The sequence below is a fragment of the Polaromonas glacialis genome, from assembly GCF_000709345.1.
GTDB classification, from domain to species: Bacteria; Pseudomonadota; Gammaproteobacteria; order Burkholderiales; family Burkholderiaceae_C; genus Polaromonas; species Polaromonas glacialis.
Genome location: NZ_KL448323.1, coordinates 3,544,672 through 3,657,493, shown reverse-complemented (window position 1 = coordinate 3,657,493; position 112,822 = coordinate 3,544,672). Strand labels below are relative to the sequence as shown.

106 protein-coding genes (2 of these 106 running past the window's edge) are annotated in these 112,822 nt (G+C 65.3%); 43 read left to right on the top strand and 63 right to left on the bottom strand.

The window, feature by feature from the left end; genetic code table 11:
* The 3 genes in view from EC86_RS0117960 to EC86_RS0117950 are tightly spaced (at most 7 nt apart) and all read right to left on the bottom strand, a layout consistent with a single transcriptional unit that may run on beyond the window.
* Positions 1-512: the 5' portion of a MotA/TolQ/ExbB proton channel family protein gene (locus EC86_RS0117960; protein ID WP_029527222.1), read on the bottom strand. It extends 148 nt beyond the left edge of the window; 512 of the gene's 660 nt are visible here — the first part of the coding sequence; the start codon lies at positions 510-512; its stop codon lies off the left edge, out of view.
* A gap of 7 nt (positions 513-519) precedes the next feature.
* Complete coding sequence (gene dapB, locus EC86_RS0117955) at positions 520-1,350, bottom strand: 4-hydroxy-tetrahydrodipicolinate reductase (protein ID WP_029527221.1); 831 nt, start codon at positions 1,348-1,350, stop codon at positions 520-522.
* Positions 1,347-1,931 (bottom strand): outer membrane protein assembly factor BamE, encoded by a 585-nt coding sequence (locus EC86_RS0117950; RefSeq protein WP_029527220.1) that lies wholly within the window; start codon positions 1,929-1,931, stop codon positions 1,347-1,349. The genes dapB and EC86_RS0117950 overlap by 4 nt, the downstream gene beginning before the upstream one ends.
* Positions 1,932-2,044: 113 nt before the next feature.
* Between EC86_RS0117950 and fur the strand changes: the two genes are divergently transcribed.
* Positions 2,045-2,500 carry a ferric iron uptake transcriptional regulator gene (gene fur / locus EC86_RS0117945; RefSeq protein WP_029527219.1) on the top strand — a complete coding sequence of 152 codons (456 nt, stop codon included), beginning with the start codon at positions 2,045-2,047 and terminating at the stop codon, positions 2,498-2,500.
* A gap of 165 nt (positions 2,501-2,665) precedes the next feature.
* Here the strand turns inward: fur and hprK are convergent, their stop codons facing one another.
* The 3 genes from hprK to hpf form a co-directional block, all read right to left on the bottom strand.
* Positions 2,666-3,616, bottom strand: coding sequence for an HPr(Ser) kinase/phosphatase (gene hprK / locus EC86_RS0117940; protein ID WP_029527218.1), 951 nt, complete (start codon positions 3,614-3,616; stop codon positions 2,666-2,668).
* A 28-nt stretch (positions 3,617-3,644) separates the two neighbouring features.
* On the bottom strand, positions 3,645-4,118 hold the full coding sequence (gene ptsN / locus EC86_RS0117935) for a PTS IIA-like nitrogen regulatory protein PtsN (RefSeq protein WP_029527217.1): 474 nt from the start codon (positions 4,116-4,118) through the stop codon (positions 3,645-3,647).
* Between the two features lie 215 nt (positions 4,119-4,333).
* The gene (gene hpf, locus EC86_RS0117930; protein WP_029527215.1) at positions 4,334-4,666 is read right to left on the bottom strand and encodes a ribosome hibernation-promoting factor, HPF/YfiA family; all 333 of its coding nucleotides are present in this window, start codon (positions 4,664-4,666) and stop codon (positions 4,334-4,336) included.
* Positions 4,667-5,334: 668 nt separating this feature from the next.
* On the opposite strand from hpf, the gene corA reads away from it, so the two are divergent.
* A complete protein-coding gene (gene corA, locus EC86_RS0117925; protein ID WP_029527214.1) occupies positions 5,335-6,321 on the top strand; it encodes a magnesium/cobalt transporter CorA in 987 nt (328 codons plus the stop codon).
* A 109-nt stretch (positions 6,322-6,430) separates the two neighbouring features.
* Here corA and EC86_RS0117920 read toward each other — a convergent pair whose 3' ends face one another.
* The 6 genes from EC86_RS0117920 to EC86_RS0117895 all read right to left on the bottom strand — a co-directional run bounded on the left by EC86_RS0117920 (position 6,431) and on the right by EC86_RS0117895 (position 13,874).
* Positions 6,431-7,207 (bottom strand): 5'-methylthioadenosine/adenosylhomocysteine nucleosidase, encoded by a 777-nt coding sequence (locus tag EC86_RS0117920; RefSeq protein WP_029527212.1) that lies wholly within the window; start codon positions 7,205-7,207, stop codon positions 6,431-6,433.
* Between the two features lie 79 nt (positions 7,208-7,286).
* Positions 7,287-8,975, bottom strand: coding sequence for a long-chain-fatty-acid--CoA ligase (locus EC86_RS0117915; protein WP_029527211.1), 1,689 nt, complete (start codon positions 8,973-8,975; stop codon positions 7,287-7,289).
* 182 nt (positions 8,976-9,157) lie between these two features.
* A complete protein-coding gene (locus tag EC86_RS0117910; protein ID WP_029527210.1) occupies positions 9,158-10,582 on the bottom strand; it encodes an NAD(P)(+) transhydrogenase (Re/Si-specific) subunit beta in 1,425 nt (474 codons plus the stop codon).
* Positions 10,579-10,911, bottom strand: coding sequence for an NAD(P) transhydrogenase subunit alpha part 2 (locus EC86_RS0117905; protein WP_029527209.1), 333 nt, complete (start codon positions 10,909-10,911; stop codon positions 10,579-10,581). The genes EC86_RS0117910 and EC86_RS0117905 overlap by 4 nt, the downstream gene beginning before the upstream one ends.
* Before the next feature lie 76 nt (positions 10,912-10,987).
* Positions 10,988-12,103 (bottom strand): Re/Si-specific NAD(P)(+) transhydrogenase subunit alpha, encoded by a 1,116-nt coding sequence (locus EC86_RS0117900; RefSeq protein ID WP_029527208.1) that lies wholly within the window; start codon positions 12,101-12,103, stop codon positions 10,988-10,990.
* 235 nt (positions 12,104-12,338) lie between these two features.
* Positions 12,339-13,874: a CoA-acylating methylmalonate-semialdehyde dehydrogenase gene (locus tag EC86_RS0117895; protein WP_029527207.1), complete on the bottom strand. Its 1,536-nt coding sequence runs from the start codon at positions 13,872-13,874 to the stop codon at positions 12,339-12,341.
* A gap of 115 nt (positions 13,875-13,989) precedes the next feature.
* On the opposite strand from EC86_RS0117895, the gene EC86_RS0117890 reads away from it, so the two are divergent.
* Genes EC86_RS0117890 through mnmA form a run of 3 tightly spaced genes read left to right on the top strand, consistent with a single transcriptional unit; the run spans position 13,990 to position 16,798 of the window.
* Positions 13,990-14,979, top strand: coding sequence for a LysR family transcriptional regulator (locus EC86_RS0117890; RefSeq protein WP_029527206.1), 990 nt, complete (start codon positions 13,990-13,992; stop codon positions 14,977-14,979).
* A gap of 35 nt (positions 14,980-15,014) precedes the next feature.
* Positions 15,015-15,524: an NUDIX hydrolase gene (locus EC86_RS0117885; protein ID WP_029527205.1), complete on the top strand. Its 510-nt coding sequence runs from the start codon at positions 15,015-15,017 to the stop codon at positions 15,522-15,524.
* A 59-nt stretch (positions 15,525-15,583) separates the two neighbouring features.
* Entirely contained in the window at positions 15,584-16,798 is a 1,215-nt protein-coding gene (gene mnmA / locus EC86_RS0117880; protein ID WP_051676043.1) for a tRNA 2-thiouridine(34) synthase MnmA, read from the top strand.
* A 32-nt stretch (positions 16,799-16,830) separates the two neighbouring features.
* On the opposite strand, the gene EC86_RS0117875 is transcribed toward mnmA, so the two are convergent.
* On the bottom strand, positions 16,831-18,249 hold the full coding sequence (locus tag EC86_RS0117875; RefSeq protein ID WP_029527203.1) for a MipA/OmpV family protein: 1,419 nt from the start codon (positions 18,247-18,249) through the stop codon (positions 16,831-16,833).
* A gap of 183 nt (positions 18,250-18,432) precedes the next feature.
* Positions 18,433-18,942, bottom strand: a complete 510-nt coding sequence (gene ssb / locus EC86_RS0117870) for a single-stranded DNA-binding protein (RefSeq protein WP_029527202.1) — start codon at positions 18,940-18,942, stop codon at positions 18,433-18,435.
* Between the two features lie 129 nt (positions 18,943-19,071).
* Between ssb and EC86_RS0117865 the strand changes: the two genes are divergently transcribed.
* Entirely contained in the window at positions 19,072-20,433 is a 1,362-nt protein-coding gene (locus EC86_RS0117865) for a chloride channel protein (protein ID WP_029527201.1), read from the top strand.
* Between the two features lie 4 nt (positions 20,434-20,437).
* Here the strand turns inward: EC86_RS0117865 and EC86_RS0117860 are convergent, their stop codons facing one another.
* Positions 20,438-21,640: an MFS transporter gene (locus EC86_RS0117860; RefSeq protein WP_029527200.1), complete on the bottom strand. Its 1,203-nt coding sequence runs from the start codon at positions 21,638-21,640 to the stop codon at positions 20,438-20,440.
* A gap of 324 nt (positions 21,641-21,964) precedes the next feature.
* Between EC86_RS0117860 and uvrA the strand changes: the two genes are divergently transcribed.
* From uvrA to EC86_RS0117825, 7 genes are all read left to right on the top strand, one after another.
* Positions 21,965-25,003 (top strand): excinuclease ABC subunit UvrA, encoded by a 3,039-nt coding sequence (gene uvrA / locus EC86_RS0117855; RefSeq protein WP_029527199.1) that lies wholly within the window; start codon positions 21,965-21,967, stop codon positions 25,001-25,003.
* Between the two features lie 181 nt (positions 25,004-25,184).
* On the top strand, positions 25,185-26,120 hold the full coding sequence (locus EC86_RS0117850) for a DMT family transporter (protein ID WP_029527198.1): 936 nt from the start codon (positions 25,185-25,187) through the stop codon (positions 26,118-26,120).
* Positions 26,121-26,553: 433 nt separating this feature from the next.
* Positions 26,554-28,176, top strand: a complete 1,623-nt coding sequence (locus tag EC86_RS0117845) for an ABC transporter substrate-binding protein (protein WP_036773471.1) — start codon at positions 26,554-26,556, stop codon at positions 28,174-28,176.
* A 17-nt stretch (positions 28,177-28,193) separates the two neighbouring features.
* Positions 28,194-29,279, top strand: coding sequence for an ABC transporter permease (locus tag EC86_RS0117840; RefSeq protein ID WP_198026816.1), 1,086 nt, complete (start codon positions 28,194-28,196; stop codon positions 29,277-29,279).
* Entirely contained in the window at positions 29,276-30,202 is a 927-nt protein-coding gene (locus tag EC86_RS0117835; RefSeq protein WP_029527193.1) for an ABC transporter permease, read from the top strand. Before EC86_RS0117840 ends, EC86_RS0117835 begins: the two co-directional genes overlap by 4 nt.
* Positions 30,199-31,041 carry an ABC transporter ATP-binding protein gene (locus EC86_RS0117830; protein WP_029527191.1) on the top strand — a complete coding sequence of 281 codons (843 nt, stop codon included), beginning with the start codon at positions 30,199-30,201 and terminating at the stop codon, positions 31,039-31,041. Before EC86_RS0117835 ends, EC86_RS0117830 begins: the two co-directional genes overlap by 4 nt.
* A gap of 71 nt (positions 31,042-31,112) precedes the next feature.
* Positions 31,113-31,847 carry an ABC transporter ATP-binding protein gene (locus tag EC86_RS0117825; RefSeq protein WP_029527190.1) on the top strand — a complete coding sequence of 245 codons (735 nt, stop codon included), beginning with the start codon at positions 31,113-31,115 and terminating at the stop codon, positions 31,845-31,847.
* A 273-nt stretch (positions 31,848-32,120) separates the two neighbouring features.
* Here EC86_RS0117825 and EC86_RS0117820 read toward each other — a convergent pair whose 3' ends face one another.
* Positions 32,121-32,444, bottom strand: a complete 324-nt coding sequence (locus EC86_RS0117820) for an ElaB/YgaM/YqjD family protein (RefSeq protein ID WP_029527189.1) — start codon at positions 32,442-32,444, stop codon at positions 32,121-32,123.
* A gap of 321 nt (positions 32,445-32,765) precedes the next feature.
* Here EC86_RS0117820 and EC86_RS0117815 point away from each other — a divergent pair, with 321 nt between their 5' ends.
* Complete coding sequence (locus tag EC86_RS0117815; RefSeq protein WP_029527188.1) at positions 32,766-33,683, top strand: EamA family transporter; 918 nt, start codon at positions 32,766-32,768, stop codon at positions 33,681-33,683.
* 6 nt (positions 33,684-33,689) lie between these two features.
* Here the strand turns inward: EC86_RS0117815 and EC86_RS0117810 are convergent, their stop codons facing one another.
* Complete coding sequence (locus EC86_RS0117810; RefSeq protein WP_029527187.1) at positions 33,690-34,553, bottom strand: patatin-like phospholipase family protein; 864 nt, start codon at positions 34,551-34,553, stop codon at positions 33,690-33,692.
* Positions 34,554-34,683: 130 nt separating this feature from the next.
* Positions 34,684-34,983 carry a hypothetical protein gene (locus EC86_RS29540; protein WP_198026815.1) on the bottom strand — a complete coding sequence of 100 codons (300 nt, stop codon included), beginning with the start codon at positions 34,981-34,983 and terminating at the stop codon, positions 34,684-34,686.
* Between EC86_RS29540 and EC86_RS27885 the strand changes: the two genes are divergently transcribed.
* Both EC86_RS27885 and EC86_RS0117795 read left to right on the top strand, forming a co-directional pair.
* Complete coding sequence (locus tag EC86_RS27885; RefSeq protein ID WP_198026814.1) at positions 34,982-35,476, top strand: NAD(P)-dependent oxidoreductase; 495 nt, start codon at positions 34,982-34,984, stop codon at positions 35,474-35,476. The two genes, EC86_RS29540 and EC86_RS27885, sit on opposite strands and share 2 nt — an antisense overlap.
* A 53-nt stretch (positions 35,477-35,529) precedes the next feature.
* Complete coding sequence (locus EC86_RS0117795; RefSeq protein WP_029527186.1) at positions 35,530-35,787, top strand: hypothetical protein; 258 nt, start codon at positions 35,530-35,532, stop codon at positions 35,785-35,787.
* On the opposite strand, the gene pyrF is transcribed toward EC86_RS0117795, so the two are convergent.
* The 4 genes from pyrF to tsaB are packed head-to-tail and all read right to left on the bottom strand — an operon-like array spanning position 35,784 to position 38,749.
* On the bottom strand, positions 35,784-36,623 hold the full coding sequence (gene pyrF / locus EC86_RS0117790) for an orotidine-5'-phosphate decarboxylase (RefSeq protein ID WP_029527185.1): 840 nt from the start codon (positions 36,621-36,623) through the stop codon (positions 35,784-35,786). The genes EC86_RS0117795 and pyrF overlap by 4 nt on opposite strands.
* A gap of 24 nt (positions 36,624-36,647) precedes the next feature.
* Complete coding sequence (locus EC86_RS0117785; RefSeq protein WP_029527184.1) at positions 36,648-37,448, bottom strand: uracil-DNA glycosylase family protein; 801 nt, start codon at positions 37,446-37,448, stop codon at positions 36,648-36,650.
* A gap of 23 nt (positions 37,449-37,471) precedes the next feature.
* Positions 37,472-37,966 (bottom strand): ribosomal protein S18-alanine N-acetyltransferase, encoded by a 495-nt coding sequence (rimI, locus tag EC86_RS0117780; protein WP_029527183.1) that lies wholly within the window; start codon positions 37,964-37,966, stop codon positions 37,472-37,474.
* 12 nt (positions 37,967-37,978) lie between these two features.
* Positions 37,979-38,749, bottom strand: coding sequence for a tRNA (adenosine(37)-N6)-threonylcarbamoyltransferase complex dimerization subunit type 1 TsaB (gene tsaB / locus EC86_RS0117775; RefSeq protein WP_029527182.1), 771 nt, complete (start codon positions 38,747-38,749; stop codon positions 37,979-37,981).
* A 157-nt stretch (positions 38,750-38,906) separates the two neighbouring features.
* Between tsaB and dacB the strand changes: the two genes are divergently transcribed.
* From dacB to EC86_RS0117755, 4 genes are all read left to right on the top strand, one after another.
* Positions 38,907-40,379, top strand: coding sequence for a D-alanyl-D-alanine carboxypeptidase/D-alanyl-D-alanine endopeptidase (dacB, locus tag EC86_RS0117770; RefSeq protein WP_036772353.1), 1,473 nt, complete (start codon positions 38,907-38,909; stop codon positions 40,377-40,379).
* Positions 40,379-40,675, top strand: coding sequence for a SemiSWEET family sugar transporter (locus EC86_RS0117765; RefSeq protein WP_036772350.1), 297 nt, complete (start codon positions 40,379-40,381; stop codon positions 40,673-40,675). Before dacB ends, EC86_RS0117765 begins: the two co-directional genes overlap by 1 nt.
* Before the next feature lie 78 nt (positions 40,676-40,753).
* A complete protein-coding gene (locus EC86_RS0117760) occupies positions 40,754-41,287 on the top strand; it encodes a helix-turn-helix domain-containing protein (RefSeq protein ID WP_029527178.1) in 534 nt (177 codons plus the stop codon).
* A complete protein-coding gene (locus tag EC86_RS0117755; protein WP_198026813.1) occupies positions 41,214-41,825 on the top strand; it encodes an IS630 family transposase in 612 nt (203 codons plus the stop codon). The genes EC86_RS0117760 and EC86_RS0117755 overlap by 74 nt, the downstream gene beginning before the upstream one ends.
* Positions 41,826-41,892: 67 nt before the next feature.
* Here EC86_RS0117755 and EC86_RS0117750 read toward each other — a convergent pair whose 3' ends face one another.
* The 5 genes from EC86_RS0117750 to EC86_RS28950 are packed head-to-tail and all read right to left on the bottom strand — an operon-like array spanning position 41,893 to position 45,888.
* The gene (locus EC86_RS0117750) at positions 41,893-42,840 is read right to left on the bottom strand and encodes a M23 family metallopeptidase (protein ID WP_029527176.1); all 948 of its coding nucleotides are present in this window, start codon (positions 42,838-42,840) and stop codon (positions 41,893-41,895) included.
* Complete coding sequence (locus EC86_RS0117745) at positions 42,837-43,703, bottom strand: CPBP family intramembrane glutamic endopeptidase (RefSeq protein WP_198026812.1); 867 nt, start codon at positions 43,701-43,703, stop codon at positions 42,837-42,839. The genes EC86_RS0117750 and EC86_RS0117745 overlap by 4 nt, the downstream gene beginning before the upstream one ends.
* Positions 43,700-44,575, bottom strand: coding sequence for a DUF6920 family protein (locus EC86_RS0117740; RefSeq protein ID WP_029527171.1), 876 nt, complete (start codon positions 44,573-44,575; stop codon positions 43,700-43,702). Before EC86_RS0117740 ends, EC86_RS0117745 begins: the two co-directional genes overlap by 4 nt.
* Positions 44,576-44,605: 30 nt before the next feature.
* Entirely contained in the window at positions 44,606-45,721 is a 1,116-nt protein-coding gene (locus tag EC86_RS0117735; protein ID WP_029527169.1) for an Acg family FMN-binding oxidoreductase, read from the bottom strand.
* Positions 45,718-45,888: a hypothetical protein gene (locus tag EC86_RS28950; RefSeq protein ID WP_156955353.1), complete on the bottom strand. Its 171-nt coding sequence runs from the start codon at positions 45,886-45,888 to the stop codon at positions 45,718-45,720. Before EC86_RS28950 ends, EC86_RS0117735 begins: the two co-directional genes overlap by 4 nt.
* Before the next feature lie 477 nt (positions 45,889-46,365).
* Between EC86_RS28950 and EC86_RS0117730 the strand changes: the two genes are divergently transcribed.
* The 4 genes from EC86_RS0117730 (at position 46,366) to EC86_RS0117715 (ending at position 48,678) form a co-directional block, all read left to right on the top strand.
* Positions 46,366-47,208, top strand: a complete 843-nt coding sequence (locus EC86_RS0117730; protein ID WP_029527167.1) for a transglutaminase-like domain-containing protein — start codon at positions 46,366-46,368, stop codon at positions 47,206-47,208.
* Complete coding sequence (locus EC86_RS0117725; RefSeq protein ID WP_036772346.1) at positions 47,205-47,936, top strand: N-formylglutamate amidohydrolase; 732 nt, start codon at positions 47,205-47,207, stop codon at positions 47,934-47,936. Before EC86_RS0117730 ends, EC86_RS0117725 begins: the two co-directional genes overlap by 4 nt.
* Positions 47,937-48,012: 76 nt before the next feature.
* Positions 48,013-48,354: a zinc ribbon domain-containing protein YjdM gene (locus EC86_RS0117720; RefSeq protein WP_029527165.1), complete on the top strand. Its 342-nt coding sequence runs from the start codon at positions 48,013-48,015 to the stop codon at positions 48,352-48,354.
* Positions 48,355-48,429: 75 nt separating this feature from the next.
* Positions 48,430-48,678, top strand: a complete 249-nt coding sequence (locus EC86_RS0117715; RefSeq protein WP_029527163.1) for a DUF3297 family protein — start codon at positions 48,430-48,432, stop codon at positions 48,676-48,678.
* Between the two features lie 27 nt (positions 48,679-48,705).
* On the opposite strand, the gene EC86_RS0117710 is transcribed toward EC86_RS0117715, so the two are convergent.
* Both EC86_RS0117710 and EC86_RS0117705 read right to left on the bottom strand, forming a co-directional pair.
* Positions 48,706-49,803: an NAD(P)-dependent alcohol dehydrogenase gene (locus EC86_RS0117710; protein WP_029527161.1), complete on the bottom strand. Its 1,098-nt coding sequence runs from the start codon at positions 49,801-49,803 to the stop codon at positions 48,706-48,708.
* 118 nt (positions 49,804-49,921) lie between these two features.
* Positions 49,922-50,947 carry a sodium-dependent bicarbonate transport family permease gene (locus tag EC86_RS0117705; RefSeq protein ID WP_029527159.1) on the bottom strand — a complete coding sequence of 342 codons (1,026 nt, stop codon included), beginning with the start codon at positions 50,945-50,947 and terminating at the stop codon, positions 49,922-49,924.
* 88 nt (positions 50,948-51,035) lie between these two features.
* On the opposite strand from EC86_RS0117705, the gene EC86_RS0117700 reads away from it, so the two are divergent.
* Complete coding sequence (locus tag EC86_RS0117700; RefSeq protein WP_029527157.1) at positions 51,036-51,935, top strand: LysR family transcriptional regulator; 900 nt, start codon at positions 51,036-51,038, stop codon at positions 51,933-51,935.
* 11 nt (positions 51,936-51,946) lie between these two features.
* Here the strand turns inward: EC86_RS0117700 and EC86_RS0117695 are convergent, their stop codons facing one another.
* The 4 genes from EC86_RS0117695 to EC86_RS0117680 form a co-directional block, all read right to left on the bottom strand.
* Positions 51,947-52,696: a ParB N-terminal domain-containing protein gene (locus EC86_RS0117695; RefSeq protein WP_029527156.1), complete on the bottom strand. Its 750-nt coding sequence runs from the start codon at positions 52,694-52,696 to the stop codon at positions 51,947-51,949.
* Between the two features lie 94 nt (positions 52,697-52,790).
* Positions 52,791-54,014: an extracellular catalytic domain type 1 short-chain-length polyhydroxyalkanoate depolymerase gene (locus tag EC86_RS0117690; protein ID WP_084181426.1), complete on the bottom strand. Its 1,224-nt coding sequence runs from the start codon at positions 54,012-54,014 to the stop codon at positions 52,791-52,793.
* Between the two features lie 44 nt (positions 54,015-54,058).
* The gene (locus tag EC86_RS0117685) at positions 54,059-54,481 is read right to left on the bottom strand and encodes a CopG family transcriptional regulator (protein WP_029527154.1); all 423 of its coding nucleotides are present in this window, start codon (positions 54,479-54,481) and stop codon (positions 54,059-54,061) included.
* Between the two features lie 170 nt (positions 54,482-54,651).
* Positions 54,652-54,879, bottom strand: a complete 228-nt coding sequence (locus EC86_RS0117680; RefSeq protein ID WP_029527153.1) for a SlyX family protein — start codon at positions 54,877-54,879, stop codon at positions 54,652-54,654.
* Positions 54,880-54,991: 112 nt separating this feature from the next.
* Between EC86_RS0117680 and EC86_RS0117675 the strand changes: the two genes are divergently transcribed.
* The gene (locus EC86_RS0117675) at positions 54,992-56,146 is read left to right on the top strand and encodes a branched-chain amino acid ABC transporter substrate-binding protein (RefSeq protein WP_029527152.1); all 1,155 of its coding nucleotides are present in this window, start codon (positions 54,992-54,994) and stop codon (positions 56,144-56,146) included.
* Between the two features lie 14 nt (positions 56,147-56,160).
* Here the strand turns inward: EC86_RS0117675 and EC86_RS0117670 are convergent, their stop codons facing one another.
* The 3 genes from EC86_RS0117670 to purE are packed head-to-tail and all read right to left on the bottom strand — an operon-like array spanning position 56,161 to position 58,879.
* Positions 56,161-57,144: an L-threonylcarbamoyladenylate synthase gene (locus EC86_RS0117670; protein WP_029527150.1), complete on the bottom strand. Its 984-nt coding sequence runs from the start codon at positions 57,142-57,144 to the stop codon at positions 56,161-56,163.
* Positions 57,141-58,373 carry a 5-(carboxyamino)imidazole ribonucleotide synthase gene (locus EC86_RS0117665; protein WP_029527149.1) on the bottom strand — a complete coding sequence of 411 codons (1,233 nt, stop codon included), beginning with the start codon at positions 58,371-58,373 and terminating at the stop codon, positions 57,141-57,143. The genes EC86_RS0117670 and EC86_RS0117665 overlap by 4 nt, the downstream gene beginning before the upstream one ends.
* On the bottom strand, positions 58,370-58,879 hold the full coding sequence (gene purE / locus EC86_RS0117660; protein ID WP_029527148.1) for a 5-(carboxyamino)imidazole ribonucleotide mutase: 510 nt from the start codon (positions 58,877-58,879) through the stop codon (positions 58,370-58,372). The genes EC86_RS0117665 and purE overlap by 4 nt, the downstream gene beginning before the upstream one ends.
* 182 nt (positions 58,880-59,061) lie before the next feature.
* On the opposite strand from purE, the gene trxA reads away from it, so the two are divergent.
* A complete protein-coding gene (gene trxA / locus EC86_RS0117655) occupies positions 59,062-59,955 on the top strand; it encodes a thioredoxin (RefSeq protein ID WP_029527147.1) in 894 nt (297 codons plus the stop codon).
* 24 nt (positions 59,956-59,979) lie between these two features.
* Here the strand turns inward: trxA and EC86_RS0117650 are convergent, their stop codons facing one another.
* The 6 genes from EC86_RS0117650 to EC86_RS0117625 form a co-directional block, all read right to left on the bottom strand.
* A complete protein-coding gene (locus tag EC86_RS0117650) occupies positions 59,980-60,273 on the bottom strand; it encodes a type II toxin-antitoxin system RelE/ParE family toxin (protein ID WP_029527145.1) in 294 nt (97 codons plus the stop codon).
* Complete coding sequence (locus EC86_RS0117645) at positions 60,270-60,551, bottom strand: CopG family ribbon-helix-helix protein (protein ID WP_029527143.1); 282 nt, start codon at positions 60,549-60,551, stop codon at positions 60,270-60,272. Before EC86_RS0117645 ends, EC86_RS0117650 begins: the two co-directional genes overlap by 4 nt.
* 56 nt (positions 60,552-60,607) lie before the next feature.
* Positions 60,608-61,525, bottom strand: coding sequence for a phosphoribosylaminoimidazolesuccinocarboxamide synthase (locus EC86_RS0117640; RefSeq protein ID WP_029527141.1), 918 nt, complete (start codon positions 61,523-61,525; stop codon positions 60,608-60,610).
* Between the two features lie 103 nt (positions 61,526-61,628).
* Positions 61,629-62,693, bottom strand: coding sequence for a class II fructose-bisphosphate aldolase (fba, locus tag EC86_RS0117635; protein ID WP_029527140.1), 1,065 nt, complete (start codon positions 62,691-62,693; stop codon positions 61,629-61,631).
* 157 nt (positions 62,694-62,850) lie between these two features.
* The gene (locus EC86_RS0117630; RefSeq protein ID WP_029527139.1) at positions 62,851-64,221 is read right to left on the bottom strand and encodes a sensor histidine kinase; all 1,371 of its coding nucleotides are present in this window, start codon (positions 64,219-64,221) and stop codon (positions 62,851-62,853) included.
* Positions 64,218-64,910, bottom strand: coding sequence for a response regulator (locus EC86_RS0117625; protein WP_029527138.1), 693 nt, complete (start codon positions 64,908-64,910; stop codon positions 64,218-64,220). Before EC86_RS0117625 ends, EC86_RS0117630 begins: the two co-directional genes overlap by 4 nt.
* A 66-nt stretch (positions 64,911-64,976) precedes the next feature.
* Between EC86_RS0117625 and EC86_RS0117620 the strand changes: the two genes are divergently transcribed.
* Complete coding sequence (locus EC86_RS0117620) at positions 64,977-65,741, top strand: phosphatase PAP2 family protein (protein WP_084181424.1); 765 nt, start codon at positions 64,977-64,979, stop codon at positions 65,739-65,741.
* Here EC86_RS0117620 and EC86_RS0117615 read toward each other — a convergent pair.
* From EC86_RS0117615 to def, 7 genes are all read right to left on the bottom strand, one after another.
* The gene (locus tag EC86_RS0117615) at positions 65,683-66,552 is read right to left on the bottom strand and encodes an alpha/beta hydrolase (protein ID WP_051676038.1); all 870 of its coding nucleotides are present in this window, start codon (positions 66,550-66,552) and stop codon (positions 65,683-65,685) included. The genes EC86_RS0117620 and EC86_RS0117615 overlap by 59 nt on opposite strands.
* A gap of 166 nt (positions 66,553-66,718) precedes the next feature.
* Positions 66,719-68,152 carry a pyruvate kinase gene (gene pyk, locus EC86_RS0117610; protein WP_029527134.1) on the bottom strand — a complete coding sequence of 478 codons (1,434 nt, stop codon included), beginning with the start codon at positions 68,150-68,152 and terminating at the stop codon, positions 66,719-66,721.
* Between the two features lie 220 nt (positions 68,153-68,372).
* Positions 68,373-69,566, bottom strand: a complete 1,194-nt coding sequence (locus EC86_RS0117605; RefSeq protein WP_029527133.1) for a phosphoglycerate kinase — start codon at positions 69,564-69,566, stop codon at positions 68,373-68,375.
* A gap of 209 nt (positions 69,567-69,775) precedes the next feature.
* Positions 69,776-70,111, bottom strand: coding sequence for an AzlD domain-containing protein (locus tag EC86_RS0117600; RefSeq protein ID WP_029527132.1), 336 nt, complete (start codon positions 70,109-70,111; stop codon positions 69,776-69,778).
* Positions 70,108-70,866, bottom strand: coding sequence for an AzlC family ABC transporter permease (locus EC86_RS0117595; RefSeq protein WP_029527129.1), 759 nt, complete (start codon positions 70,864-70,866; stop codon positions 70,108-70,110). The genes EC86_RS0117600 and EC86_RS0117595 overlap by 4 nt, the downstream gene beginning before the upstream one ends.
* A gap of 6 nt (positions 70,867-70,872) precedes the next feature.
* Positions 70,873-71,835: a methionyl-tRNA formyltransferase gene (fmt, locus tag EC86_RS0117590; RefSeq protein WP_029527128.1), complete on the bottom strand. Its 963-nt coding sequence runs from the start codon at positions 71,833-71,835 to the stop codon at positions 70,873-70,875.
* A 200-nt stretch (positions 71,836-72,035) separates the two neighbouring features.
* Entirely contained in the window at positions 72,036-72,533 is a 498-nt protein-coding gene (def, locus tag EC86_RS0117585) for a peptide deformylase (protein WP_029527126.1), read from the bottom strand.
* A gap of 197 nt (positions 72,534-72,730) precedes the next feature.
* On the opposite strand from def, the gene EC86_RS0117580 reads away from it, so the two are divergent.
* The 3 genes from EC86_RS0117580 (at position 72,731) to EC86_RS0117570 (ending at position 75,704) form a co-directional block, all read left to right on the top strand.
* Positions 72,731-73,954, top strand: coding sequence for a LysM peptidoglycan-binding domain-containing protein (locus EC86_RS0117580; RefSeq protein ID WP_029527125.1), 1,224 nt, complete (start codon positions 72,731-72,733; stop codon positions 73,952-73,954).
* 70 nt (positions 73,955-74,024) lie between these two features.
* Positions 74,025-75,155 carry a DNA-processing protein DprA gene (gene dprA, locus EC86_RS0117575; protein WP_029527124.1) on the top strand — a complete coding sequence of 377 codons (1,131 nt, stop codon included), beginning with the start codon at positions 74,025-74,027 and terminating at the stop codon, positions 75,153-75,155.
* 24 nt (positions 75,156-75,179) lie between these two features.
* Positions 75,180-75,704 (top strand): Smg family protein, encoded by a 525-nt coding sequence (locus tag EC86_RS0117570; RefSeq protein ID WP_029527123.1) that lies wholly within the window; start codon positions 75,180-75,182, stop codon positions 75,702-75,704.
* 202 nt (positions 75,705-75,906) lie between these two features.
* Here the strand turns inward: EC86_RS0117570 and EC86_RS0117565 are convergent, their stop codons facing one another.
* The 5 genes from EC86_RS0117565 to EC86_RS0117545 all read right to left on the bottom strand — a co-directional run bounded on the left by EC86_RS0117565 (position 75,907) and on the right by EC86_RS0117545 (position 85,339).
* A complete protein-coding gene (locus EC86_RS0117565; protein ID WP_029527122.1) occupies positions 75,907-78,237 on the bottom strand; it encodes a DUF1631 family protein in 2,331 nt (776 codons plus the stop codon).
* A 29-nt stretch (positions 78,238-78,266) separates the two neighbouring features.
* Positions 78,267-79,220, bottom strand: coding sequence for a protein translocase subunit SecF (gene secF / locus EC86_RS0117560; RefSeq protein ID WP_029527121.1), 954 nt, complete (start codon positions 79,218-79,220; stop codon positions 78,267-78,269).
* Between the two features lie 38 nt (positions 79,221-79,258).
* Entirely contained in the window at positions 79,259-81,136 is a 1,878-nt protein-coding gene (secD, locus tag EC86_RS0117555; RefSeq protein WP_029527120.1) for a protein translocase subunit SecD, read from the bottom strand.
* Positions 81,137-81,228: 92 nt separating this feature from the next.
* The gene (gene yajC, locus EC86_RS0117550) at positions 81,229-81,573 is read right to left on the bottom strand and encodes a preprotein translocase subunit YajC (RefSeq protein WP_029527119.1); all 345 of its coding nucleotides are present in this window, start codon (positions 81,571-81,573) and stop codon (positions 81,229-81,231) included.
* Between the two features lie 145 nt (positions 81,574-81,718).
* Positions 81,719-85,339: an indolepyruvate ferredoxin oxidoreductase family protein gene (locus EC86_RS0117545; protein WP_029527118.1), complete on the bottom strand. Its 3,621-nt coding sequence runs from the start codon at positions 85,337-85,339 to the stop codon at positions 81,719-81,721.
* 185 nt (positions 85,340-85,524) lie between these two features.
* On the opposite strand from EC86_RS0117545, the gene EC86_RS0117540 reads away from it, so the two are divergent.
* The gene (locus EC86_RS0117540) at positions 85,525-86,025 is read left to right on the top strand and encodes an Lrp/AsnC family transcriptional regulator (protein WP_029527117.1); all 501 of its coding nucleotides are present in this window, start codon (positions 85,525-85,527) and stop codon (positions 86,023-86,025) included.
* Between the two features lie 136 nt (positions 86,026-86,161).
* Here EC86_RS0117540 and EC86_RS0117535 read toward each other — a convergent pair whose 3' ends face one another.
* From EC86_RS0117535 to EC86_RS0117500, 7 genes are all read right to left on the bottom strand, one after another.
* A complete protein-coding gene (locus EC86_RS0117535; protein ID WP_029527116.1) occupies positions 86,162-88,378 on the bottom strand; it encodes a PhoX family protein in 2,217 nt (738 codons plus the stop codon).
* Between the two features lie 135 nt (positions 88,379-88,513).
* Complete coding sequence (locus EC86_RS0117530; RefSeq protein WP_029527115.1) at positions 88,514-88,867, bottom strand: hypothetical protein; 354 nt, start codon at positions 88,865-88,867, stop codon at positions 88,514-88,516.
* An 11-nt stretch (positions 88,868-88,878) separates the two neighbouring features.
* Positions 88,879-90,141 (bottom strand): murein transglycosylase A, encoded by a 1,263-nt coding sequence (gene mltA / locus EC86_RS0117525; RefSeq protein ID WP_029527114.1) that lies wholly within the window; start codon positions 90,139-90,141, stop codon positions 88,879-88,881.
* A gap of 101 nt (positions 90,142-90,242) precedes the next feature.
* Positions 90,243-90,869, bottom strand: coding sequence for a response regulator transcription factor (locus tag EC86_RS0117515; protein ID WP_029527113.1), 627 nt, complete (start codon positions 90,867-90,869; stop codon positions 90,243-90,245).
* Position 90,870: 1 nt separating this feature from the next.
* Positions 90,871-92,964: a two-component system sensor histidine kinase NtrB gene (locus EC86_RS0117510; RefSeq protein WP_408633908.1), complete on the bottom strand. Its 2,094-nt coding sequence runs from the start codon at positions 92,962-92,964 to the stop codon at positions 90,871-90,873.
* Positions 92,965-92,974: 10 nt separating this feature from the next.
* Positions 92,975-93,781 (bottom strand): carbon-nitrogen hydrolase family protein, encoded by an 807-nt coding sequence (locus EC86_RS0117505; protein ID WP_029527110.1) that lies wholly within the window; start codon positions 93,779-93,781, stop codon positions 92,975-92,977.
* Positions 93,782-93,783: 2 nt separating this feature from the next.
* Positions 93,784-97,983: a YhdP family protein gene (locus tag EC86_RS0117500; RefSeq protein ID WP_036772340.1), complete on the bottom strand. Its 4,200-nt coding sequence runs from the start codon at positions 97,981-97,983 to the stop codon at positions 93,784-93,786.
* 74 nt (positions 97,984-98,057) lie between these two features.
* On the opposite strand from EC86_RS0117500, the gene glnE reads away from it, so the two are divergent.
* The 7 genes from glnE to brnA all read left to right on the top strand — a co-directional run bounded on the left by glnE (position 98,058) and on the right by brnA (position 108,460).
* Positions 98,058-101,012 carry a bifunctional [glutamate--ammonia ligase]-adenylyl-L-tyrosine phosphorylase/[glutamate--ammonia-ligase] adenylyltransferase gene (gene glnE, locus EC86_RS0117495; RefSeq protein ID WP_029527107.1) on the top strand — a complete coding sequence of 985 codons (2,955 nt, stop codon included), beginning with the start codon at positions 98,058-98,060 and terminating at the stop codon, positions 101,010-101,012.
* A gap of 164 nt (positions 101,013-101,176) precedes the next feature.
* Positions 101,177-102,583: an efflux transporter outer membrane subunit gene (locus EC86_RS0117485; RefSeq protein ID WP_198026850.1), complete on the top strand. Its 1,407-nt coding sequence runs from the start codon at positions 101,177-101,179 to the stop codon at positions 102,581-102,583.
* A gap of 142 nt (positions 102,584-102,725) precedes the next feature.
* A complete protein-coding gene (locus tag EC86_RS0117480) occupies positions 102,726-103,913 on the top strand; it encodes an efflux RND transporter periplasmic adaptor subunit (protein ID WP_029527105.1) in 1,188 nt (395 codons plus the stop codon).
* Complete coding sequence (locus EC86_RS0117475; protein WP_029527104.1) at positions 103,910-107,044, top strand: efflux RND transporter permease subunit; 3,135 nt, start codon at positions 103,910-103,912, stop codon at positions 107,042-107,044. The genes EC86_RS0117480 and EC86_RS0117475 overlap by 4 nt, the downstream gene beginning before the upstream one ends.
* Positions 107,045-107,129: 85 nt before the next feature.
* On the top strand, positions 107,130-107,786 hold the full coding sequence (locus tag EC86_RS0117470; RefSeq protein WP_051676032.1) for a DUF6680 family protein: 657 nt from the start codon (positions 107,130-107,132) through the stop codon (positions 107,784-107,786).
* A 22-nt stretch (positions 107,787-107,808) separates the two neighbouring features.
* Positions 107,809-108,120, top strand: a complete 312-nt coding sequence (locus EC86_RS0117465; RefSeq protein WP_029527101.1) for an addiction module antidote protein — start codon at positions 107,809-107,811, stop codon at positions 108,118-108,120.
* 70 nt (positions 108,121-108,190) lie between these two features.
* Entirely contained in the window at positions 108,191-108,460 is a 270-nt protein-coding gene (gene brnA / locus EC86_RS0117460) for a type II toxin-antitoxin system BrnA family antitoxin (protein ID WP_029527100.1), read from the top strand.
* Between the two features lie 71 nt (positions 108,461-108,531).
* Here brnA and rfaE2 read toward each other — a convergent pair whose 3' ends face one another.
* Complete coding sequence (rfaE2, locus tag EC86_RS0117455) at positions 108,532-109,026, bottom strand: D-glycero-beta-D-manno-heptose 1-phosphate adenylyltransferase (RefSeq protein ID WP_029527099.1); 495 nt, start codon at positions 109,024-109,026, stop codon at positions 108,532-108,534.
* Complete coding sequence (locus tag EC86_RS28945; RefSeq protein ID WP_156955352.1) at positions 109,023-109,196, bottom strand: hypothetical protein; 174 nt, start codon at positions 109,194-109,196, stop codon at positions 109,023-109,025. The genes rfaE2 and EC86_RS28945 overlap by 4 nt, the downstream gene beginning before the upstream one ends.
* A 45-nt stretch (positions 109,197-109,241) precedes the next feature.
* Between EC86_RS28945 and EC86_RS0117450 the strand changes: the two genes are divergently transcribed.
* From EC86_RS0117450 to EC86_RS0117435, 4 genes are all read left to right on the top strand, one after another.
* Positions 109,242-109,832: a glutathione peroxidase gene (locus tag EC86_RS0117450; RefSeq protein WP_029527098.1), complete on the top strand. Its 591-nt coding sequence runs from the start codon at positions 109,242-109,244 to the stop codon at positions 109,830-109,832.
* Between the two features lie 289 nt (positions 109,833-110,121).
* Positions 110,122-111,468, top strand: coding sequence for an NAD(P)/FAD-dependent oxidoreductase (locus EC86_RS0117445; RefSeq protein WP_029527097.1), 1,347 nt, complete (start codon positions 110,122-110,124; stop codon positions 111,466-111,468).
* Positions 111,465-112,250 (top strand): DUF1365 domain-containing protein, encoded by a 786-nt coding sequence (locus EC86_RS0117440; RefSeq protein WP_029527095.1) that lies wholly within the window; start codon positions 111,465-111,467, stop codon positions 112,248-112,250. The genes EC86_RS0117445 and EC86_RS0117440 overlap by 4 nt, the downstream gene beginning before the upstream one ends.
* On the top strand, positions 112,247-112,822 hold the beginning of the coding sequence (locus tag EC86_RS0117435; protein ID WP_029527093.1) for an SAM-dependent methyltransferase. It continues 759 nt past the right edge of the window; 576 of the gene's 1,335 nt are visible here — the first part of the coding sequence; the start codon lies at positions 112,247-112,249; the stop codon falls past the right edge of the window. Before EC86_RS0117440 ends, EC86_RS0117435 begins: the two co-directional genes overlap by 4 nt.

Below are 112,822 nucleotides of genomic sequence, written 5' to 3'. Positions count from 1 at the left end.
GCGGTCATGATGAGCGCCTCGCCCACCGGACCCGAAACCTTGTCGATGGTGACCTGGCCCGCCAATGCCATTCCGGTCAGCGCATGGTAAATGCCCCAGACCGTTCCCAGCAGCCCGACAAAAGGCGCAGTGGAGCCGACCGTGGCCAGCAAAACCTGGCCAAACTGCAGCTTTTGCAACACCGCATGCAAGGCATCGCGCAGCACCCGGGTAAGTTGCGCCGACTTGTCGCCGGCCGTCGCCAGCGTGCCCTGCGCCCTGGCCTGCGTCGCGGCAATGAGCGGCAACACCAGCGCTTCGCGGTCGAACACGGCGATTTTTTCGCAGGCCGCTTCCAACGACATCGACTGCCAGAAAGCCGCTGTGCTGCGCGCCACGTCGCCCGTGGCACGGCGCAGCAGCCAGCCTTTCCACAAGATGACGACCCAGCTGCCGACCGACATGGCCAGCAGCAGCGCCGCGACCGCCTGGCTGATCAGTCCGCCTTGCGAGATGAGGGCCAGCAGACTCATGCCTGCATCACTTCAGATTGAGCACATCGAACATGTCAAACAGGCCGCTCGCCTGGCTGTGCAGGAAGCGGGCGGCGCGCAGGCTGCCCTGGGCATAGGTGGCGCGGCTGGAGGACTTGTGGCTGATTTCAATGCGCTCGCCAATGCCGGCAAACAGCACGGTATGGTCGCCAACGATGTCGCCGCCGCGTATGGTGGCAAAACCGATGCTCGACGGGTCGCGCTCGCCGGTCACGCCTTCGCGGGCATAGACGGCGCAGTCCTTGAGGTCGCGGCCCAGCGCACCTGCAATCACCTCGCCCATCTTGAGCGCGGTCCCCGAGGGCGCATCGACCTTGTGGCGGTGATGCGCTTCGATGATTTCGATGTCGTAACCGGTGGACAACGCCTTCGCCGCCATCTCCAGCAGCTTGAGCGTGACATTGACACCCACGCTCATGTTGGGCGCCATGACAATGGCGATGTCCTTGGCTGCATCCTGAATTTCAGCCTTCTGGGCGTCTGAAAAACCGGTCGTGCCAATGACCAGCTTGATGCCGAGTTCACGGCAAGCGGCCAGGTGGGCGAGCGTGCCTTCGGGCCGTGTGAAATCAATCAGCACCCGCGAATCTTTCAGGCCTTCGCGCAGGTCCGAATGAATCAGGATGCCGCTGGAACGGCCGGCAAAGGCGCACGCGTCCTGGCCGATGGCGGGACTTGACGCCACATCCAGCGCGCCTGTGAGCAGGCAGTCAGTGCTGGCATTCACCGCCTCGATCAGCATGTGGCCCATACGGCCACTGGCGCCGGCAATGGCGATTTTGTACGGACGGTCCTGCTCCAGTGAACCCGCGCTCATTGCTTCGGGCTTTCCAGCGGCGGGTAAACCGTGGTGGACGGACCCGTTGGCACACTGGTCGTTTCGGGCTGAGCGTTTGCATTGGCTCTGGAAACCGATGACTTTTCCGCCGCCTTGAGTTGCTCTTCGCTGGCTTGCAGCACGGGCACCTTGCCCAGCACCCGCTTGTTGCTCAGCGTGGAGATGAACTCTGCCTCGCTGGGCATGCTGTCGCCGGAAAAGCGTTCCAGCTGGTCGCCCTTGAAGAAGACGGTGTACTTGAACGCCTGGGGCTCGACGCCTTGGCGCTTCAGCGTAAACACGTAATCCCACCGGTCCGCGTGGAACAGGCTGGTCAACAAGGGCGTTCCCAGCACAGCCTTGACCTGATCGCGTGTCATGCCGGCCTGGAGTTGTTCCACCTGCTCGCGGGAGACAAAATTTCCCTGGATGACGTCGACCTTGTAGGGCGTGATCCAGTTGACGGGGTTGATCGAACTGCTGCTCATCGTGCCGCTGCTGCACGACGCCAGCACTCCACAGGCCACGGCAATAAGGATTTTTCGAATGCTGTAATGAGGATTTGCAGGCAGGGCAGACATAGTGGAAGGTGTAGCGATATGATCAAACATTGTAGCGGCTGGGTGCTTTCAGACCTGTTTTCAGGCCGTCCGGGACGGCACCCCTTTCCCGAACAGTTTCCAGAGAGATTCCCATGAGCAACATTGACGAGCTGAAAAACACCGGCCTGAAGGCTACCCTGCCGCGACTGAAAATACTGGAAATCTTCCAGGCCGGCAAGCAGCGCCACATGACGGCCGAGGATGTTTTCCGGGTACTGCTTGAAGAGCGCTCGGACATCGGGCTGGCCACGGTGTACAGGGTGCTGATGCAGTTCGAGCAGGCCGGCCTGCTCAACCGCAACAATTTTGAATCGGGCAAGGCGGTGTACGAGATCAATGAAGGCCAGCACCACGACCACCTGGTCTGCCTCGACTGCGGCAGGGTCGAGGAGTTCTACGACGCCGAGATCGAGAAGCGGCAGCACGCCGTGGCTGAACTCAAGGGCTTTGCCATTGCCGACCATTCGCTGTCGATTTATGCCAACTGCACCAAGCCCGACTGCCCCAACCGGTCAGCTTTGCCTGCTCGCCACCATCACCATTCCTGATTTTCATCCCGCCATCCCGTATCAACTCAAGAGCTAGGGACAACGGCCAGGTGCATGGTTTTCGTGCCCTTGCAAGTACCGGCCGCAGAACCGGCTCAGCCGGGCTGCAGGCGGGACAGCCCCCTCGGGGGGCAGCGAACCACACGAAGTGGGGAGCGTGGGGGCTTAATCGTCCTGTTCCATCGCCCGGCGGTGGCGCTCGACGAATTCCTGGTAGGTATTGATGCCCCGCAGTTGCAAAATGGCATTGCGCACTGCGGCCTCGACCAGCACGGCAATATTGCGGCCGGCTTCGACCTGGATGATGACCTTGCGCACCGGAACGCCCAGCACATCCTGCGTCAGCGGCTCGTATGGAATGCGCTCGTAGTCGCGCTCCAGCGTTTCGCGGCGCACCAGGTGAACAATCATTTTCAGGCGCATCTTGCGGCGCACCGCTGTTTCGCCAAAAATCGCCTTGATGTCGAGCAAGCCAATGCCGCGCACTTCCAGCAGGTTTTGCAGCAGGTCAGGGCAACGCCCTTCAATGGCGGTCTGGTTGATCCGGAACAGGTCGATGGCGTCATCGGCCACCAGGCCATGACCGCGCGATATCAGCTCCAGCCCAAGTTCGCTTTTGCCCAGCCCCGACTCGCCGGTGATCATCACGCCCATGCCCAGGATGTCCATGAACACGCCGTGCATCGAGGTGCGCTCGGCAAAATGCCGGGACAGGTAAGCCCGCAGCACATCGATCACGAAAGCGGCCGACTCGGGCGTGGCAAACATCGGCAACTGGGCGCGTTCACACATCGACAGCAGCGTGTCGGGCGCGGTCTGGCCATCGGCCACCACCAGCACCGGCGGCTCCAGTGTGATGATGCGTGAAATCCGGCGGGCGCCATCCTCGGGGCTCACATGCGCAAGGTAAGCGACCTCGCGCTCGCCCAGGATCTGCACGCGATAGGGATGGATGTAATTGAGATAACCGACCAGATCGGCGCCGGAGCGCGCCTGGCTGACCGCCACTTCGTCGAACCGCCGTTCAGAAGCTCCAAGGCCGGCGACCCATTCCCATTTCAGGCTGGCTCGATGGTCTTCGAACAGCACATCCGCGCTGACGACGGTGGGCTTCATGCCAACCTGGGCCGCAAAAACCGAAAGCTCATGGACTGACTTCGTGGGCAGACTGCCAGGAAGCAATCAACTGGTGCAGGGCTGCGGCGCTGGCGCTGGTCTTGAGTTGCTCGCGCAGGTTGCTGTCGCTCAGCAGTTCGGCAATTTCAGACAGTATTTCGAGGTGTTTTTGCGTTGCGGCTTCGGGAACCAGCAAAAAAACCAGCAAATTGACCGCCATCTCATCCGGCGCATCAAACCCGATGGGCGTCTGAAGCTGGAAAATAGCGGCCATCGGGGTTTTCAGCCCCTTGATGCGGCCATGCGGAATCGCCACTCCGTGGCCCAGCCCGGTGGAACCCAGCCGCTCACGGGCAAAAAGGCTGTCAGTGATGAGCGCACGGTTCAGGCCATGAAGGTTCTCGAACAGCAGCCCGGCTTCTTCAAACGCGCGTTTCTTGCTGGTCGCCTCGACGCGGACCAACACTTGGGGAGGGGGCAAAATTTGCGAAAGACGGTTCATGGCGCTCTTTTAATCGGCGGATTATGCACTTTACAGTGAATTGATTGAGAAAGAGACAGAAAAAAGCCGTTTGTCATGACAAACGGCCCTGATGCAACACTTCAGCAACTCAACGCTGACTACAGCCATGCCATTCGCATGACAGGCCCACCATCGAAGTACGTTCAGAACGTCAGGGGGCCAACCCACAGGCAGAATGGCGGGAAAAGTCTGCTTCAGGCTTCAGCACGCTTTGCGCAGACATGCCCATGGTCTTGTGCCTTGGCCTTGTAACGCCCGACCAGACGGTCAAGTTTGTCCGCCAGTTCGTCAACAGCGGCGTACAAATCGGAGTGTGAACTTTCGGCAAAAAGATCGCGGCCCTTGACATGCACATTGCATTCTGCCCTCTGGCGTTTTTCCTTCTCTGTCATGTTGTCCACTGCCAGTATCACCCTGACATCAACCACCTGGTCGAAATGCCGGGTAATGCGATCAAGCTTGCTCATCACATAGCCGCGAAGCGCTGGGGTGACCTCAAGGTGGTGACCACTAATCGTCAAGTTCATACAGAGACTCCTATTCCAAAAGTTGGAACTGGTTGAAAAACGCCGCCAAACGCGTCAGGAAAGGCGACAGACGGAACACTCTCTTGACTTCACTATGCCGCCTACAACCGGCAAATGCAAGCCAAGGACCGGATGGATAAAGGTAGCCTTTTTAACCATGTTGGAACTCCAAAAGTTCCCAAAATTGGCAAACAGTCTGTAGTTTGTTGCCAAACTTTCATTAACAAAAATTAGCGCCCGTTAGTGCCTCAATAATTTTTGCGTTACAAAAATAATTAATTTGTCAATAAAAGTGTTTTTAGAACCTTGAATTCACGTTTGAACCCTTGTTGGCCGCCAAAAATTTGACAATCCGTTCTGACTGCTATTTTTTGCTTTTACCCTGACTGCAGAGCTTGCAGCCAGAAAACTTTTACCGCCATCACAGGTCATCCAACTGCCATTTATGCGGTGGATAAATGGCAGTTGCAGTGCCATAATCGCGGCTTATTGACTACGGAGACATCCTTGGAAAGCAGTCCCAGTCGGCCGCTTTCAACACCGCAGACTGACGCCAGATAAGGCTGGAAGCGGGTTGAAAGCGATGCCTTCATCCACACAACCCGCTCCTGTGCCAAGGCTGCATCCTGCCTTGGGCAGGCCCATGCCTATCGAAAAAGCCGTCTGTCATGCTCAACATCTTTACGCTCGCCAATGGCCGGCTTTTCCAGGAAGAAATCGAATCCCTGGAAGAACTCTCCCGCTTCCAGCCAATCTGGGTGGACCTGGAATCCCCTACCCTCGAAGAAAAACGCTGGATCAAGCAGTATTACGGCCTGTCCATTCCCGAAGATGCGATGGACGAGGACATTGAGGAATCCGCGCGTTTTTACGAGGAAGACAACGGCGAGTTGCACATCCGTTCGGACTTTTTGATTGCCGACGAGGACGAGCCGCGCACGGTGCGGGTCGCCTTCATTCTCAACCTGGTCAACGATGACCTGAAGAGCAAGGGTGTGCTGTTTTCGATTCACGACGAAGATGTGCCGGTGTTCAGGCTGCTGCGCATGCGTGCCAGGCGAGCACCCGGCCTGATCGAGGACGCCAAGGAAGTGCTGCTCAAGCTGTTCGACGCCGATGCCGAGTATTCGGCAGACACGCTCGAAGGCATTTACGTCGATCTTGAAAAGGTCAGCACCAAGGTGCTGTCGGGCGATGTGACCGACGTGATGGCCGGCGAGGTGCTGGGCGCCATCGCCCGCCATGAAGACCTGAGCGGCCGCATCCGGCGCAATGTGATGGACACACGGCGCGCCGTCAGCTTCATGATGCGCAGCAAGATGCTCAACGCCGAGCAGTTCGAGGAAGCGCGGCAGATTTTGCGCGACATCGACTCGCTCGACTCGCACACCGCCTTCCTGTTCGACAAGATCAACTTCCTGATGGATGCGACCGTCGGCTTCATCAACATCAACCAGAATAAGATCATCAAGATCTTTTCGGTGGCCAGCGTCGCGCTGCTGCCGCCCACGCTGATTGCCAGTGTGTATGGCATGAACTTCAAGATGATGCCGGAACTGGACTGGGCGCTGGGTTATCCGTATGCGCTGGGGCTGATGATTGCCAGCGCCGTGGTGCCGATGTGGTATTTCAGGAAGCGCGGCTGGCTGCAGTGAGGCTTTGCGGCTTTGCGGCTTTGCGGCTTTGCGGCTTTGCGGCTTTGCGGCTTTGCGGCTTATTCAGCATCAAACAGGCATTTTGCGCAGTATCCACGGGTGAAGTCAGCTATTTTTTTAATAGCAAGCGCAGAAAACGCTCAATGATGGCGTGGGCATAGCGGCTGGCAACGGCATCAACGAAGGCCGGAAAATCGACATGGGCGCTGTCGTCCGCCCGGTCTGAAACGGTGCGCATCACGGCAAACGGAACGCCGTAGTCCATGCAGACTTGTGCCACGGCGGCCCCTTCCATCTCGACGGCCAAGACCTCATGACCTGCGCTGGCCATCAGTTCGCGCAGAAGCTTCGACTCGTCAGCACCAGAGACAAAACGGTCACCGCTGGCAATCAGGCCCTGGTGAACGCAAGCGCCTTCAAACTCGTGCGCCACCCGACTTTCGTGCGCCAGCGCGCCACAACTCGCCTCGAACAGCAGCGCGCTCAAGGCTGCGTCACAGTGAAACCTGGTTTTGCCGTAAAGCGGCACTTCGTAGCGGGGAAACAGCGGGGAGACATCGAGATCGTGCTGAACAAAATCCGTTGCCACCACCACGTCGCCCACCTTCACGCCGTGGCCCAGTCCTCCAGCAACGCCGGTAAACACGATGCGGCGCACGCCAAAACGCTCGATCAGCGCTGTCGTCGTGGTGGCGGCGGCTACCTTTCCAATCTTTGACAAAGCCAGCACCACGGGCTGGCCGTGCAGATCACCTAACCAGAAATCGCGACTGGCGTGGATGACCTTGCGCGGCCGCTGCAGCAACTCCATGAGGCCGCGCTGCTCCTGCGGCAAGGCGCTGAGGATGGCGATCGGGACGAAGGCAAGGTCGGAAGTCAGTGGCATGCAGCCGATTTTCCCGGCAAATCACCGCCAGGAAAGGTCGATCTTGAACCTGATGACAAATTTCCAGGGATTTGGGAATTTACCGCTTGTCGCGCAGTTCACGGCGCAGTATCTTGCCGACCGGCGTCTTTGGCAATTCAGTGCGGAACTCCACGACCTTCGGCTGCTTGTAGCCGGTGAGGTTCTTCTTGCAGAAAGCGCGCACATCGGCTTCGCTCAGGTCGGGGTTCTTCTTCACGATCACCAGCTTGACGGCTTCACCCGATTTTTCGTCGGAAACGCCGACGCAAGCGCATTCCATCACGCCGTCCATGGTGGAAACGATTTCTTCAATCTCGTTGGGGTAGACATTGAAACCGCTGACCAGCACCATGTCTTTCTTGCGGTCGATGATCTTGAAAAATCCGTTTTCGTCAATGATGCCGACATCGCCCGACTTGAAATAGCCGTCGGGCGTCATGACCTTGTCGGTTTCGTCAGGCCGCTGCCAGTAGCCAGCCATGACCTGCGGCCCCTTGATGGCAATCTCGCCAGGCTGGCCCGGCGCAACTTCATGGCCGTCATCGTCCAGCAGCTTGAACCAGGTGCCCGGAATCGGCACGCCGATGGTGCCGGTGAAGCTTTTGCTGTTGGTCGGATTGCAGCTGGCCGACGGCGACGTTTCCGACAGGCCATAGCCTTCGCAGATCGGACAGCCGGTCTTTTGCAGCCATAGCTTGGCCACCGCGCTTTGCACCGCCATGCCGCCGCCGAGCGAGATTTTCAGGTGTGACCAGTCCACGGTATTGAAATCCGGATGGTTGGCCAGCCCGTTGAACAAGGTGTTGACCGCCGGAAAACTGTTGACCTTGTGCTTGGCAAGCTCCTTGAGCACCGCCGGCAGATCGCGAGGATTGGGGATCAGGATGTTTTTTCCGCCGGTCCGCATGCCCAGCATCATGTTGACCGTGAAGGCGAAGATGTGGTAGAGCGGCAGCGCGCAGACATAGGTGGGCTGCTCTCCGGCGGCCAAGCTGGCCATGGCCGGACCGTTCCATGCTTCGGATTGCAGCACATTGGCAATCACGTTGCGGTGCAGCAGCACGGCCCCTTTGGAAACCCCGGTGGTACCGCCGGTGTACTGGAGCACGGCAATATCGTCGGGTTTGATGTCCGGCCACTTGAGCACGCCGCGCGTACCTTGCGCCAGGGCATCGTTAAAGCGAACGGCGCCCGGCAGGTTGAAAGGCGGCACCATTTTCTTGACGCTGCGCACCACATAATTGACAAGCGTTCCCTTGAGAAGGCCCAGCTGATCGCCCATGGAACACAACACGACATGCTTGACCGGCGTGTTGGCCAGGCACTGCTCCAGCGTGCTGGCAAAGTTTTCGACGATGACGATGGCCTTGGCGCCTGAATCATTGAGCTGGTGCTCCAGTTCACGCGGCGTGTAAAGCGGATTCACATTGACCACGACATAGCCGGCGCGCAGGATGGCAGCCACCGCCACCGGATACTGCGGCACGTTGGGCATCATGATGGCCACACGGTCGCCCCGGACCAGGCCCAGGCCCTGCAGATAGGCACCAAACGCAAGCGACAGGTTGTTGGTCTGGCCGAATGTGATTTCCTTGCCCATGAAGCTGTAGGCAACCCGATCCTTGTACGTCTTGAAGCTTTCCTCCATCAAGGCCACCAGCGACGTATATTGCGAAACATCGACATCGGCAGGAACGCCAGCAGGGTAAGCCTTGAGCCACGGGCGGTCAACTTCGTTGGGTTTCATCACTGCATTCATCTTTATTACCTCCGGTACCGTAATTTTTTACTTGCTTACGCTAATTACATGAATTTTCATGGATAACTGGCGCTGTAGCCATTAGGTTTTCCCTAGCAACTAAGAGCGTTTCGGAGAGTTAACTCCCTAATCGAGCCGTTTGGCAACGCTCGGGGACGGACACGCGAGGCTTACTCGATGGCCTTGCCCATGTCCTCGATGATTTTCTTGGCATCGCCAAACACCATCATGGTCTTGTCCATGTAGAACAGTTCGTTGTCCAGCCCGGCATAGCCCGCCGCCATGCTTCGCTTGTTCACGATGACCGTCTTGGCTTTGTACGCCTCCAGGATCGGCATGCCGTAAATGGCGCTGCCCTTGACGTGCGCGGCCGGGTTCACCACGTCGTTGGCACCCAGGATGATGGCCACGTCGGCCTGGCCGAACTCGGCATTGATGTCCTCCATCTCGAACACCTGGTCGTAGGGCACCTCGGCCTCGGCCAGCAGTACGTTCATGTGCCCGGGCATGCGGCCGGCCACGGGGTGGATCGCATACTTGACGGTGATGCCCTTGTCAGTGAGCTTTTGGGCAAGTTCCTTGACCGAGTGCTGGGCGCGCGCGACGGCCAGGCCGTAGCCCGGCACGATGATGACGGTCTCGGCATTGCCCAGGATGAAGGCTGCGTCGTCGGCCGAGCCGGACTTGACCGGGCGCTGCTCCTTGGCGCCGCTGGCCGCCGTGGCCGTCTCGCCGCCGAAGCCGCCCCCGATCACGTTGAAGAACGAGCGGTTCATCGCCTTGCACATGATGTAGCTCAGGATCGCGCCGCTGGACCCCACCAGCGAGCCGGCAATGATCAGCATCGAATTGTTCAGTGAAAAGCCGATGCCGGCGGCCGCCCAGCCCGAGTAGCTGTTGAGCATCGACACCACCACCGGCATGTCCGCGCCGCCAATCGGAATGATGATCAGGACGCCCATCACGAAGGACAGTGCCAGCATGGCAAAAAAGGCCGTCCAGCTGCCGGTCAGCATGAAGGTGATGCCCAGCGCGACAGTGGCCAGGCCAAGGACCAGGTTGAGCTTGTGCTGGCCGGGAAACGACACCGGCGCGCCCTGGAACAAGCGGAACTTGTACTTACCCGAGAGCTTGCCAAAAGCAATGACCGAGCCGCTGAAGGTGATGGCGCCAATCGCCGCACCCAGGAACAGCTCCAGCCGGTTGCCCGCCGGAATTGGCTGGCCTTTGGCAACGATGTTGAAGGCGTAGGGCTCGGCCACAGCGGCCACGGCGATGAACACCGCCGCCAGGCCGATCATGCTGTGCATGAAGGCGACGAGTTCGGGCATCTTGGTCATCTCGACGCGCCTGGCCATCAAGGTGCCGGCGGCGCCGCCCACGACCAGCGCGCCCAGCACGTACACCATGCCCTGGGCCTTGCCGCCCGAGATCTCGACAATCAAGGCGCCGGTGGTGACGATGGCAATGGCCATGCCGACCATGCCGAACAGGTTGCCGCGCAGCGACGTGGTCGGGTGCGACAGGCCCTTGAGCGCCTGGATAAAGAAAACGGAAGCCACCAGGTACAGCAGCGTGACGAGGTTCATGCTCATTTGGCTGCTCCTGCATCAACAGCGACCACAGCTGCCTTTTTTTCCTTCTTGCGGAACATCTCCAGCATCCGGCGCGTGACCAGGAAGCCGCCAAAGACGTTAACTGCGGCCAGCGCCACGGCCAGCACGCCCATGGTGCGGCCCAGCGTGGTTTCGGTCAGCGCGGCAGCCAGCATGGCGCCGACAATGACGATGGCCGAAATCGCGTTGGTCACGGCCATGAGCGGCGTGTGCAGCGCGGGCGTAACGGTCCAGACGACGTGATAGCCCACGTAGATGGCCAGCACAAAAATGATCAGGTTGATGATGGTGGGTGACACGGCATCCATGGTCTTTTCCTTGCGAATGAGGTTTTTTCGAGGTTCGAGAAGGGCTTGGCGAACGGGAAGCGGATCCCGGTCCAGCCTACTTGCGCTTGACTTCGCCGCCCTGCGTCATCAGGCAGGCGGCCACGATGTCGTCTTCCAGATCGACTTGCAGCGCACCTTCCTTGGTGATGATGAGCTTGAGGAAATCAAACAGGTTGCGCGCATACAGCGCACTGGCATCGGCCGCCACCAGCGCCGGTATGTTGGTATGTCCAATCAGCGTCACGCCATGCTTGACAACGGTCTTGTCGGCCTCGGTCAGCGGGCAGTTGCCGCCTTGTGCGGCAGCCAGGTCGACAATCACGCTGCCCGGCTTCATGGCCATGACCATCTCTTCGGTCACCAGCACCGGAGCGGCGCGGCCCGGAATCAGGGCGGTGGTGATCACCACGTCGGCCTGCGCCACGCGCTTGGCGACCTCGATCTTTTGCCGAGCCATCCAGCTCGGCGGCATCGGCTTGGCGTAACCGCCCACGCCGACGGCCGCTTCGCGCTCCTCGTCGGTCTCGTAGGGCACGTCGATGAACTTGCCGCCCAGCGACTCGACCTGCTCCTTGACGCTGGGGCGCACGTCGCTCGCCTCGATCACCGCGCCCAGGCGCTTGGCCGTGGCAATCGCCTGCAGACCGGCCACGCCGACGCCCAGGATCACCACGCGGGCGGCCTTGACGGTGCCGGCGGCGGTCATCAGCATCGGGAAGAATCGCTGGTAGGCGTTGGCCGCCATCATCACGGCCTTGTAGCCGGCGATGTTGGCCTGGCTCGACAGCACGTCCATGCTCTGCGCGCGGCTGGTTCGCGGCGCGGCTTCGAGCGAAAAGGACGTCAGCTGCGCGGCAGCCAGGCGCTGCAGGCCAACGGGATCGAAGGGGTTGAGCATGCCGACCATCACGCTGCCGGACCTGGCATGCGCCATTTCACTGTCCAGCGGGCAGCGCACCTTGAGCACGATGTCGGCGGCGTAGGCGCTCGCCGCGTCGGTGATCTCGGCGCCGACAGCCTGGTAGGCGGCGTCGGGAACACTGGCAGCGACGCCGGCGCCCGACTGGATGCGGATGGCGTGGCCCTGGGCCTTGAGCTTTTTCGCCGTCTCGGGCGTGATGGCGACGCGTGTCTCTCCGGCCGTGATTTCGGCAGGTATCCCAATGATCATGGGTTCTCCTCGATGCTTTATTTTTTCTCGGAGGCCCTGAAAAGGGCCTGGGCGGACTGCAACTGTCGTAAAGCTTACATGAGTTTTTTGTAAATTTTCGTCAACGCAGACTAATGCGGGTCCGCATGGTTAACCTTAGGGAGATACCCCAAGAAAAACAAAAACCCGTCGGCTTATGGCAAACCGACGGGTTCCTTGAAAAATCCGTTCAAGCCGCAAGCGGCTTTGGGCGGGCCTATTTGGCCGTGGGCATCACAAACTCGGCCCCCTTGCCAATGCTTTCGGGCCAGCGCTGCATGATGGACTTCTGCTTGGTGTAGAAGCGAACGCCTTCCTCGCCATAGGCGTGCATGTCGCCGAAAAGACTCTTCTTCCAGCCGCCAAAGCCGTGCCAGGCCATGGGCACCGGAATCGGCACATTGATGCCGACCATGCCGACCTGGATGCGGCGGCTGAATTCACGCGCCACATGGCCGTCGCGGGTGAAGCAGCTCACGCCGTTGCCAAACTCGTGGGCGTTGATCAACTCGACCGCTTCGGCCAGGTCCTTCACACGCACGCAGCCGAGCACCGGGCCGAAAATTTCTTCCTTGTAGATGCGCATGTCGGGCGTGACATGGTCGAACAGCGTGCCGCCCATCCAGAAGCCTTGCGTGCAGCCTTCGCCCGCCTGCGCGCCGGTGAAGGTCCGGCCATCGACCAGCAGTTCGGCGCCCTCTTCCACGCCCAGGTCGATATAGCCGGTGATGCGCTGGTGCGCCGTGCCGGTGACGATAGGTCCCATTTCCGCGTCCAGGTTCACGCCGTTCTTGATCACCAGCGTTTCGGCCCGTGCCTTGAGCATCGGAATCAGCCGCTCGGCCACGTCGCCGACCAGCACCGCGACCGAAATCGCCATGCAGCGCTCGCCGGCCGAGCCGTAGCCCGCGCCAATCAGCGCATCGACTGCCTGCTCCAGGTCGGCGTCGGGCATGACGACCATGTGGTTTTTGGCGCCGCCCAGCGCCTGCACGCGCTTGCCGTGGTGGGCACCGGTTTCGTAGATGTAATTGGCAATCGGCGTCGAGCCAACGAAAGACACGGCCTTGACATCGGGATGCACCAGCAATGCATCGACCGCTTCCTTGTCGCCCTGCACGACGTTGAACACGCCGTCGGGCAAGCCGGCCTGCTTGAGCAGTTCGGCCATGAACATGCTGGCGCTCGGGTCGATCGGGCTGGGCTTGAGCACGAAGCAGTTGCCCGCCGCAATCGCCACCGGGAACATCCACATCGGCACCATGACCGGAAAGTTGAACGGCGTGATGCCGGCCACCACGCCCAGCGGCTGGCGCAGCGTCCAGTTGTCGATGCCGGTGCTGACCTGGTCGGTGAAGTCGCCCTTGAGCAGTTGCGGAATGCCGCAGGCGAATTCGACGATGTCGATGCCACGCGACACCTCGCCCTGCGCGTCGGTGAACACCTTGCCGTGCTCGGCGGTGATCAGGTGCGCCAGCTTGTCCTTGTTCTGGTTCAGCAGTTCGAGGAACTTGAACATGACCCGGGCGCGGCGAATCGGCGGGATGTCCGCCCAGGCCGGAAAAGCGGCCTGCGCGGCGGCGACGGCCGCATCGACGTCAAGCGCACTGCCCAGCGCCACATGGCCAGAGACCGCGCCAGTGGCCGGGTTGAACACCGCCTGGCTGCGTCCGGCCGACGGCGTGACGGCGCTGCCGTTCACATAGTGGCCAATGGTGATTTGCGGAGCGATTTCGGCGGGCGATGAAAACATGGCGATCCTTGGGAATGAACAAACGAATGGGCACAGTCTAGGGTTCGCCGCCCGGTTTGATAAGCCCCTGGAAAATGATTACATTGTTCAGACTTTTGAACAATGGTGGCATTCAATGTCCTCTGACCAACTGGCGCCACTCGTCGCCGACCTGCATCTGCTGACGGTGCTCGCCGCGACCCGCAGCTTCACCGAAACCGCGCGCCGGCTGGGCGTTTCCAAGGCGTCGGCCAGCATGCGCATCAGCGAGCTGGAGCGCAACGCGGGCGTGCTGCTGGTGCGCCGCACGACGCGCTCGGTCGGCCTGACCGAAGCCGGCCAGCAACTGGTCAACGACATGCAGCCGGCCTTCAAACGCATCAGCGAAAGCTACAGCGCCGCGCGCGACCTGGCCGGCACGCCGCGCGGGCTGATCCGGCTGACGGCGCCGGTGGCGCTCGGCCGGCAGCACTTGGCGCCCTGCATCGCCGCGTTCCTGCAGCAATTCCCGGACATCCACATCGAGCTGGAACTGACCGACCGCTTCATCAACCTGGCCAACGAAGGCTTCGACCTGGCGATCCGGCACACCAACGCGCCGCCCGAAACGCATGTGGCCTGGGTGCTGTGCGAAACCCGTTCGCTGCTGGTGGCCAGCCCGCAATACCTGGCGCGGCGCGGCACGCCCGCGCATCCGTCCGGGCTGACCGCGCACGACTGCCTGCTCTACCTGCGCGACAGCCATGCCGGCAGCTGGACCTTTGCGCGCCCGGGAACCGGCAAAGGCAAAAAGGTCGGCTTGGAGGTCGAACGCGTGGGCGTGACGGTGGCCGGATCGCTCAAGGCCAACAACAGCGAGGTGCTGCGCGACGCCCTGCTGGCCGGCCTGGGCATCGGCCTGCTGCCGGATTTCAGCCTGCCGCCCGCAGCCGGTGGCCACGGAGCAGCGCCGCTGGTCCAGGTCTTGCCCGACTGGCAGGTGCAGGGCTTTTTCGGCGAGCGCATCTATGCCTTGCGGCCGTGGTCGGCGCAGGTGCCCAAGGCAGTGCAGTGCCTGGTCGTGCATTTGCGGCAGAGTTTTGCCGGTGGTTTTCCAGCCATGCTTAAAAACCTGTCACCGCCATAGGCGTGCTGTCAAAAATGCCCCGGATAATCTCGCGCATGAACAAACGATGGAAACCCAATGTCACGGTGGCGGCCGTCATTGAACGGGATTTTGATGGCGTCCGGAAGTTTTTGCTGGTCGAGGAAGAAACCCGCGATGGCCTGAAGCTGAACAACCCGGCCGGCCACCTGGACCCCGGCGAAAGCCCGATCCAGGCCTGCGCGCGCGAGACGCTGGAAGAAACCGCGTTTCATTTCACGCCGACCGCGCTGGTCGGCATTTATTTCTCGCGTTTTGACAGTTCCCAGCCCGGGCAGGCCATGCCGCAGGACATCACCTACCTGCGCTTCACCTTTTGCGGTGAACTGGGCGAGCATGTCGCCGGCCAGGCGCTGGACCAAGGCATCGTGCGCGCCCTGTGGCTGACGGTCGATGAAATCCGTGCCTGCACCGCCATGCACCGCAGCCCCCTGCTGCTGACCAACCTGGAAGACTACCTGGCCGGCCGGCGCTATCCGCTGCACATCATCCATGCCGATGAAAGCGTTTACGCCCGAAAGGCGTGAAAAACGGGGCGGCCTTCCCGCGTTGCCGGCGCAGCCGACCCAATCGGTAAAATCCGGGGATGCAAAAGCAACGAATAGTGGTGGGTTTGAGCGGCGGCGTCGATTCGGCGGTGACCGCGCACCTGCTCAAGCAGCAGGGCCACGAGGTCATCGGCATCTTCATGAAGAACTGGGAAGACGACGACGACAGCGAATTCTGCTCGTCGAACATCGACTTCGTGGATGCGGCCGCCGTCGCCGACGTGATCGGCATCGAGATCGAGCATGTCAACTTTGCCGCCGACTACAAGGACCGCGTGTTCGCCGAATTCCTGCGCGAATACCAGGCCGGCCGCACGCCCAACCCCGACATCCTGTGCAACGCCGAGATCAAGTTCAAGGCGTTTTTAGACCACGCGATGCGCCTGGGTGCCGGGAAAATCGCCACCGGCCACTACGCCCGCGTGCGGCAAAACGAATCGACCGGCCTGTTTGAGCTGCTCAAGGGACTGGACCCGGCCAAGGACCAGAGCTACTTTTTGCACCGGCTGAACCAGGCGCAGCTGTCCAGGACGCTGTTCCCGGTGGGCGAACTGCACAAGACCGAGGTGCGGCGCATCGCCGACGAGATCGGCCTGCCAAACGCGAAGAAAAAGGACTCGACCGGCATCTGCTTCATCGGCGAGCGGCCGTTTCGCGATTTCCTGAACCGCTACATCGCCAAGGCGCCGGGACCGATCAAGAACGACCAGGGCCGCATCCTGGGCGAGCATGTCGGCCTGAGCTTCTACACGCTCGGCCAGCGCCAGGGCCTGGGCATTGGCGGCGTGAAGGCGCGGGGCGCCGACCTGAAGGCGGCGCAGGCGCGCGGCCAGCGCGGCGTGGGCGAGCACGAGCCGTGGTTTGTGGCCCGCAAGGACATGGACAGCAACACGCTGTGGGTGGTTCAGGGCCACGACCACCCGTGGCTGCAGTCCACCCGGCTCAGCGCGCAGGACTGCAGCTGGGTGGCGGGCAGCGCGCCGGCCCTGGGCGCAATGGCGGCCAAGACCCGCTACCGCCAGCTTGATGCCGCCTGCGAACTGGTCAGCGCCACGGCCGGCGAGTGCGAACTGGCGTTCCTGGATGCCCAGTGGGCGGTGACGCCGGGCCAGTCGGCGGTGCTCTACCAGGGTGAGGTCTGCCTGGGCGGCGGCGTGATTGCGTCCAGCAATGTGCAGAATCTGCCCGGCGGCAAGCCCACCGCCGCAATTTTTAAGAAAAACAAGCCTTTTGCGCAGGCAGGGATTGCGTAAGCAGCTATCAATACGCTAGCAAAACTGCCGGTTCACAGCGCCGACTCGACATAGGTGTAGAGGTAGTTGGAGCCGCCGCTGACATTGCCCAGCAGGCGCGACGAGCCAAAGATGCCCGAGCGGTGCGACACGCCAAAACCGATGAAGGTGTCCTTCAAGGCACGCGAACCGACCAGGTCGCCCAGGCTGACATCGAGCGTCGGGTCCAGGTAATTGAGCATGCGCGAGGCCGGCTTGCCGTCCAGCGCCTGGCTGCTCGCTTCAATGTAGGGCGCGCGCTGGGCCAGCGACACGCCCACGCCCATGCCCAGGCGCGTCTTGACCCGGTCGCTCCATGGAAAGCCGGTGTAAAAGGCCTTCATGAACAAATCGAGCTGCACGCCGTTGGCCTGCAGGCCGCGGTCGTTGTGGCTGGTCAAGCCGGCATAGCCGACAAAATCAAGCGGCCAGCCGTTCACGTTTTGCAGGAAAGGCTTGCCGACCTGAATCCCGGTGATACTGGTCGGGTTCACGCTGGCAACCGACAGGCATTGCGCGGTCACGATCTTGAGCAGGTGGCAGCCGTCGTCGGTGGCCTTGCCGTAGAGCAGCTTGAACCAGGTGGGCGAGCCGTCCTGCGCCCATTCACGCTGGTGCCCGCCAAAGTCATAGGCCGCGCCCACGTACACGCCGGGCAGCACGCGCTTTTGCACGATGGGGCTGTCCTTGACCTGGCGGTCGAGCAGCGTGGCCGACACGCCGGCCAGCAGGCGCCAGCGCTGCGAATAATCATAGGAGCCATACAGGCCAAGCGTGGTGTTCACGCCCGCGCCCGGCGCATAGGCGGCGCGGCCGGGGGTGGCTTCGCCGGGCCGCACGCCGTAGTAATAGTTGTTCAGCCGCGCATCGCGCAGCGCCAGGCTCAGGCTGGGGCGCAGGCTCCACGGGCCGGAGCGCCAGTCGTAGGTGTAGCCCAGGCGGAACTCGCTGCCCTTTGAAAAACCGCCGATGTCATGCAGCAGTTCGGCCTGCACCGTGCCCCAGGGCTGGCGGTAGCGCCACGACAGGCCCAGGTCTATGCCCGAGTCGCGCGTCGCCATGCCGGCCAGGCTGGCGGGCAGGCGGTCGGCCGGAAAACCTTCGAGCCGCTGCTCTACGAACAGGTCAAACCTTTGCGCATCGTCCTGTTGCAGTTTCACGCCGCCCCGGTTGGCATGCAGGAAAAAGCGCTCGCCTTCATACAGGTAGAGCGGCAGCACGTCATAGCGGTTGCCGGCGTCCCGGTAGGGCGAGCGCTCGAAATGGGTGACCACGCCCAGCCCGGCGCTGCCCGGCACCGACAGGATGTTGGTCAGCGGCTCCAGGTTGGCGTCCGCGCGGGCAGGCGCCATGGCGCACAAGCCCGTGGCGGCCAGGGCGGCACCGGCCAGCCAGCGGGGAAAACGGGAAAGAGTGGGGAACAGGTTTTTCATCGTGAAGGCTTGGAAACTGGTTGGGCGACCTGTGCCGGGCCGTGTTCTGCGCTGAAATCTCAACTTATGAGCCAAACAAGCCTTTTTCGCACGGTAAATCGGCCCTTATAGCTATGTTATTTATAGCAAAATCATTAAAAAACCCGCACGAGGCGGGGTTTTTATACTTTTCGTAGCTAGGACCTAAAACGGAATGTCGTCGTCCATGTCGTCAAAGCCGCTGGAGGCCTTGGACGGTGCGGGCGCGGGCGCCTGGCGCGGGGCAGGCGGCGCCGGGGGGCGGCTGGCGGGTGCGGACTGGCGCGGTGCCTCGTAGCCGCCGCCGTCGTCATGGCTGGCGCCGGGACCGCCCATGCCCTGGCGGCTGCCGAGCATCTGCATCTGGTCGGCGCGGATTTCGGTGGTGTACTTTTCAACGCCGCTCTGGTCGGTCCACTTGCGGGTGCGCAGGCTGCCCTCGACATACACCTGCGAGCCCTTGCGCAGGTACTGGCCGACGATCTCGGCGAGACGGCCGTTGAACACCACGCGGTGCCATTCGGTGGCTTCCTTCATTTCGCCGGACTGCTTGTCCTTCCACTTGTCGGTGGTGGCGATGGTGACGTTGGCGACCTGGTCGCCACTGGGAAAGCTGCGCATTTCGGGGTCTTTGCCCAAATTGCCGACGATGATGACTTTGTTGACTGATGCCATGGTGTGCCGCCTCTGCTCTGAAATGGGTGCAAAAAATATCGTGACGGGCGCGTTTTGCCCAAAGCGCGATTGTGCCGCATCCGGCAAGTCCGGGCCGCCGCAATGGGCCTGCGGCGCAATAATCGCCCCATGCACCATCCGCCCCACGAGCCCGACTTTCTTCACAACCTCCGGAGCGAGTTATCGAACGGCCGCCTCTGGTTCGACCGCGCCGTGGTGCTGGTCTATGCCATGGCCGCCGGCCTGAGCGTGGTGGCCTTCACGCTGCTCGGCGAATGGGGCTTCGGGGTGTTCGAGCACCTTTACGGCGCCAACCGCTGGACCATTTTGCTCTGGACGCCGGCCCTGACGGCGGCCATCGTCTGGGTCACGCGGCGCCATTTTTCCGGCGCGGCGGGCTCGGGCATTCCGCAGGTCATGGCCGCGCTTGATCCGGCCCTTCCACCGGGCGCGCAAAGCCGTTTCGTGTCGCTGCGCCTGACGCTGGCCAAGATCGGGCTGTCCACCGCCGGGCTGATGGCGGGCCTGTCCATCGGGCGCGAGGGGCCGTCGGTTCAGGTCGCGGCGGGCGTGATGCAGCATGCGCGCCGCTGGCTGCGTCCCGACTCCGGCATGAGCAACCACGCGCTGCTGGTGGCGGGCGGCGCGGCCGGCATCGCGGCGGCCTTCAACGCGCCGCTGGCCGGCGTGGTGTTTGCCATCGAGGAGCTGTCGCGCAAGCTGGAGTCGCGCAACAGCGGCCTGATCATCACGGCCATCGTGCTGGCCGGCCTGATGGGTGTGTCCACCTTCGGCAACGTGACCTATTTCGGCGTCATCAAGGTGCCGGTGCTGGGCTGGAATGCGCTGTTTCCCGGCCTGCTGGTGGCGCTGGCCTGCGGCGGGCTGGGCGGCGTCTTTGCGCGGCTGATGGCGATTTCGCTGACCGGCTCGTCACCCGACCGCTTCAGCCGGTGGCGCAGCTTGCACCCGGTGCGCTTTGCCGCTGCCGGCGGCCTGGCGATTGCGGTGATCGGACTGGTCAGCGACGGCTCGACCTTCGGCGCGGGCTCGCATGCCGTCACGCAGATGCTGGCCGGCCAGGCCGAGGTGCCGTCGCTGTATGTGCTGCTGAAATTCATTGCCACCTGGCTGGCGGCCTGGTGCGGCGTGCCCGGCGGCATTTTTGCGCCGGCGCTGTCGATTGGCGCCGGCGTGGGCAGCAACATCGCCCTGCTCACGGCGCCTGACATCAGCGCCGCGCTGATCGCCATCGGCATGGCCGCCTTCCTGGCCGCCGTCACGCAGGCGCCGCTGACGGCGTTCATCATCGTGATGGAAATGGTCGATGGCCGCGCCATGGTGCTCAGCCTGATGATGGCGGCCATGCTGGCCAGCCTGCTGTCGCGCATGATCAGCCGGCCGCTCTACGCCACGCTGGCGGAGCACATGCTTGCCGGCCTGCAGCCACCGCCGGCCACGGTCCAGGCCGAAACGCCGCAGGCGCGCTGAATCCTCAAGCCCGGGCTTTTCGGGCGGCCGGGTGCTGGACCGGCATCATTCGCCAGGCCACCGCCAGCCAGAGCAGCGACAGGGACGCCGTCGACACAAACAGGCCTTGCGCGCCGCCCCACTTGAGCATCGCGCCGCCAAGCGCGCCGCCGGCAAACAGCCCGAGCGACTGCGAGGTGTTGTAAAGCCCCAGCGCCGCGCCACGGTTCGAGGCGTGCGCCAGGCGCGACACCATGCTCGGCTGGCTGGCTTCGAGCACATTGAAACTGCAAAAAAACAGCAGCAGCAGGCCGCCCAGCACCGTCAGGGACGGCGCAGCGCCGCCTGCAGCCATCGCGACCCCCAGGAAACCGAGCTGCACCAGCGCCAGCAGGGCAATCGCGGCCAGCAGCACGGCGCGCAGATGGCCGCGCCGCTCCAGCGGAAACAGCGTGCCCCCCATCACGACGAACGAGGCCAGCACCGCCGGCAGGTAGACCTGCCAGTGCAGCGCCTTGAGCAGCCCGGCCTGCACCAGCAGCGCCGGCACCGCCACCCACATCGACAGTTGCACCGCATGCAGCACGAACACGCCAAAGTTCAGGCCCAGCATGTCGCCGCGCCTGAGCACGTCGGCCACGCCGCCACGCGCCATGTCCTTGTGCAGCAGCGGCTCGGGCGGCACCATCCACAGCACCATGGCGATGCCGGCCAATGCCAGCACACCGGTCAGCACGAACAGGCCGCTCAGCCCGATGCGGGCATTGAGCGCCGGCGCCAGCACCAGCGACACGGCGAACATCAGTCCGATGCTGCCGCCCACCAGGGCCATGGCCTTGGTGCGCACCTCGTCGCGCGTCTGGTCGGCCAGCAAGGCGGTAACCGCCGCAGAGATAGCGCCTGCGCCCTGCAGCGCCCGGCCCGCCAGCAGCCAGTTCAGGTCAGGTGCGGCGGCCGCGAGAAAGCTGCCCAGCGCAAACACCAGCAGCCCGGCCACGATCACCCGCTTGCGGCCCAGCCGGTCCGAGGCCAGCCCGAAAGGAATCTGCAGCAGCGCCTGCGTCAGCCCATAAATGCCCATCGCCAGGCCGACAAGGGCCGGGTCGTCGCCGCCCGGATAGCGCGCTGCCTCCAGCGCAAACACCGGCAGCACCAGGAACAGCCCCAGCATGCGCAGCGCAAAAATCGACGCCAGCGAGAAGCTGGCGCGCCGCTCGGTGGCGGTCATGGGAAATGAAGGGGAAGCAGAAGCCACGGTAGATGCGTTTCGAAAATGAAAATACAGTGAAAGCCGCTGTGCGCAGTTGTCTGCGCAGGCGCCCCGGGAAACCCTGAAGCGCTGGCGCACCGTCGGGTGCAAGGCCTTGTATTGTGCTTGATACCCGGCGGCCCGCCGGCTCGCCGGGCCGCTCAGGTCTATGATGGAAGGTTTTTCGGCGCCTGCATTCCCGTGAACTTTTCCAACGACAGCCAACCCCTTGCCCCCGTGCCGACCGTCCCGCAGGCCAAGGCGCATGCCGCAGCCGACAAGGCCGACGACCTCGACAAGGCCTTGCGCCTTGAAAGAAGTTTTGGCGCCTCCTCGATCAGCATTCGCGGCGCGCGCACCCACAACCTCAAGAACATCGACCTGGACATTCCGCGCAACCAGCTCGTCGTTATCACCGGCCTGAGCGGCTCGGGCAAGTCGTCCCTGGCCTTCGACACGCTGTATGCCGAAGGCCAGCGCCGCTATGTCGAAAGCCTGTCCACCTATGCGCGGCAGTTTTTGCAGCTGATGGACAAGCCCGACGTGGACATGATCGAAGGCCTGTCGCCGGCCATTTCCATCGAGCAGAAGGCCACCAGCCACAACCCGCGCTCCACCGTGGGCACGGTGACCGAAATCCACGACTACCTGCGCCTGCTGTTCGCCCGCGCCGGCACGCCGTATTGCCCCGAACACGACTTGCCGCTGCAGGCGCAAAGCGTCGCCGAGATGGTCGACGCGGTGCTGGCGCTGCCCGAGGACACGCGGCTGATGATCCTGGCGCCGGTGGCGCGCGAGCGCAAAGGCGAGTTCGTGGACCTGTTCGAGGAAATGCAGGCGCAGGGCTATGTGCGCTTCCGGGTCGATGGCGCGACCTATGAATTCGATGCGCTGCCCAAGCTCAAGAAGACCGAGAAGCACACGATCGACGTGGTGATCGACCGCGTCAAGGTGCGGCTGGACAAGGACACGCCGCCGGATACCGAAGCGGGCACGGTCCCGCCGCCCGCGCTGCGCCAGCGACTGGCCGAAAGCTTCGAGGCCGCGCTGCGGCTGGCCGACGGCCGGGCGCTGGCGCTGGAAATGGACAGCGGCCAAGAGCATCTATTCAGCGCCAAGTTTTCCTGCCCGGTGTGCAGCTATTCGCTCAGCGAGATGGAGCCGCGCCTGTTTTCGTTCAACTCGCCGGTCGGCGCCTGCCCCTGCTGCGACGGCTTGGGGCATCGGGACTTTTTCGACCCGGCGCGGGTCGTGGCCTTTCCGTCCCTGAGCCTGGCCAGCGGCGCGGTCAAGGGCTGGGACCGGCGCAATGCCTACTACTTTTCGATGCTGGAAAGCCTGGCGCGCCATTACCAGTTCGACATCGACACGGCGTTTGAAGACCTGCCCGAAAACGTTCGGCAGGTGGTGCTGCACGGGTCGGGCGACGAAGACATCAAGTTCAGCTACCTGATGGATTCGGGCGAAAAGGCCGGCAAGAAGGTCAGCAAGAAGCATCCGTTCGAAGGCGTCATCACCAACTTCGAGCGCCGCTACCGCGAGACCGACTCGGCCGTGGTGCGCGAGGACCTGGCCCGTTACCGCAGCGTGCAGCCCTGCCCCGACTGCGGCGGCACCCGGCTGCGGCGCGAAGCGCGTCATGTGTACCTGGTCGGCACCGCCGAAGGCGGCGAACAGCCCAGCCGCAAGGCGATCTACGAAGTCAGCCAGATCACCCTGCGGGAAAGCTTCAACTACTTCAGCACCTTGACCATGCAGGGCGCCAAGGCCGAGATTGCCGCCAAGGTGGTGCGCGAGATCGGGCTTCGGCTGAAATTCCTCAACGACGTGGGGCTGAACTACCTGAGCCTGGACCGCAGCGCCGAGACGCTGTCGGGCGGCGAATCGCAGCGCATCCGGCTGGCCAGCCAGATCGGCTCCGGCCTGACCGGCGTGATGTATGTGCTGGACGAACCCAGCATCGGCCTGCACCAGCGCGACAACGACCGGCTGATCGGCACGCTCAAGCATTTGCGCGACATCGGCAACAGCGTGCTGGTGGTCGAGCATGACGAGGACATGATCCGCGCCGCCGACCACGTCATCGACATGGGGCCGGGCGCCGGCATCCACGGCGGGCGCGTGATGGCGCAGGGCACGTTCGAGCAGGTCCAGGCCAATGTGAATTCACTGACCGGCAAGTACCTGGCGGGAACGCTGAAGATTGCCGTGCCGGCGCACCGCACGCCGTGGCTGCCGACCGTTAAAAATGCGAACGCCTTTGACCGAAGCAAATCGCGCTTTGCGCCCAGCCCGGCGGCCGAACGCCGCGCCGCGCGCGAAGCTATCCACCAGGCCACGCTGGGCGACATGCAGGCGCTGCGCGTGATCAACGCCACCGGCCACAACCTCAAGGGCGTCAGCGTCGAGTTTCCGGTGGGCCTGCTGACCTGCGTGACCGGCGTGTCCGGCTCGGGCAAATCGACGCTGGTCAACGACACGCTGTATGCCGCCGTCGCGCGCACGCTGTATCGCGCGCACGAGGAGCCTGCGGCGCATGAAAGCATCGAAGGCATCGAGCATTTCGACAAGGTCATCAACGTGGACCAGTCGCCCATCGGCCGCACGCCGCGCAGCAACCCGGCCACTTACACCGGCCTGTTCACGCCGATCCGCGAGCTGATGGCCGAGATGAACACCGCGCGCGAGCGCGGCTACGGCGCCGGGCGCTTTTCCTTCAACGTGGCCGGCGGGCGCTGCGAAGCCTGTCAGGGCGACGGCATGGTGAAGGTCGAAATGCACTTCTTGCCCGACGTGTACGTGCCCTGCGACGTGTGCAAGGGCATGCGCTACAACCGCGAAACGCTTGAAGTCCAGTACAAGGGCAAGAACATCGCGCAGATCCTCGACCTCACGGTGGAAAACGCCGCCGAGTTTTTCAAGGCCGTGCCGACGATTGCGCGCAAGCTGCATACGCTGCTCGACGTGGGGCTGAGCTACATCAAGCTCGGCCAGGCGGCGACCACGCTGTCGGGCGGCGAGGCGCAGCGGGTCAAGCTGGCGTTAGAGCTCAGCAAACGAGATACCGGCCGCACGCTGTACATCCTGGACGAGCCGACCACCGGCCTGCATTTCGCCGACATCGACCTGCTGCTCAAGGTGCTGCACCAGCTGCGCGACGCGGGCAACACCATCGTCGTGATCGAGCACAACCTGGACGTGATCAAGACCGCCGACTGGCTGATCGACATGGGTCCGGAAGGGGGGGCCGGCGGGGGCCAGGTGGTGGGCGTTGGCACGCCCGAAGACATTGCCGCCAACCCCGACAGCCACACCGGTCACTACCTGGCGCGCCTGCTGTAATTCCATTTCCAGACCAATCCGATATGTCGTTGCTTCGCCTTGCCGTGCTACAGCACTGTCTGCGGCTTCGCGCCTAATCTCGGATCGATCTGGAACCGGAATAAAACGCTGCCGCCGCTGACCCGCTGGCATTTGATTTGCCTCCGTGGCGTAGCCACGCCCGATTCCGAAAGTTACCGTTGTGAATAGCGCTTCATTTTTCACCCGCCGCAAGGTGGTTTTCCTCGTCGCCTCGCTGTGCTGCCTGCTCTGGGGCAGCGCCTACCCGGCCATCAAGAACGGCTATGCGCTGTTCAACATCGCCCCCGACGACATTGCCTCCAAGCTGGTGTTCGCCGGCTGGCGCTTCATTTTTGCCGGCCTGGTGCTGCTGGCGATTGCCGCCATCGGCCGCAAGACGCTGCGGCTGGACCGGCGCACGCTGGGCCAGGTGACGCTGCTGGGTTTGACCCAGACCAGCGTGCAGTACGTGTTTTTCTACATCGGCCTGGCCTATGCCACCGGCGTGAAAAGCTCGATCATGAACGCCACCGGCACGTTTTTCAGCGTGCTGCTGGCCCACTGGATCTACAAGAACGACCGGCTCAGCGTCAACAAGGCGCTGGGCTGCATCGTCGGCTTTGCCGGGGTAATGGTGGTCAACTTCAGCGCCGGCCTGCTGAGCTTTGACTTCACGCTGCTGGGCGAAGGCTTCATCGTGATCGCCGCCTTCGTGCTGTCGGCCGCCAGCATCTACGGCAAGAAGGTGTCGCAGCAGGTCGATTCAGTCGTGCTGACCGGCTACCAGCTGGCCATCGGCGGGCTGGCGCTGCTGCTGATCGGCTTTGCTGCCGGCGGCACGCTGACTGGCTTCACACTGAAATCGACCGCGCTGCTGGCCTATCTGGTGGTGCTGTCGTCCGCTGCGTTTGCGCTCTGGACGATTTTGCTCAAGTACAACCGGGTCAGCATGGTGACGGTGTTCAATTTCATGATTCCGGTGTTCGGCACCGTGCTGTCGGCGCTGTTCCTGGACGAGAAAATCCTGGAGTGGAAGAACGTCGCCGCGCTGGGGCTGGTGTGTCTGGGCATCTGGCTGGTCACCCGGGAAGAAAAGCCGGCGCTGGCCGTGGCCTGACGCCGTTCGGCGGGAAATTTGTAACCCGTCCTTCGCTGTGAGCGTCATCCCCGCGAAGGCGGGGAACCAGCAACGAGGGCTGAACGCTCACGTGCGCCTGGATTCCCGCCTGCGCGGCAATGACGGCCTTTCAAGCGGGCCGTGGACCGAGATTTATAAGTTTTCAAGGCGTTTGCGCATGTCCAGCATGCAAAGTCAGCTATTTTTTTAATAGCGACAACGCAGCGTTCATAATCCCGCATCACCCGATAGCCGCCACGCGATGCAAACCCGGGCCAGCACGTCTTGAGGCAACGCTGGCACAAGGCAAATTCATTGCGTGCAGCCCCCGCAAAAGCGGCAGAATGAACAGCGTGCATGGGCATGCTTCATGCATGCAAGACCATCAGGCCCATTCGCACAGACCCTTTCAAAGGAATTCATCTTGGCAACACTGACTTTCCCTTCTGCGTCCTCACCATCGCTTTCCCGCCGCGTGCTGTGCGCCACAGCCACGGCGGCTTTCCTGCTGTGCCACAGCGCGGGGGCGCTGGCGGCAACGCCCAAGGACACGCTGGTGATCGCCTTCGGTTTCGACGACATCATCACCATGGACCCGGCCGAGGCCTTCGAGCTGTCGGCCGGCGAAGTCATGGGCAACACCTACGACCGGCTGGTGCGGCTCGACGTGAACGACCCGTCCAGGCTGATCGGCGACGTGGCGAAATCGTGGACGGTGTCGCCCGACGGCAAGACCTATACCTTCGAGTTGAAACCGGGGCTGAAGTTTGCCTCGGGCAACGCGCTGACCGCCGAGGAAGTGATTTACTCGCTGCACCGGGCGGTGAGCCTGGACAAGTCGCCGGCCTTCATCCTGACGCAGTTCGGCTTCACCAAGGACAACGTCAAGGACAAGATCAAGGCCACCGGCCCGCTCACGCTGACAATGGAAACCGACAAGGCGTATGCGCCGACCTTCGTACTCAACTGCCTGACCGCCAACATCGGCGCCATCGTGGACAAGAAGCTGGTGATGTCCAAGGAGCAGAACGGCGACTGGGGCTACGCCTGGCTCAAGACCAATTACGCCGGCTCCGGCCCGATGAAGCTGCGCGAGTGGCGGGCGAACGAAATCGTCGCGCTGGAGCGCAATGACAACTACTACGGCCCCAAGCCGGCGCTGGCCCGCGTGATCTACCGCCATGTGAAGGAAGCCGCCACGCAGCGCCTGATGCTGGAAAAAGGCGACATCGACATTGCCCGCAACCTGAGCCCGCAGGACATCGCGGCCCTCTCGACCAACAAGGACATCAAGCTCACTTCGGCGCCCAAGGGCACGGTGTACTACATCAGCCTGAACCAGAAGAACCCGAACCTGGCCAAGCCCGAGGTGCGCGAGGCGCTCAAATGGCTGGTTGATTATTCGGCCATCGGCGACACGCTGATCAAGAACATCGGCGTCGTTCACCAGAACTTCCTGCCCATCGGCCTGCTCGGCGCGAGCAAGGAAACGCCGTACAAGCTCGACGTGGCCAAGGCCAAGGCGCTGCTGGCCAAGGCCGGCCTGCCGGGCGGCTTCAAGGTGACGATCGACATGCGCACCATCCAGCCGGTGCAGGGCATCACCGAGGCCTTCCAGCAGACCGCCAAGCAGGCCGGCATCGACATCGAGATCATTCCCGGCGACGGCAAGCAGGTGCTGACCAAGTACCGGGGCCGCACCCACGACATGTACATCGGCCAGTGGGGTTCCGACTACTGGGATCCGCACTCGAACGCCGACACCTTCACGCGCAACCCCGACAACGCCGACGACGCCAAGGCCAAGCCGCTGTCGTGGCGCAACGCCTGGGCGATTCCCGAACTGACGAAAAAATCGGACGCCGCCGTACTGGAGCGCGACGCGGGCAAGCGCAAGGCGATGTACGAGGAACTGCAGGCCGAATTCCGCAAGACCAGCCCCTTCGTCATGCTCTACCAGCAGACCGAGGTGGCCGCCTACCGCAGCAATGTCGATGGCCTGAAACTCGGCCCGACGTTTGACACCAACTACATGTTCAAGGTAGCCAAGCGCTAACGAACAGGTCACCCGTCTTGGCAGTTCCCGATCCCCTCGCCCTTAGTCCGGCGCCGCTGCTGGCGGCTGCCCGGCCCTCCCGCCATGCGCGCCGGCTGAACGCCCTCGGGCGTTTCCTGGTGGTGATTTTGCTGACCTACCTGGGCCTGCTCGCAGTCACCTTCTTCATCGGGCGGGTGATTCCGGTCGATCCGGTGCTGGCCATGGTCGGCGACAACGCGCCGCCGCATGTGGTGGCGCGGGTGCGCGAGGAAATGGGGCTGAACAAGCCGCTGTACACGCAGTTCTACATCTACCTGCGCAAGGTGCTGAGCGGCGACTTCGGCACGTCGGTGCTGACCGCCAACCCGGTGATGCAGGACATCCGCCGCGCCTTTCCGGCGACGATGGAGCTGGCCAGCCTGGGGATTCTCTTCGGCGCGGGTTTCGGCGTGCCGCTGGGTGTGTGGGCGGCGGTGCGGCGCGGCAAATGGGTCGATCAGGTGGTGCGCATCATCGGGCTGGTCGGCTATTCGGTGCCGATCTTCTGGCTCGGGCTGATGGCGCTGCTGGTGTTTTACGCCAGGCTCGGCTGGGTCGGCGGGCCGGGGCGCATCGACGTGGCCTATGAATTCACGCTGACGCCGGTCACCGGCCTGCTGTTGCTCGATACCGCGATGGCCGGCGAATGGGAGGCCTTTGGCAATGCGCTGTCGCACCTGATCCTGCCGGCGTCGCTGCTGGGCTACTTTTCCATGGCCTACATCAGCCGCATGACGCGCTCGTTCATGCTCAATGAACTGGCGCAGGAATACGTGATTGCCGCGCGCGCCAAGGGCCTGTCGGAGGCGCGCATCATCTGGCGCCATGCGCTGCGCAATGCCATGGTGCCGCTGGTCACGGTGATTGCGCTGTCGTACGCCGGGCTGCTCGAAGGCTCGGTGCTGACCGAAACCGTGTTTGCCTGGCCGGGGCTGGGCCTGTACATCACCAACTCGCTGCAAAACGCCGACATGAACGCGGTGCTGGGCGGCACCATCGTCGTCGGCTCGGTCTTCATCGGCCTCAATTTGCTGTCCGACCTGCTCTATACCCTGCTGGACCCGAGGACGCGCACGCGATGATGGATTCGACGCTTTTAAAACGCGAAAGCCTGCACGATTGGCTGATGTCGGACCGGCCGCTGTCGCGACGGCAGGCCGCGCTGGGCCGCGCTTACGGCGGCTGCCGCACGTTTGCGCGCAACCGGCTGGCCATGCTGGGGCTGTTCATCGTGCTGGCGCTGATTCTGGTGGCGATTTTTGCCGACCTGCTGGCGCCCTACTCGGCCTATATCGGCGACCTGCGCACCACGCGGCTCCTGGCACCGTCTTGGGCGCACTGGTTCGGCACCGACGACCAGGGACGCGACATCCTGTCGCGGCTGATCCACGGCTCGCGCATCACGCTGTTCGTCGTGGTCCTGGTCGCCGTGCTGGCCGCGCCCATCGGGCTGGTGGTCGGCACCGTGGCGGGTTACGCGGGCGGGCTGGTCGATGCGGCGCTGATGCGCATCACCGACATTTTTCTGGCGTTTCCGCGTCTGATTTTGGCGCTGGCGTTTGTCGCCGCGCTCGGCCCCGGCATCGAGAACGCGGTGATCGCCATTGCCATCACCTCCTGGCCGCCGTATGCGCGCATGGCGCGGGCCGAGACCTTGAGCATCCGCCAGACCGACTACATCGCCGCCGTGCAATTGCTGGGCGCCTCGCCGTGGCGCATCGTGCTGCGCCACGTCATGCCGCTGTGCCTGTCGTCGGTGATTGTCCGTGTGACGTTGGACATGGCGGGCATCATTTTGACGGCCGCCGGGCTGGGCTTTCTCGGCCTGGGCGCGCAGCCGCCCATGCCCGAATGGGGCGCGATGATTGCCAACGGGCGGCTGTATGTACTGGACCAGTGGTGGGTGGCGGCTGCGCCCGGTGCGGCAATTTTTGTTGTCAGCCTGGCGTTCAATCTGCTCGGTGATGGGCTGCGCGATGCGCTGGACCCGAAGGGGGTCAAATGAATCCATCGCCTTTGCTGGTCGTCGAAGACCTGCGCGTCGCCTTTCCCAACCGCGACGGCGGCATGGTCGAAGCCGTGCGCGGCGTGTCGTTCACGCTAGGCCGTGAGCGGCTGGGCATCGTCGGCGAATCGGGTTCGGGCAAGTCGCAGACCGGCCGCGCCATCCTCGGCCTGACCGCGCCCGAAGGCGTTGTCACCGCCAGGCGGCTCGAATTCGGCGGCGTCGATTTGCTGCACTGCCCACCAAAACAGCGGCGCGCCCTGCGCGGCGGGCGCATCGCCATGGTGCTGCAGGACCCAAAGTTCTCGCTCAACCCGGTGATGACGATTGGCGCGCAGATCGTCGAGACGCTGCAGGCGCACACCCGCATCTCCGGCAGCGAGGCGAAAAAACGCGCGCTGGCGGCGCTCGAATCGGTGCGCATCGACGACCCGGCGCGGGTTTACAAGCTCTACCCACACGAAGTCTCGGGCGGCATGGGCCAGCGGGCGATGATTGCGATGATGCTGATTGCCGAGCCGGATATCCTGATCGCCGACGAGCCGACTTCGGCGCTGGACGTGACAGTGCAATTGCAGGTGCTGTCCATCCTCGACGCGCTGGTGGCCGAGCACGGGATGGGCCTGATACTGGTGTCGCACGATTTGCGGCTGGTGTCCTCGTTTTGCGACCGGATTCTGGTGATGTACGCCGGCCGGGTGGTCGAGGAACTGGCGGCGGGTGGGCTGGCGCAGGCAAAACATCCGTACACGCGCGGCCTGATGGCTTGTTTGCCGCAACTGGGCGCGTCCACGCACCCGCTGGCGACGCTGGACCGCCGGCCGGAGTGGGCGTTATGAACAGTGTGATCAGCGCAGCCGGCCTGAAGGCTTCAGGCGCAAGCCCGGCGCTGGGGCTGGAAGTCAGCGGCATGCGTGTCGTCTATGACGGCTTCGTGGCCGTGGCCAACACCTCGTTTTCCGTCGCACCGGGCGAAAGCTTCGGCATCGTCGGCGAATCGGGTTCGGGCAAATCGACGGTGCTGCGCGCCCTCTGCGGCCTGGCGCCCAAGGAATCGGGCACGGTGCAACTTGTTGGCGGCGCTGAAAGTCCCACGCCCGGCAGCAAGGCCTTCCGGCGCCGCGTGCAGATGGTGTTCCAGGACCCCTACGGCTCGCTACATCCCCGGCAGACGGTGGACCGGCTGCTGGCCGAGCCGCTGGCCATCCACGGCATTGCAGACGCCGAAACGCGCATCGAACGCGCGCTTGATGAAGTCGGACTCGGACAGGGCTTCAGGTTCCGCTACCCGCACCAGCTCTCGGGCGGGCAACGCCAGCGCATCGCGATTGCGCGCGCCCTGATCCTTGAGCCGCAGATCCTGCTGCTCGACGAACCCACGTCCGCGCTCGACGCATCGGTGCAGGCCGAGGTGCTGAACCTGCTCGAAGACCTGCGGCGGCGTCGCAACCTGACCTTCATCATGGTCAGCCACGACCTGGCGGTGGTCACGCATTTGTGCGAGCGGCTGATGGTGATGCAGCGCGGCCAGACGGTGGAAGTTTTGGCGTCCAGCGACCTGGTGGCCCGCCGCGTGGCGCAGCCCTACACCTTGAGTTTGATGCAGGCGTCGGCGGGCTTCCGGCGGGTGTCCGGGACGGCCTGAACCGGCAGTGCGCGCACACAAGAGCAGTGTTTAATGCTCCTGATTCAATAGCGGCTTGCGCATAGCCAGAAAGCGCTACAGGCATTATTTACTGAAATTTCCAGTCCGGGCGCTGGTTCTTTCAGGCACCGAAGACCCGCATTGGCGCAGCACACCTGGCTGGGCTGAAAAACAGAAGGCCTGCCGCCATGCGCAACAGGCCTTCACTATTTTCCCGACGCCAGCCCATAGCGAAGGGCCGGCAGGCGGCCAGGGCGCCGCCGTTTTTTTTGTTTACAGGCGCCGGCCCAGCAGCAGGCCGACCACCACGCCGACGCCTGCCGCCACGCCGATGGAGGTCCATGGCGACTCATGCACATAGTGGTCGGCGGCATGGGCGGCCTCGCGGGTGCGGGCAAGCAGCGCTTCCTCGGCATCGATCAGGCGGAACTTGGCTTCGCGCAGGCGGTTCTCGACGCGGCTGCGCAGCCTGGCCATTTTTTCTCCCGCCTGGTCCGCCGTGGCCGACAAGGTCTCTTCGGCGTCGGATATTTCCGAACGAATGGCGGAAACCAGTCGTTCCTGTGTCTGAACCAGGGTGGGGCTGTCATGGGACATGAATGAACCTTTCAAAAAAATAACTGAACCTTTAAAAGGTTAGCAGATTCGCCGCATTTTTCCGGTGTTCCGGCGCAGATTTCCATGCGGCAGACCTTGGGTTGCGCCCGCGCTGGAAAGGAAATGGAGCAGTGGCCAGGCCAGGCGAGCGCTGCCCTGGGGCCAAAAGCCGCAGGTGAGTAATAATCCAGAGGCCCATTGGCTTGCATGCCGCCCTTCCCACACGCCCTTGCAGACCTCCATTCCCGTTCCCACCATGCCCTTCTGCCCCCTGCCTCCGCGCGTCTTCATGCCTGCTGCAACCCGCTGCGGCGGTCAGCCTTGAGCGCCGCGCGCCTGAGCGGCCGCGAACTGGCGGCCGCACTGGTCGTGGTGCTGGTCTGGGGAGTGAACTTCGTCGCGATGAAGTTCGCCCTGCGCGACTTCACGCCGTTTCAGCTGGGCGCCGCCCGGTTCACCTTTGCTTTTCTGCCGCTGGCGCTGTTCATCCGGCCGCCGCAGGTGCCGTGGAAATGGGTGGTGCTGTACGGGCTGTTCCAGGGGGTCGGGCAGTTCGGCATCCTGTTCATCGCCCTGAAGATCGGCATGACGGCGGCGCTGGCGTCGGTGCTGCTGCAGACGCAAGTGTTTTTTACCGCGCTGTTTGGTTTTATCTTGCTGCAGGAGCGCGCCAGCCGGCCACTGCAGGCGGGCATGGTGCTGGCGGCGCTGGGCCTGGCCTGCTTTGGCACCAACTATGCCAGCCCCGGCGCGGCCAGCGGCACCACGGTGGCCGGCTTTGCGCTGACGCTGTGCGCCGCAGCCATGTGGGCGGCGTCGAACATCGTGGCGCGGCAGTTGCAAAAAGTCTCCAGCCACTACTCGCCGATTGCCTTCGTGGTCTGGAGCGGCGCGGCCGCCATCCTGCCCTTCATGGCGCTGTCATGGCTGTTTGACGACCCGGCCGTGCGCTGGCAGTGGCTGGACGCGGGCTGGACCAGCTGGCTGTCGATTGCCTACCTCGGCTGGGTGGCCACGGTGATCGGCTACAGCCTGTGGACCGGCCTGCTCAAGCGCCACCCGGCCAATCGCGTCTCGCCGTTCGGCCTGGGCGTGCCGGTGGTCGGCCTGGCCGCCGGCATGGGCGTGCTGGGCGAGACGGTCACGCCCTGGCAGTGGGCCGGCATTGCGCTGCTGGTGGCGGCGCTGGCCTGCGTGATGCTCGGCGGGCGGATGAAACGCTCTGCTGCGGTCTTATAAGCAGCTTTAGTGCGCATGCGGCCGCAGCGCGCCGGGAATGCCGTGCTGCTGCAGGCCGCCCTCCTCCAGCCAGTGGCAGGTGTTTTGCCTGGCCCGCTCGATCAGTTCATGCGCGCGCGAAAAGTCGTAGGCCGACGCCGTCAGCGGACACAGCGGCGGCACCGTCAGCACCTCGGCCCGGTCCGCCATCAACTCCAGGTCTTGCACCAGCTGATGCGCGATCACCATGTTCAGCGCATGCAGCGCGCTGGCGATGGCGCTGAGTGGCGGCTCGGTCAAGGCGCAGGCATAGCCGGTCGGCAACACGATCAGCCGGCGGGCGCCGAGCGCGACCGCCGTGGTGACCGGCGTGTTGCTGGCCACGGCGCCGTCGATCAGGTACTCGCCTTCGAGCCGCACCGGCGGAAAAATCGCCGGAATCGCGCAGCTGGCAAGGATCGCATCGACCGCCGGGCCGGACGACAGGCAGACCGATTTGCCGTTCAGCTGGCTGGTAGCGACGACATGCAGCGGCAGCGCCGCCTGCTCCAGCAGGCTGTACGGCAAATGTTGGGCGATCAACTCGCGCAGTCCACCCGAATCGACCAGCGAAGCCGAGCGCGAAAACAGCCCGACGATGCGGCTGAAGGTCATCGGAAAAATCGTGCTGCGCTTGAGCCCGCACCACAGCTGCTCCAGCCGCGCGATGCCGGCGAGCGTCGGGTCGCCAGCGAAATACGCGCCGTTGATCGCGCCGACCGAGGCGCCGATGACCAAATCGGACTGCACGCCGTATTCGACCAGCGCATGCAGCATGCCGACCTGCACCGCGCCGAAGCTGCCGCCGCCGGCAAATACAAAGGCGGTCTTGCCATTGGGATGGGATTCCATCTGCGCCTCCTTGGCTGGCCGGGGCAATTCCTGCGTCCAGCAGTTAACCACTGCTACTGTAGCGTGTCCGTGGCGCAAGCACAGGAAAAGCGCCTGAAACCCGGCACCAGTGCGACCCCGGCCGGGCTCGTCAGGCGCCATCGACGGCGCGCGACGCATCCCTGCCGTCCACATGGCCGAAGTAAAGAGCCAGCACGGGCAGCCGCCGGCCATCGGCCAGCGCGCGGCGGTCGTCTTGCGTCACGCCCAGACTGATGCCCCAGCCTGCCACGCACAGCGCATGCAGCGCGCGCACCTGGGAGACCTGCACCCATCCTTCCAGGCGCAGCACCTCGCCGCGCACCCCGTCAGGCCCTTGCAATCCAGCGTGGCGGGCCATGACGCCGTAGTCAGCGCCTGCAACCCGGGCTGGAGCGAGCCGCACATCCATGACCTGTTCCTGCAGGGCAGCCAGGCCCTCCTGGACGGCGTCAAGCCAGCGGGCGTGTCAACGCCTGCTGGTGGTCGGCGGCGCCGGCAGCCTGTACGTGGCGCCGGGCGTGCAGCTGGTGGACATGCCAGGGCTTCCCGCCGAACACCGGCAAGGCGCGCTGGCGGCCCGCGAATTCCCTAACCGGCGGCGGGCCGAAGGCGCGCTGGACTGGAGCGTTGTCTCACCGCCCATCGCCCTGGCGCCGGACGAGCGCACCGGCCAGTACCGGCTCGGCGCAGACGACCTGCGGCCCGGCCTGGGCTATGCGCCCGCAGGCATTTCGGTGGCAGACCGGGCCATGGCCATCGTTGATGAAATCGAGCAGCCTTGGCATCGGCGGCGGCGCTTTAGCGTGGCGCGCCAGAGGCGATCACCATTGCCAGCGACTGGCGAACCGGCCCTTGGCGCGGTGCGGCGCAGGTGGCAGACAGGCGCTTGCGGCAGCGTCTGACACCGGCTTGGCACAGTGCTGGGTAAGGTCGGGTTTTCAAAGGAAACTTAGTCATGACCGTTCCCCCGATTCGCTCCTTGAAGGAGCTCAAGGACTACGACCAGCGCCGGCCGAGCTTTCCGGGCGAGCACTGGCTGGTCTTTGGCGCTGGCCTGGCCGTGCTGATGGCGTCGCGCCGCAGCCCCTCGCTGCTTAAGCGAACCGCTGGTTCGGCGCTGGGCAGCGCCTTGCTGTACCGCGCGGCCAGTGGGCGCGATGGCCTGGCCAAGGTGTTGCCCTACCTGCCCATGGGCGGGCGGCGCTGGCCTTAAGCCAGCAGCGCGTCGGGACGCGCCGCCTGCAGCAAATCGCGTGTCCTGAGCGCTTCGCGCCGTGCGGCCCCGGCAAAGTCGTCGCCGGATGAGGCGTACAGGATGGCGCGCGATGAATTGACGATGATGGGCGCGTCCGGTCGCCAGCCGGCACGCACCGTGGCCACGGCATCGCCGCCCTGTGCGCCCACGCCGGGGATCAGCAACGGCAGCGAAGGCGCCACGGCGCGGACTTTTTCAATTTCCGCCGGATAGGTCGCGCCGACCACCAGCCCCAACTGGCCGTTGAGGTTCCACGGGCCTTGCGCCAGCCGGGCGATGTGCTCGTACAGCAGCGGCTGGCCTTCGACCGACGCGAGGCGCTGGCTTTGCAGGTCGTCGCCGCCGGGATTGGACGTGCGGCAGAGCAAAAAAGCGCCCTTGCCGTGGTACTGCAGGTAGGGCGCGACCGAGTCAAAGCCCATGAAGGGCGACAGCGTGACCGCGTCGGCGCCGTAGCGCTCGAAAGCCTCGATGGCGTACTGGCCGGCGGTGCTGCCGATGTCGCCGCGCTTGGCGTCGAGGATGACGGGCACCTGTGGCGCGCTGCGGCGCATGTGTTCAATCAGGCGCTCCAGCTGGTCTTCAGCGCGGTGGGCGGCAAAGTAGGCGATCTGCGGCTTGAAGGCCATCGCCAGGTCGGCGGTTGCATCGACGATAGCGGCGCAAAAATCGTAAATCCGGCGGGCGTCGCCCTTGAGTTTTCCGGGAAACCGCGCCGGATCGGGGTCCAGCCCGACGCACAGCATGGAATGATTCTGGCGTTCTGCGGCGCCGAGCATGTCAAGAAAGGTCATGCCCTTATTGTAAGAAGCGCGAAGTCAGCTTGCGCTTGCCGCCAGGCCCATGGCCAGGCACAGGTCGTCCCAGGCCTTGGCCTTGTCCTGCGGGCAGCGCAGCAGGTAGGGCGCGTCATGCGTCACCACGGCGGCGCGGCCGTGCAGCGCATGCGGCTGGCCGCGCAGCTTGCCGAAGGGCTCGCTGGACGCCAGCAGCGCCTGCGCCGCCAGCCGGCCCATGACCAGCACCACGTCGGGCCGCGACTGCTCGACCAAGGCCGACAGCGCGGCGGAAAATTCGTCCATCGCTCCGGAAATCGCCTGGCGCACCAGCGGCGCGAACAGCACGGCGCCGGCGTCCTGGTGCAGACGGGCGGCGCGCAGCATGTTGTCGAGCAGCCGGCCGGCATCGCCGTCGAAAGCCGGGGCGTGCAGCGCGGCGGGCGGTATTTGCGCCAGCACCAGCCAGCGCGCACCGCCGGCCCGCGCGGTGTCGGCATAGAGCAGCTGCGCCTGGCCCAGGCGCCAGCCGGGCGGGGCGGCGCCGTCCGGGGTGTGGCCGGACGGCGCAGGCGCAGGCGGCGCCGGAGGCGCAGCGCGGGCGGGCCGGGGCGGCGGCGCATCCTGCCGGGCGGCTGGCGCCGGGGACGCGGAAGCAGGCGCCAACGCCCTGTCCGCCTGAAAGTTTTGTCCAAAACCGGCTTTTTCGCTTGCTGAGCCTGCATAAGCAGCTATGACTTCGATAGCAACCGGCAGGTCGGCCGCCGGTGCCAGCGGCTGCCAGACCCGCACGCCCATTTCCTGCAGCATGGCGCGCTGGCGCTTGTCGAGGTTCAGGCTCATGGTGGGCGACTTTCCATCAGGATTCACAACTTCAGGCTCATGACGATGGCGTCCTCGCCCCTGGGCGATGCCGCGCTGGCCGGGTAGTAGTTGCGCCGCATGCCGACTTGGCGAAAGCCATGGCTTTCATACACCGTCCGGGCGCGCACATTGCTGACGCGCACTTCGAGCCACAGCCACTGCGCGCCTTGAGCGCGCGACCAGATGCCGAGCGCATCGAGCATCACCCGCGCCCAGCCCTGGCGATGAAAGGCGGGCGCCACCGCGATGTTGAGCAGATGCACCTCGTCCACGCCCTTCATGGCGACAAAATAGCCGAGCAGCTCGGGCTGTTCCGCCGGGCCGGCGGTCAGCAGCTGCGCCTGGTAGCCGGCGTGGAGCGAGTCGAGGAAACTGCGCTCGCTCCAGGGATGCGGATAAGCGCTTTGCTCCACCCGCAACACCGTTGGCAGCCAGGCGGGCGTCATGGTTTCGAAGCGGGCTTCGAGCGGCTGGAGAGGCTGAAGGGTGGCGTTCATGGTCAAGGCCGGTCAGCTTTCCAGCGGAATCGCCGGCGCGGCCAGGGCATCGGCCTTGATGCGGGCGCGCTCGTCGGTGGTCTGGGCAACCTTGTCGCGCACATACAGCGGCAGGGCCAGACTCGCCTCGATGCAATGCCCGGCGGTGGCCAGCGCGGGCGCCAGGCGCAGCAGCGCGGTGGCGGTCGGATAGGCCTCGATGCAGTCCAGCCTGGCCAGGGCCTCGGGCAGCCGGCCGGCGTACACGCCGAACACATTGCCGGCCAGCAGCCGGGCCGACCCGTCAGTCACCAGGTTTTCGGGCCGAATCAGCTCGCAGTCCTTGACGGACATGCATGAGCCGCTCCTGAATTGATGGCTCTGCACATACATCTCGTCCATTCGGGCATCGAGCAGCGCCATGACGGTCAAGGGCGCGTCATTGCCGGTCGCAGCTCCGAACCGCTGGAAGCGCGCTTCATCGGCCACCGCCGCCAGCGTGTCGATGGGCAGCACCGGGATGCCCGCGCCGTGGTTGGCGCCAGAGGCCAGGCCCTGCGCCACCGCGCAGGCGGTGCGCAAGCCGGTGAACGAGCCCGGCCCCCGGCCAAAGGCAATCGCGTCCAGATCGCCCAAGCCCAGGCCGGACTCGGCCAGCAACGCCAGGATCGCAGGGATCAGGGTGGTCGAGGCTTGCGCGCCGCCCGGGCTGCTGTGCTGCCAGACGCGCGCGCCGTCGGTCACGGCAATCGACAGGCGGTCGGTGCTGGTGTCAAAAGCGAGGAATTTAAAAGGTTTAGGCATCAAATAAGGCTTTTGCGCTTATTGCATAAGCGCAAGCAGCTATCAAAATCATAGTTATTCAAGCGCCGTGGACCGCCAGCTTGAGAACGGGCGGCGGTGCGCATCCGACGATTATCCTGCCTGCCAGCGTGCCAGTGCCGCAGCCGATAATTGCGACATGCTTTTGCCCCCCTTACCGACCCGATCCCGCGCGCGCCTGGCCGCCGGCCTGCTGGCGCTGCTCGCCAGCGCGTGCGCAAGCGCCCAAACCCTGCCGCCCGAGGTCGATGCGCTGCTGGCGCGCGCCAAGGTGCCGCGCGAAGCCTTCGCCGCCGTGGTCGTCGATGCCGCGCCGGCGCTCAACGGAAAAACCGCGCCGCTGCTCAGCTACCGCGCCGGCAGCACCATGAACCCGGCGTCGGTGATGAAGCTGGTCACGACCTATGCCGGGCTGGAACTGCTTGGCCCAGCCTACACCTGGGCCACGCCGGTCTACACCGATGGCCCGGTAGCCGATGGCGTGCTGAACGGCAACCTGGTCATCCAGGGCCGGGGCGACCCGAAGCTGGTCATGGAGCGGCTGTGGCTGCTGCTGCGCCGGGTGCAGGGCCTGGGTATCAAAAGCATCAACGGCGACATCGTGCTCGACCGCAGCGCCTTTGCGGCATCTAGCCAGAACCCCGGCGACTTCGACGGCGAGGCGCTGCGCCCCTACAACGTGCAGCCCGATGCGCTGCTGGTGAACTACAAGTCGGTGGTGATGACGTTTGCGCCGAATCCGGGCAGCGGCAGCGCCAGCATCAGCTACGACCCGCCGCTGGCCGGCGTGCGGATGCAGGCCAGCGTGCCGCTGTCGGCGGGCAGCAACGGCCGCGCCGCACTGACCGACTGCGGCGACTACCGCGCGCAGCTCCAGCCCGACCTGGCCGATCCGCTGCGCATGGCGTTTGCCGGCAGCTACCCGGTGGCCTGCGGTGAAAAGACCTGGGCCATCGCCTCGGCCGACCCGGCCAGCTATGCCCAGCGGGCGATTGCCGGGCTCTGGCAGGAAATGGGTGGCCAGTTGAAAGGCCGGGTGCGCGAGGGCACGGCGCCGCCCGGCCTGGCGCCAGCGTTCGAGATGGCGTCGCCGTCCTTGGCCGAGGTGATCCGCGACATCAACAAGTTCAGCAACAACGTGATGGCGCAGCAGCTGTTTTTGACGCTCAGCCTGCAGCGCCCCGGCGGCGCGAGCAACGAGGCGTCGCGCGAGGCGGTGCGCGGCTGGTGGCTGGCGCGCTTTGGCCCGCAGGATGTGCCGGTGCTGGACAACGGCTCGGGCCTGTCGCGGGGCGAGCGCGTCACGCCGCAGGGCCTGGCGCGCATGCTGCAGACCGCGTATGTGTCGGGCGCCATGCCCGAGCTGATGGCGTCGCTGCCGATCACCGGCGTCGATGGCACCTTGAAGCGCAGCCGATCGCAGGTGTCGCAGGGCTGGGCGCACCTGAAGAGCGGCACGCTGCGCGACGCCACCGCGCTGGCCGGCTACGTTCACACGCCCAGCGGCCGGCGCCTGGTGGTGGTCGGCATCGTCAACCATGCCAACGCCCCGGCGGCGCGCCCGGCGTTAGAGGCGCTGGTGGACTGGGCCGTGAAGGAAGGCAGCCGCTGATGGTGATCAGCTTGATCGACGTCGTCGGCTCGGCGGCGGCCTTTTTGACGACCGCGAGCTTCCTGCCGCAGGCCTGGCTGAGCTTTCGCACGCGCGATGTCAGCGGCGTGTCGCTGGGGATGTACAGCGTGTTCACCGCCGGCGTGGCGCTGTGGCTGGCCTACGGCGTGCTGCTGGACTCCTGGCCCATGATGATTGCCAACACCATTACCCTGGCGCTTGCGGTGATGATCCTGGGAATGAAACTGGCTTACGGCCGGTCACCGGCTGCGAAGCAAGGGTCCGGCACGCAGTAATACCAATCCCAAGATATAGAGAACCAAAGCCAGCGATCGGAGTCAGAGCAGTCTTGGCTCTCGCAGGAGATTACGAAAATGTTATCTCAGCACATCATTGATCAGCTGCATCCCTATGATTTCGACCGACTGGCCCACAAGGAAAAGGATGGGCGCCGGCGACTGCGCCTGATTGCTCTGGCGCACCTCAAGGACGGCAAGAGCTATCCCGAAGTGGCCGCTGCCCTGCGCGTGCCCCGCCACGCCGTCATGCGCTGGGTGCAGTGGTTTAGCGCTGGCGGCGTGGCCCGTCTGGCCGGCCTGCCGCACGACCGGAGGACGCAGCGCCTTGCCAAAGAGCACGAAGAGGCGTTTCGCCAGGCGGTCGAGAAACTGCAGGGCGAACGCGGCGGCGGGGGGGTGCGGGGCGAAGACATCCGCCAGTTGCTGGCCGGGCAGTTTGGCGTGGCCTACAGCCTGAACGGTGTGTATGACCTGATGAAGCGCTTGGGCATGGTGTGGATTTCGGCCCGCGCCGTCAGCCCCTACGCCGATCCGGTTGCACAAGCCGAATTCAAAAAAAAACTTCGTCCAGGAAGTCGCCGCAACGCTGCCGCCAGGCGTTGCGCCTGAACAGGTGGACATCTGGTTCCAGGATGAAATGCGCATCGGCCAGCGCGGCACGCAAACGCGCCTGTGGGCACGCAAGGGAACGCGGCCCCGGGTGGTGCGTCAGCAGCAGTCCGAATCGGCCTACGTCTTTGGCGCCGTCTGTCCACAGCAGGACAGTGCCATCGGTCTGGTCATGCCGCAGGCCAATACCGAGGCGATGGCCCATCACCTGCAGGCTTTGAGTGAGGCGGTGCCTGCGGGGCGCCACGCCGTACTGGTGCTGGACCGCGCGGGATGGCACACCACGCCCAAACTGCCGCAGTTCCCGAACGTTTCATTGTTGCCGCTGCCAGCGGGTTCGCCCGAGCTCAACCCGGCCGAGCAGGTGTGGCAGCAACTGCGCGACCGGCACCTGGCCAATCGCTGCTACGAAGGCTACGAACAGATTGTTGACGCCTGCTGCGACGCCTGGAATGCCTTCATGCAGATCCCTGGCGCCATCCGCTCTTTGTGCTCCCGCAGCTGGGCAGTGCTGCCTTCGGCTTCGGTTATTTCATGACACGGGATTGGTATAAGTTCCTGCTTCAGCGCCACTGCTGCCACGAACAGCCCAGGCGGACGCCTGCTCAAGGCGACACGATGCGGTCGCCGCGCACCGGAAAGCGGCCGCCGAAAAGGATGGGCAGCGGATCGCCACCCAGCGCTGCGCCGGCCGGGCCCGGGGTCTGCGCATGGACATGCAGGTGCGGCTCACCGGTATTGCCCGAGTTGCCGGCCGCTCCCAGCCAGTCGCCGACGGCAACCGTGGCCCCTGCGGGAACCTGGACGCTGCCGGGACGCAGGTGGCCGAGCAGCACATCGGCCCCGGCACATCGCAGCATCACATGGTTGCCCGCCAGGTGGTCACGGTCCACCTCGGGCACCTGCATGTCGGGCAGCCCGTCCACGGCGAACACCACCTGGCCGGCGCACGGCGCGAGCACGCGGGCGCCGTGGATGCGATAGGCGCCCGGGTCGGCAGGCAGCACACCGCGGGCTCGAAGCCCGAACGCGCCGAGCTTGACGATGTCGACGCCATACGACTGCCCGCGCCAATCGCGCAATCGGGGAATGCTGGCATCAAGGGTCATGAGGTGCGCGTTGGTGTTGATGTCGCTGCCACCATTGACGACCAGGTAGACGCCAGGCTCCAGCGGGAACGCCAAGGCCACCGCACGCACCGGCGGCGCGGTCCGGCTGCGCAGCGCGATGGCAACGCCGTAGGCCGACGCCGCGCCCAGCGCAACAAAGAGCCCCGCGACCATCCACCCGCCCCAGGTCGCAGGCAGCCTGGATGCGAAAGGCCGGATTCGGCGCAGCCCCGCCCCCGCCGCCGCCGCCAGCGCCAGTCCGAATGCATAAGGCGCCCACCAGGGCGGCAGCAGCCAGACGCCCAGCAAGGCCATCGCCCACAGCGTCATGGCGCTGCCGGTGAGCTGAATGCCAAACCCGAACCGGCTCCGTGGCGGCGCGAACCCGATCCAGGCAATCAGGACCAGAGGCAGTGCGAACTGAGCCCAGAAAAGCAGGGTCACGGGGCCCGTTTCGGTTGCGAAAACGCCGGGCCGCCGAATCGCGGTTGCGCCAGCAGCCCCAGCGCCACCAGAACCAGCAGCGCCACCACCAGCGCGTAGGGCCAGTAACTCTCGCCGGTTGGCAACACCGGGATGATGGACGGCCAGGCGTTGATGGCGGTGTGAAGCACCAGGGCCGGCACCACGCTGCCCGCGGTGTGACGGGCAAGCCATGCGAAAAGGACGGACATCGCCACGACGCTGAGCAGGAACAGCGCCAGCGGAATGTGGGCTTGCGAGGTGCCGTCGATGAAAAACAGCGGCAGGTGCCACACGCCCCATGCGGCCCCCAGCACCAGGCTGGCAATGCGCCAGCCGTGGCGATCCTGCAGTTGGCCCAGCGCATACCCGCGCCAGCCGAATTCCTCGCCCACCGGTCCGCCGACCAGGAAAATCAAAAAGAAATTCACCGCTGCCATCAGCACATGCCCGGCGGCCGGCGAGGGCGCGATGGCGCCGCCCAGCGCGATGTGCATGGCCGCCGCCAGCGACATCAGGGCAAGGGGCAGGAAAAAGGCGAGCGCCATCCACCCGGCACCCACGCGCCATTGCAGGCAACGCCCGAACCAGACGCGCAGGCCGGCTCGCCCGCCGCCATACGCAACGACAAGCACTGCGGCCATGCTGGGGCCGAAACTGCCCAGGAACATCAGCAGCGTGGCAAGCAGCGACGACTGGGCCTTGAGCGCTGGCGACAGCAGCCAGCAGGTCCACGACCAGGCAAACGTCAGGGCGAAAAAACCGGTCAGCGGATGCCGCCGCAGCCAGGGCTCACGCGTCAAGCCGGGCACGCCGGCAACTGCGGCTGCCACGCGCGGCGTCACGGCGCGAACTCGTAGGTCAACGACGTGACGGCGCCGACAAAGTAGGGCTTGCGCCCTTGCGGCCGTAGCCAGGCGGCCTCGCCCGTGAGCGGCACCGTCATGCCGCCCTGCACCTGGTAGTCGGACCAGCGGCCTTCCCAGGGAAGCATGACCATTTCCTTGCCCACCATGGCGCCCCGCGCCTCGGCGCGCGCTGAATCGATCAGGCCGGCGTCGTTAAAGCTGAACAGCAGCGTCAGCCTGAGCGGGCCGTCCACGATGCTGGCATGCGCCGAGCGGTCGTCGAGCGCCTCCCAGCGCACGCCCTGGCTGGGCAGCAGCGCAGTCGGGTACCACGCCATTTCGGCGAAAAAGCGCATGAGCTCGCCGCGGGCATTCTCGCCGCCGCCGTGAACGTCGGCCACCGGGAACAAGCCTAAAGCCGCAGCGTGCAGCAGGCCCTGGCCAGCGATGTAGCCGTCGCGCACGCGCACCGCCAAACCGGGCAGCATGGACACCTGGGCGTCCCACAGGAAGCCCGGCCGGCGGGTGACGACGCGTTGCCGCGAAGTGAACGGCTTCCACTGCGCGCCGGTGGCCGACAGGTTGAAGCGGCCGGCGAGTTCGACCGTGACGGCGGCGATGATCGGCTGGCCGTCCTTCAGCGCCGCGCGGAAGTAGCGTTGCACCGGCGCGGGCAGGCCGTCGAGTTCGCGCGGGTCGAAGCGCGCCGGGGACGGCAGCCCAACCTTTTCGTCAATTCGCCCCGCTTCGAGCCGGCGGGTCAGCGTTCGCGTGGTGTCGGTCCACCGTTTGGCGCCATACGCCGAGAGGCCGACGGCAGCGACCGCCAGCAAGCACAACGCCAGACCGAGCCACGGCAGCCACGTCATCAGGTTTCCTTGGTGCCGGACCAGGTGCTGTCAGACCAGCACGGCCTGAACCGGGCGGCGCAGGGACGGTGGCATGGTCGGTCCGCGGCCAAAGCGCACCACCAGGTCGGGACGCAGGCCGGCCAGCCCGATGGCTGTGGCGAACTGCGGCCGAACCGATGCCACTTCGACCGGCTGGTTCAAAAACGCGTTGCGAATGCCCAGCGCCGTGGCCTGCAGCGCGAAGCGTTCGTAGCAGCGGCCCACGTCCACCCAGTGCGCCTTGTCGGCGGTTGTGCCGACAAACACCGCGATGCCGGCGGAGCTGCGAATCTGCCGCGCGTACTTGTCGTTCTCGCCCGTCGGCGTGAAGAACCGTTCGAAAGCGAGATTGCCCAGCCAGGCAGGAATGTTCGGATTGCCCGAGGACGCGCTGTACAAGCCGTCTCTCAAGCGCACCGCGTCGGCGCCGTTGAAGCGGATCCAGGCCTTGAGCTCCTTGACGAAGGCCGGATCGGCCATCTGGGCCGTGTTGCCCTGGACCACATAGTCGAGCGTCTGTTCCATCGCGGCTCTATCGGTCAACAGCAGCAAACGTGTGTCGTCTGAGCTGCCCGCGCGCTGCAACAGGCCGAGTTCTTCGTTCGACAGCGGCTTCGCATCGTAGTCGCCACGGGTGCATTGCCGCTGGGCCATCGCCTTGAACAAGGCCGAGGCCTGGGCCCGGGCGGGCTCAAGCGCCACGCGCACGACGTCGCGCGCCGTGTCGAAACGGGCATCGCCCATGAGCCCGTGGGCCAGCGCGGCCTGGGTCAGGTTTTCGGCAGCGCAGCCCAGCGACACGAAAAGGTGATGGTCGTCGGGGTCCACCGCCGGGCATCGCCGCGACAGGTCGGGCATGAGGGTGATGGCGTTGCGCTGGTCCTTGTCGTCGAGGGAAAATTTCCAGCACTGCGTGTTGTGGCTGGACGGCGCGAGCGTGGCGTAGCGCACCAGTTCCCGGCCCAGCGCGGCGCCTTCGAAACCATCAACGCCGCCAAGGCGCCAGGTTTGACGCGCGACCGTCTCGTAGCTCTGCGCCGCAGGGTCGGGCGAGCAGCCAGGCATCGCCCCGGCGCCGCCAAAAAGCAAAGGCGCCGAAGCGGCGAAACGTCTGCGGTTGATCATGTTGGAGGCGCTCCATGCGGCAGGCGTGCCGTGGCCAGCAAGCCGATGGCCACTGTCGCGATGACTGCGACGGCCAAGGCTGCGAGAAACACCTGTGCAGGCCACGCCGCATCGTTGTAGTCGCGAAATACACCGTAAAACTCCCCGGATGAGAACGGTATTTGCATGGCCTTCAATGTAAGGGGCGTCGACGGCCGCAGTCTGTGCGCTGCCGCACGGGACATGGCGGCGCCTCCTCCGCGCGGGCCTGGTTAACGCACGCCGCTGGAGTCACACGCCCGATCGCCAGATTTAAGGTTGAACGATCATTCCCGTGAAGTTGGGTCAAAACAGCATTTTGCGCAGGTCAACAGTTCGGTAGTAGCTATTAAAAACATAGCATATGCTGCGCTGGTCGTATTTTGCTCCTGCTCTTGTACCGGCGCGCCGCTGGCTCGACCCGGTCGATGTCGGCGTTCATCGCCACCTGCTCGCCAGCCAATCAGGGATTTCCCGCCCAAAAACTCGCCTGTTTCCGACAACCGCGCAGCGCCAGCGACGATACGCCGGACGACTGGCTGGCACCATACTTGCATGTAGTTGAACCGACTCCATCTGGAGCACGTCCTTGTGCTTCCACCCCTTTTTTTTTCAAGCGCACTGCCATGTACATCAAAATTGGTTTTGACATCCAGCTGGCCATCACGTCGCCCATGGCGCTTGTGTATGTGCTGCATGTGCATCCGTCGCGGCGCGACGACCTGCTGGCGCCCGAAATCGTCCTGATCGAGCCCAATTTGCAGGCCGATGAGTACCTGGACGCCTTTGGCAACCAGTGCGGGCGCGTCAATGCGCCGGCCGGGGTTGGCGAGGTGCGTTTTCACAGCCAGTCCATCATTCGCGACCCGGGCCTGCCCGACGAGGTGGACTGGTCGGCCCGGCAGCACGACCCGACCGAACTGCCGCCGGCCACGCTGCAGTTCCTGCTGCCCAGCCGCTACTGCGAGGTGGACAGCGAGTTGCTGCAGTTCGCCTGGAACCAGTTCGGCCAGGTGCCGGCCGGCTGGGCGCGGGTGCAGGCCATTTGCGACTACGTGCATAACCACATCCATTTCAACTACAACGCCGCGCGCGCCACGCGCACCGCCGTCGAAGGCTGGCGCGAAGGCACCGGCGTGTGCCGCGACTTCACGCACCTGGCGGTGACGCTGTGCCGCTGCATGAATATCCCGGCGCGCTACTGCACCGGCTACCTGGGCGACATCGGCATTCCCCCGGTGCCCTACCCGATGGACTTCAGCGCCTGGTTCGAGGTGTTTCTGGGCGGGCGCTGGTACACCTTCGACGCGCGCCACAACACGCCGCGCATCGGCCGCATCGTGATGGCGCGCGGCCGCGACGCCGGCGACGTGCCGCTAACGATGGCGTTCGGGCCGAACACCCTGAAAAAGTTCGAGGTCACGACCTACGAGGTCGATGTCCACGGCAACCCGATACAGACGGTGTGACGGCAGCGGCAGAGCGCACGGGCGCTGCGGCCCTGGTCATCAGCTGCGAGCACGGCGGCCACGAGGTGCCGCTCGCCTATGACGTCCTGTTCAAGGGCCACGAGGCCTTGCTGCCCACGCACCGGGGCTGGGACCCGGGTGCGCTGGAGCTGGCGCGGCAGATGGCCGTGGCTTTTGGCGCGCCGCTGTTCGCCGCCACCACGACCCGCCTGCTGATCGACCTGAACCGTTCCATCGGCCACCGGCAGCTGCATTCGGAGGCGACACGCGGGCTGGCGCTGGCGACCCGGCGCGACATCGCCGCACTTTATTACCGGCCACACCGCGACGCGGTCGAGTCGGAAGTTGCCCGCCTGATTGCGTCGGGCCGGCAGGTGATTCACATTGCCTCGCACAGCTTCACGCCCGAACTGAACGGCGTGGTGCGCCAGGCCGACGTGGCGTGGCTGTATGACCCGAGGCGCGCCGGCGAGGGTGCGCTGGCATCGCGCTGGCTCGGCGCCTTGCGCCGGCGCCGGCCCGAGCTGAAGCTGCGGCGCAACTATCCGTATGAAGGCAAGGGCGACGGCCTGACCTCGCTGCTGCGCAAGCGCCATACGCCCGGGCAGTATGTCGGCGTGGAGCTGGAGGTGAACCAGCGCTTCTGCCTGGCGGGCGGCGAAGACTGGGCGGCGCTGCGCAGCGACATCACCGGGGCGCTGGCCGATGTGCTGGCGCTGCCGGGTTGACACAGCGCAGGCAGCATGGCCTTGGTCATCGGGGATACTGCGGGCTTCTGAAATTTTTTGCGAATCGAACCGTCCCATGACCACAGCCCCCGCCTGCACTCAGTGCATGATGGAAAACACCTATCCGGACGCTGAAAATTATGTCTGCGCCGACTGCGGCCACGAGTGGCCGATGGCCGCAGCCCCTGACAGCGACGACAGCGGCGAAGCCGTGGTCAAGGACTCCAACGGCAATGTGCTGGCAGACGGCGACGCCGTGGTGCTGATCAAGGACCTGAAGGTCAAGGGCTCATCGACCACGCTCAAGATGGGCACCAAGGTCAAGAGCATCCGCCTGGTCGGCGGCGACCATGAGGTGGACTGCAAGATGGACGCCGGCAGCTTCATGCTGAAGGCCTGCTTTCTGAAAAAGGTTTGAAGCCGGGACAAGGTTCGCATCATTCAAAATCGACACCCCTTCGCGCTAACCCTCAAGTAACCCCCAAAGAACCTCATGAACGACTCCACGTCACTCCCGCCCCTTCCCGACCGCCTGTCGGTTGACCCGCGCAGCCCGCACCATGTCGCGGCCGTGTTCGAGCAGGACATCGGCATTCGCCTGAACGGCAAGGAGCACATCAATGTCGAGGAATACTGCATCAGCGAAGGCTGGGTCAAGGTGCCCGCCGGAAAAACAGTGGACCGCAAAGGCCAGCCGCTGCTGATCAAGCTCAAGGGCAAGGTCGAGGCGTTCTACAAATAACGCTGCGCTGTGGACGGGCCGTGCCTGCTACGGCTTGATCGCGATCTTCAGCACCCCGTCGCGCTGGTGCGAAAACAGCTCGTAGGCTTCGACAATATTCTCCAGCTTGTAGGTGTGCGTCACCATCAGCCCCAGGTCGATGCGGCCAGACGCCACCACATTCATCAGCCGGCGCATGCGCTCCTTGCCGCCGGGGCACAGCGCGGTGACGATGGCGTGGTCGCCCAGGCCGGAGGCAAAGGCCGACAGCGGAATCGTCAGGTCGCTGGAATAAACGCCCAGGCTGGACAGCGTGCCGCCGGGTTTGAGCACCCGCAGCGCCGATTCGAACGTCGCCTGCGTGCCCAGCGCCTCGATGGATGAGTCTGCGCCGCGCCCGCAGGTGAGCTTCATGATTTCCTCCACCACGTCGCAGTTGTTGAAGTTCAGCGTCACGTCGGCGCCGAGCTTTTTCGAGATGCCCAGGCGGTGGTCGTTGCCATCGACGGTGATGATCGTGCTGGCGCCCAGCAGGCGCGCGCCGGCGGTGGCGCACAGGCCGATTGGCCCCTGGGCAAACACCACCACCGTGTCGCCAATCTTGATGCGGGCGTTTTCAGCGCCCTTGAAGCCGGTGGACATGATGTCCGGGCACATCAGCACCTGCTCGTCGGTGAGGCCGTCGGGAATCGGCGCCAGGTTGGCCTGCGCGTCGGGCACCAGCACGTATTCGGCCTGGGTGCCGTCGATCAGGTTGCCAAAGCGCCAGCCGGCCGTGGCCTTGAAGCCGTGGCAGCCGCACAGCCCCAGCGGGATCAGGTAGCTGCCGTCCTGCGACGCCGCGCCGTCTTGCGCGGCATAGGAATTGAAATTCGGGCAGATGGCGCCGGCAATCACGCGCTGGCCTTCGGTATAGCCCTGCACGGCGCTGCCAAGCTTTTCGATCACGCCGACCGGCTCGTGGCCAATCGTCAGCCCCTTGGCGACGGGGTATTCGCCCTTGAGGATGTGGACATCGGTGCCGCAGATGGTGGTGGTGGTGATGCGCACCAGGGCGTCGTTGGGTCCGACATCGGGGATGCGCTTGTCGGCGATTTCGATACGGCCGGGTTCGACGAACACGGCGGCTTTCATCATGGCGGGCATGGGGGCTCCTTGGGTGGTGGACAGGTGCGCCGGGCGCGGCGAATCAAGCCGCAGTCTATGCCCGATGGCCGGCAAGCGGCAAGCCATGGCGCTTGCCTTGACATAGGTCAAGGGGCGATCAAGGCGCGATGACGGCATGCGCCAGGTGGATATACACCGGAATACCCAGCAGGATGTTCAGCGGAAAGGTGATGCCCAGCGACATGCCGAAGTACAGCGACGGGCTGGCTTCGGGCACCGCGTGGCGCAGCACAGCCGGCACGGCGATGTACGAAGCGCTGGCCGCCAGCACCATCAGCAAGCTGGCATTGCCGGCGCTCAGCCCGGCCATGACCGCCAGCCCCAGGGCCAGGGCGGCATGGACCAGCGGGCCGAGCACCGCATAGGCCAGCAGCAGCGGCGATTTGCCCCGGACGGCCGGCATGTTGCGGGCGGCCATCAGGCCCATGTCGAGCAAAAAGAAGGCCAGCAGGCCCTTGAACAGGTCGCCGACGAACGGTTTCATGGCCGTGTGGCCGGCGTCGCCCGAAACCATGCCTACCACCATGGCGCCGAGCAGCAGCAGCTGGGCGCCGTCGGTGAAGGACTCGTGCAGTACTTTCCCGATGGAAATGCCGCCGCGTGTCGAAGCGCCGGGGCCGCCGGCCGACAGCACCGCGCCCGAGCTGCCCAGCGACACCAGGCCGGGCACTGCGGCCTGCTTGCGCACGGTGTTGGCCAGCACCACCGCCAGGATGATGGCCGGCGACTCCATCAGCGCCATCGCGGCGGCCATGTGGCCGCCAAATGCCAGGCCGTGGGTTTCCAGGTACTGCACCGCCGTGATGAAGGTCACGGCGCTGACCGAGCCGTAAGTGGCGGCCACCGCCAGCGCGTCGAAAGGGGAAACAAAGCGCTTGAGCACCTGATAGCCCATGGCCGGCACCGCCACGGCCAGGGCCACGGCGCAGGCCAGGCTGCTGGCCACCTGGGCCGTCATGCCCGATTCAGCCAGCGCAAAGCCGCCCTTCAGGCCCAGCGCCATCAACAGGTAAAGCGCCAGAAAGCGGGAAATCTGGGGCGGGATTTCCAGGTTGGACTTGACCAGGCCTGCCAAAACGCCAAAGACAAAGAACAAGATGGCGGGGTCGAGAAGATTTTGCACGGCAGGTTTCCTTTAGTGCAGCGATGCTAAAGGGGCAAACCAATAAGGCAAAATCAATTTTTTAACTGTTTATCATTGATAAAAACCTATGAATGTCACCTTCCGGCAGCTGCGCATTTTCTTGAGCGTGGCCGAGCTTGGCAGCATTACCGCTGCCGCCCGGGCCAGCCATGTAACCCAGCCCACGGTGTCGATGCAGTTGCGCGAACTGGCCGATTCAGTCGGATTGCCGCTGTACGAGGTGATCGGCAAACGCCTGTTCCTGACGCAGGCGGGCGAAGAGCTGGCCACGACCGCGCGGGCCATGGTGGGCGAATGGAACGATTTCGGCCAGCGAATGGATGCGCTCAAAGGCTTGACGCGCGGCCGGCTGCGCATTGCGGTGGTCAGCACTGCCAAGTACTTCATTCCCCGCATCCTGGGCAGCTTTTGCAGCAGCCATCCGGAGGTGGAAATTGCCCTGGAAGTGCTGAACCGTGACGGCGTGGTGCAGCGCCTGCGCGCCAACCAGGACGACCTTTACATCATGTCGATGCCGCCCTCTGACATTGACATTGAAAAGGAAGTTTTCATGTCCAACCCGCTGGTGGTGGTGGCACCGGCATCGCATCGGCTGGCCGGGCAGACAGGCATAGCGCTGGCCAGCCTGGCGCAAGAGCGTTTCATCCTGCGCGAGCAGGGCTCGGGCACGCGCCTGGCCTGCGACGCGCATTTCGCCGGGCACGGCTTCAAGCCCATCGTCCGGCTGGCGCTAGGCAGCAACGAGGCCATCAAGCAGTCGGTGGCCGGCGGCCTGGGGCTGGCGGTGTTGTCCACCCACTCGCTGGGCGAGCACATGGACGACGATTCGCTGGTGACGCTGGACGTGGCTGGATTTCCGATTTTGTCGCGCTGGTACACGGTGCATCCCAAGGGCAAGCGCCTGTCGCCGACGGCGCAGGCCTTTTTGCGGCATCTGGCAGGCGCGCAGGCGGTCTCAAGCCTGTAGCCGGGGTTTGGTCAGGCTCCCAGTTCGGCCAGCCTGGCCTTCAGCGCCGTATTCTCGGCGCTTAGTTCGGTGATGGTCTGGCGCAGCCGCGCAATCACGCCTTCGGGCGTTTCGGGCTCGGTGCGGGCCACGGCCTTGCTTTCGCGCACCTGGCGGGCGGCCTGCTGCAATTCCTTCTTGCCGCCGGCGACCGCCGCCACCTGCGCCTCCACCGGCAGCGACGCCACGGTGGCCGCCGCGTTGATCGAGATGGTTCCCGACTTCACTGCCGCGACCAGTTCGGGCGCGGCCGACTTCTGGATCTTCTCGATCTGGTGGATGGTGGCATTGCTGATGCGCGCGGACTTGGCGATGGCGCCCATCGTCGGCAAGGGTTCGGGCTTGGTGGCAACGGCGGCGGTTTCGGACCCGGACGATTCGACCGGCGCCGGCTGCACGCGCGCCGTCAGGATGTCCTTCTTGCGCAGCGCCAGCACGCCGCGCTGGAAATCGGACACGCTGCGCCGGCCCAGGTGCTGCTCGATCATCCACAAATGCACATCGTCGATGGAAGTGAAGCGGGTGTTCTGCACGGTCTGAAACGGGATGCCGTGCCGGGTGCAGATGCGGTGGCGGTTGTGGCCATCGACCAGCACCTCGCCCCACAGCACCAGCGCATCGCGGCAGCCCTCGGCCAGCAGGCTGCGCTCCAGGGTTTCGTTTTCTTCCGGCGTCAGCGGGTCGATGTAGGCAAGCAGTTCTTCGTTGACGGTGATGTTCATGGCGGGGCAGGCAGGTTTGGCATTGAGAGGGGCGCCATTCTATAAGACCAGTGGTCTTGGGAATGGCGCCCCGGGCCTCGGGCGTTGCGCCGCCTCAATGCTTCGCGGGCAGCGTGTTGGCCAGGAAGAAGCGCAGCATCTCTTCGCTGGCATCGGGGCCGGCGCCATCGGTATACGAACCTAGAGGGCTGCCGCCCGACCAGGCGTGGCCGGCGCCGTGTACCGCCCAGTGCTCGGCCACCACGCGGCCGCCGGCTTCCTTGTAGACGCGTCGGGTGTAGTTGCGGCCGTTGGCGCTTTTGGCGTGCTGCGTCTCCGGCTTGTGGACGCCTGCGCTGGCCGCCACGACATGCTCGCCGTTGGCCGGGTTGACGGTGGCGTCGCTGTCGCCGTGAAAGACGATGGTCGGCGGGCTGGCCGTGGTGCGCGCACCGCCAGGGGCGGCGCCGGACTGCATCACGCCCAGCGCGGTCTGCACATTGGTCGCCGAGCCGGTGGCCAGGCCCGAATGCACGCCGACGGCGGCAAACAGGTCCGGGTAGGCGTCGCCCAAAATCGCCGCCATCGCGCCGCCGGCCGACAGGCCCGCCACATAGACGCGCTGCGGGTCGATGTTGTAGCGGCTCATCACGTCCTTTGTCATGCCGGCCAGCAGGGCCGGCTCGCCCCGGCCGCGTTTCTGGTGGTTGTGCTTGAACCAGTTCCAGCAGCGCGACGAATTGGCGTGCTGCGTCTGCGCAGGGTAGAGCACGTAGAAGCCGCGCTGGAGCGCCGCGTCGTTCATGCCGGTGCCGGCGGCGAAGTCGTCGGGGTTCTGGGTGCAGCCGTGCAGCATCACGACCAGCGGCAGCGGCTCGTCGAACGACGCCGGCGGAATGTAGAGCTTGTATTCGCGGCTGCCGGCCGTTCCTTCGGTGTGGCTGCCAGTGATGAACTGGCCGGACGGGCCGGGCTTGACGGTCGGCGCTGGCTGCGGCCGCGCCGGCGCCTGGCGCCCGACTTCATGCGCCTCCACGTCGATGACATTGAGGTCGTCGGCGCTGGCGGGCGCCGCAGCGCCGCTAAGTGCGGCCTGGATCGCGGCGGTGGCGGCCTGCAGGTTGCCGCTTTGCATCAGGCGCGTGGCCTCGGCCATCGAATTCTGGAACGCCGGGTTGTTCATGGGACTGGCTGTATTTTTGGCGCCAGCGGCCAGCCGGTGCAGCGGCTGCCCGCTGCCGCCCTCGGCGTGCTGGCTGGCCGAAGCCAGGGCTTTCTGTATGGCGCCTTGCGCCAGGCGCGAGGCTTCGGACATGATGCGTTCAAAGTTCGGGTTCATGGTGTTTCCTTTCAGGAAAGCAGGTTGGAAATCAGGATGAAGATTCAGCGGATGCGGCCGGCCAGCGCCGCCTTCACGGCTGGACTGGCATGCAGCGCGCCCAGCACCACCACCGAGTCAATGGCGGCCAGCGCCAGTTCGGGGGTGACATCGAGCGCGATGGTGGCCAGGCCCAGCACACGGATCTGCAAGGCTTCTCCCGAGGCCTGCACGGCGCGCAGGTCGTCGGCGGAGAAATGCTGGATGCCGAGCACCAGCGTCTTGCGCGCCACCACCTGTTTCACCACGTCGGCATGCGCCACCAGCTGGTTGCGGATGGCGGTGCGGATCAGGTCGGTGCGGTTGGCATAAAAGCCTTCCTGCACCAGCAGGTCGATCTGGCCCAGATCGACATAGCCCAGGTTGATGGTGATTTTTTCGTCGGCCGGTTTGCTGGTGACGACGGTGTTGGCGGTTCTTGGTGGCATGGCGCTATCTTAAAACCATCCAAGTGGATGGTCTATGGATGTTTCTATTCTTTACATCCTGCCGTCAACCGCAGTTGTTAACTATATTATTGATAGCTACTAACGCCCGTGCATATTGCGTAAACAGCCTTTTTTGTCATTAATTTATGGGGGAAAGGCCCGCCAGGCGCTCAATAATGCGGCGGCAGGTCGTCGCCGGCCCGGCTGAACACGCCGCTGCCCGCCTCCGGAATCTGCTGGCGCAGCCGCTCGACTTCGCGCAGCAGCGCGTCGATTTGCCGCTGCTGGCGGATGACGACCTGGTTGAGCTGATCGAGCAGGTCTTCGTTGAAGCTGGCCTTGATTTCCAGCTCGGTCAGGCGGTGGTCGATGGCGTCGTGGGGTTCGGTAGGGTGCATGCGCTGATTGGACACGAATTGGCGGCGGACCGGCCCTGCGCTGGCGCAGTCCAGGGGATAACGGGGCCAAAACGGGCGTCCTATAATTTTTTCTTTGCCAGAAAGATTTAACATGCCCGCCCTTTCACTGCTCACCACCCAGTCCCGTATCGCCCTTGCCGCTGCCGCCCTGTGCCTGGCCGCCCCGATGGTCCACGCCCAGGAAGTGCAGACCGTCCGCATCGCCCACGCCGGCCCCACGTCGGGCGGCATCGCGCACATCGGCAAGGACACCGAAAACGGCGTACACCTGGCGATTGACGAGCTGAACACCCAGAACCTGGTCATCGGCGGCAAGAAGATCAAGTTCGAGCTGGTGGCCGAAGACGATGCCGGCGACCCGCGCCAGGCCACCGCCGTGGCCCAGAAGCTGTGCGACGCCAAGGTGGCCGGCGTGGTCGGCCACCTGCAGTCGGGCACGTCGATTCCCGCCGCGACGGTGTACAGTCGCTGCGGAATTCCCAACATCACGGCGTCGGCGACGAATCCGGACCTGACGAAACCGGGCTACAAGACCACCTTCCGCCTGATCGCCAACGACAACGCGCTGGGTGCAGCGCTGGCGATTTTTGCCCACGACGCGCTGAAGGTCAAAAAGGTCGCGGTGATTGACGACCGCACCGCCTACGGCCAGGGCCTGGCCGATGTGTTCAAGGCCACGGCCAGGCAAAAAGGCATCGAGGTGGTGGCCGAGGAGTTCACCACCGACAAGGCCACCGATTTCATGGCCATCCTGACCGGCATCAAGGCCAAAAAGCCCGACGCGGTGTTCTTCGGCGGGCTCGATGCGCAGGCCGGCCCGATGCTGCGCCAGATGGCACAACTCGGCCTGTCCGAGGTGAAATTCTTCGGCGGCGATGCGCTGTGTACCGAAAAGCTGCCCGACCTGTCGAGCAAGGCCGGCACCATGAAGAACGTGACCTGCGCCACCGGCGGCGCCTCGATCCAGAAAATGCAGGGCGGCGCCGAATGGAAGAAAAAGTACGACGCCCGCTTCCCCGGCCAGTTCCAGATCTACAGCCCGTATGCCTATGACGCAACCTTCGTGCTGGTCGATGCGATGAAACGCGCCAACTCGGTGGACCCGAAAACCTACCTGCCCTTCATTGGAAAGACGCAGTACAAGGGCGTGACCGCCAGCATCGCTTTCACCGCCAACGGCGAACTGACCCAGCCGGCCGTCACCCTGTACACCTACAAAAACAACGTGCGGGCCGCGCTGAACTGAGGGTTTCCATCGCCTCAGCTGGCCGCCGCCCGCCCGAGGCGGTCACGCACGCCGTCCCATTCGGGCGCGGCAGGCGGGTTTTCAATCCAGATCAGCTTCACGCCCTGGGCGTCGAAATCGCGCAGCACGGCAAACAGCTGCTGCGCGGCGGCGGCGGCGTCGTCGGGCATGCGGCGGTAGCGCATTTGGGCCACCTTGATGCTGAGCGCGCAGCGGGCATACACCGCGATGTGCGCCGCGTCCACGCCAAGCAGGTCGAGCGCGGCTTGCAGGGCGCGGGCGTCCATCAGGCGCACCTTGGCGTCGGGCGCGTAATGCGCCTCCAGCGTGCCGGACGCGCGCGGCGCGCTGCCGACCGCCTGCACATCGTCCTTGTCCAGGACCGGCTCGCCGCAAGCCGCCTCTAACTGCGCGCGCGTCAGCACGCCGGGGCGCAGCAGCACCGGCCGGCCCCGGGTGCAATCGACGATGCTGGACTCGATGCCGACCGCGCACGGCCCGCCGTCAAGCACCAAGAGGTCGTCGCCGAACTCCTGCGCCACATGCTGCGCGCGGGTCGGGCTGACGCGGCCGAAGCGGTTGGCGCTCGGGCCTGCCACACCGGTCCCGCAAGCCTTCAAAAACGCCAGCGCCACCGGATGCGCCGGGCAGCGCAGGCCAATCGAGTCCTGCCCGCCGGCCGCAGCGGCGGCGATGCCTTCGCGTCGCGGCAGGATCACCGTCAGCGGACCGGGCCAGAAGGCGTCCATCAATCGCGCGGCGAACGGCGGCACGCTTGCGGCATAGTTGCTGACCTGCGCGACATCGGCCACATGCACGATCAAGGGATGGTTGGCCGGCCGGCCCTTGGCGGCAAAAATGCCGGCCACGGCGTCGTCGCTCGACGCATCGGCGCCCAGGCCGTAGACGGTTTCGGTCGGAAAGCCGACCAGGGCGCCGGCCTGGATGCATCTAGCGGCTTCAAGAATCGCCTGCTTGTCGGTGCCGGGAAGAATCATCCGGCGTCCTTGATACCCGGCAGGCCCAGAATGCTTGCCGCCTGGCGCGCCGTCGCCCTGACCCCGGCCACGTCATGGCCGGTGATCGTCAGATGGCCCATCTTGCGGCCCGGCCGCGCCTCGCTCTTGCCGTACAGGTGCAGGTGCGCGCCGGGCAGCGCCAGCACCGCCTGCCAATCGGGCGTACGCGCATTGCCGGCCGCGTCAAACCACACATCGCCGAGCAAATTGAGCATGATGGCCGGCGAATGCTGGCGCGGCGCGGGTAGCGGCAAGCCGGCCATGGCATGGACCTGCAGGTCGAACTGCGACACGTCGCAGGCGTCCATGGTGTAGTGGCCGCTGTTGTGCGGACGCGGCGCCATTTCGTTGACGACCAGCGCGCCGTCTGCGCTGCCGTCGTCGATGACAAAGAACTCGACGCACAGCACGCCGACGTAGCCGATGTGATGCGCTATCGCTTTGGTAGCTGCTTGCGCCCGTGCAGCAAGCGCCGGAGGCATATTTCCTTCATAAACCTCGGTCACGGCGAGGATGCCGTCCACGTGCAGATTGCGTTGCGGCGGAAACGCCACGATGGCGCCATCCCAGCCGCGTGCCACGATCACCGAGCATTCGGCCTTGAGCGGCAGCATTTTCTCCAGCACGCAGGCCACATGTTCCAGTTCGGCCCAGGCCGCCGCCAGCTCGTTCCTGTCCTTGACGCGCATCTGGCCCTTGCCGTCGTAGCCCATGCGCGCGGTCTTCAAAATACCGGGCAGCAGGTTGGCCGGCACGGCCTTGAGCTGATCAGGCGTTTCAATGACGGCGTAAGGCGCGCAGGTCACGCCCGCCACGCCTGCGCTGGCGGTGAAATGCGATTTTTCCTGGATGCGGTCCTGCGCAATCGCCACGGCGGCGGCGCCGGGCGCGACCGGGCAGCTGCCGGCCAGCGTCTGCAGGGCGCTGGCCGGCACGTTCTCGAATTCGGTGGTGACGGCCGCGCACACGGCGGCGAGCTGCGCCAGCCCTTGCGCGTCGCCGTAGGCAAACGCAATGTGGTGGTGGCTGACGCGGCCAGCCGGGCTTTGCTGGTCGGGGTCGAGCACCGCCGTGAAGTAGCCCAGGCGCTGCGCGGCATGCACGAACATGCGGCCGAGCTGGCCGCCGCCCATCACGCCGAGCGTGGCGGGCCGGCCGGCGGCGTCAAACGTGCCGGGGAAAACCGGCAGGCTGGCCGGGGCGCTCATGCCGGCGGCAGCGTCATGGCGCGTGCGGCGGCGGTCTGCTCGGCGCGAAAGGCCTGCAGTTTATCGGCCAGCGCCGGGTCGTGCAGCGCCAGCATGGCGACGGCGAACAGCGCCGCATTGGCCGCGCCGGCGTTGCCGATGGCAAACGTCGCGACCGGAATTCCCTTGGGCATCTGCACGATGCTGTGCAGCGAATCGACGCCCTGCAGGTGCCGGCTGACGACCGGCACGCCGAGCACCGGAACCATCGTCTTGGCCGCCAGCATGCCCGGCAGGTGCGCCGCGCCGCCCGCGCCGGCGATGATCGCCTGCAGTCCCCGGCCAGAGGCTAGCTCGGCATAGGCGAACAGGTCGTCGGGCATGCGGTGCGCCGACACCACGCGCGCGTCGTGCGCCACGCCGAACTGCTGCAGGATTTGCACCGCATGCTGCATGGTGTCCCAGTCGCTGCTGGAGCCCATCACCACGCCCACCAGGGGCGTTGCCGGATTGTTTGTTGTCGTCATAAGGATTGGAGTGCTGAGGTTTTGGCGGCTGTGGGCCGGTAACCGCTGATTTTAAGGGCTGGGGCTGCTGGCGAGGCCCATGCCCCGGCGCAGCGGCCGGCCGCGGCTTGCATGCTATCGTCCTGACTGCCGCCAGCGCACTGGCTTGAAACCCCTTGTTCCAACCCTATTCTCTTCACACCATGATCGACGTCACCATCGCCAATTTTCAGGAGGAAGTCATTGCGGCTTCCATGACCACGCCCGTGCTGGTGGATTTCTGGGCGCCGTGGTGCGGCCCCTGCAAGTCGCTTGGACCGCTGCTTGAAAAGGTGGAACTGGCCTATGCCGGACGCTTCAAGCTGGTAAAGATCGACTCCGACCAGGAGCAGCAGCTCGGCGAGGCTTTCGGCATCCGCAGCATTCCGACCTGCATCCTGCTGATGAACGGCCAGCCGGTCGATGGCTTCACCGGCGCCCTGCCCGAAGGCAAGATCAGGGAATTCCTCGACAAGCACCTGCCGCCCGCCCCGGAAGAAGCGCCACCCGAGGAAGAACCGGTGATCGACAGCGACCCCCAGGCCGTGCTCGAAAGGCTGCAGCATGCGGTCGCGACGAATCCGGCCGATGACAATGCCCGCTTCGACTATGTCAAGCAGCTGCTGAGCCTGGACCGCGAGGACGACGCCAAGGTGGCGTTTGCGCCGGTGATTGCCCAGACCGCCACAGTGCGGCGCTTCGATTCGCTCAAGCGCTGGATGGATGCTCTTGATTTTGTAGCAACTCATGCAGATGCAGCAAGCGGAGAAGCCACATTTGATTCAAAAATAGCGGCCAACAAGCGTGATTTCGAAGCCAGGTTCGACAAGGCCAGAGTGCTGATGGCCGGCCAGCGCTGGACCGACGCGCTCGACGAGCTGCTGGAAATCCTGATGCGCGACAAGGCGTGGAACGACGGCCTGGCGCGCAAGACCTACATCGCCATCCTCGACATCATGGAAGCGCCCAAACCCAAGGTGGCCGACGGCCAGATCCCGCCGGAAGACGCCACCGTGGCCACGTACCGGCGGCGGCTGAGCAGCGTGGTGCTGAGCTGAGGCGCTGAGCTTGCGCAACCGCGCTTACCGCTTGTAATCCCGCTGACGCTGACTGCGCACTGCCAGCACAAAGGCAGTATCGAGTGCCGGGTCGTAGCGGTACAGCGCCAGATAGCCGCTGCTGCCGCTGGCAATCACCAGTTCGCGCTGCCCGAAGGCCACCGGCCGCCCGATCTGGGGGCTGGTTTCGAGAATATCGATGGCCGCGATGATGGTCTGGATGCGCGCGGCAGCGGAGTCGGGCGCGTGCTCAAAAAGAAAATCAAAAATCCGGTCGAAATCGGTTCTGACCTGCGGGGCCAGAACGACCCGGCTCACCGCGGGTCTACCAAAGGATGGCCGGACGCAGCCTGGGCGCGGAGGCGGTCGCGCAGGTAGGTGCGCATTTCATGCCATTCCACACCCGGCTCACCGGCTTGCAATGCGGCATCGCGCTGCTGCGCTTCACGCTGCATGGACAGCTTCCATTCGGCCTCATCGACCTTTTGCGCCAGCGCTTCGAGCATGAAGTTGTGCGGCGTCTGGTCGAGCGCCTGGGCCAGCCGAACGATGCGTTCGCGCAAGGTGTCTTCAATGCGCAGGGTCGTGGTGGACATCGGAATTCCTTTGGCGCTAATTTGTGCTACAAGTGTGGCACAAAAGAAAGTAATACTCAAGCCGACAGCCGCGCCATCGCCTCCTGGTACTTGGCGGCGGTCCTGGCGGTCACGTCGGGCGGCAGGTGCGGCGACGGCGGGGTCTTGTCCCAGGGCTTGCCGTTGATGCGCACGGCTTCGAGCCAGTCGCGGACGAACTGCTTGTCGTAGCTCGGCGGATTCGCACCCAGAGCAAAGGCGGCTTCGTAGCCCTCGACCGGCCAGTAGCGCGACGAATCGGGCGTCAACACTTCATCCATCAGCGTCAAGGTGCCGTGTTCGTCCAGGCCGAACTCGAACTTGGTGTCGGCAATGATGATGCCCTTGGTCAACGCGAAGGCGGCGGCGGTTTCGTAGATCTCGATGCTGAGCTTTTTGATCTGCGCGGCCAGCTCTAGGCCGACGATGCTTTCGACCTGCTCGTAGCTGATGTTTTCGTCATGCTCACCCACCTGCGCCTTGGCAGCGGGCGTGAAGATCGGCTCGGGCAGCTTGCTGGCATTCTTCAGGCCGGCGGGCAGCGGAACGCCGCAGACCGACTGGCTCTGCTGGTATTCGGCCCAGCCGCTGCCGGCCAGGTAGCCGCGAACCACGGCCTCGACCGGGATGGGTTTGAGGCGCTTGACCAGCATGGAGCGGCCGGCGACCTGCGGGATTTCAGCGGCCGTGACCACGCTTTCGGGCGCTTCGCCGGTCAGGTGGTTGGGGCAGATGTGGCCGAGCTTGTCGAACCAGAACAGCGCCATCTGCGTCAGCAGCGCACCCTTGCCGGGAATCGGCTCGCCCAGGATCACGTCGAAGGCGCTCAGGCGGTCGCTGGCCACCATCAGCAGCCGGTCCTGGCCCACGGCATAGTTGTCACGCACCTTGCCGCGCGCGAGCAAAGGCAGGGAAGTCAGGGCCGAGGTATGAAGTACGGAGGGTGTGGTGGTCATGCGGGTCTGCGGGTTGGAAAAGTGAAAAAGCCCGTGCGACGCGGGTCGGGCACGGGCTTTGAATTATCGCCAATCCGGCGAAGCGGAAGGCACGGGCGCTTGGTTATTGAACGACTTGCGCCAGTTCGCCGTTGGCGTATTGCGCGGCCACCACGGACAGGCTGCGGCCCTTGATGCCGGCGCCCTGCCCTTCGCAGCCGAACTCGATGTAGCGCTGCTTGCAGATCGCCTTGGCGGCTTCACGGGCAGGCTTGAGCCATTCACGGGCATCGAACTTCTCGGGGTTCTCGGCCAGGAACTTGCGCACCGCGCCGGTCATGGCCAGGCGGATGTCGGTGTCGATGTTGATCTTGCGCACGCCGAACTGGATGGCTTTCTGGATTTCCTCGACCGGCACGCCGTAGGTTTCCTTCATGTGGCCGCCGTACTGGTTGATCTGGGCCAGCAGGTCCTGCGGCACGCTCGACGAACCATGCATCACCAGGTGGGTGTTGGGAATGCGGCGGTGGATTTCCTTGACGCGCTCGATGGCCAAAATGTCGCCGGTGGGCTTGCGGGTGAACTTGTAGGCGCCGTGGCTGGTGCCGATGGCAATGGCCAGCGCATCGAGCTGGGTGCGCTTGACGAACTCGGCGGCTTCCTCGGGGTCGGTCAGCAGCTGGTCATGCGTCATGACGGCGTCGGTGCCGTGGCCGTCTTCCTTGTCGCCCTGCATGGTTTCCAGGCTGCCCAGGCAACCGAGTTCGCCTTCGACCGACACGCCGCTGGCGTGGGCCATATCGACCACCTTGCGCGTGACCTCGACGTTGTAGTCGAAGCTGGCAATGGTCTTGCCGTCGGCTTCCAGCGAGCCGTCCATCATCACCGAGCTGAAGCCCAGGTCGATCGCGCCCTGGCAGACCGCCGGGCTCTGGCCGTGGTCCTGGTGCATCACCAGCGGAATGTGCGGGTAGGCCTCGACCGCCGCCAGGATCAGGTGCTTGATGAAGGCCTCGCCGGCGTACTTGCGGGCGCCGGCGCTGGCCTGCAGGATGACCGGCGCGCCGACCTCGTCGGCGGCGGCCATCACGGCCTGGACCTGCTCCAGGTTGTTCACGTTGAAAGCCGGAATGCCGTAGCCATTGGCTGCGGCGTGGTCCAGCAGTTCGCGCATCGAAACGAGTGCCATGATTGAGAGTCCCCTGAAAAGTTAAGAAGCTGAAGAAAACGGTGGTGTACGTGGGCGGGCGGCGCAGCCGGCGCCGCCACATTGGCCGACGGTAACCGCAAGGTAACCTTAACCTTCATTCTACTGTCTGCCAATAGTCCGTTAGGTGTCCGTCAGGTCATGAAACCGCCGGGAAATACAGGCGATAACAGCGCTTGAATGGCGCCGCCGCCGCGTGTTGCACGAAGCTGCCGCCATGAATGTCCATGACCCGGCCGACGATCTTGTGCCCCAGACCCAGCCGGTCGGTGAAGGCCGGGGCGGCGGCCGGCGCGTCGTGGCCGCCCTGGCCGTCGTCGCACACCTGCAGCCAGGCGCCGCCCGCATCGCTTCCCCACTGCACGCACACGGCCGTGCCCCGGGCGGTGTGCTGCAAGGCGTTGTCGATCAGGTTGCGCACGGCCAGCTCCAGCAGCAGCGGATGCGCCAGTATTTCCTGGTGTTCAGCCCCCTGCACGCTCAACTGATGCCCGCTTTTCCAGGCCGCCTGCGCATAGCCGGCCACGACCTCCCGCGCGAGCGCGGCCAGGTCCAGAGGCACCAGCGCCTGCTGCATGCCGGCCTGGCCGGTGCGCGCCAGCGCCAGCAGCTGGCTGATGACATGGCCGGCGCGCAGCGCATCGGCGCTGATCTGCTGCAGGGCTGCGGCTTGCGCCTCTTCGGGCAAGGCGCCGCGAAGCGATGCGGCCTGCAGGGCAATCGACGACAGCGGGGTGCGCAGCTCGTGGGCAATTTCACTGGCGAGCTGGCGCTCGCGCTCCAGCGCGGCCTGCTGCTGGCCCAGCAGCCGGTTGATGGAGCGCACCACCGAATTGAATTCGCGGTAGGGATGGCGGGCCTGCAGGCGCGCGGCCTGGTCCACCTCCAGCGCCTCGACATCGCGCGAGAGCGCCTGGAGCGGCCGCAGGCCGCGCAAAATGGCCGCGCCCAGCGCCAGCGCCACCACCGGCAGCAGCCACAGGACGGGTTCGGCCAGCTGGGCGGCCACATCCTCGGCCAGTGCCTCGCGTTCCTCGAACTTCACCAGCACCATCACCTGCCGGCTGTGCGTGGCATCCCATTGCGAAAAGCTGCGCCAGGAGGCGGCCGGGGTTCCCAGCCGCAGGTCGGCGAAACCGTCCTGCGGGACAAAGGGCGGCACCGGTGCATCGCCCGAGCGCGCCAGCAGGTGGCCAGCCGCGTCGCGCACCAGCACGCTCAGGGAAAACTGGTAGTCGTGGTGTTTCAGGCTGGCCAGCGCCGGCCGGGCCATGTCGAGGTTGGCCTGGCGGTTCAGCTCCAGGGAATTTTCCATGAAGGGCGGCAGTTCCAGCGTCAGCAGCAGCGCCGCCGTTCCCGCCAGATGGCCGTCGGTCAGCTCGTCGGCCTCGTGGATGCCGGTGCGGTGGCCGACGGCGAAAAACCCGGCCCACACCAGCAGCAGCGCCGCCAGCACGCCCAGCAGCAGGCGGCGCGTCAGCGAGGCCTGCCGGTCCGCAGGCGGTTTCATGGCGGGTCGTCCCGGGGGATGAAGTAGCCGACGCCGCGCAGCGTCTGAATCACGCTTTCGCCAATCTTGCGGCGCAGGTGATGGACATGGACTTCGACCGCATTGCTGCCCACGGCATCCTGCCAGTTGTAAAGCCGCGCCTCCAGCTGCTGGCGCGACAGCACCCGGCCGCGCGACTCCAGCAGCAGCAGCAGCAGGGCAAACTCGCGCGGCGTCAGTTCCACCGGCTGGCCGGCGCGCAGCACGGTGCGCGCCGCCGGGTCAATCACCAGTTCGCCATGCACCAGCAGCGGATGGGCGCGCCCCCCGGCCCGGCGCAGCAGCGCGCGCATGCGGGCTTCCAGCTCGTCCAGGTCAAACGGCTTGACCAGGTAGTCGTCGGCGCCCAGGTTCAGCCCGAGGATGCGGTCGGCGACCTGGTCGCGGGCGGTCATGATCAGGACCGGCGTCAGGGTGTCGGGCAGGCCGCCTGCGGCTGCCGGCGCCTGCCGGATGCGCTGCACCAGCTGGCTGCCGTCGCCATCGGGCAGGCCCAGGTCCAACAACACCAGGTCGAATGGTTCGCTGCGCAGGGCCGCCCACGCGCTGCGCAGCGTGCCGCACACATCGACCGCATAGCCGCGCTGCTGCAAACTGGACTTCAGGCCCAGGGCGATGCCCGTGCCATCTTCAACCACCAGGATTCTCATGCACCTATTGTCGCGTCCGCCACTTATTTTTCAGGGTATGGCCAGTCTTTAAGAGTGGCTTAAGGCATGGCCGCTACCTTCGCGGCACCCGATACGACCGAAGCCTACATGTCTTACCCACTGTTTCCTGCCCCCCCGCCCCGCACACACTTTTTACGCTGGACGCTGGGCAGCCTGTTGCTGCTGCTGGTCTGGGACTATTCAGGCCTTGACCTGGCCATGGCGCACTGGTTCGGCTCGGCCGCCGGCTTTGCGCTGGAAAGCCACTGGCTGTGGCGCAAGCTGCTGCATGACGACGTCAGGCTCTGGCCCTGGGTGCTTGAGCTGTACCTGCTGGTCGGCATGTTCCTGCCCCTGGGCAGCCTGAAACGTCTGCCGATGGCGCGGCGGGTGCAACTGGCCTTGACGACGCTGGCCGCGCTGCTGACCGTCTCGACCATCAAGCTGTACAGCCATACCAGCTGCCCCTGGGACCTGCAGGACTTCGGCGGCGTGGCGACGCATGTGTCGCACTGGGCCTGGGGCATTCGCGATGGCGGCACCGGCGGCTGCTTTCCGGCCGGCCATGCGTCGGCCGGCTTTGCCTTCATCGGCGGATTTTTTGCCTTCAGGCACGTGCTTCCCCAAACCGCCCGGCGCTGGCTGGCCGGGGCGATGCTGGCCGGCTTCGTCTTCGGGCTGGCGCAGCAGGTTCGCGGCGCGCACTACATGAGCCACACCCTCTGGACCGCCTGGCTGTGCTGGAGCGTGGCGGCCGGCGTGGACGCGGCGGTCAGCCAGCTGATTGCACAAACCCGGCCACGCGCGCCAGTACCGGCGCCCGGCTTCTGAGGACCTGCGCCATCGACGCCAGCAAGGTGACGTGGCTGACGCCGTCAAACAGTTCGGACTCGACCCGCACGCCGCTGGCCCGAAGCCGCGCAGCCATCGCCACCGTGCTGCGCTGCGGATCGACCACGCGATCTTGTGCCGGCGCCAGCAGCAGCGCCGGCGGCGAGGCCCGGGACGCATGGATGATCGGCTGGCTGTCGGCCGAGGTCTGCGGCCAGTCGAAGGCGACCCGGGTCTGGGCGTCGCCAATCGGCAGGAAGTCATAGGGGCCGGCCAGCCCGATCCATCCCGCCAGCCGCGCGGGCGCCAGGCCGACCGCCGCCAGCCAGCGCGCATCGAGCGCGACCATGGCGGCGTTGTAGGCGCCGGCGCTGTGGCCCATGACAAAAATCCGGCGCTCGTCGGCGCCGAATTCGGCCGCGTGGTCAACCGCCCAGCGAACCGCGCTGGCGCTGTCCTGCACGAAGGCCGGGTAGCGAAAGGCCGGGCTCAGCCGGTAGTCGGCGACCAGCGCCACGATGCCGCGCGACGCCAGCGCCTCGCCGACAAACCGGTAATCTGCGCGCTCGCCCGACGACCAGCTGCCGCCGTAGAAAAACACCACCATCGGGGCATTCCGGATTCCCGCAGCCGGCTGGTACACGTCAAGCAGCAGGCGGGGATCGGCGCCATAAGCCAGTCCCTCGATGCGCCGGTAGCTGTCGGTGGAAACGGTGGCGTTGAGCAGGTCAGCGCCCGAGCAGGCGGTGAGCAGCGCCGGCAGCATGGCGAACAATGAGCGTCTGGGCAATTTAGAGAAGATAGTTTTCATGGCGTAGGGCTATACGCAGCGCCCCTGGCGGTGGATTCAGACCAGCACCGGGCGCGCCGTGCACCCTCGCCGCGCCAGCAGGGGCCGTGGAACCGGCTTTGCCGGGCCACAGGCGCAGCGCCCCCTCGGGGGGCAGCGCAGTACGCGAAGCGACAAGCGTGGGGGCCTACGCCACGCGGCAGATCTTCAGCATGTTGGTGCCGCCCGGCGCGCCCATCGGCTCGCCGCAGGTGATGGCATACACGTCGCCGCTCTGCACGATGTCGAGGCGCAGCAGGTGGCTCTCGGCCTGCTCCAGCGCGGTGTCGCGGTCGGCGCTGCTGTCCATCAGGATCGGCCGCACGTTGCGGTAAATGGCCATCTTGCGCTGGGTTTCCAGGCGCGGCGTCAGCGCGTAGATCGGCACATGGATGTCGTGGCGGCTCATCCACAGCGCGGTCGAGCCGCTGTCGGTCAGCGCGACGATGGCCTTGGCGCCCAGGTGGTGCGCGGTGAACAGCGCGCCCATGGCGATGGACTGGTCGATGCGGCTGAAGGTCTTGCCCGAAAAATCGGCCCCCAGTTCCTTGTATTCGGCCTTTTCGGCCTCCTCGCAGATCTTTGCCATTTCCTCGACGGTTTCCAGCGGGAAACGGCCGGCGGCGGTCTCGGCGCTGAGCATCACCGCATCGGTGCCGTCGAGCACGGCATTGGCCACGTCGCTGACCTCGGCGCGCGTGGGCACCGGGTTCAGGATCATGCTTTCCATCATCTGCGTGGCGGTGATGACGACCTTGTCGGCGGCCCGCGCCATCTTGATCATGCGTTTTTGCAGCGCCGGCACGGCCGCATTGCCCACTTCGACGGCCAGGTCGCCGCGCGCCACCATGATGCCGTCGCTGACCTTGAGGATTTCCTCCAGCTTCGGAATCGCCTCGGCGCGCTCGATCTTGGCGATCAGGCCGGGCTTGTGCCGGTAAGGCGCGGCGGCGACGTTGCACAGCTGGCGCGCCATTTCCATGTCGGTGGCGTTTTTCGGAAAGCTCACGGCCACGTAGTCGGCCTGGAAACTCATGGCCGTCTTGATGTCGTCCATGTCCTTGGCCGTCAGCGCCGGCGCGGTCAGGCCGCCGCCCTGCTTGTTGATGCCCTTGTTGTTCGACAGCTCGCCGCCAAGCTTGACGGTGGTGTGGACTTCCTCGCCGCGCACCGCATCGACGGTCAACACGATCAGGCCGTCGTTGAGCAGCAGCACGTCGCCGGCCTTCACATCGCGCGGCAGTTCCTTGTAGTCCAGCCCGACGCCCTTGATGTCGCCCGGTGCAGCGCGGGACGCGTCGAGGATGAATTTCTCGCCCGGCACAAGCATCACCTTGCCCTCGGCGAACTTGCCGACGCGGATTTTCGGCCCCTGCAGGTCGGCCATGATGGCGACCTCGCGGCCGGCGCGCTGGGCAACCTCGCGCACCACGGCGGCCAGGTTGATGTGGTCCTGCGCCTTGCCGTGGCTGAAATTGAGGCGCACCACGTTGACGCCGGCGCGGATCATTTTTTCCAGCAGCACCGGGTCGCTGGAAGCGGGACCGAGGGTGGCAACGATTTTGGTGGCGCGACGCGTCATGAAGGTGTCTCCTTTTGTAATTTAGTTTCCGGTTTATACACGAAACAGGTTACACGGCGGGTACCGGAAACCAGCGCGGCATGCCGGCCAGGCCGCTCAGGGGCGGCGCAAACCCCTGAGTGCTGCAAGCCAGCGCCCCAACCGGCTCTTTATAAGCGAAACAGGCCGTTTGCGCATGCCCCACCTGCGCAAGCAGCTATCAAAACAGAAGCAGTAAGCGTCAGCCCGCAGCGCGCTTTTGCAGAATCTCGAAGGCCGGCAGCGTCTTGCCTTCGAGCACTTCGAGGAAAGCGCCGCCGCCGGTGGAGATGTAGCCCACGTCTTGTTCAATGCCGTATTTGGCGATGGCCGCCAGCGTGTCGCCGCCGCCGGCAATCGAAAAGGCGCTGGACTCGGCAATCGCACGGGCAATGCTTTCGGTGCCCATGGAAAAGGCCTCGAACTCGAACACGCCGACCGGGCCGTTCCAGACGATGGTGCCGGCGCTTTTGAGCTGCGCGGCCAGCCGGGAGGTGGTCTCGGGGCCGATGTCCAGGATCAGGTCGTCGTCTTCCACTTCGCTTGCCTGCTTGATGGTGGCGACGGCATCGGCAGCAAAGGTCTTGGCGCAGACCACGTCGGTCGGAATCGGCACCTCGGCGCCGCGCGCCTTCATCGCCCCGATCACGGCGCTGGCTTCGGCCAGCAGGTCGGGCTCGGCCAGGCTCTTGCCGATGTTCAGGCCCTGCGCCAGCATGAAGGTGTTGGCGATGCCGCCGCCGACGATCAGTTGGTCGACGTTCTCGGCCAGGCTTTTCAGGATGGTCAGCTTGGTGGAAACCTTGCTGCCGGCGACGATGGCGACCAGCGGCCGCTTGGGATGGGCGAAAGCCGCCGTGATCGCGTCCATCTCGGCGGCCAGCAGCGGGCCGGCGCAGGCGATGGGCGCGTATTGCGCGATGCCGTAGGTCGAGGCTTCGGCGCGGTGCGCGGTGCCAAAGGCGTCATGCACGAAGATGTCGCACAGCGCGGCCATCTTGCGCGCCAGCGCTTCGTCGTTCTTCTTCTCGCCCTTGTTCAGGCGGCAGTTTTGCAGCATCACCAGCTGGCCGGGCTGGACTTCCACGCCATCAACCCAGTCGGACACCACCGGAATCTCGCGTTGCATCAGTTCGCCGAGCCGCTGGGCGACCGGCGCCAGCGAATCGGCGGGCTTGAATTCGCCTTCCACCGGGCGTCCGAGGTGTGACGTGACCATGACCGCCGCGCCGGCGTCCAGCGCCATCTGCAGGCAGGGCCTTGATGCGCGGATGCGCGTGTCCTCGGTGATGGCGCCGCTGGCGTCCTGCGGCACGTTGAGGTCGGCGCGGATGAACACGCGCTTGCCGGCCACCTGGCCGCTGGCGCACAAATCGGAAAAACGGATGAAATTCATGGCGACTCGCAAAGTACAAAAGGTTGAAAAAACCGCTGGCAGGCGGCTGGCCGGAAGAATTGTAGAGCCCGGCTCTTGCACTCAGCGTGCCAAAGAGGGCGCATGCTCCAACCAAGCAGGGGCCGCGGATCTGGCTTTGCCAGTCCGCAGGCGCAGCAGCCCCCTCGGGGGGCAGCGACCCGCGCAGCGGCGGAGCGTGGGGGCCACATTCACCAGCCCAGCCCGAGGTGCAGGGCCAGGTACACCGCCATGCCGCACACAATCGTGCCCAGCACGCCACGGCGCCAGAAAAACCAGGCCACGCCGGCCGCCGTGCCGAACAGCCGGGCATCCTGCCAGGTCGCGATCAGGTGGCCCTGCGTCATGACGATCTCGGGAACGATCACCGCCGCCAGCGCGGCAATCGGCGCATAGTCCAGGCCGCGCCGGGCGAGTTCCGGCAAGGTCCACGGCTTGCTGGAGAGGAAAAAAAAGCAGCGGGTCAGTACCGTCACCCCGGCCATGCCGGCGATGGTCGCAACGGTCCAGAGATCGGTCTCGTTCATGGCTTGTTCTCTGGGGCGGCGCCCGGGGACGGCGCAGCCCCGCCCAGGCCGGCCCGTTCCAGCATCAGGCACACGGCGACCGCCGCCGCGATGGCAACCAGGATGTTGAGCTTGAGCGGCAGCGCGAACGCGGCCACCGCCGCCACGCCCGCCACCAGCGCCGCGATGATGCGCAAACGGGTGGTGACCAGCGAAAAAGAGATGCCGAGCAGCGCCAGGATGCCGGCAAAGCCCAGCCCCCAGGCAGTGGGGATGAAGTTGGCCAGCGCGATGCCGACCAGGCTGCTGCCAACCCAGTTGACCCAGCACAGCCCGCAGTTGCCCGCCAGGTAAGCCTGCTGCGCCAGTTGCTGGCCGGGTTCGTCGCCGGGGGCGGGAAAACGCCGAACAAACAACACATAGCTCAGGTCGGTCGTCAAAAAGCCGGTCAGCAGGCGCTGGCCCAGCGGCAGGTGCATCAGGTAGGCGCGCAGGTGCGCGCTGAACACCACGAAGCGCAGGTTGACGCAAAAGGCCGTGGCCAGGATCACCCAGGCCGGCGCGCCCGCGACCAGCAGCGGAATCGCGGCCAGCTGCGCGCTGCCGGCATAGACCAGCACCGTCATCAGCGTCGCCTCGATCACGCTCATGCCCGACTTGACCATGGCGACGCCGGTCATCATTCCCCAGGCGGCAAAACCCGGCGTCACCGCGAACATGTCGCGCGCCCCCCGGCGGAATTCAGCGTGGCGGTAGTAGGCTGCGCGAAGGAACACCGGGGATCACTTGGCGAACAGCATGCCGGGCGCCAGCGCAAAGCCGCGCAGGAAATCGGCGGCGCACAGGCGCTTGCCGCCGGCGCGCTGCAGTTCGGTGACGTTCAGCACGCCGTCGCCGCAAACCACCTGAACGCCATCGGCATTTGCAGACAAAATCTGGCCTTCACGCACATCCGGCGGGCGCAAGCAGCTATTAATTTCAGAGTGCCATAGCTTGAGCGTGTCCAGCCCCAGCTGCGTGCTGGCACCCGGAAAAGGCGTCATGGCGCGGATGTGCCGGTCAATGCTGGCCACCGGCTGCGTCCAGTCCACTGCCGCTTCGGCTTTTTCGATCTTGTGGGCGTAGCTCACGCCTTCTTCAGCTTGCCTGAGCGGATGCAACTGGCCGCTGACCGCAAGTTTTAGCGCCTGCACGATCATCCGGCCGCCCAGCGCGGCCAGCCGGTCATGCAGCGTGCCGGTGGTGTCGGTGTCCTGAATCGCGAGTTTTTCAGTCAGCAGCATGTCGCCGGTGTCCAGCCCCGCGTCCATCTGCATGATGGTGACGCCGGTTTCCCGGTCGCCGGCCTGGATCGCCCGGTGGATCGGCGCGGCGCCGCGCCAGCGCGGCAGCAATGAAGCGTGAATGTTGAAGCAGCCCAGCCGGGGCCTGTCGAGCACCCACTGCGGCAGGATCAGCCCGTAGGCGGCGACCACCATGGCATCGGCCTGCGCGGCCTCGATGGCGGCGCGGGCGGCAGCGGCGTCCTCGGGGTATTTGCCGTCCAGCCGGAGGCTTCTAGGCTGGGCGACAGGAATCTGATGGCCTTCGGCCCACTGCTTGACGCTGGAGGCCTGCAGCTTCATGCCCCGGCCGGCGGGGCGGTCGGGCTGGCTCAGGACCAGGGGGATGTCAAAACCGGCGCCGTGCAGTTGAGCAAGCGCCACACGGGCAAAGTCAGGAGTACCGGCAAAAATAACGCGCATCAGCGTATTTTCGCCCATGCAAACGGTTGATGCGAGGGGCGATGAATTTTCAATGCGGGGAATGCGGATGGAGCCGCCCTGGAACGGCAGCGCCTGGAACCTGCACCCATCAGCCAGGGCCGCGGGACCGGCTTTGCCGGGCCGCAGGCGCAGTGGCCCCCTCGGGGGGCAGCGACCCGCGCAGCGGCGGAGCGTGGGGGCTATTTAAGTTGTTTGATCAGCTTGGTCTTGATGCGGTTTCGCTTCAGGGGCGACAGGTATTCGACGAACACCTTGCCGATCAGGTGGTCCATTTCATGCTGGATGCAGACCGCCAGCATGCCTTCGGCTTCGTGAATTTGCTTGCGGCCGTCCAGGTCCAGCGCCTCGACCTTGACCGCCAGCGAGCGTTCCACGCCGTCGTAGATGCCGGGAACCGACAGGCAGCCTTCGTCGCCGATGCGCGTTTCAAGGCTGGCCCAGACGATCTCTGGATTGATCAGCACCAGCGGCTGGTCGCGGGCCTCGCTCACGTCGATGACCAGCAGCCGTTCATGCACATCGACCTGCGTGGCGGCCAGGCCAATGCCCTCGGCGTCGTACATGGTCTGGAACATGGCGTCGGCCAGCTGGCGGACTCTGGCGTCGATGGCGGCCACCGGCTTGGCCACGGTATGCAGGCGCGGATCGGGATAACGAAGAATGGTGAGTTGGGTCATGGCAGGAATGGGGAGAAGTCGCTATTTTCGCCACTTTTCCCAATTTTCAAAGGCTGCAATCCTCTCAGAATCCCCTAATCATTGCTTAATCAAGGGCTTGGGTACAGAATCGCTGGAAATTTGCGCGGATACAAACATTGCAAAATGCATTTCCTTGTAGCGTAAAGTAAACGCAGCCCGTCTCAACAAGCTTCAAGATGCACACAATTCTTAGTCGTTTCCGCCCTGTTTCCATGGTCGCTGCTGCCCTGCTTTGCGTATCAGCCGGCGCGCAGGCCCAGAACCTCCCCATCACGCCAGATCAACAGGCCACAGCCGCGCAGGTGGCCCGGACCGGCATCCCGCTGGCCGACCTGATGCCCAACGCGCCCGACAGCTACACCGTCAGGTCTGGCGACACGCTGTGGGCAATCTCGGGCCTGTTCCTGAAAAGCCCCTGGCGCTGGCCCGAACTGTGGGGCATGAACCTGGAGGACATCCGCAACCCGCACCGCATCTACCCCGGCCAGCAGCTGTTCCTCGACAAGCAGGGTGGCCGGGCGACCCTGCGCACCCGCCGGGCGGGCAGCGATGGCGCGCCGCAGGGCACCGTCCGGGTGTCGCCGCGCACCCGCTACGAGTCGCTGGCCGATGCCTCGATTCCCACGCTGGCGCCGCAGGACATCGAGCCCTTCCTGGCCGAGCCCCTGATCGTCGATGAACTGACCTTTTCGCTGGCGCCACGCATCGTCGCCACCCAGGAAGGCCGGGTGCTGCTCAGCCGTGGCGACCGCGCCTACGCGCTGGGCGGCTATGCCGGCGGCGATGGTCCGGGCCGGCCGCTCAGCGACCGCAAGGGCGAGCCGCTGGATTACCGGGTGTTTCGCAACGCCACGCCACTGAAAGACCCAACCACCCGGGAAATCCTGGGTTATGAAGCGCACTATGTCGGCAAGGCCGAACTGGTGCGCGGCGAATCCAGCGTCCAGAACCCCGACAGGGACGGCAAGCTGCAGACCGAACGGGTGCCGGCCACCATCGACATCGTCGCGGCCAAGGAAGAAATGCGGGTCGGCGACCGCCTGATTCCCGAGCCGCCCCGCGAGTTGCGCAGTTACGTGCCGCGCGCGCCTTCGTCGCCCATGGCGGGGCAGATCGTCTCGGTCTACGGCAACGCCGTGGCCTGGGCCTCGGAAAACCAGATCGTGGTGATCAACCGGGGGAGCCGCGACGGCCTGGAGCGCGGCCATGTCATGGCCATCCTGAAGGACGGCGAGCGCCTGCGCGACAGGACCGACAGCGCCCGGCCGGACATCAAGCTGCCCAACGAGCGCAACGGCCTGCTGATGGTGTTTCGCACCTTCGACCGGCTGTCGTATGCGCTGATCCTGCGGGCCACCGACGGCGTCAAGGTCGGCGACCGCTTCACCAACCCGGATTGAACCGCTTGCGGCCGGTTCCAACGCGCCCATGGCCCCGGCCCGACGGGCATCGTGCTACATGGTGACTCCCATGGATTCCGAAGAACTTCGAGCCTGGCTGCGGCTGGCGCTCACGCCCGGCGTGGGCAACACCACGGCGCGCAAGCTGCTGACGGCCTTCGGGTCGGCGCAGGCCATTTTTGAAGAAAGCAGCGCCACCCTGCAGCAACTCGGCTCGGGCAAGCTGGCCAGCGCCCTGCGCAGCGAGCCGCCCGGCCTGGCGGCCCAGCTACAGACCACGCTGGAATGGCTGCAGGCAGGAAACGACCGGCGCATCGCGGTGCTGGGCGATGCGGCCTACCCGCCGGCCCTGCTCGACATCGAAGACCCTCCTTTGATGCTTTACATGCTGGGTACGCTTGCCAGTCCTGCGCAAGCAGCTACAAATTCAATAGCAAACAGCCTGGCCATCGTCGGCAGCCGCAATCCGACGCCGCAAGGCGAAAGCAACGCCCGGCAGTTTGCCAGGGCGTTTGGCGGCGCCGGCATCTGCGTGGTCTCGGGACTGGCGCTGGGTATCGACGGCGCGGCCCACGATGGCGCGATGCTGGGCGGCGGCGAGACGATTGCGGTGGTCGGCACCGGGCTGGACCGGGTCTATCCCAAAAAACACTTGGCCCTGGCGCACCGCATTGCCCGGCAAGGCTTGCTCATCAGCGAATTCCCGCTCGGAACGCCGCCGCTGACGGCCAACTTCCCCAGGCGAAACCGCATCATTTCCGGGCTGAGCCGGGGAACGCTGGTGGTCGAGGCGGCGCTGCAGTCGGGCTCCCTGATCACTGCCCGGCTCGCGGCCGAGCAGGGCAAGGAAGTCTTTGCCATTCCCGGCTCGATTCATTCGCCGCAGTCGCGCGGCTGCCATGCGCTGATCAAGCAGGGCGCCAAGCTGGTGGAAGTGGCGCAGGATGTGCTCGAAGAACTGCGGCTGGCCCCCGCCGGTTCCGGCACGGCGCCGGAAGGTGTCGAAGCGGATGAAGCCGCTGGCGCTAGAAACGATCCGCTGCTGGAGGCGCTGGGATTCGATGCGGCCAGCCTCGACGCCCTGCAGGCGCGCACCGGCCTGGACACCGCCCATCTGCAGGCCAGATTGCTCGAACTCGAACTCGACGGACAGGTCGCGCGCATGCCTGGCGGACTGTTTCAGCGCATGGCGGCGGGTTGAGCTTATCTGCGTTATATTGAATGCATGTTTGAAGTTCTGGTCTACGTCTACGAAAATTACTGGCAGGGCGCCGCCTGTCCGGAAATCGACAGGCTGGGGCGCAAACTGATCGCGGCAGGCTTTGAAGCCGAGGAAATCCAGGAAGCGCTGGTCTGGCTCGACGGGCTGAACATTGCCGCCAGAGGCACGCAGATCAGCCTGCCGGATGCGCCGGACACCCACACGGGCGACGACCTGGACCCCAACGTTGCGCCTGCGCGCATGCAGGCGCAGTCGCGCAACAGCCTGCGCATCTACTCCGTGGCAGAACAGGCGCACCTGGGCGCGCAAAGCCTGGGCTTTGTCTGCTTTCTCGAAACATCGGGCGTGCTGCCTCCGCACATGCGCGAAATCGTGATGGACCGGGCCATGGCTGCGCCCGGCGACCCCGTGTCGCTCGATGACCTGAAAATCATCATCCTCATGGTGTACTGGAGCTTTGGCGAAGAGCCCGACGCGCTGGTACTCGATGAACTGTGCGACGACACCGAAGGCCGCCTCGCGCATTGAGCCGCACCTTTCGTGACAGCGCCGCATCTGGCCGGCTGCCCTGACGCAAACTCCTGACCCGGCCAGGCATCGAAGCGCATTGTTTTAAGCACAAAATATGCCTTTTGCACACGGCTGATATGCGCAAGCAGCTATAAATTCTGTAGCAAAAAGCTGTCAACCCATTTTTCCGCCGTGATGAAAAGCCACAGGCAGCTTGATTTCAGCCCAACAGCCGTTCAGGATTGGCGTCCAGCTTGGCCAGGGCGTCGCGCGTGGCGCGCACCGTCAGCGCTTCCTCTTCCGTTGGCGCCAGGAGCCCGGCCTGAAGATAGGCCGCCAGCCGGCGCATCTGGATCAGGAAGCTGCGGCCGTCGGCGGTGGCGAACAGGTGCAGTTGCTTGCGCTCGCTGCACCAGGCGAACTGCACATGGCTGATTTTTCCGTTGTGGTCCAGGTTGAACCAGTTGCCCGGCTGCAATTCCCTGGCCCAGGCGAGCATGGCGTCTGTCGGCTGGCTGCCGCCGTCGGCAATCACCTCGATATGGGCCGAATCGATTCCGATCATCGTGACCAGGCTGTCGGCATCCAGCGCAAAGTCGCCGACATCCTGCTCAGAAAGATAGTCTTCGAGGTTGGTCAGGCGTTTGGCCATGGCATCGATCTTTTCAAGCGGAATCGCGTCGGTCTTGGACATGAAGGCGTCCGCCATGGTGGCGCTGATGATCTTCAGCTGGGCATCCTGCGCCGCCAGGTCCATCCCGAGCAGGGTCATGCCTTGGCGCAGCAACTGCAGCTGCCTCGGCAGCGCAGCAATCACACGCGATCGGTCGCTGCGGTTGGGCTTGGCGCTTGCGGACCAGACCAGGTCGGCAGCGGCCTGCTTGAACAGCAGGGTCTGCGCATGCTGCGGGCCATTTTTCATCGCGGCAATCGCCAGCACCTCGGCCCAGACCCTGAACAGGAATTCGCGTATATCCTCGCGCACCGGCATGTCATCGAGCATGGTGCGCATCTCGATGGTGTACTGGACGTTCATGGTTTCCTTCTGCTCCAGCTGCTGGGCCAGGCTGACCGCCCGCGCCACGCTGCCCTGCTCGGCAAAGAAGCGGGACAGGAACTTGTCGAATTCCTCATAGACCAGCTGGAACACGCGGCGTCCGGTTTCCGGGTACTGTTCGATGACCTGCACGACGCGCTTGATTTCCGTCTCAAGGACATCGCTCTCGACGGTCACATCGAAACCCAGCGCGCACGACCCCATGCGATCGATCAACTGGCGCGCCGGATGCTCCAGCGAGCTGAAAAACTCCGGCTCGGCGACGGCCACCCGAAGGACCGGCATCTGCAGGCGTGCAAACCAGACCCGTATCTGGGGCGCGATACGGTCTTCCGCCAGGATGCTCTGGAACATCAGGGCGACGATTTCGATGGTGGCTTTTTCTGCGGAACTGGAAGCCGCCTGTTTCAGCACGCTGGTCCGCTGGCGCAGTTCCTGAAGCGCCTGGTCAACCTGCGTGCGGGCAAAGCCCAGGCCCGACTGCCGGGATTGCCCGGAGCCGTCCAGGACAGCTTCTTCAGCCTGCTGCTGAAGGCGGTTCATGGCGTGTTGCAGTTGTGGCGAGGCTTGGCGCGCGCGGGTCTGGTCAAACCCTTCGACGCGACTCATGAGCAGTTGCTTGAGATGCCCAAGCACGCCCTGAGCCCGCATCCGCACGCGGGCCAGCGGCGCGGTCGGCAGGCGCGCTTCTTCCTGGACGGCATTGCCCGACCAGCCGCTTCGCGCTGCTGCAGGCGCCGGGGCATATCGACTGTCCAGCATGCCGGCGCCGGCAGACGTCGTTTTACCCAGGTTCTCACCACTTTCGGCAATGCTTGCGGCGGTCCTGACGGCATTCACGGCGGAAGGCGTCCGCCTGACCAGGGGCCGTAGGTCGATTTCCGCCATGACGCCGCGTTCGATCAGAAACGCGTTGGTCGCGTGGTAGATCTCCAGCATCCAGGCCGCCATGTTCTTGTGGATGGTGTCCTGGCCCAGCAGCCATGCCGACTGCGGCAGGCCCGCCAGGGTCCACTGTTCGACCAGGTGCTGCGCAATCACTTCCGGGCGGAACAGGTCGCGCCGGCTCAATTCGGACACGCCTTCCAGGCTCTGGATGCGCAGGCGCAGGTCATTGAGTTCCCAACTCGCGAAATCGAGCAGGCGCAGCGCCAGGCGCGAGGCAAGAATGCGGTGTTCGACGGTCTCGTTGCCGACCAGTTCCATTTTTTCAAGGTCCAGCGCCCCGGAAGCCGACGCCTTGGCGGAAGGGGGGAGCGGTTTGCGAACGGCGCCCAGGATGCCCTGAACCCAGGCCGGGCTGTTTTCCTGGTAGAGCCGCAGGGCATCGCGCAGGTCCTGCATTTCCCGGGCATTCCCCGGACGCAGGGCCAGTTCGGACAGCGTGTCGCCAATACTTGTGGCCAGCATGGGCACCATCTGGACCACACGCTCGGTGAACAGGGCGCGAGCCTGTCCGGCAAGAAAGCTTTGCGGCGGATTGCGGGACGGCACGGCTGGCGATGGCGCGTTGTCGAATCTGGCTAGACTATCGCGCCCGCATTGGGATCATTCGGGTCTTCGTCTTTTTTCGACGGCCCCTTGATCAGGTCTTCGCGCTTGATGCCCAGCCACATGGCAATCGCGGCGGCCACGAACACCGACGAGTAAATGCCAAACAAAATGCCAATGGTCAGCGCCAGCGCGAAGTAAAACAGCGTTGGGCCGCCGAACAGCAACATCGACAACACCATGATCTGGGTCGAACCGTGGGTGATGATGGTCCGGCTGATCGTGGAGGTGATCGCGTTGTTGATGATCTCCTCTGTGTTCATCTTGCGGTAGCGGCGGAAATTCTCGCGGATCCGGTCAAAAATCACCACCGATTCATTGACCGAATAACCCAGTACCGCCAGCACGGCGGCAAGCACCGCCAGCGAGAACTCCCACTGGAAAAAGGCAAAGAATCCGAGAATGATGATCACGTCATGCAAGTTGGCGATGATGGCCGCCACCGCGTATTTCCACTCGAACCGAAACGCCAGGTAGACCATGATGCCGAACACCACCATGGCCAGCGCCTTCAGGCCATCTTGGGCAAGCTCCTCGCCAACCTGCGGGCCGACGAACTCGGTGCGGCGCAGCGTCACATCGGGGCTGGCGGCTTTCAGCGCCGCCAACACGTTATCGCTCTGCTGCGCCGTGCTGACGCCTTTTTGAGCCGGCAGGCGGATCATCACGTCGCGCGAGGTGCCGAAATTCTGCACTTGGACATCGTTCAGGCCCAGCTTGGCCACCGTGTCGCGGATCTTGCCGACGTCGGCGGCCTGGGTGTAGTTCACCTCCATCAGGGTGCCGCCGGTGAACTCGACCGACAGGTGCAGCCCGCGCGAGAACAGGAAAAACACCGCCAGCGCAAAGGTGGCGAAACTGACAACGTTGAAGATCAGCGCGTGCCGCATGAACGGAATATCGCGCCGGATTTTGAAAAATTCCATCTGGGGTCCTTGGGAAGCAGCTCAGGAAAAATAGGCTGTCATGATTTGGCGAGCGCACCATCTGCCGCAGGCCGCCAGATCGTGCCGATGGACACCGTCTTGAGCTTTTTCTGCCGGCCATACCAGAGATTGACCAGGCCGCGCGAGAAAAACACGGCCGAGAACATGCTGGTCAGGATGCCGATGCAATGCACCACCGCAAAGCCGCGCACAGGCCCGGAACCAAAGGCGAGCAAGGCCACGCCGGCAATCAGGGTCGAGATGTTCGAGTCCAGAATGGTCGCCCAGGCGCGCTCGTAGCCCGAATGAATCGCGGCCTGCGGCGAGGCACCGCCGCGCAGTTCCTCGCGGATGCGCTCATTGATCAGCACGTTCGAGTCAATCGCCATGCCCAATGCCAGCGCCATCGCCGCCATGCCCGGCAGCGTCAAGGTTGCCTGCAGCATCGACAGCACGGCCACCAGCAGCAGCAAATTGACCGCCAGCGCAATGCCGGAGAACAGGCCGAACAGCATGTAGTAGGCGGCCATGAAGGCCACGATCACCGCAAAGCCCCAGGACACGCTGTGAAAGCCCTTGGTGATGTTTTCGGCGCCCAGCGTCGGGCCGATGGTGCGCTCCTCGATGATGTCCATGGGCGCGGCCAGCGAGCCGGCGCGCAGCAGCAGCGCCAGGTCGCTGGCTTCGGCCACGCTCATGGAGCCGGAAATCTGGAAACGGTTGCCCAGTTCGCCCTGAATGACCGGCGCGGTCAGGACTTCGCCCTTGCCCTTTTCAAACAGCAGGATCGCCATGCGCTTCTTGAGGTTCTCGCGGCTGGTGTCGCGCATGATGCGGCCGCCCTTGGCATCGACCGTCAGGTCCACCTTGGGCTGCTGGTTTTGCGAATCGAAGCCGGGCTGGGCATCGGTCAGGTTCTCGCCGGTCAGGATGACCTGCTTCTTGACGATCACCGCCTGGCCGTTGCGTTCAAAAAAGCGCTCGGCGCCAAACGGCACCGGGCCGTTGTTGTTTTCGGCGGCTCTGGCTTCGGCGCTGTCCTCGACCAGGCGCATTTCCAGCGTGGCGGTGCGGCCCAGGATGTCCTTGGCCTTGGCCGTGTCCTGCACGCCGGGCAGCTGCACCACGATGCGGTCGATGCCCTGCTGCTGGATCACCGGCTCGGCCACGCCGAGTTCGTTGATGCGGTTGTGCAGCGTCACCATGTTCTGCTTGAGCGCCTGGTCCTGGATGCGGCGCGCGGCCTCGGGCTTGATGGTCGCGGTCAGCTTGTACTCGGTGCCGTCCGGCGTTTCGGCCATCTGGAGGTCGGGAATCTGGTCCTGGATCAGGTTTTTGGCCAACTCCAGGGTGGCGGAGTCACGAAAGCGGATCTCGATGGCCTGGGCGTTGCGGGCAATGCCGCCGTGCCGGATGTTCTTTTCACGCAGCGACAGGCGAATGTCGCCGGCCAGCGACTCGGCGCGCTTGGTCAGCGCCGCCTGCATGTCCACCTGCAGCATGAAATGCACGCCGCCGCGCAAATCAAGCCCGAGGTACATCGGGTTGGCGTTCAACGCCGTCAGCCAGGCTGGAGAGCGGGACAGCAGATTGAGCGCAACCACATAAGCCGGGTCGGCAGGGTCTGGTGAAAGCGCCGCCTGAATGGCGTCCTTGGCCTTGCCTTGGGTATCGGTATCACCAAACCGGGCCTTGATGGAACCGGCCTCCAGCGTGATGCCGTCTGCCGTGATGCTGGCTTGCTTGAGCGCCTGCTCGACCTTTGCCAGCGTCGTCGTGTCCACCTTCACGGTGGACTTGCTGCTGGAGACCTGCACCGCAGGCGCTTCACCGAAGAAATTGGGCAGCGTGTAAAGCGCTGCAATCAGCACCACCACGGCCATGATGGCGTACTTCCAGGCCGGATAACGATTCATGAGAGATTTGTTCCTGATGAACGGAAAACAAAAGGCGCACTGGGTAGCCCAGTCTTGCCGGCTGTACCGTCTTGTCTAACTACGGTAGGGCCTTATTTTGCGCTGTTGATGGCGCCCTTGGGCAACACCTGGACGATGGCGCTGCGCTGCAGCTGCACTTCGACGCCAGAGGCGATTTCCAGCGTCAGGTAGCCTTCGCCCAGGCGCGTGACACGACCCAGCAGGCCGCCGGCCGTGGCGACCTCGTCCCCCTTGGCCAGTGCCTCGATCATCGCGCGGTGTTCTTTCTGCTTCCTCATCTGCGGACGGATCATCACGAAATACAGCACCACGAACATCAGCACCAGCGGCAGCATGCCGGTCAGGGTGGACATCATGTCGCTGCCGCCGGCTGCGGCAGCAGGGGCAGTCTGGGCAAAAGCTGAAGAAATAAACACGGCTGACTCCACATTTTTAAAGGCACACTGGCAAGCGCCCAGGCCAGAAAGGCCGGAGCATGAACCGGTGGATTGTATGCGTCGTGGCGCAAGCGCCCAATTCAACCCGCGCGCGTGCGGCTATTTCGGCCAGCCCCTGGCGGGCTCAGGCCGCCGCGACTTCCCGAACCCGCTCCGGCTGGCGGAACGCCTGCATCAGCGCCGTCCATTGCGGCCGGGCAGCAGCCAGGTGGCGCGCCTTGACATGGCCGTAGCCCTTGATCAGTTCGGGAATCCGGGCGATTTCCACGGCTTGCGCATGGTTCTCAGGCGTCAAGCCGGCCAGCACTTCCTCGATGCTGGCGCGATACTCTTCAATCAGCGCACGCTCTTCCCGGCGCTCGTCGCTGCGGCCAAACACGTCGAAAGGCGTGCCGCGCAGACCCTTGAGCCTGGCCAGCAGCCTGAATCCCGTCAGCATCCACGGGCCGAACTGCTGCTTTTGCAGCTCGCCCTTGTCGTTTTTCTTGGCGATCAGCGGCGGCGCCAAGTGGTAGTTGAGCTTGAAGTCGCCTTCGAACATGGCATTGACCTTGTTCAGGAAACCGGTATCAAGGTGCAGCCGCGCCACTTCGTACTCGTCCTTGTAGGCCATGAGCTTGAACAGATAGCGGGCGACGGCCTCGGTCAGCACGGCCCGGCCCAGCGGCGCTTCGGCGCTTCGCACTTTCTCGACGAAGTCCTGGTAAGTCCGGGCATACGCCGCATTCTGGTAGTCCGTCAGGAAAGCCACGCGCTTGGCCAGCATCTCGGTCAGCGACGGCTTCTTGACAAACTGGATCACCTGCGCGGCCTTGAACAGCGCCTGGACGGATGCCAAGTCATGCGCGCAGCGACGGCCCCATTCAAACGCCGCCTTGTTGTTGTCCACCTGCACGGCGTTGAGTTCGATCGCCCGCATCAGCGCGGCGTGGGACAGCGGCACCCGGCCCTTTTGCCAGGCAAAGCCCAGGATCAGCGGGTTGGTGTAGATCGAGTCGCCGATCAGCTGCACCGCGACCTGCTCGGCATCGAAACTCGCCATGCTTTCCGCTCCCACGGCCGAACGCACGGCGCTTTCGCAGTTGCCGCCCGGAAACTGCCAGCCGGGATTGGTCACGAACGCTGCCGTCGGCGTACCGTGCGAATTCATCGCGACAAAGGTGCGGCCCGGCTGCATGGTGGCCAGCGTGTACGGGCTGGCGGTCACGATCGGATCGCAGCCGATCACCAGGTCGGCTTTTGCCGTATCGACCTTGCTGGTATAGATGGCTTCAGGCCGGTTGGCAATCTGGATGTGGCTCCAGGTCGCGCCGCCCTTTTGCGCCAGGCCCCCCGCGTCCTGCGTGACCACGCCCTTGCCTTCGAGGTGTGCGGCCATGCCCAGCAGCTGGCCGATGGTGATGACGCCGGTGCCGCCCACGCCGCCGACGACGATGCCCCAGGCACTTTCCGCCACCGGCAGCACCGGATCGGGAACCGGCGCAAGGCTGGACAGATCGCCCTTCTTTTCTTTCTTCGGCTTCTTGAGCTGGCCGCCTTCGACCGTCACGAAGCTCGGGCAGAAGCCCTTGACGCAGGAGTAATCCTTGTTGCAGGTGTTCTGGTTGATCTGCCGCTTGCGGCCGAACTCGGTTTCCAGCGGTTCCACCGACAGGCAGTTGGACTGCACCGAGCAGTCGCCGCAGCCTTCGCAGACCAGTTCGTTGATGACGACGCGCTTGGCCGGATCGACCAGCGTGCCGCGCTTGCGGCGCCGGCGCTTTTCGGTCGCGCAGGTCTGGTCGTAGATGATGGCGGTCGTGCCTTTCAGTTCACGGAACTCGCGCTGGAGCTTGTCCAGTTCGTCGCGGTGGAAGACCTCGACGCCCGGCGGCAGGTTGTTGATCAGCTCGGCGTGGCCGGCGCGTGCGGCGCTGCTGTCCAGCGTGTGCGTGCGGCCATGGTATTTCTCGGGCTCGTCGGTGACCACGACCAGCCGGGCCACGCCCTCGGCCCGCAGGCTGTGCGCAATCTGCGCCACCGAATGGCCCTCGGGCCGCTCGCCGACCTGCTGGCCGCCGGTCATGGCCACCGCGTCGTTGTACAAAATCTTGTAGGTGATGTTGACGCCGCTGGCAATGCTCTGACGAATCGCCAGCAGGCCACTATGGAAGTAGGTGCCGTCGCCCAGGTTGGCGAAGATGTGCGGCTCGGTGGTGAAAGCCGACTGCCCAACCCACGGCACGCCCTCGCCGCCCATCTGGGTAAAGGTCGAGGTCGAGCGGTCCATCCAGGTCGCCATGTAGTGGCAGCCGATGCCGGCCACGGCGCGCGAACCTTCGGGCACGCGAGTGCTGGTGTTGTGCGGGCAGCCGCTGCAAAACCACGGCGCGCGCTCGCCAGTTTCCAGCTTGGTTTCAGCCATCGCGCGTTCCCGGGCGTCGATGACGGCCAGGCGGCCCTGCATGCGCGCCACGATGTCGCTGGGCACCCCGAGCTTGGTCAGGCGCTTGGCAATCGCCTTTGCGATGATGGCCGGCGTCAGGTCGGCCTTGGCGCGCAGCAGCCAGTTCTCGCTCGGGTTCGGGCGGCTCCATTCGCCGCCCGACTCGTCGCCCTCGGGCTCGTCGAACTTGCCGAGCACGTTGGGCCGCACATCGGCGCGCCAGTTGTAGAGCTCTTCCTTGATCTGGTATTCGATGACCTGGCGCTTTTCCTCGACCACCAGGATTTCCTGCAGCCCCTGGGCGAAGTCGCGCGTGATCGTGGCCTCCAGCGGCCAGACCACGTTGACCTTGTGCAGCCGGATGCCGAGCTGGTGGCAGGTGTCTTCGTCCAGCCCCAGGTCGGCAAGTGCCTGGCGCGTGTCGTTGAAGGCCTTGCCGCTGGCAATCAGGCCGAAGCGGTCGTTCGGCCCGGCAATCACGTTGTAGTTGAGCTTGTTGGCCCGCACATAGGCCAGCGCCGCATACCACTTGTAGTCCATCAGCCGCGCTTCCTGCTCCAGCGGCGCGTCGGGCCAGCGGATGTGCAGGCCGCCCGGCGGCATCTGGAAGTCCTCGGGAATGATAATCTTCACGCGGTCCGGATCGACCGACACCGAGCTCGACGACTCGACCACTTCCTGGATGGTCTTCATGCCCGACCAGACGCCCGAAAAGCGGCTCATGGCAAAGGCATGCAGCCCCATGTCGAGGATTTCCTGCACGCTGGACGGAAAGAACACCGGCAGGCCGCAGGCCTTGAAGATGTGGTCGCTCTGGTGCGGCGCGGTCGAGCTTTTGCTGATGTGGTCGTCGCCCGCAATCGCGATGACGCCGCCGTGTTTCGCCGTGCCGGCCATGTTGGCATGCTTGAACACGTCAGAGCAGCGGTCAACGCCCGGCCCCTTGCCGTACCAGATGCCGAACACGCCGTCGAACTTGTTGGTCTGCGGGTACAAATCCAACTGCTGCGTGCCCCAGACGGCGGTGGCACCGAGTTCCTCGTTCACGCCGGGCTGGAACACGATGTTCTGCGCCGCCAGGTGCTTTTTAGCCGCCCACAGCGCCTGGTCATAGCCGCCCAGCGGCGAGCCCCGGTAGCCGCTGATGAAGCCGGCGGTGTTCAGGCCGTCGATGGCGTCGCGCGTGCGCTGCAGCATGGGCAGCCGGACCAGCGCCTGCACGCCGCTCATGAAGGCGCGGCCGTGGCCGATCGAATATTTGTCGTCGAGCGTGACGGTTTCCAGCGCTTTGCGGATGTGCTCGGGCAGCGGTGCGTTCATGGTGTTGTCTCCTGCAGTGTTGTCGTGACCCGCCTTGTGGGCAGGTGGTTTTGCCAGCATCAAGCCCGATCAGGCCCACGCTTTGACTTTAGGCAAAAGTGTATGTCCGGCCTTGTGATATGTCTTTGCTTTTTTTGCCTGATTTAGCCAGGATGGCGAAAGATTCTTGCTGCAAAATGGCAAAAATGGAACTACTTGACAAGTTTGACATCGCCATCCTGAACGAGTTGCAGCGCGAGGCGCGGCTCACCAACACCGAACTGGCCTCGCGCGTCGGCCTGTCGGCCGCGCCCTGCTGGCGGCGCGTACGGGCGCTGGAGGAAGCCGGCTTCATCACCGGCTACCGGGCCGAGATCAACCGGCACAAAATCGGCCTGGGCGTGCTGGCCTTTGTGCGGCTGGACGCCGCGCGCAACACCGGCGACGTGCTGCAGACGCTGGAGGAAGCGATCCGCAAGATTCCCGAGGTGGTGAGCTGCCACTACATCAGCGGCACCGGCACGTTCGAGCTGCAGGTGGTCAGCCGCGACCTGAACACCTTCAGCCAGTTTGCCAGAGACGTGCTGATCAACCTGCCCAATGTGAAGGACCTGCACACCAGTTTTTCGCTGGGAGAGGTCAAGGCCGGCGGCGCGCTGCCGCTGGGGCATTTGATGCCGCTTCCAGTCGGAAATTCAAGAAAATAATGGCTTTTGCGCACGATGGGCGTGCGCAAGCAGCTATCAAATTTATAGTAAAAACGAAAAAGCCCGGCCTCCGCAGGAGACCGGGCAACCGGCTGGGCCGGGATCAACTTGTTGTTATTGCCTGGCAACCAGTGGCTTAGCTGCCAATCCGCCCGCCGTCGTTCTTCGTGATCACGATGGTTGCCGAGCGCGGGCGCTTGCCGGCGCCGTAGCCGGCATTGCTGGGCCACTGGCTGGTGTACTTGGCCGGGTCGGCAATGTCGGCCATCTTCGTGCCTTCGCCCGGGTGCTGGATGTTGATGAACATCGCCTTGCCGTCGGGCGTTTCGCACAGTCCGGTGATTTCGCACTCCTTCGCGCCGACCAGGAAACGCTTGAGCTTGTCGGCGCCCGGCGCCTTGCCCACGTAGGTGTCCACATTGAGCGCGCTGCCGTCGGTCTTGGTATAGGCCAGTGTTTTCTTCGCGCCATCGCCCACGGTGCCCGGCAGGGATGCCAGCATCATGCAATTGGTCACGTCGGTGTAGGCGCCGTCGTCGGTCTGGATCCACATGATGCCGGTGGACGGGCTGAAGACCAGGCCGTCGGGGCTGGAAAAATCCTGGTCAGCGGTCAGGCTGGACAGGTTGACCTTGCCCGCGTCGGCGCCCGATTCGGCGCCAAACACATACACGTCCCAGCTGAAGGTGAGGGCTGCGTTGCCCGCCGCCGCTTCCTTCAGGCGCAGGATGTGGCCGTTCGGGTTGCCGTTCTGGGCGGTGGTGCCGTTCTTGGTGTCGGTATAGACGCGCGGGTTGGCGCTGTCGGGTGCCTGCTGGCTGCTGCTCGCGTTGACATTGCGGTTGCTATTGTTGGTCAGGGTGAAATAGATTTCACCGTTGGCCACGTTGGTTGAGCACCACTCGGGCCGGTCCATCTTGGTGGCACCCACCGCATCGGCGGCCAGGCGGGCATTGACCAGCACATCGGCCTGGTCGGCAAACTTGTAGCCGGCATAGGCGGCAATGGCGCTGTTGCTGATCGACAACTCGACCCAGTCGCCCTTGCCATCGCTGTTGAACTTGGCCACGTAAAGCTTGCCGCTGTCCAGGTATTTGTCGCCAGTGGTCACGCGGTCGGTTGGATTCGCGTCGGCGGCAGCCCAGCTGGCGGCAGATACGAACTTGTAGATGTACTCGCCTCGCGAGTCGTCACCCATGTAGACAGCCAGCGGCTGGCCGGCGACCGGCTTGCCGAAAGCGGCGCTCTCGTGGGCAAAGCGGCCGAGCGCGGTGCGCTTGCGGGCGGTCTTGGTTTTGTCGTAGGCGTCCAATTCGACGATGTAGCCGAAGGTGTTGAGTTCGTTGCGGTAGTCGGCGGACGCGGCGCCCGCGCCCTGGCTGATGTTCCAGCGGGCGTACTTGTCATCGGTGCCGGCTGATTCCCAGCCGTGGCGGCTGGCGGCGGCGGCATTGCGGCCGTAGCGCTTGAGCGCGGCCACGCTTTTGTCATTGCGAACGGTGTCGTCAGTAGCGTTTCGAAAGAAATAGCCGGACCAGTTTTCCTCGCCTGTCAAAAAGGTGCCCCATGGGGTTTTGCCGGTGCCGCAGTTGTTCAGCGTGCCACGAGCCTTGGTGCCGTCAAGCGAATACTTCGTCACCATCAGCGCATTGCCGCGGGCCGGTCCGTTGATCTGGATATTGGTGCTGAGCGCGGTGAGGCGGAAGTTGAAGGCCGAAGCGGGAACGGTGGCCCACTTGCCGCTGGTGTTTTTCACTTCGACGACCGAGACGCCATGAATCGCGGTTTCCTTGTCTACTTCGGCGGCCGGACGCGGCAGCGTGGAAGTGCCGCCATTGGCATGCAGGAAAAAGGAACTGAGCTTTTCGTCGGTGGTGGCTTCGTGGTTCATGGCCAGCAGGCCACTGGCGATGGCGATGGCAGAAGGCTTGCCATCGGCGCCGAGGCCGAACCATTCCATGCCGTCATGGTGGTCGCCGGCACGGGTTTCAAAGTCGGCGTCGGTGCCGTCGTTCTTGTAGGCCGGGGTGGCGGCAGTGAGTGGGTCGCCCAGCGCATACAGCACGCTGGCGGTGTAGCCAGCAGGCACCGTCACGACATCCAGCATGCTTTTGGCCACGGCGGAAAAACCCAGCAGGGTTTCCGTGGGGGCTGGCGCAGGCGTCACGGCCGGGTCATCATCACCGCCGCCGCAACCCGCCAGGGCCAGGCCGCCCAGCAGGCTGGTGCCTACCGTGCCGACGCTGCCGCGCAGCAATCCGCGACGGCTCAGGCGCGCCTGCAGCACGCTGTCGAATGTCGGATTGGGCGAAGTGTTGGAATTTTCGTCGTTGAAATCGATCAGGGTCGTCATCGTGTGTCCTCGGTTGGATCAGGTGGTTAGCCCGCTGAGCGTAGGTCGGCACGATGACAGGACCGTGAAGAAATCATGACAATTTGGTGACGCGGCCCGCCGGCACGCAGGCAGGATGCACCTGCGCAAAAGCCTTTAGTCGCGCACGCAGCGCGCCACCAGCGGCGGCGGCTGCAGATACTGCAGCGCCGCCTCCCGTCCGCCCGCGCCCATTCCGAACTCGGCGCGCAGGCGCGGGTTGCTGTAGACCGTCTGCGCGCCCTGGCCGCCGGCATCGCGCAGCAGCACGTCGTCGCCGCGCGCGCCTTTGAGCACGGCGGTGTCATTGACAAACCTGACAGTGAACTGCAGGCCCTGCTCGCAGCGGTACACCGGGGTTGATGCGGTGGCCGGCGGCCCGCCACCTGTGAGGCCGGCGCAACCGGCCAGTGCCGCGACGCCTGCCAGCAGCATCCATGACGCCATGCGTTTGCCCAAAATCTTGTTCATGTTCGTGTCTTTCAATGTTGTTTAGGCCACAGCGCCCACAGCCGCAGCGGCTGGTTGACGCGCGAGGCCAGCTGGCCGGCATCGATGCCGGTGCCGGCGAAATAATCGGCCCGCACGGCGCCAACGATGGCGCTGCCGGTGTCCTGCGCCAGCACCAGCTTTTGCAGGCTGGCGGCGGCGCCGCGCGAGGCCAGCCAGACCGGCGTGCCATAGGGAATGCTGCCCGGATCGACGGCAATCGAGCGGCCTGGTGTCAGCGGCACGCCCTGCGCGCCCTTGGGGCCGAAGCCGGCGTCGAAGTCGCTCAGCGGCTGCTCCTGGAAAAAGGTGTAGCGCGGGTTGCTCCAGAGCATCTGCTGTACGCGCTGGGGGTTTCTGAACGCCCAGGCCTTGGTCGATTCGACCCAGGGCGCAACCATCTTGCCCTCGCCCTGGTCGAGCAACCACTGGGTCACGCTGCGAAAAGGCTGCTCGTTGGAGCCGGCATACGCCACCCGGACGACGCGCTGGGAACCATCAAGCTCGGTGATATTCAGCCTGCCCGAACCCTGGATGTGCAGCGACATCACCTCGACCGGGTCGTCCACCCAGGCAATCTCGCGACCCCGCAGCGCAGAGCGCGCCTCGGGCAGGGTGTCAATTTCCTGGCGCGAAAACCACGGCTTGCGGCTGCCCAGCGTGGCCGGCGTGCGGTACACCGGCACCTCGTAGCCGCTGCCCGGCCGGCGGCTGGCCCTGAGCACCGGCTCGTAGTAGCTGGTCAGCAAGCCCTCAGCGCTTCCCTGCAGGGATTCGACGCGGTAGGGCTGGAGCCGGGCGACCATCCAGGCGCGCTGCTCCTGGCTCGACGCAATGCTCAGGCGCCGGACTTCGCCGCACAGCGGGGCAAACACCGGGCCGGGGCGCTCGCAGCTCTTGATCCAGGCATTCCAGGCTTCAAACAGCGAATCTTCCTCAAAACCCGGCAATTCGGACCACTGGACCGGCACCCAGCGGCTTTTCTGCAGAAGCCGGGGCGGCGGCAGCGGCCCCGCATCGCCCGGACGCACGCCGGCCGGAACCGGCGCGCCGCCTGGCGTGGACATGGGCGGCAAAGGCACGCTGGTGCAGGCGGCCAGAAAGGCGGCGATGGCGATAATCGACGCCTTGCGCCATGACGGCCTTAACGGACTTAACCCCCTTGGCCGCTTGAGGCTTGCTGCCGCTTTCCAGGAACCAATCATGGCCTTACTGTTACTTGAAGCGCTGGGTGCGCTGCTGCTGCTGGTATTCATTGTGTGGTGGACGATGTTTTCGGGCCGTGAAAAGGGCGAACTGAAGGACAAATCGGCGCGCGCGCCAGACCCGGAGGAAGAAAAGAAATAAACCGCATCGGCTACAGATTGCGCAGCAGATTGGCCAGCTCGACCGCCGACTTGACGCCCATTTTCTCAAAAACCCGGGCGCGGTGCACTTCGACGGTCCGCACGCTGATGTCGAGCTGGTCAGCCACCAGCTTGTTCGGCAGTCCTTCGACCACCAGTTGCATCACCGCGCGCTCGCGCTCGGTCAGGCTGTCCTGCTGGGCGCGCAGGCCGGTGGCCTGGCTGTGCTGGACCAATGCGGCGGCCGACTGGGCCAGCGCCTGCTCGATGCGGTCAACCAGCGCGTTGTCGGAAAACGGTTTTTCAAAAAAATCGAAGGCGCCGCGCTTGACCGAATCGACGGCGGTCGGCACGTCGGCATGGCCGGTCAGGAAAATCACCGGCAGGGTCGGCAGCAGGCCGTAGGCGATCAGCTTTTCAAACATCGCCAGCCCGCTGAGCCCGTTCATTCGCACATCGAGCAGCACGCAGGACGGCGAGCGCACCTCGAAGCCGTGCGACACCCGGTCGTCAAAGGCTTCGCCGCTGGCAAACGACTCGCTGGGCAGCCGCCGGGAGCGCAGCAGCCAGGCCAGCGCGTCGCGCACGCCCTTGTCGTCGTCAACGATGTAGACGGTGGCATTGTGAATCGGTTCCATGTCAGCTTTCTCCGGGCGTGTTCTGCATTGCGGCCCCGGCTGCCGGCGAAGCAGCGGCCACCGGCAGGGTAAAACTGAAAATGGTACCTTGCGGCTGAACGCTTTCATAGCCGAGAAAGCCGCCATGCTGCTCGATCACGGTGCGGCACAGGCTCAGGCCCAGGCCCATGCCTTCCCTCTTGGTCGTGAAAAAAGGCGTGAACAGCTGCCGGGCCACCTCGGCGGAAATACCTTCGCCCTGGTCGCTCACGGCGAATTCGACCCACTGGCTGTGCGCATTGGAGGCGGCCGGCCGGATGCGCAAGGTCAGCACTTTTTCGGGCTGCAGCGATGCTGGCAGTGCGGTTTCGGCATCGTTGCCGCACTGCATGGCCTGCATGCCGTTGCGCGCCAGGTTCAGCAGCACCTGTTCGACCATGGTGCGGTCGCACAGCACCGGGGGGCAGGTTTCATCGACTTCCAGGCTGATGCGCACGCCCAGCTTGCGCGCCTGCAGGATCACCAGCGGCATGATGGCGTCGAGCAGCGCGCGCGGCTCGACCGCCTCGCGCACCCGCTCGCTGCGGCGCACAAAGTCATGCACGCTCTTGATCACCTTGCCGGCGCGCTCGGCCTGCTCGGCAATGCGGCGCATCGCCAGCCGCAGGTCATCTAGCAGGGCCGGCGCATCGGGCGCTTGATCGCCCGCTGACGCATCCGCCAGAAGGTTGAGCGAGCCGGTGGCATAGCTGGAAATGGCCGCCAGCGGCTGGTTCAGCTCGTGGCTGAGCAGCGACGCCATTTCGCCGACCATGGCCAGCCGGGCGCTGGCCTGCAGCCGGTCCTGGCTGGCGCGCGAGATTTCCTCGGTGCGGCGCTGCTCGCTGACATCGAGGATGGCGCTCATCCAGCCGGTGTGCTTGCCTACCGCATTGATCAGCGGCGCCTCCATGATGAGCACCGGAAACCGGGTGCCGTCCTTGCGCATGAAGACCGACTCATGCCCCTCCCGGGGCAGGTGATTGCCGGCCAGGCGCATTTCCTGGCGGCGCTGGTAGACGCCCGCCAGTTCGGGCGGCCAGTAGGGCGAGGGCATGCTCTGGTTGAGCAGTTCGCGGGCCTCGGCCCCGACCATTTTGCAAAAGGCCGGGTTGACATAGGTGATGCGCCCCTGCAGGTCCCGGGCGCGCAGGCCCGTCAGCAGCGAGTTTTCCATGGCCTTGCGAAAGGCCAGCGCCTCGCCCAGGTCGTTCTCGGCCTGCAGGCGCCGCCGCATGTCCCGGCCCAGCAGGAACAGCACGACGAGCAAGGCCAGCGCCATCGCCGTGACCAGCGCCGTCAGGACATTGGGGAACAAAGCCGGGGTGCCGAGCCGGCTTTCCATGCGGACCACCATCGTGCTGCCCGGCAGGTCGAGCAACTGGCGGGCGACGAAGGTCCGGCTTCCGCGCGCCGGTGTCCCATGCATGGCCAGGCGCGTTCCGTCGGCCTCGGTCAGGGACAGTCCGACGCGCTGCGACAGCGGCCGGCTGACCAGTTCGCTCAGCAGGCCTTGCAGCGAATAGGTGACCACGGCATAACCCGTCAGACGGCCCGATTCCATGACGGGCAGGCAGGCATCGCTCACCTCCAGGCCCAGTCCATCGACTTGCGGCAAAAAATAGCTGACCGAATAGGCCGGGCCGCTCATGCGGCGGGCAGCGCTGCATACCATGGCGACATCGGCCTGCACGCTGCCGCGCTGGATTTGCTCGAACACGGATTTGCGAAACGGTGTCTCGACAAAACCCTTCACGCCCAGGGCTTCGTCGCGCCACTCCAGCCGCTGCATTTCCCGGCGCTCGTGCAGCAACTGGCCTGCGGACAGCTGCCACTCCTGCACACTGCGCTCTCGGGCATGCAGAGCCTGGATCGCCTGAAGGTTGCGGTTCAGGCCGGAGCGGATGTCGGTCACGGCCTGCGCCGCATTGTCCTCAAGCCGGGTTTGCACCAGGCTTGACTCGTAGCGTCCGGCCAGCCAGATCAGCAGCCCCATCAGGGCCGTCACCAGCGCAAGCAGCAGAAGCCACAGGGAAACGCGCCGGCTGACCCAACCGTCAATCCAGGACGATTTCAACGCCATCGGCTCATAGCACCCGGTGGTTCAGCGCGGGCAGGCGCTGGCGAACCTCCTGCAGCCGGCCGGCGTGCAGTTCGCTCATGACCACGCCAGGCCCCTCGGCCTGCTCGGCCAGAATCTCGCCCCAGGGACCGACCACCATGCTGTGGCCCCAGGTGCGGCGTCCGTTCTCGTGAACGCCGCCCTGCGCGGCCGCCACCACGTAGGCCAGGTTTTCAATCGCCCGGGCGCGCAGCAGCAGCTCCCAGTGCGCCTGGCCGGTGATGTAGGTGAAGGCGCTGGGCACCAGCAGCACATCGGCCTTCAGGGCGCGGTACAGCTCGGGAAAGCGCAGGTCGTAGCAGACGCTCAGGCCGACCGTGTAGCTGTGGCCGTCGCGCGATGCCAGCTCGAAGCGCACCGGCTGCGTGCCGGGGTCGAGCACGCGGGTTTCGTCATGCTCTTCCTCGCCCTGGGCAAACCTGAACAGGTGGATCTTGTCATAGCGCGCAACGCAGGCGCCCGAGGGTGCATAGGCCAGAGAGCTGTTGCGCGCACGGCCGGCATCGCCGGTGGCCGTGGGCAGCGTGCCGCCCACAATCCACATCCCCAATTCGCGCGCCGAGCGGCTCAAAAAGTCCTGGATCAGGCCGCTGCCGGCCTGCTCCCGGACCTTGAGCTTGTCGGTGTCCTTCAGGCCCATGACGCAGAAATATTCGGGCAGGACGGCCAATTCGGCGCCCTGCCCGGCCGCCTGGGCCAGCAGCAGTCGCGCCGCGTCCAGGTTGGCCTGCACGCCGGTGCCTGAAACCATCTGAATGGCAGCTATTTTCATGGTCAACGTGTCTCCGGGGTTGCTTCGGCCGCCTGGGCTTTTGCCCGCGCCTTGCGGTCAACCTTGGTGATTATGGGGTCGTACCAGCTTCCGTCAATCTGGAATTCCTGCGTGGCCGCCTCCATCAGCGGACGGCGCAGGAACATCTGTGCCAGAAAGCTCCCCAGGCCGACCACCGGATTGATGGCGGTGGCAATCAGCGAAGCCGTTCCGGCATTGATCTCGGGCACCACGACCACCTTGAGGCTCTGCGTTTCATCGGCAATGCCGGCGCGGCCTTCCATCAGCACGGCGGCATTGACGCCGCTCATCTGCAGGTTGTTGGTCTGCGCCACGCCGCGCCGTATCGTCACATCGCCGCGAATGAAGTCAAAGGCGAAACCCTGCGAGAACACATCGCGGAAGTCCAGCGTCAGCCGGCGCGGCAAGGACTGCAGGCTGAGCACGCCCAGCAGCTTGGCGATGCCCGGGTCGGCCTTCATGAACTGGCCGGACGCGACGTCCACATGGAATTCCCCGCTCAGGCTCGGATAGTCCAGGCTCAGCGGCGAACCCATCCAGGCGACCTGCCCTTGCAGCGTTCCCTTGCCGCGCCGGATCACGCCCTTCATGCCGAAACGCCCGAGCAACTCGCCCGAATCGGCAATCTCCAGCCTGAAGTCCATGCTGGCCCGGCGGCGCTCGTTCAAAGGCCGTGCGGCCCGGGAACCGGCGGGCAGGGCCGCCCAGTTGCCGGTGGCGGTCAGCACGGCCTCGGGCAGGATGACATTGAACTTGTTCAGCCGCCACTCGCGCACGCCGCCCTCGGCCTGCGCCCCGACCCGGTTGATCGCCTCGATTTCGACCCGGCCCAGCTTCTTGCCGCGCAGTTCCAGGTCTTCGACCACGATGTCGAGCGCCGGAATGCTGGCGGGCTGCTCGTCGAGGATTGCCTCGACCTCGCTGGCCTCGCTGGCGGCCAGGCTCAGGCGGGCAAGCCGCGCAAAAACGCGTCCGGCGCCCTGCGCGCCGGGCTGGCGAAACTCCAGGTAGCCGCCCAGCTCGTCGGCGTCGATGTTGGCGCGCCAGTTCAGGCCGTCGCGGCTCGCGCCAGCCACCACGTTGTGCAGGCTGCGCCCCTGCGCCTTCAGCTCCTTGGCGCGTATCGCCATCACGTTGGGCAGGTAGCCCATGGCGTCGGCCAGCCCGGCCGGCGCGCTGGCGGCCGGCTGGGCCACGCTGGCGCCGGTGGCCTGGCCCAGGATGACTTCCCAGGCATCCAGGTCCAGCACCGGCAGGTTGACATGGGCGCCCACGCCGTTTTCCGGCGCCGGCGTCGATTCGCCGGCGTCCAGCCCCACGGCTATGCTGCCCCGGACCACGCGCGCGCCGCTGCCGCTGAGGTCGCGCAGGTAACTGATGGCCGCAACCCGACCGATGCTGAGCGACAGCTGGTCCTGCAGCCTCTGGCCGGCGTCCATCGAACTGGCCACCAGCTGACTTTCAAAGCGCAGCGGCAAGGCCGCTTCGGCCGTCTTGGCCAGCGGCGCCGGCAGGTTCAGCGCCATGCCCTGCAGGCTGCTCGACACCATGACCTCGGGCATGCCCTGCCGGAACCCCAGCGTGGCGCTGTAGGCGGTGCTGCCGCTGATGTGCGCGGCCACGCCGGGCGCCAGCCCGAGTTCCGTTGCCTGGCGCAGCCCGTCGGCGGTCACCGTGCCCTGCGCCTTGAAGGCGACGCTGGTTCTGGGACCGGCGGCTGGCGCCAGCGACCGTGTTCCGCCGTCGATCCGGACCTCGCCGCCGAGCAGCCGCGCCTGCGCGCCGGCCACGCTGAAACCCTGGTCGGTCACGTTCACCACGCCCTTGACCTGGCTGAGCAGCGGCGCCTGCGCAAGGAAGCGCAGGTCATTGCCCGGCAGCGTCACCGTGCCCTCGACGGTTGATTTGTCGATGTCGTCGATCGGCAGGCGCAGGCGAAAACGGTAGTCGGCTGCGCCGCTCGCGGTTGCGCCCGCCAGGGCATGCTCCGTCATCGCGCCAAGGGGCGAGGTGTTGACAAAGCCCAGCGCATCCGACAGGGCGCCCTTGACGTCCACCGCCACCTCCACCGCCGGCTGGTGTTCAAGGTCGGCGATGCGCGCCTCGCCCTTGAGCAGTTGCAGGCCCGGCAGGCCGGCGACCTTGCCGCTGGCGACCTTGATGTCCAGCGAAGCCCGGCTGAACAGCAGTTCGCCGTTCAGTTCGGTCAGCGCCGGCCAGGGCGCGGCGCCGGGCGGCTGCAGCGCCTTGGGAACGTAGACAAGATGCCCGTTGCGCACTTTCGCCGAAACCTGGAACTCCCCCAGCGCCGCATCGGCAAACGGAAGGTGCCAGACCGGCCCCTTGACCTTGAACTTCACGTCGCTGACCTGTCCCTTGACCACCGCACCCTGCACATAGTGGCGAACTTCGTCGCCCAGCACCAGCGGCAGGTAGCGGTGTACCCGGCTGCCGTCGCCCCGGCTCAGGCTGCCCTGCAGGTCCAGGATGCCGGGAAAGCGGCGGTCGGCCGATTCGCCGGCTTCGGGCGGGCCGGCGCTAGCGTCATCGGTGCGCCAGCGGACCTGCGCCTGGCCCTGCGCGTCGGCATTTTCAAACTTCAGGTCGCGCAGCTGCAGGTCGATCTTTTCGCCCGCGCTTTTCCATTGCGCCTGCACCGACAGCTGGTCCAGCGGCAGCCGGGATTCTTCAAAAATCCCGGGCAGGTCGAGCGCGCCTTTGACCATCTTCACGCCGGCCTGACCGCCATCCTGCGTGAGATTGAAGTCGACTGTGGCGCCGCTCAGGCCGGGCCGCCCGGGAACCGCCTGCGCGCCGCTGCCCGCCGCTGCGCCGGAGGCAGCGGTGGCGGCCGGCAGCGCGGCAACGCTCAAATCGGCCACGCGGCCCTTGGCGGCAAAGGCCGACGGGCCGTCGAGCGGCCCCTGCCAGCGGGCGTCCAGTGTTTCCACCAGCCCCCGGGGCGCCAAAGAAGCCACCAGCGCGTGCGCCGACGGCTCCAGCGGCAGGCGGCCGGCAATCCGGGCCAGCGCGGCCAGGTCCAGCCGGTCAGCCTTGAGCGTCGTGTGTGCGGGCGTTGCGCGTGACCCGCTGGCATGCGCCAGCGCCAGGTTGCCGCCCGGCCACTGCAGGCCGTCCCGGGTGCTGAACTGCAGGCCCTCGGTGCTGAAGTCGAATCCGCCAGCATGCTGGCTTGCCGCCACGCGCCCGGCCAGGGTGTTGAAGGCCAGCGGCTCCAGTTTGGCGCCCAGCCGGGCATCGACATCGCGCAGCGCGACATCGACCAGCGCGCCGGTGACTTTTCCCTTGCTGACGTCGGACCAGGCGCGCAGCGCGCCCTGCCCCCGGTTCAGCGCGATGCCGAGCTTTTCCAGGCCGGCGTACTGCTGGACGCGGGACACATCGACCCGGGAAAACTCGCCATACACCTGTCCGCTCCAGTTCAGGAAATCGCCGCTGCGCCGCGACAGCAGCGGCTGCCGGAAGATCGCCCGCAGGCTGAAGCGCTCGCCCCATTCGGCCGGCGGCGTCGCGTCCAGCCGCATCAGGTGGCGGTGCCGGCCGTTGCGCATCACCGCGTCCACCTGGCCCAGGGCCAGCGGCGGCGCCGGCCGCATCTCGTCGGTCCAGCGCAAGGTGCCGCCGCGCACGACAAATTCGGTCTGCGAAAACAGCCAGTCGGCCACCGCGCTGTGGCCGGTCTCGGTGTCTTTCGAGACATCCAGGCCACCGACAAAGATCTTGCCGTCGGCAGCGCGGCGAATATCGACTTCGGGCCGCTCGATCACCAGTTGCTCGAAGCCAAGCCCCCACAGAGAGGAAGGGGAAAGCGCGCCCAGCACATGCGGCAGGCGCACCGCCTCGCGCCCGTGGGCATCGAGCAAAACCACGTCATGCAGCTCGAATGAGGGCATCGCGCCCAGCGATTTTCCGGTGATGCGGCCGATGCGCACCGGCACGCCGAGCGCTCGGCTGGCCTGGGCTTCCAGCTGCGGACGGAACTCGGCAATTCGCGGCACAATCCAGCCGTGCAGCACCCCCCAGCTCAGGCCGAACAGCAGCCAGGCCGTGGCCACCAGCCAGAGCAGGCCGCGCAGGGCCACGGCAATCCATCGCAGGCGCCGGGACGGCGGGGATGGCAGGGCGGGGGAAGCGGACGGGCTGATGGGGATGGGCTCCATTGACCCGAGAATTATGACCGCCGACGGTTTGGCCGGCCGGCGCAGAACCACGAAGTTTGTGAAGTAGTGTTGTGATGACTGATTCCTCGACTGGCTGTCCAATAACCCTCGTTCCCGCAGGGCCGACCCCCACCGATTCCTCGCCGGATGCCGCGTCTTATTCTCGCTATGTCCAGCGCATTCGCCGCCGCTATGCCGAGCAGATGCCGCTGCTGGCCGACGGCGCGCCGCTGCGCCCGGCGATGCAGGCCACGCTGGACGCGCTGCTGGCCGGCGGACTGGACACCGGCGCGGCGCTGCGCGTGCTGCGACAGCTGGTCCTGGAACGGCTGGCGGTGCTGGACTGTGAAAAAGCCCCCACGCTCCCCACTTTGTGTGGTTCGCTGCCCCCCGAGGGGGCCGCCCCGCCTGCGGCCTGGCAAAGCCAGTTCCGCGACGGGAACTTGCAGGGCGACGGTGCCGACACGCTTGTCGCTTCTTCTGATGCTCTGCCCCCTCTGCAGGCTGGTTCGCTGCCCGCCGGCGTGCCGGCCGTGGGCGTTGCGCTGCAGGTCATCACCGGCGCCATGACCGAGTTGGCCGAACTGGCGCTCGACGTGGCCATGCGGCACTCCCGGGCGGCGCTCGATGAACAGCACGGCGCGCCCCGGGCCAGCGGCGGTGGACCGGCGCGGATGTGGGTGGTCGGCATGGGCAAGCTGGGCGCGCGCGAACTCAATGTGTCCAGCGACATCGACCTGATCTATGTCTATGACCACGACGGCGAGACCGCCGGCCGCCTTGACGGCCGGGGGCAGATTTCCAACCACGAGTATTTCGCGCGCCAGGTCCGGGCGGTGTTCAGCCTGATCGGCGATGCGACCGAGCACGGCTTTGTGTTCCGGGTGGACCTGGCGCTGCGGCCCAACGGCAACTCCGGTCCGGCCGCCGTCTCGCTCAGCGCACTGGAGGAATACTTCCAGGCGCAGGGCCGCGAATGGGAGCGCTTTGCCTGGCTCAAGAGCCGGGTCGTCGCGCCGTTTGAGAGCGTCAAGGACGGCTCGGCGCAGGCCTTGCGCGGCGCGGTGCTGCCGTTTGTCTTTCGCCGCTACCTCGACTACAGCGTGTTCGATGCGCTGCGCGTGCTGCACCGGCAGATCCGCGAGCATGCGGCCAAGCGCTGCGCCGGCCATCCGGAACGCGCCAACGATGTGAAGATGTCGCGCGGCGGCATCCGCGAGATCGAATTCACCGTGCAGGTGCTGCAGGTGGTGCGCGGCGGGCAGTTCCCCGAGCTGCGCACCCGCTCCACGCTGGAGGCGCTTGAGCGCGTCGCGCATGCCGGCCTGATGCCGCAGGACACCGCCGACGCCATGGCCCGGGCCTACGAATTCCTGCGCCGCGTCGAGCACCGCATCCAGTACCTGGACGACCAGCAGACGCATGTGCTGCCAACCCGCGACGACGACCTGGCCTGGATTGCCGCCACCATGGGTTATGCCAACTCCTGCCTGTTCCTGCATGACCTGGACACGCACCGCGAACTGGTCGCCGGCGAATTCGACATCCTGCTGGGCGGCCAGCCCGAATGCAAGGGCAAGGGATGCCGCAAGGGCGCCTCGCCGGCCCAGCAGCTCGACGACCTGCTGGAGCAGCTGCCGTCCGACTGGCCGGTGCTGTTCAGGAGCCGGCTGGCCGCATGGCACCAGCATCCGCGCATCCTGGCGCTGCGCGAGGATTCGCGCGCGCGCCTGAGCCGCCTGGTGCAGCTGACCGCCCAGTGGCTGATCGAAGGCCGGGTGAGCGAAGAGGCGGCGCTGCGGCTGATCGACTGGATCGAGCCGCTGCTGCGGCGCGAGAGCTACCTGGCGCTGCTGATGGAGCGCCCGTCGGTGCATGAACGGCTGCTTCGGCTGCTCGGCGCGGCCAAATGGCCGGCGCGCTACCTGATACAGCACCCCGGCGTGATCGACGAACTCGCCAGCGACGAGCTGATGCATGAGCGCTTTGACGCCAGCGCCTTTTCCCGGGACCTGCAGCAGCGCCTGGCGTCGCTGCGGCGCACCGGCGAGGATGACGAGGAAACCTGCCTGAGCCTGCTGCGCCGCGCCCACCATGTCGAGGTGTTCCGCACCCTGGCGCGCGATGTCGAGGGCGTGCTCACCGTCGAGCAGGTCGCCGACGACCTGAGCGCGCTGGCCGAGGTGATCCTGGACACCACCGTGCACTGGTGCTGGCAGCACCTGAAAAGCCGCCACCGCGAAAACCCGCGCTTCGCCATCATTGCCTACGGCAAGCTGGGCGGCAAGGAACTGGGCTACGGCAGCGACCTGGACATTGTCTTTGTCTATGACGACGACGACGAGCGCGCGCCCGAGGTGTATGCCGGCTTCGTGCGCAAGCTGATCAACTGGCTGACCCTGAAGACCGCCGAAGGCGACCTGTACGAGATCGACACCGCGCTGCGGCCCAACGGCAATTCCGGCCTGCTGGTCACGCCGTTCGAGGCCTATGCCAACTACCAGCAGCGGCGCGGCAGCAACACCGCCTGGACCTGGGAACACCAGGCGATGACGCGCGCCCGCTTCGTGCTGGGCAGCGCGTCGCTGCGCCAGCGCTTCGACGAGGTGCGCCGGGCGGTGATCACCGCGCCGCGCGACCCGCAGGCGCTGAGCCGCGAAATCGTCGAGATGCGCCTGAAAGTGCGCGGCGCGCACCCGGTCCGGGGTGGCAAGTTCGATGTTAAGCACAGCCCCGGCGGCATGGTCGATGCCGAATTCGCGGTGCAGTTCCTGGTGCTGTCGCAGGCCGCGCAGCACCCCGAGCTGGTTGACAACGTCGGCAACATCGCGCTGCTGCAACGCGCCGAAACCGCCGGCCTGCTGCCCGACGGCGTCGGCCAGCGCGCCGCCATCGCCTACCGCGAACTGCGGCGCGTGCAGCACCGCGCGCGCCTGAACGAAGAGCCGACGCAGGTCATGCCGCCGGCCCTGCAGGCCGAGCAGGCCGCCATCCTGGCGCTGTGGGAGGCGAGCTTCAAGACGGTGTAAGGAATGTGGCTGGCTAGCCCTGGCCTGAACCGGGGTTCACGGCAGGGTCATGCGCCGCCTGCACAATCAGCAGTTTTGCAACGTGCGCAGCAACGGCAGGATAGCAAGGCATGAAGACGTTAAACAATGACCGAGGTCACGCAGCAGCGGCAGCGCTGTTGGCGATGGCCGGCGCACTGGTCCTGGCGGGCTGCGCTGCCCTGCCCGCGCCGCCTGCCGTGTCCGCGCCCGTCCCGCCGCAGTGGCAGGCGGCCCTGCCGCACCAGGGATCGCTAAGCGACCTGGGCCAGTGGTGGCAGCTGCAGGGCGACCCGCTGCTGGCCGAACTGGTGGCCGCCGCGCAGGCCGTCAGCCCGACGGTGGCCTCCAGCCGCTCGCGCATCGAGCAGGCGCGCGCCGCCCGGGTGGCCGCCGGCGCCGCCCTGCTGCCGTCGCTCGACGCCTCGGCCAGCCTGAGCCGGGGCCGCTCGCAGCAGGCCAGCGCCGAAGGATTGGTGCCGGTGGTCACCACCACGCAGGCCGGGCTGCAGGCGGCCTGGGAGCTGGACCTGGCGGGCGGCAACCGCGCCGGACTGGATGCCGCGACGCAGCGCCTGCTGGGCGCCGATGCGCGGTGGCACGAAGCCCGCGTGTCGGTGGCCGCCGAAACGGCCAACCAGTATTACAGCCTGCGCGCTTGCCGTGAACTGGCTGGCGTGACGCGGCTTGACGCCGACTCGCGCCAGGAAACCGCGCGCATCTCCAGCCTGAGCCGCGAGGCGGGCTTTACCGCGCCCGCCACCGACGCCCTGGCGCGGGCCAGTGCCGCCGAGGCGCGCGGCCGGAGCACGCGCCAGGCGGCGCTGTGCGAGCTGGACCTGAAGGCGCTGGTCGCCCTGAGCGGTCTCGCCGAGCCCGATTTAAGGCAAAAACTGGCTCCTGCGCAGGTGCAGCAGGCGCAAGCAGCTATGTTTTCAGTAGCACTCATTCCCGCCGAAGTGCTGGCACAGCGGCCTGACGTGTTCAGCGCCGGGCGCGACGTGGCGGCGGCCAGCGCGGATGTCGGCAGCGCGCAGGCGGCGCGCTACCCGGCGCTGGGGCTGAGCGGCGCCATCGGCCTGGCCGGCCTGCGCGCCGGCGGCAGCAGCGTCACGCTGGACACCTGGACCATCGGCCCGCTGGCCCTGAGCCTGCCGCTGTTCGACGGCGGCCGGCGCGCCGCCAACGCCGACGCCGCGCAGGCGCGCTACGCCGAAGCCGCCGCGCTGTACCGCGCCAGCGTGCGCCAGGCGGTGCGCGAAGTCGAGGAAGCGCTGGTCACGCTGCAAAGCACCGGCGCGCGCCAGGCCGATGCGCAGGCGGCGGTGGACGGCTACACCGCCGCCTTCACCGGCACCGAAGCGCTGTACAACAACGGGCTGGCCAGCCTGCTGCAGCTTGAAGACGCCAGGCGCACCCTGCTGGCGGCGCAAATCAACCGCGTGACGCTGGCGCAGGAGCGCCAGGCCGCCGGCGTCGCGCTGTACCGGGCGCTGGGCGGCGGCTGGACGCCGGCGCTGGCGCCGCTGCAGGCCACGGCCGACGCGCCCTAGCGGCGGGCTTATCCGCTCTCTTTTTTAGCATGTGGCAAGACCTCACATCCTTCCGCCATTCCGCGCAGGCGGGAATGGCGATGTGAACGCCTGCCCCGGCCCTTATCCTGGTTTTCCTGATTTTCCTGACTGACTGTCCACCATGAACAAACCCACCACCAAGTCCGTCATCGTTGCCGCCATTGCCGTGCTGGCGGTCGCTGCCGGCGCTTACTACTTCCTCGCGCCCGGCCGGCAGGCGGCGGCGAAGCCGGCCCAGGCCGCGCCCAAGCCCGCCCTGACCGTCACGGCCGAAACGCCGCAAACCACCCGCCTGCCGATCCGGCTGGTGGCCAACGGCAACATCGCCGCCTGGCAGGAAGCCGTCATCGGCGCAGAGTCGGCCGGCCTGCGGCTGACCGAGGTGCGCGCCAACGTCGGCGACGTGGTCAAGGCCGGGCAGGTGCTGGCGACGTTCTCAACCGACAGCGTGCAGGCCGACGTGGCGCAGGCACGCGCCAGCCTGCTCGAAGCCCAGGCCAACGCCGCCGACGCCGCCGCCAACGCCGAGCGCGCGCGCAGCCTGCAAAGCTCGGGCGCGCTGAGCGCGCAGCAGATCAACCAGTACCTGACGCTGGAAAAAACCGCCAGGGCGCGCGCCGAAGCCGCGCAGGCCGTGCTCGGCGCGCAACAGTTGCGCGGCCGGCAGACGCAGGTGCTGGCGCCCGACAGCGGCGTGATCTCTGCGCGCACCGCCACCGTGGGTTCCGTCGTCGGCAGCGGCGCCGAACTGTTCCGCATGATCCGCCAGGGCCGGCTGGAGTGGCGCGCCGAAGTCACCTCGGCCGAACTGGGCCGCATTGGCGTCGGCACGCCGGTCAGCGTGGTGCCGGCCAGCGGCGGCGAGTTGAAGGGCCGTGTCCGCATGGTCGCGCCCAGCGTCGATCCGCTGACGCGCTCCGCGCTGGTGTATGTCGATCTGCCCTCGGCTGCTGCCAAAGGCTCGACCGCCAGGGCCGGCATGTTCGCGCGCGGCGAATTTGAACTCGGCGCGACCGACGCCCTGACCGTCCCCCAGCGCGCGCTGGTCGTGCGCGACGGCTTCAACTACCTGTTCCGGCTGGGCGAGGGCAACCGCGTCACCCAGCTCAAGGTGCAGACCGGGCGGCTGGCCGGCGAGCGCGTCGATGTGGTGTCTGGCCTGCCGGCAGATGCGCGCATCGTTGTCAACGGCGCGGGTTTCCTGAACGATGGCGACTTGGTTCGTGTTGTCCAGGAAAATGAGTCAAAACAGGCGTCTCCGCAAGCTGCACCTGCATCAACAGCTATTAAAAACGGAGCAACGCCATGAACGTCTCCTCCTGGTCCATCAAGAACCCGATTCCGGCGGTGATGCTGTTCGTGCTGCTCACGTTTGGCGGCATGCTGTCGTTCAACGCCATGAAGGTGCAGAACTTTCCCGACATCGATTTGCCCACGGTCAGCGTCTCGGCCTCGCTGCCGGGCGCGGCGCCCGCGCAGCTGGAGACCGAGGTCGCCCGCAAGCTGGAGAACTCGATCGCCACGGTGCAGGGCCTGAAACACATCATGACCAAGGTGCAGGACGGCAGCGTGAGCGTCACCGCCGAATTCCGGCTTGAAAAGCCGGTGCAGGAAGCGGTGGACGACGTGCGCTCGGCCGTGGCGCGCGTGCGCTCGGACCTGCCCGCCGACCTGCGCGACCCGGTGGTCAGCAAGGTCGAACTGGCCGGCCAGCCGATTTTGGCGTTCACGATTGCCTCAACCCGCATGGACGCCGAGGCGCTGTCGTGGTTTGTTGACAACGACATTGCGCGCAAGCTGCTGGCCGTGCGCGGCGTCGGCGCAGTGAATCGCGTCGGCGGCGTGACGCGCGAGGTGCGCGTGGCGCTGGACGCCTCCAAACTGCAGGCGCTGGGCGCGTCAAGCGCCGACATCTCGCGCCAGCTCAAGCAGGTGCAGACAGAGAGCGCCGGCGGCCGCACCGATTTAGGCGGCAGCGAGCAACCGGTGCGCACGCTGGCCACGGTCAAGTCGGCGCAGGAACTGGGCGCGCTGCAACTTGCCCTGAGCGATGGCCGCAGGATTCGCCTGAGCGACGTCGCCACCGTCAGCGACACCGTGTCCGACCCGCGCTCGGCCGCGCTGCTCGACGGCAAGCCGGTGGTGGGTTTCGAAGTTTCCCGCAGCCGGGGCGAGAGCGAAGTCACCGTCGGCGCGGCGGTGCAGGCGGCATTGGCCGACCTCAGGCTTCAGCACCCCGACCTGGTGCTGACCGAAGCCTTCAATTTCGTCAAGCCGGTGGCCGAAGAATACGAAGGCTCGCTGGCGCTGCTGTACGAAGGCGCCATTTTGGCGGTGCTGGTGGTGTGGCTGTTTTTGCGCGACTGGCGGGCCACCTTTGTCTCGGCGGTGGCGCTGCCGCTGTCGGTGATTCCGGCCTTCATCGGCATGTATCTGCTGGGGTTTTCGATCAACACCGTCAGCTTGCTGGCGCTGTCGCTGGTCATCGGCATCCTGGTCGATGATGCGATCGTCGAGGTAGAGAACATCGTGCGCCACCTGCGCATGGGCAAGACGCCCTACCAGGCGGCGATGGAGGCGGCCGACGAGATCGGGCTGGCGGTGGTCGCCACGACCTTCACGCTGGTCGCGGTGTTCTTGCCGACGGCCTTCATGAGCGGCATTGCCGGCAAGTTCTTCAAGCAGTTCGGCTGGACGGCGGCGCTGGCGGTCGTGGCCTCGCTGGTGGTGGCGCGGGTGCTGACGCCGATGATGGCGGCGTATATCCTGAAACCCATCGTTGGCGAGCACAAGGAGCCCGGCTGGCTCAAGGTGTACATGCGCGCGGCCGGCTGGTGCCTGAAGCATCGCGTGGTCACGATGGTCATGGCGACACTGTTTTTTGTCGGCTCCATCGCGCTGATTCCGCTGCTGCCGACCGGTTTCATCCCGCCCGACGACAACTCGCAGACGCAGGTTTACCTGGAGTTGCAGCCCGGCAGCAGCCTGAAGCAGACCGAAGCGGCGGCCGAGCAGGCGCGGCTGATGATTTCAAAGGTCGAGCATGTGCGCAGCGTCTACACCACGATTGGCGGCGGCACGGCGGGCAGCGACCCGTTCGCCGGCTCGGGCGCGGCCGAAACCCGCAAGGCCACGCTGACCGTGCTGCTGAGCGAACGCGGCGACCGGCCGCGCAAGCAGGGCATTGAAAACAAGATGCGCAGCGCGCTGGAACAACTGCCCGGCGTGCGCAGCAAGGTCGGCCTGGGCGGCTCGGGCGAGAAATACATCCTGGTGCTCACCAGCGAAGACCCGCTGGCGCTGGGCGCCGCCGCGCGCGCGGTGGAAAAGGACTTGCGCACCATTCCCGGCCTGGGCAACGTGGCGTCGAGCGCCAGCCTGATCCGCCCCGAAATTGCCGTGCGGCCCGACTTCGCGCGCGCCGCCGACCTGGGCGTGACCAGCGCCGCGATTGGCGAAACCCTGCGCATCGCCACGCTGGGCGACTACGACGTGGCGCTGCCCAAGCTCAACCTGTCCGAGCGTCAGGTGCCCATCGTGGTGAAACTGGCCGACGCGGCGCGCCAGGACCTGAGCGTGCTGGAGCGCCTGTCGGTGCCCGGCGCCCGGGGGCCGGTGATGCTGGGCCAGGTCGCCACGCTGGAGATCGCAAGCGGCCCGGCCATCATCGACCGCTACGACCGCTCGCGCAACGTCAACTTCGAGATCGAGCTGTCGGGCCTGCCGCTGGGCGACGTGACGAAGGCGGTGCAGGAACTGCCCACCGTGAAGAACCTGCCGGCCGGCGTGAAGGTGGTGGAAATCGGCGACGCCGAGGTCATGGGCGAGCTGTTCGCCAGTTTTGGCCTGGCGATGCTGACCGGCGTGCTGTGCATCTACATCGTGCTGGTGCTGCTGTTCAAGGACTTCCTGCACCCGGTGACGATTCTGGCGGCGCTGCCGCTGTCGCTGGGCGGCGCTTTTGTGGGCCTGTTGATCGCCGACAAGAGCTTTTCGATGCCGTCGCTGATCGGCCTGATCATGCTGATGGGCATCGCCACCAAGAACTCGATCCTGCTGGTCGAATACGCCATCGTCGCCCGGCGCGGCCACGACGGCAGCGACGGCCATCCGGTGGTCGCAGGCATGGGCCGGCTCGATGCGCTGCTGGACGCCTGCCACAAGCGCGCCCGGCCCATCATCATGACCACGCTGGCCATGGGCGCGGGCATGCTGCCGATTGCGCTGGGCTTTGGCGCGGCCGATTCGAGCTTTCGCTCACCGATGGCGGTCGCCGTGATCGGCGGGCTGATCACCTCGACGGTGCTGAGCCTCTTGGTGGTGCCGGCGGTGTTTACTTATATGGATGATCTGGAGGGGTTTATTCGGCGGATGGCGGGGAAGGTTCGGGGGAAGCCGGTTGAGGCAAAGACTGGGCGGGCGGCGGATGTGACGCCGTGAGTTATTCGCCGTAGACATGTTTTTGGTAACCTGCCGTGTTATTCCGCAGTTTTGCGAGATGGGTCAAAGTTAAAACAACAAGCGCATGGAACCGACAACATACTTTTACCTGGAACTGAAGGATTGGACCGTAGTAGCTGCGACCGTCCTTGGCCCAATACTAGCCGTGCAGGCGCAAAAGGCTGTCGAAGCCTTGCGTGAGCATCGAACTCGGAAGACAAGACTTTTCGAGCAACTGATGGCAACGCGAGCATCGAGAGTTTCTCCAGAGCATGTTCGAGCGCTCAACATGATCGACCTCGTGTTCTACGGGGAGAGAACGTTAGGTGTTCAGCGGCGCAGTTCAAAGGAGCAGCGCGTCTTGGATGCTTGGAAAGAATATCTTGATCACTTGAATAACAAGGCCGAGGAAGAAAGCGCACAGCTATGGGCTACTCAAGGAGATGAGCTATTCATAAATCTTCTGTATGCAGTTGCACAGGATATCGGCTACAAATTTGATCGAGTTCAATTAAAACGCGGCGCTTACTCTCCGAGGGCGCACGGAGATTTAGAAGCAGAAAGTGCAGAGCTTCGGCGTGCCACACTTTCGCTTTTGACTGGTCAGCACGCCCTCAAGATGAACGTGATCGCCCTACCGATAGACCCGGATGCCGTCGCCGCGAATCGAGCCGCCATACAAAATATAGGCAAGGCGCTTGAAACTGGCACATTGCGGGTCAAAGTCGCGTCCGCAGATTAGTTGGATTCTTGTCCAAATAACCATGAAAACAACCAAGCCGACAACGCGCCTCTGGGACCCGGCAGAGCACCTTCAATCGGATGAAGACATGGCGGCCTATCTTGAAGCGGCCCTGGAAGAAGGCGATGCCGCACTTTTCGCCGCAGCGCTGGGCGACATCGCGCGGGCCAAAGGCATGTCGCAACTCGCACGCGAAACCGGGCTTGGAAGAGAGAGTCTTTACAAGGCACTTTCGCCTACCGGCAACCCCGAGTTCGCGACGATTCTGCGCGTCGTCGGGGCGCTGGGGCTTCAGTTGCATGCAACACCAGCCAGCGTCAAGAGTGCGGGCTAATCGGGTGGCCAGAGGTTTTTTAGCCTCCAGCCCGCATGTCGTCTCACACGTACCGAGGAGGTAGCACTATATGAAAGCTAAAGATTTCGAGCAGCAGTTTGACGAGGGAGCCGATCTCACGGCTTCCCTGGATTTGTCCAAGGCCCGGCGTGTTTTGCAGGCGCAAAAACGCGTGAATGTTGATTTCCCCACCTGGATGATTGATTCTCTCGACCGGGAAGCCAGCAAACTCGGCGTGACCCGGCAATCCGTGATCAAGGTCTGGCTTGCAGAGCGCCTTGAAACAAGCGCTTCGAACCGTGCGTTTCAGCGGATGGGTGCCGATACCGGAAACCGCTGAAATTTATGAATTAAATCAGCCTCCAGCGCAATCAGGACGTGCACCATGAGCTATCAATAAAATAGCAATCATCACCCCGCCGAAGTCCCCGCCCGAATCTTCTTCACCAGCGCCGTCGTCGAATACCCCTCGACAAACGGAATCGCCAGCGCCCGGCCGCCGTAGGCCTTCACCACCGCCGTCTCGGCCAGCGTGTCCATGTCGTAGTCGCCGCCCTTGACCAGCACGTCGGGCTTGAGTTCGGCAATCAGTTCGAGCGGCGTGTCCTCGTCGAACCACGTCACCAGGCTGCTTGATTCCAGCGCCGCCATCAGCACCGCGCGGTCGTCCTGCGGATTGAGCGGCCGGTCCGGGCCTTTGCCCAGGCGCCTAGCCGAGGCGTCGGTGTTCAGCGCCACCACCAGGCTGGCGCCGAGCTGTCTAGCTTGCGCCAGGTAGGTCGCATGGCCGCAGTGCAGCACGTCGAACACGCCGTTGGTGAACACCACCGGGCGCGGCAGCGCGGCGATGCGGGCGGCGGCGTCGTTGCGGTTGACGATCTTGTTCAGGAAGGAAGGCGGTTTCATACGGCTTTCAGGGAAGTGTCCGGCGCGTGGGCCGCCGCGAACTGGCGGCCCGGCAAAAGCCACAGATTGTGCAGGATGCGCTCGACCCCTTTTGTTTCCCAGGCTGCATCGAAGCCGATCTGGGCATCGAGCCAGTGCGCCCCAGAAAAAATTTTGAATCCACCGCGCAAGCTCCTGCGTATAAGCTCAAAGCCCTATTTTCCCGAGAGCAAGCCATGCAAGCCTTTTCAAATGTTTCCGTGACTCTGGTGCTGGTTGCCGGCGCATTACTTGCCGGCTCGCCGGCCACGGCAGCCCAGCCCGGCACCCCGTCACCAGCCCAGGCCTGCCCTGCCGTTTTGCAACAAAACGTGCTGCGTCTGCAGGACGAAAAGCCGCAGTCACTGTGCCAGTACAGCGGCAAGGTCGTCGTCGTCGTCAACACCGCCAGCTTTTGCGGCTTCACGCCGCAGTACAAGGGCCTCGAAGCGCTGTACACCAAATACCAGGGTCGCGGTCTGGTTGTGCTGGGCTTTCCGTCGAATGATTTTTCGCAGGAATCGGGCAGCAACAAGGACATCGCAGAATTTTGCGAGAGCACCTTCGGCGTGAACTTTCCGATGTTCACCAAGACCACCGTGAGCGGCAAGGACGCCAGCCCGCTGTTCAAACAACTGGCCGCCGCCAGCGGCACGCAGGTGCGCTGGAACTTCTACAAATACATCATTTCGCGCGACGGCCTGGCCGTGACATCGTTCAACTCGATGGCCGACCCTGGCAGCAGCAAGTTCATCGCCGAAATTGAAAAGCAACTGGCCAGGCCATGAACACGACAGGCGCATGCGCAAAAGCCAGCAGTGGCTTAACAAAACTTTACCGACTGAAAACCCGTCGCGGTGGAACTCGATTAGGCTCAGGACACTCCTACTGGCTACCTTGCTCCAGCAGCGCCAGAGCGCCGCAGCAAGGCCATCACAGTTTCATTGTTGCGAAGCCTTTCCGGCCCCATGGGCCGGTTTGCACACCCGGGGCGGTTTCACTCCTCCCTCACTCCCTTGTTCGCACCGGGGCGCTTCGCAGCATTTTTATATTCCGCTCCAGCCCTGGAGCGCGGACATGAGCCATTCGCTCCCCAGGGTGGCCATTGTCGGTTCGGGCATTTCGGGGCTGGCCGCCGTGCACACGCTCAAGGACCGGGCCCGCGTCACGCTGTTCGAGGCGGGCGACTATTTCGGCGGCCACACGCACACCGTCGATGTCACGCTGCCCACACCACGCGGCCCCGTCACCCACGGCGTGGATACCGGTTTCCTGGTGTTCAACGAACGCACCTACCCCAACCTGATCACGCTGTTTGCCGAACTGGGCGTTGAAACCGCCCGCTCGGACATGTCGTTTTCGGTCAAGGCGCCCGGCGCGGCTGGCGGCAGGACGCTGGAATGGAGCGGCTCCAGCCTGAACAGCGTGTTTGCCCAGCGCGGCAACCTGGTCAGCTGGAAGTTTTTGCGCATGCTGCGCGAGATCGTTCGCTTCAACCGCATCACCACCGCGCTGGCGCTGTCGAACGCCGAGGCCGCCATGGTGCAGCCGCTGGGCGATTTTTTGCGTCAGCAGGATTTCTCAAGCGAGTTCCGCGACTGGTATTTTTTGCCGATGATGGGCTGCATCTGGTCGTGTCCAACCGACCAGATGCTGCGCTTCCCGGTCGCCACCATGATCCGCTTTTGCCACAACCACGGATTGATCCAGGTCACCGACCGGCCGCAGTGGTGGACGGTCCGGGGCGGCGCGCGCCACTATGTCGAGAAAATCGTCGCCGGCATCGCCGACAAGCGGCTGAACACGCCCGTCGAGCGAATCGAGCGCGATGCCGGGGCGCTGCGCGGCGGCGTGCGCATCGTCACGCGCAACGCCATCGAGCATTTCGACAAGGTCATCCTGGCCACGCATTCCGACCAGTCGCTGGCGCTGCTGCCGGACGCCAGCAGCGCCGAGCGCAAAACGCTGGGCGCCATCCGCTACCAGGCCAACCGCGCGGTGCTGCACACCGACAGCGCCGTGCTGCCGCAAAAGAGAATCGCCTGGGCGGCCTGGAACTACGAACGCGCCGCCGGCGCCAACCAGGAATCGTCCGGCGTGTGCCTGCATTACCTGCTCAACATGCTGCAGCCGCTGCCCTTTGCCCAGCCATTGCTGGTGTCGCTGAATCCGGTGCGGGACATCGCGCGTACCCACGTCATGGGTGAATACGACTACATGCATCCGGTGTTCGACGGGGCCGCGACCCAGGCGCAGCGCCTGCTGCCCAGCCTGCAGGGCCGGCAGCACAGCTATTTCTGCGGCGCGTGGACCGGCTACGGCTTTCATGAAGACGGCCTGAAGTCGGGAATGAACGCCGCCCGGCTGCTGCTTGAGCAGCACGCGCTGTCTGCGCCAGCGCTGCAAGAAGGCGTTCCGGCATGACCCGCGTGCAGGCGCCCGACGTGCCGCTGATGGGCTTCGGCCAGGTCATGCACAGGCGCCTGCGCCCGGCCGCCAACGCCTTCAACTACCCGACCTATTTCCTCATGCTGCCGATGCGCAGCCTGCACCAGAACGGCAGCGGCGCGCTGGCGCACAACCGGCGCGGCGCGCTGAGCTTTTTCGACCGCGACCACGGCGACGGCGGCGACAACGCGCTGGCCTGGCTCGACGCCCTCTTGCTGAAGGAAGGTGTGGACGGCGCCAGCGGCGAGGTCTGGCTGCACACCTATCCGCGCGTGCTCGGCTATGCCTTCAAGCCGGTCAGCTTCTGGTATTGCCACCGGCTCGATGGCAGCCTGCGCGCCATCGTCGTCGAGGTGAACAACACCTTTGGCGAGCGCCACTGCTACCTGCTCGACGAGCCCGCCTACAACCAGACGCTCAGCGCCGACAAGGTGTTCCATGTCTCGCCCTTTTGCACGCTGGCCGGCGGCTACCGCTTTCGCTTCATGCGCAGCGAGCAAGGCGGCGTGCGCAAGACAGTGGCGCGCATCGACTACCACGACAGTCTCGATGACGCCTGCGAGCCGCTGCTGCAGACCAGCGTCAGCGGCACGCTGGAGCCGGTCACGCCGGCCAGCCTGCGCAAGGCGCTGTGGCGCTACCCGGCGATGACGCTGGGCGTGATGGCGCGCATCCACTGGCAAGCCTTCAGGCTGTGGCGCAAAAAAGTTCCTTTCATCTCCAAACCCGACCTTCCCCACAACCCAGTGACGCGATGACCACCTTCAGCCCTCCTTCCGCACCCGTCGCCCAGACCATCCCGCACAACGCACCGGGCGCCGCGCGCACTGCCCTGAAGATGCTGCGGCGGCTCAGGCACGGCACGCTGACGCTGCAGCTGCCCGACGGCTCGCTGCAGCGCTTCGGCTCGGGCGCGCCGCCCACCGCCAGCCTGCACCTGCACAACTGGAAGCCGTGCAGCGCCGCGCTGCGCTCGGGCGACATCGGCTTTGCCGAAAGCTATATCGCCGGCGACTGGACGACGCCGCACCTGGCCGACCTGTTAGAGCTGCTGATCGTCAACCGCCAGGAAGTCGAAAGCGCCATCTACGGCAGCTGGCTGGGCCGCCTGGCCTACCGCGTCAAGCACCTGCTCAACCGCAACACCAAGGCCAACAGCCAGAAGAACATCCATGCGCATTACGACCTGGGCAATGCGTTCTATGCGCTCTGGCTCGACGGCACGATGAACTACTCGTCGGCGATTTTCAAGTCGCCAGAAACCACGATGGTGCAAGGCCAGCATGACAAGGTGCGCCGCGCCTTGACCATGGCGCAGGTCAGCCCGGGC

Coding starts and splice junctions, on each gene's coding strand:
- EC86_RS0117700 (WP_029527157.1), top strand. CDS start 51,036: ATGAATGTCACCTTCCGGCAGCTGCGCATTTTCTTGAGCGTGGCCGAG.
- EC86_RS0117890 (WP_029527206.1), top strand. CDS start 13,990: ATGTCCTCTGACCAACTGGCGCCACTCGTCGCCGACCTGCATCTGCTG.
- ssb (WP_029527202.1), bottom strand. CDS start 18,942: ATGGCATCAGTCAACAAAGTCATCATCGTCGGCAATTTGGGCAAAGAC.
- EC86_RS0117675 (WP_029527152.1), top strand. CDS start 54,992: ATGCCCGCCCTTTCACTGCTCACCACCCAGTCCCGTATCGCCCTTGCC.
- EC86_RS0117865 (WP_029527201.1), top strand. CDS start 19,072: ATGCACCATCCGCCCCACGAGCCCGACTTTCTTCACAACCTCCGGAGC.
- dapB (WP_029527221.1), bottom strand. CDS start 1,350: ATGAGCGCGGGTTCACTGGAGCAGGACCGTCCGTACAAAATCGCCATT.
- purE (WP_029527148.1), bottom strand. CDS start 58,879: ATGACGACAACAAACAATCCGGCAACGCCCCTGGTGGGCGTGGTGATG.
- EC86_RS0117920 (WP_029527212.1), bottom strand. CDS start 7,207: ATGCCACTGACTTCCGACCTTGCCTTCGTCCCGATCGCCATCCTCAGC.
- hprK (WP_029527218.1), bottom strand. CDS start 3,616: ATGAAGCCCACCGTCGTCAGCGCGGATGTGCTGTTCGAAGACCATCGA.
- EC86_RS0117640 (WP_029527141.1), bottom strand. CDS start 61,525: ATGACCACCACACCCTCCGTACTTCATACCTCGGCCCTGACTTCCCTG.
- pyk (WP_029527134.1), bottom strand. CDS start 68,152: ATGACGCGTCGCGCCACCAAAATCGTTGCCACCCTCGGTCCCGCTTCC.
- EC86_RS0117825 (WP_029527190.1), top strand. CDS start 31,113: ATGCGTGTCGTCTATGACGGCTTCGTGGCCGTGGCCAACACCTCGTTT.
- EC86_RS0117910 (WP_029527210.1), bottom strand. CDS start 10,582: ATGAGCATGAACCTCGTCACGCTGCTGTACCTGGTGGCTTCCGTTTTC.
- mnmA (WP_051676043.1), top strand. CDS start 15,584: ATGCAAAAGCAACGAATAGTGGTGGGTTTGAGCGGCGGCGTCGATTCG.
- EC86_RS0117730 (WP_029527167.1), top strand. CDS start 46,366: ATGTACATCAAAATTGGTTTTGACATCCAGCTGGCCATCACGTCGCCC.
- EC86_RS0117505 (WP_029527110.1), bottom strand. CDS start 93,781: ATGAAAATAGCTGCCATTCAGATGGTTTCAGGCACCGGCGTGCAGGCC.
- EC86_RS0117620 (WP_084181424.1), top strand. CDS start 64,977: ATGGCCGCTACCTTCGCGGCACCCGATACGACCGAAGCCTACATGTCT.
- EC86_RS0117475 (WP_029527104.1), top strand. CDS start 103,910: ATGAACGTCTCCTCCTGGTCCATCAAGAACCCGATTCCGGCGGTGATG.
- fur (WP_029527219.1), top strand. CDS start 2,045: ATGAGCAACATTGACGAGCTGAAAAACACCGGCCTGAAGGCTACCCTG.
- EC86_RS0117820 (WP_029527189.1), bottom strand. CDS start 32,444: ATGTCCCATGACAGCCCCACCCTGGTTCAGACACAGGAACGACTGGTT.
- EC86_RS0117900 (WP_029527208.1), bottom strand. CDS start 12,103: ATGATCATTGGGATACCTGCCGAAATCACGGCCGGAGAGACACGCGTC.
- EC86_RS0117670 (WP_029527150.1), bottom strand. CDS start 57,144: ATGATTCTTCCCGGCACCGACAAGCAGGCGATTCTTGAAGCCGCTAGA.
- pyrF (WP_029527185.1), bottom strand. CDS start 36,623: ATGACCTTTCTTGACATGCTCGGCGCCGCAGAACGCCAGAATCATTCC.
- EC86_RS0117735 (WP_029527169.1), bottom strand. CDS start 45,721: ATGATCAACCGCAGACGTTTCGCCGCTTCGGCGCCTTTGCTTTTTGGC.
- EC86_RS0117760 (WP_029527178.1), top strand. CDS start 40,754: ATGTTATCTCAGCACATCATTGATCAGCTGCATCCCTATGATTTCGAC.
- secF (WP_029527121.1), bottom strand. CDS start 79,220: ATGGAATTTTTCAAAATCCGGCGCGATATTCCGTTCATGCGGCACGCG.
- EC86_RS0117690 (WP_084181426.1), bottom strand. CDS start 54,014: ATGAACCCGAACTTTGAACGCATCATGTCCGAAGCCTCGCGCCTGGCG.
- EC86_RS0117665 (WP_029527149.1), bottom strand. CDS start 58,373: ATGAGCGCCCCGGCCAGCCTGCCGGTTTTCCCCGGCACGTTTGACGCC.
- EC86_RS0117615 (WP_051676038.1), bottom strand. CDS start 66,552: ATGAAAACTATCTTCTCTAAATTGCCCAGACGCTCATTGTTCGCCATG.
- EC86_RS0117465 (WP_029527101.1), top strand. CDS start 107,809: ATGAAAACAACCAAGCCGACAACGCGCCTCTGGGACCCGGCAGAGCAC.
- EC86_RS0117720 (WP_029527165.1), top strand. CDS start 48,013: ATGACCACAGCCCCCGCCTGCACTCAGTGCATGATGGAAAACACCTAT.
- EC86_RS29540 (WP_198026815.1), bottom strand. CDS start 34,983: ATGGATGTGCGGCTCGCTCCAGCCCGGGTTGCAGGCGCTGACTACGGC.
- EC86_RS0117645 (WP_029527143.1), bottom strand. CDS start 60,551: ATGTCCACCACGACCCTGCGCATTGAAGACACCTTGCGCGAACGCATC.
- EC86_RS0117860 (WP_029527200.1), bottom strand. CDS start 21,640: ATGACCGCCACCGAGCGGCGCGCCAGCTTCTCGCTGGCGTCGATTTTT.
- EC86_RS0117545 (WP_029527118.1), bottom strand. CDS start 85,339: ATGAACGCACCGCTGCCCGAGCACATCCGCAAAGCGCTGGAAACCGTC.
- trxA (WP_029527147.1), top strand. CDS start 59,062: ATGATCGACGTCACCATCGCCAATTTTCAGGAGGAAGTCATTGCGGCT.
- EC86_RS0117605 (WP_029527133.1), bottom strand. CDS start 69,566: ATGAATTTCATCCGTTTTTCCGATTTGTGCGCCAGCGGCCAGGTGGCC.
- EC86_RS0117440 (WP_029527095.1), top strand. CDS start 111,465: ATGACCCGCGTGCAGGCGCCCGACGTGCCGCTGATGGGCTTCGGCCAG.
- EC86_RS0117795 (WP_029527186.1), top strand. CDS start 35,530: ATGACCGTTCCCCCGATTCGCTCCTTGAAGGAGCTCAAGGACTACGAC.
- rimI (WP_029527183.1), bottom strand. CDS start 37,966: ATGAACGCCACCCTTCAGCCTCTCCAGCCGCTCGAAGCCCGCTTCGAA.
- EC86_RS0117485 (WP_198026850.1), top strand. CDS start 101,177: ATGGCCGGCGCACTGGTCCTGGCGGGCTGCGCTGCCCTGCCCGCGCCG.
- rfaE2 (WP_029527099.1), bottom strand. CDS start 109,026: ATGAAACCGCCTTCCTTCCTGAACAAGATCGTCAACCGCAACGACGCC.
- dprA (WP_029527124.1), top strand. CDS start 74,025: ATGGATTCCGAAGAACTTCGAGCCTGGCTGCGGCTGGCGCTCACGCCC.
- EC86_RS0117875 (WP_029527203.1), bottom strand. CDS start 18,249: ATGAAAAACCTGTTCCCCACTCTTTCCCGTTTTCCCCGCTGGCTGGCC.
- EC86_RS0117765 (WP_036772350.1), top strand. CDS start 40,379: ATGGTGATCAGCTTGATCGACGTCGTCGGCTCGGCGGCGGCCTTTTTG.
- EC86_RS0117570 (WP_029527123.1), top strand. CDS start 75,180: ATGTTTGAAGTTCTGGTCTACGTCTACGAAAATTACTGGCAGGGCGCC.
- EC86_RS0117740 (WP_029527171.1), bottom strand. CDS start 44,575: ATGACGTGGCTGCCGTGGCTCGGTCTGGCGTTGTGCTTGCTGGCGGTC.
- EC86_RS0117895 (WP_029527207.1), bottom strand. CDS start 13,874: ATGTTTTCATCGCCCGCCGAAATCGCTCCGCAAATCACCATTGGCCAC.
- tsaB (WP_029527182.1), bottom strand. CDS start 38,749: ATGCCTAAACCTTTTAAATTCCTCGCTTTTGACACCAGCACCGACCGC.
- EC86_RS0117830 (WP_029527191.1), top strand. CDS start 30,199: ATGAATCCATCGCCTTTGCTGGTCGTCGAAGACCTGCGCGTCGCCTTT.
- EC86_RS0117535 (WP_029527116.1), bottom strand. CDS start 88,378: ATGACGACCCTGATCGATTTCAACGACGAAAATTCCAACACTTCGCCC.
- EC86_RS0117530 (WP_029527115.1), bottom strand. CDS start 88,867: ATGAACAAGATTTTGGGCAAACGCATGGCGTCATGGATGCTGCTGGCA.
- EC86_RS0117950 (WP_029527220.1), bottom strand. CDS start 1,931: ATGTCTGCCCTGCCTGCAAATCCTCATTACAGCATTCGAAAAATCCTT.
- EC86_RS0117625 (WP_029527138.1), bottom strand. CDS start 64,910: ATGAGAATCCTGGTGGTTGAAGATGGCACGGGCATCGCCCTGGGCCTG.
- EC86_RS0117685 (WP_029527154.1), bottom strand. CDS start 54,481: ATGCCACCAAGAACCGCCAACACCGTCGTCACCAGCAAACCGGCCGAC.
- EC86_RS0117710 (WP_029527161.1), bottom strand. CDS start 49,803: ATGCCCGCCATGATGAAAGCCGCCGTGTTCGTCGAACCCGGCCGTATC.
- EC86_RS0117715 (WP_029527163.1), top strand. CDS start 48,430: ATGAACGACTCCACGTCACTCCCGCCCCTTCCCGACCGCCTGTCGGTT.
- EC86_RS0117480 (WP_029527105.1), top strand. CDS start 102,726: ATGAACAAACCCACCACCAAGTCCGTCATCGTTGCCGCCATTGCCGTG.
- EC86_RS0117500 (WP_036772340.1), bottom strand. CDS start 97,983: ATGGAGCCCATCCCCATCAGCCCGTCCGCTTCCCCCGCCCTGCCATCC.
- EC86_RS0117600 (WP_029527132.1), bottom strand. CDS start 70,111: ATGAACGAGACCGATCTCTGGACCGTTGCGACCATCGCCGGCATGGCC.
- EC86_RS0117540 (WP_029527117.1), top strand. CDS start 85,525: ATGGAACTACTTGACAAGTTTGACATCGCCATCCTGAACGAGTTGCAG.
- EC86_RS0117580 (WP_029527125.1), top strand. CDS start 72,731: ATGCACACAATTCTTAGTCGTTTCCGCCCTGTTTCCATGGTCGCTGCT.
- EC86_RS0117630 (WP_029527139.1), bottom strand. CDS start 64,221: ATGAAACCGCCTGCGGACCGGCAGGCCTCGCTGACGCGCCGCCTGCTG.
- EC86_RS28950 (WP_156955353.1), bottom strand. CDS start 45,888: ATGCAAATACCGTTCTCATCCGGGGAGTTTTACGGTGTATTTCGCGAC.
- EC86_RS0117905 (WP_029527209.1), bottom strand. CDS start 10,911: ATGGATGCCGTGTCACCCACCATCATCAACCTGATCATTTTTGTGCTG.
- EC86_RS0117695 (WP_029527156.1), bottom strand. CDS start 52,696: ATGAACATCACCGTCAACGAAGAACTGCTTGCCTACATCGACCCGCTG.
- EC86_RS0117470 (WP_051676032.1), top strand. CDS start 107,130: ATGGAACCGACAACATACTTTTACCTGGAACTGAAGGATTGGACCGTA.
- fmt (WP_029527128.1), bottom strand. CDS start 71,835: ATGCGCGTTATTTTTGCCGGTACTCCTGACTTTGCCCGTGTGGCGCTT.
- mltA (WP_029527114.1), bottom strand. CDS start 90,141: ATGAATACCAGCAGCAGCAGCGCACCCAGCGCTTCAAGTAACAGTAAG.
- EC86_RS0117445 (WP_029527097.1), top strand. CDS start 110,122: ATGAGCCATTCGCTCCCCAGGGTGGCCATTGTCGGTTCGGGCATTTCG.
- EC86_RS0117885 (WP_029527205.1), top strand. CDS start 15,015: ATGAACAAACGATGGAAACCCAATGTCACGGTGGCGGCCGTCATTGAA.
- ptsN (WP_029527217.1), bottom strand. CDS start 4,118: ATGAACCGTCTTTCGCAAATTTTGCCCCCTCCCCAAGTGTTGGTCCGC.
- EC86_RS27885 (WP_198026814.1), top strand. CDS start 34,982: ATGACCTGTTCCTGCAGGGCAGCCAGGCCCTCCTGGACGGCGTCAAGC.
- hpf (WP_029527215.1), bottom strand. CDS start 4,666: ATGAACTTGACGATTAGTGGTCACCACCTTGAGGTCACCCCAGCGCTT.
- EC86_RS0117835 (WP_029527193.1), top strand. CDS start 29,276: ATGATGGATTCGACGCTTTTAAAACGCGAAAGCCTGCACGATTGGCTG.
- EC86_RS0117680 (WP_029527153.1), bottom strand. CDS start 54,879: ATGCACCCTACCGAACCCCACGACGCCATCGACCACCGCCTGACCGAG.
- EC86_RS0117785 (WP_029527184.1), bottom strand. CDS start 37,448: ATGAGCCTGAACCTCGACAAGCGCCAGCGCGCCATGCTGCAGGAAATG.
- brnA (WP_029527100.1), top strand. CDS start 108,191: ATGAAAGCTAAAGATTTCGAGCAGCAGTTTGACGAGGGAGCCGATCTC.
- dacB (WP_036772353.1), top strand. CDS start 38,907: ATGCTTTTGCCCCCCTTACCGACCCGATCCCGCGCGCGCCTGGCCGCC.
- secD (WP_029527120.1), bottom strand. CDS start 81,136: ATGAATCGTTATCCGGCCTGGAAGTACGCCATCATGGCCGTGGTGGTG.
- corA (WP_029527214.1), top strand. CDS start 5,335: ATGCTCAACATCTTTACGCTCGCCAATGGCCGGCTTTTCCAGGAAGAA.
- EC86_RS0117515 (WP_029527113.1), bottom strand. CDS start 90,869: ATGGAACCGATTCACAATGCCACCGTCTACATCGTTGACGACGACAAG.
- EC86_RS0117915 (WP_029527211.1), bottom strand. CDS start 8,975: ATGAAACCCAACGAAGTTGACCGCCCGTGGCTCAAGGCTTACCCTGCT.
- EC86_RS0117450 (WP_029527098.1), top strand. CDS start 109,242: ATGCAAGCCTTTTCAAATGTTTCCGTGACTCTGGTGCTGGTTGCCGGC.
- fba (WP_029527140.1), bottom strand. CDS start 62,693: ATGGCACTCGTTTCGATGCGCGAACTGCTGGACCACGCCGCAGCCAAT.
- glnE (WP_029527107.1), top strand. CDS start 98,058: ATGACTGATTCCTCGACTGGCTGTCCAATAACCCTCGTTCCCGCAGGG.
- def (WP_029527126.1), bottom strand. CDS start 72,533: ATGACCCAACTCACCATTCTTCGTTATCCCGATCCGCGCCTGCATACC.
- EC86_RS0117810 (WP_029527187.1), bottom strand. CDS start 34,553: ATGGAATCCCATCCCAATGGCAAGACCGCCTTTGTATTTGCCGGCGGC.